The organism is Saccharospirillum sp. MSK14-1 (assembly GCF_003054965.1).
In the GTDB taxonomy this organism is placed as follows: domain Bacteria; phylum Pseudomonadota; class Gammaproteobacteria; order Pseudomonadales; family Natronospirillaceae; genus Saccharospirillum.
In genome coordinates this window covers 1,151,369-1,266,711 of the sequence record NZ_MIES01000033.1, presented here as the reverse complement: position 1 = coordinate 1,266,711, position 115,343 = coordinate 1,151,369, and the positions used below count along the sequence as shown (strand labels likewise).

Below are 115,343 nucleotides of genomic sequence, written 5' to 3'. Positions count from 1 at the left end.
CCATTGCTGACCGTCAAGCCAGGGCCGATAAAGGCGCTCAGCCGGCGCGGACTCATTTTCGCCGGTTAGGCATCAGTGCCTTGGATACGCCGGTCAGTCGCTATCCTCACGCGCGATTCAGTTTGTTGGAATGTCGCCCAGATACCGGGCGCAAACATCAGATTCGCCGCCATCTGAAGCATCTGCGTCACCCCATTCTGGGGGATACCCGTTACGGCGACCGCCATCAAAATCGATGGGCCAAAGCGCATTTACCCTACGAGAGTCTTATGTTGCGAGCCATGCAGCTGGGCTTCGAACATCCAGTTTCGGGTGTTTATACCGTTATCTCTGCTGGATTGTCACCGCAATGGCAGGCGGCAATCAACTGTTTTGGTTGGTTTGGGCGAGGCGCGACGGCGGCCGGTTGGACTCAGGAGCGTTCGGTTGCGATGGATTCGGATCAGCGCGGAACGGAGCATTTATGAAGCGCGATCGATCGAATGCCAGCAAACCACTGAACCAACTGGACTTGGGGTTTATCGCTCGTTCGCTCTGGCCATATCTGTGGGCGTGGCGCGGTCGGGTATTGGTTGCACTGATCTTTCTTGTCGCGGCCAAAGGCGTCACCGTTGCCATGCCTTGGGCACTTAAGCATATCGTCGATGGTCTGGATAACGACAGCGCTCAGATGCTGGCCATACCGGTCGCGTTTTTGCTGGCCTATGGCTTTTTCCGGTTTACCTCGGTGGCTTTTGGTGAATTGCGCGATGCGGTGTTTTCCCGCGTTACGGAACGCGCTATGCGTCAGGCATCGCTGGAAGTGTTCGAGCATTTGCACAAGCTGGAATTGGATTTTCATTTATCACGCCAGACGGGCGGCCTCAGTCGTGATATCGAACGTGGCACTAACGGCGTGCATTTTCTGCTGCGGTTTCTGGTCTTCAATATCGTACCGACGTTGCTGGAGCTGGCTCTGGTCGCGGGCATATTAATTCTGAATTTTGATGTCTGGTTTGCCCTGATCACACTGTTTTCGGTGTTGATCTACGTTGGCTTTACCATTGCCACGACCGAGTGGCGCAACCGTTATGTGCGTGAAGCGAACACGCTGGACAGCCAGGCGAATACACGCGCCATCGACTCACTGCTCAACTACGAAACCGTGAAGTATTTCGGCAATGAAGCGTGGGAAGCGCAACACTATGATCGCAATTTGGCTGATTGGGAAAACGCTCGACTGAAAAATCGCATGTCGTTGTTGATGCTAAACACCGGCCAGGCTTTGATCGTTTCCGCCGCCCTGACCTGGATGATGTGGCTAGCAGCCGGTGACGTGGTTGCCGGAGAAATCACCCTGGGGGACTTGGTGATGGTTAATGCCTACGTCATACAGCTGTTTATTCCGCTGAATTTTCTCGGATTCGTTTATCGCGAAATTCGCCGCGCTCTGACCGATATTGAAAATCTATTCGGTCTGTTGAAGCGGCCGTTGCGCATTCGCGATGCCAGCGATGCCAAAGCCCTGGACGTACAACAGGGCACGATCGAATTCGATGCGGTGACCTTTGGTTATCACCCGGAGCGCGTCATTTTACAAGGCTTGAATTTGCGTATCGAAGCGGGTCAGAAAGTTGCTTTGGTCGGTGGCAGTGGTGCGGGTAAATCGACTATTGGCCGTCTGCTGTTTCGTTTCTATGACCCGCAATCCGGTGAAGTTCGCATTGATGGTCAGCCGATATCTGCCGTCACTCAGGCCAGTCTGCGGGCTGCCATTGGTGTAGTGCCGCAGGACACTGTGCTGTTCAACGACACGCTCTTAAATAACGTTCGCTACGGACGACCCGACGCCAGCGATGACGACGTTTGGCGCGCCATCCGCATGGCGCATTTGGATGACTTTATCGCTCATCTGCCCGATGGCGCCGATACTCGCGTCGGCGAGCGAGGATTGAAGGTTTCTGGCGGCGAAAAACAACGCATTGCCATTGCCCGGGTATTGCTGAAAAACCCGCCCATTCTGTTGTTTGATGAAGCGACGTCGGCGCTCGACTCGCACGCTGAGCAAGCCATTTTGAGCGCCATGAATGAGGTATCACGCAACCGTACGTCCATTGTCATCGCACATCGACTGTCGACCGTTATCGATGCTGATCGCATCGTTGTTTTGCGAGATGGTCAGGTGGTCGAGCAGGGTTCGCATCAGCAGTTGCTGGCACAGCAAGGCGTCTATGCAGATCTGTGGCGAACCCAGTTGCGTCAGGGTGAGAGTGTTACTAATCCAAATGAATCTTCAGCGCGTCCAGATTAAACAGATGCCGCCTTAGTTCGCTCTTTTATCCGCGTTGAGCATGCTTTCACGATAAGCCGTCGGTGTACTCCCAACTAATCGAGAGAACTCGCGATGAAAGTTGGATTTTGTTTGAAAGCCAGATTCCAGGAAAATTTCGGTAATCGGCCATTGTGTCGTGGTTAGCAATTGCTTGGCGTGTTCAATTCGAAAGCGATTAACCCACTGCGATATATTTTGCTGGTGAACACGATTTACGGCTGTTGAAATCAGGCGGCTGGGAATGCCCGATTTTCGCGCCAGTCGAGCAAGCGTTAATTGATGTTCCAGATGCAGGCGATGGTCCATCAAGGTGCGCTCTACCTGCTTCATGATGATCTCAGCGTTGGCGTCATCCATCGCCGTTTCGTTTTTTGCCGAAAGCGGGATGTCTCCGGCGTCAGTGGTAATGCCACCCATTGTCTCTGTGTGCAGACTCAACCAGACCACCGCGAAGGCGAGTACAGGAATAAAGGCGGCATGCGCGAAGGTTAAAATCATCAAGGCATGCACCCCTTCCCAGGCTATAAAGTCCAGCGATATGGCGCCGTCGATCAGCGCTGAGAATAACAACATGCTGCCCGCTACTCGTATTGCCAGCCGAGCTTGTCGCCAAGCACTGAGCGGTACATTTTCCGGTGGATTTGCACGATGGGTTGACGTTCGCCACAAGGCCAGACCGTAACTGAGATATAACACCGTTAGCATGATATCCAACGGTGGCGACCACCAGCGGCCAGTCAGGCTGCTCAAGGCGATCAGAACGGGTGCCACGCTATGCCATAGCAGCTGTGATTGACGTCCCTGCGCATGCACAACCATCAACCAGGCCAGAATCGGTAACGAGGTGGCCATAATGGGTTGCAGCACGCGCAGTAGGGGCCAGTCCAATTGCCACCGTAAGCCGACAATGGCCGTAGTGGCCGCACCGGCGAGCATAAAGTACGCCCCCCAAGAGGAGCGCGGCGCTTGTCGTAGCAACAAACTGATGGCCATGACAATTTGCAACAGGGATACAACAAAGGGCAACGGAATTGACAACATGAACAAACTCTTGGTGTAACCGCAGGATGTAGTCTGGACTAAATCAGGATGTGGTACGTCCTAAATCGGGTAATAGAACGCCTGACAAGCGAATGTCTGACAGTCTAAAGCGATCTTTATTGCGCCAGAAGGATTCGTCTATGTCGAGTTATGTACATGTCATACGTCAGGGTTTTAATTTTAAAGGCCTGTGTGATCGAGGCCAGTTTTGGGCCTTTATGGCCGTGCACTGCCTGATCAGCCTGCTGCTGTTGATGTTAGAGCTGAAAACTCCGATTCGAGCCTGGTTGGAGATCGCTTACAGACTGTTTATCTGTATACCGTTTATGGCCGCCGTCGTGCGTCGTTTACGCGATACCGGTTGGGCGCTGCACTGGCTGTTCATTGTGTTAGTGCCCCTTGGCATGGTCTTTTTAGTGGCACTGCTGACGTTGCCCAGCGGCGAAGGTTCTGTCGAGGAGGCTGACCATGTTGCTTAATCGTTGCGTTTTTCTCTGGTGGTTGGCTGTTTGGTTGTTCTGTTTGTTCGAACCAGGTAACCAGGCTTTTGCAGAATCGGGTGATCGTCGGATTCAATCTCCAATAGGTCAATTAGTGATTCACCAGCCCAGAATAGGGGTTTTATTCCAACTAAAAGGCTTGAAAGGCGATGGCTATTACCGCACACGTAACGCCGCTGGTCAGTTATGCGAAGCGGAAGTATCGTTGGTCGCCGGTAGTTTCGCCGGACAATCACTGGGCATTGGTACGGCGGCAGATGTCGTGATTGATGTGTATTCGCTCGCTGTGTCGCAGCATTTACTCCGGGTTGAGGAGGTCGTCAGCGATGATTATTTGGTCGCTTATCAGCCGGGGATCAGCGCCGATATGGTGGTTCGCAGTGGATTAGACGCCAGTGGCGGTTTTATTTTGCAACCCCAACCACGATGGCGATCCTGGTGGCGACTGGAAAGCAAAGGTAACCCATGTGCACAGGTGAACGACTGACTATGGTGTCCGTTCTCCATAAAAAAGCAGCCCGAGGGCTGCTTTTTTAAGATTAAAACGTCGACATGCCCGTTGCTTCCATAAAGCGGTACATCCCATAACGCCAGCGGCTGTGATCGGAGAACTCTGCGTAATCAAGGCTGAAGACGGTGTCGTCCGGGTTGCTCCAGGACCGATCAAAATCGTCGCGCATGGCAATCACTTCCGGATGATCGGAACGCACAGTCAGTAATACGCTGGTTTCCATATTGAGGTTGTGCAGGTTGCGGCGTGTGAAATTGGCAGACCCGGCGATGACCTGGGTTTCCCCGTTAGCGCGATCCAGACGAATCCATTTGCGATGACATTGCTCACCCTCGGTGGCACACCAGCGCACGGTGATGCCTTCTTCATGCAAATCCCAGGCGGCCTGGCGATTGGGAATGCCGTTTTTCTCGCGACCGAAAGCATCACGATTGGGGTCGAGCATGACGCGCAATTCGACCCCACGTTCGTGCGCGCGGATCAGCGCTTTGATCACTGGGCGTGACGCCAAATAAAACATTTCCAGATCAATTCGATCGCCCGCCTCAGATGAATCAATCATCGTCAGCAATCCGGTCTCAATCGCGCCTTCGGTCAGGACCTGAAGTCTGAAATCGGCGTCGTCATTCAGCTCAGACGATGTGGGTGCCTCGGGCCAGAACTCTGCAGCGTCATAACCGGACATTAACGCCGCGGCCCGTTCGGTCTGCAAAAGGTCCAGAGCAGCCGGGCCGGTGAAGGTGACGGCGTTGTTGTCGTGACGGCTGCTGGCATCGTGCGGGTTCATTGAAGTCACCAGCGCATGCCATTCGCTGCCGTTGTTCACCACCAGCGTTTTGCGGTGGTTGGCGCGGAAGTTCAGCAAATGCAGATACGAACGCAATGTGACCTTCCCAGGGCCGACCGGGTTGGGCAGCCAGCCGCCTCGGGTGCTGTTGCCAAGGAACCGACAGCAGACAGTCCACAAGGTTGTCCAGGTGCGGTTGGAGGCGGGCAATTTGGCCAGGTTGGTGATCACCACGTCCACGCCTGCCGCTTCCAGGCGATCAAAGTAGGGCGATTCCATGCCGCCGTAGATGGTATTGAATGGGTCGGTGATCAGCACCACCGGCATGTCTGGGTGACGTTCTTTGGCGCGAATTAAGGCCGCAGTCAATTCATCCGATAATGGGCGGAACGCCGTGTCACCGGCGAAATCGTTGTACAGAAACATATCCAGCACCACCAGGGTTTCGGCGCTGTCGATCATGGCCAGAATCTCATCCATGACTTCCTGGTTGATCACTTCATCACCATCGCCTTCGCGATACGTCTGGTCGTAAAAGAAATCAACATCATCCGCCGCCCGGACCGGGCCAGTTGCGGATAGCCCTTTGGGCATGGAACTGCAGGCGGTTAATAAGAGGCTGCACAATGCAGCCAGACAGATGGAACGATACAAAGCGACGGTGGAGTGTGACATGCAGGTTTCCGACGATGCTAAACCGGCGAGATTGCCCAATGCGGGCGGTCATTGCAATGTTATGACGGCGTCCTTGCCGATGCCAAAAGTCACAAGGTATCACCGACTTCCGTCAGTGCTTGATCCAGGATGCGCAGCAGGGTGTCGATGTCGTCATCGGTGGCCGTCAGCGCCGGGCTGAAATTCAGGGTGTTGTTAAAACCCGTCAGGCTGCGATTGGTGCGGCCAATAAGCAGGCCCAGTTGTTTGCAGCGGCCGACGATGGCCATGGGCACGGTTTCTGGGACCGGCAGTTTGGTGTCGCGGTCGAGCACCAGTTCCAGGCCAGCAAAGAGCCCTTTGCCGCGGACATCGCCGATCAGCGGATGTTTCTGCGCCAGACGCTTCAGGCCAGCCAGCAACCGTTCACCCTGGCGCGCGCTGTTGTCAACCAGCGCCTCACGTTCGATGATCTCCAGATTAGCCAGAGCGGCCGCCTGAGACGATAAGCAACCGCCAAAGGTGGATATATCGCGGAAGTAACCGAGGTCATCGTTCGGGCCTTCCTGCAACAGCTGATAAAGGCGTTCGGTGGTCACGGTGCAGGAAATGGCGGCGTAACCGGAGGCGACGCCCTTGGCCATGGTGACAATGTCCGGCGTGATGTCGTAATGCTGGTAACCAAACCAGGCACCGGTGCGGCCAAGACCACAGACCACTTCATCGATGATCAGCAGCACCTTGTACTGGTCACAAATCTCGCGAACGCGTTTGAGGTAACCCGCCGGTGGCGGAATAACGCCGCCGCCGGCGGTGATCGGTTCAATGATCACAGCGCCCACGGTGTCGGGGCCTTCTCGCACGATCACTGCTTCCATGGCAGCCGCAGCACGCTCACCATAGTCATCCTGCTCACCAAACTGGTTGCGGTATTCACAACAGTGCGGGAACTCGACAAAACCGGGGACAAAGGGTCCGAAGTGATCGCGACGTTCACTCTGGCCGGTGGCACTTAAGGCGGCGATGGTGGTGCCGTGATAGTCGCGATCGCGGTAGAGAATTTTGTGCTTTTTGCCGCCATGATGTTTGTGCGCTATCTGGCGCACCATCTTGAACGCTTTTTCGTTCGCTTCCGAACCCGAACTGGAATAATACACCCGGCTCATACCCGGCATTTTGCTGATCAGTTTTTCAGCAAAAGCCGCGGCCGGTTTACTGGCCATGGAACCGGCAAAGTAATTCAGCTCGGTCAGTTGTCGGTAGACCGCTTCCGCAATTTCAGTCCGGCCATAACCCACATTGGTGACCCAGACGCCACCGGCGGAGGCGTCCAGATATTCATTGCCCTCGCTGTCCCACAGGCGCAACCCTTCGCCGCGCACGAACATAGGCAAGCCAGCGGCCGCTGACTGGCCCGGGGTCAGGTGATGCCAGACGTGAGTTTTGTCCCAGTCTTTTAAGGCGTCAACGTCGTGCTCAACATGAGTCATGGCGGCTCCTTGGATTCGCGCAGTGGGGTCAATCGTGTCGATGGACCGAGAAGGGGGACCAGGCCTGTGAAACGGGCATGATCTCCAGCTGGTTAATGTTCAAATGCGCTGGCAAATTGGCGATCCAGAAAACCGTGTCGGCAATGTCGTCCGGTTGGATTGGATCGGCGCCCTGGTACAGCTTGTCGTGCGCGTCCTGATTGCCACCAGTGCGCACCAGCGTGAATTCACTTTCGGCCATGCCCGGCGCTAAGTTAGTAACGCGCACACCGGTGCCGCTTAAATCGCAACGCAACGCATAGGAAAATTGCTCGACGAACGCTTTGGTGCCGCAATAAACATTGCCGCCAGGGTAAGGCCAGTGACCGGCAATGGAACCGATGTTGATGATGCTGGCGCCTTTGCCCTGATCGATTAGGGTTGGCAGCAAAGCGTGGGTCATGCGCGCCAGGCCACTGATGTTGGTGTCGATCATTTGTTGCCATTGTTCCGTGTCGCTGACCTGAGCCGGGTCTGTACCTAACGCCAGGCCAGCGTTATTGACCAGAACCGAAACGGCTTTGAACTCTTCAGGCAGATTGGCTGCGACGTTTTTAACCGCCTCGGCATCGGTCACATCCAACGCGAGCGTCAGCACTGAACAGTGCTTGGACAGCTCGGCTTTCAGTTCGTCCAGACGTTGCTGACGACGACCGGTTAACACCAGTGACCAACCCGCCTGGGCAAAACGCTCGGCCGTGGCGCGGCCAAAACCTGAGGTGGCACCGGTAATGAAAGCGATGGGCATTGCAAACTCCTTAAATCAAAATCCAACGGAAGGGCTGCTAAGGCTATCAAAAAACAGCGTCCGTACTTCGCGAAATAACAACCAACCGGCCATGAAAATCAGCACAGGGGCGACCACGGTGCGATACGATAACGGCGGAAAACGGTTGAATAACCCGTGACCAAGCGCCGCCCCCAGCAGTGCCAGCGGGCATAGCGAAACAGCTCGCCAAGCGGTGTCAGTGCTGATCAGACCGACGCTCAGATAACCCAGCAGGGCGGCGGAGCTGGCACAGATAAAAAATACGATGGCGGTGGCTCTTGCGGTCTGAGGACTCAGTCGGCTGTGCATTAAATAGATCATCAGCGGAGGGCCACCAGCCGATGACAGGCTCATCGCCAGGCCGGAAGCGCCACCCGCCGGAATGGCCAGGCGTAAGTCACGGCGTCGGTCGGCATCGGTGCCGAGAGCATGACCCTTTTGCGGTTGCCGCAGCGTGGCCAACGCGCCAGCAAAACACAGGCTTGCAACGACGAGCCGGGCTGCGGTTGTTGGTAGCATGCCCATTAACGCGACCCCCGCGATGGATGCCAGACCCATGGCAGGCAACAGGCGCTTTAACACAGCACCATCGGCTTTTCGCCAGGCGTGGCCGATTAAACCGAGCGCGCCAAGAAGGTCGAGCAACAACACGGTGGTCACGACTTCGACCGGGGGTAACAGCCACAGCAGTCCCAACGCCATGGTCATGGCGAAGCCAAAGCCGGTGTAGCCGCGCAACGTGCCGGCGACTAAGGCCACTGCGCCACTGATCAACCAGGCAGACGAAAACGGCATTCGATGGTGCTCCACAGACGATTCATGTGGCGACTATAGAACCACCCGGATGAGAACGTTTAGGGCCAGTTTTGGGGTGTGGATGTGACATCGGTGTTGTCTTAGCTGAGGTTCTGCATCACCGAAGCCAGCTGCTCGATGCCGGGTACGATTTTCTGTCGTTCAATGGCATTGAAACCCAGGCGCATAAAATGGCGCGGCGGTGCCGGGTCGTTGAAGTGTTGAAAGCCGGGTTCGATCAGTACGCCTTGCTGAGCGGCGCGCCAGGCCAGCTGCTGGGTGTCCGTTGCGCCTGGCAATTGCAGCCAGAAAGCGCTGGCGCGAGCAGAGCTGGTGCACTGTGCTTGAGGCAATAAGCGGTCGATGGCGTTGCGTAAGGTATCGCGGCGGGCATCGGTGTCCTGAACGTAACTGCGCAAATGCGTTTCGTAGTAACCCTGGGCAATAAACTGCGCCATCTGGTGTTGTAAGTTTGCCGGTGGATGACGGTACATCAGCCGGCGCAACGCCCGCAGTTCGTCGATCAACTCACTGTCCGCCACGATGTATCCCATGCGCAAACCCGGCGATAACACCTTGGAAAAACTGCCCAGATAAATCACCCGGCTGCTCGCCTGGCTGGCTTTTAACGCAGGTAATGCCTGGCTGTCGTTGTGCAGTTCTGCGTCGTAATCGTCTTCAATAATGATCTGGTCGCTGTTCACGGCTTGCACCAGCAGAGCATCGCGTCGGGCCTGGCTCATGGCGATACCGGTGGGCACCTGATGGCTGGGCATGACGTAAAAATAATCGCACTGGGCGGAGCGGTCGTTGAGTTGAATGCCATCCACATCGACCTGATGGCGCACCAGAGTGCTACCAAAAAAACGGAACACATTGACGGCTTCGCGATAACCCGGGTCTTCCAGACCAATGTGAGTGTCATCATTGATCAGCAGTTGGGCTAACAGATAGAGCGCATTTTGTGAGCCCAGCGTGATCAGAATTTCCTCCGGCCGTGCCAGGATGCCTCGGCGTGGCAACAGACGTTTGCGCACCTGTTCAATCAACACCGGATCGTCCTGATCAATACGATCGCGCAACCAGTTGCGGTCACGATCTCCCGCCAGTCTGCGTCGAGTAATGTCGCGCCAGGCATTGATTGGAAAGTCGTCGGTACCCGGCTGACCATAAATAAAGGGGTAGGGGTAGTCGGTCCAGTTGCTGGGTTTCAGAATGCCTTGAAATTGCCCAGGGTGGCGCGCCAGCCGTTTGCTCCACGATGGTGCGTCGATAGGACTTTGTGCCGATGGGACTGCCTGTTTCAGTGCCCGTTCGGACACCGATGGCGACGGCACCGCATCATCATGGTGATAGTCGCGGTGCAGGAAATAACCACTGCGTGGCCGGCTGATCAGGTAACCATCATCGACCAGTTTCTCATACACAATGGCCACGGTATTACGTGAAATACCCAGTTGTTCAGACAGTTTTCGGCAGCTGGGCAGTGCCGCATCGGTCGGCAAACTGCCAACACGAATGGCTTCGAGTAACCCTTCACGCAGGCGCTCTTGCAAACCGCCTTCGCTGCGATTGTGCAATGCCAGGCTGAGCGTGGTCATGGTCGGCATCCTCTTTGCTCTACTGTCGTATCGGTACTGTGCGCGGCATAAAGACTTCGCATGCGGGCACGCAACGCTGAAATCAGCACAAAACATGCCACGGCGTCTGTCACACGACGGAGACTCAACTGGCTCTAAGCAGGCCATAGAAAACGGCCTAGGGTGCCAAGAGCTGCTGTTCATCAGTGGTTCATGAGCGAAAAACGACATCGATACGCGCCACCTTTGAAAAAAATGCAAACACCAACGTGCATGCAAACGAGAGTCTGGAGAAACCCTATGAAGCACTATCTGACGTCGGCGATGAGCCGCGGCGCCTGTTCCCTGATCGCCGGTCTCGGTCTCATCGCAGCGGTTCACGCCGCCGATCTCGATGAGATCAAAGAGCGCGGTTACATGGTCGTGGCCACTGAAGACAACTACGCGCCTTTTAATTTTATGAATGGCAGTGAGCCTGATGGCTTTATGAAGTACATGATTGAAGAGTTGGAAGCCTATTCCGATGACTTCGAGATTCGTCAGGAAATTCTACCCTGGACGGGTCTGCTGGCCGCGGTTTCTAACGGTCAGTACGACGCGGCGATCACCGGGGCGTCTATTTCAGACGAGCGTATGCGCGTCTTTAATTACGCACCACCGTTTGCATCTGCCCAGCATTTCTACATCAAACGTGCCGATGATGACCGCTTGAATTCGGTGGCCGATCTGGATGGTATGACGGTTGGTGTACAGGCTGGCTCTGTGTTGCTGTCACGATTGCCTGAACTGGAAGCCATGCTGGAAGAAAGCGGCGGTGAGCTGGGTGACGTGGTGCAGTACGAAGCCTATCCGGAAATTTATGCCGACCTCGCCAATGGCCGTCTGGACTATGTGATTAACTCGGCCGTTCCGGTGAATGATTTGATCGCCGAACGCGGTGATATTTTTGCTGCCGGTCAAGCCGTTTCCGGCCCGGGTTTTGTCGGTTGGCCGGTGCCAAAAAACAGCCCTGAGCTGCTCGCTTTTCTGACCGATTTTATGAACGAGATGAAAGCCAGCGGTCGTCTGGCTGAACTGCAGGAAGAATGGTTCGGCGAAGCCTTCCCCGACCTGCCCGAAGTACCGATTACCACCGTGGAAGAATTCCACGACTTGGCGGGCATGTAAGACGGTGTCCGATAACCAGGGAAGAACCAGCGGGCCGGGATGCCCGCATTTCCTAACCCGGCCTGTTTAAGAGGACGACCATGGATTCGACGGCTTGGAGCATGTTGCTCAACGGCGCCTGGGTCACGCTTTGGATCTCCGGCGTATCCATTGCTCTAGGGGTTTCCCTGGGCTTAATCATTGCCTTAATTCGCTCGGCAAAAATTCCTTTTGTTCACCAAGTACTGGGTTTGTACATCAGCATCGCCCGTGCCACACCCTTGGTGACACTGGTGTTATTCATTTTTCTGTCAGCGCCAACGTTAGGCATCAATATGGACCGCTCCATAGCGGGTATTCTGGCGTTGACACTGAATACAACCGCTTTCAATGCTGAAATCTGGCGTTCCGCGTTTAATAATTTTTCCAACGATCAGCGCGAAGCGGCACTGGCCGTTGGCATGACCCCCGGCGTTTATTTCCGACGCATTATGTTGCCGCAAATTGTGATTACCAGTTTGCCCAGCCTGGTGAATGAAATGTCTTTTCTGATCAAGGGCAGCCCGGCCATAGCGGTCATCGGTATCGTCGATTTGACGCGCGTAACCAACCGAATTTCCGCCGTCACCTACGAACCCTTACCCCCCATATTAGCCGCCGGCGCGCTGTATATGGTGATCATTGCCGCTCTGGTTTGGTTCCAGCGAGTGGCGGAATGCAAAGCCAACCGACTGGCCATGTGACGGAGGATAAGCGATGACAGATTGGCAGATTCTCTGGGCTGAGCGCGGTGTTTTTGTTGATGGTTTTTTGAACACCTTGCAGTTGTTTGGCCTGGGTACGGTACTGGGTTTTTTACTAGGCTGTTTGATTGTTTTTGGTTTGGAAGGCGCTAAAGCACCACTGCGTATTGCGTTGCGTATTTTTATCGATGCCATGCGGCTGTTGCCATTTTTGGTATTGGCCTATTTGTTCTATTACGGTTTACCGTCTCTGGGTATTCGGCTCAGCTCCTGGGAGGCAGGCGTCAGCGCTTTGGTGTTGTATCACGGCGCATACTTCGCCGAAATACTGCGCGGCGCGCGGGTCACCTTGCCTCCCGGTCAAGTTGAAGCGGCGGTCGCTCAAGGTTTTTCGATGCCGAGGATGTTTCTGAGACTGATCTTGCCGCAACTGGTGCTGAAGTCGCGTGGGGTGATCGGCAATCAATTGATCATCCTACTGAAAGATACCGCCTTTCTGGTCATCATCACCGTGCGCGAATTGACCGCGGCCGCCAACGGTTTGTCTGGCACTTACTTCATTCCGATGCAGGCGTTTATTGTCGTGATCGGTTTCTACTGGATTATCAGCATCGCCCTGGAACAAGCTGTCAATTGGATGGGACGCAGTGGTGCCAAGCGAGGATTTAAAAATGCCTGAACTGCCCGAAGTCAGTATTCAGAAATTGTCGAAACAGTTCGATGGCGTGGAAGTGCTGCGTGACGTCAGCCTCGAGGTTCAACGCGGTGAAGTGGTCAGTATTCTGGGTTCTTCGGGTTCGGGGAAATCGACCTTACTGCGCTGTGTGAATTGGCTGGAACAGCCCGACGGTGGAGAAATCCGCATTGCGGGTGACCGTATCGGCGTTAAAGCGGATGGCAAAGCGATGAATAATCGTGATCTTGCCAAAGTGCGTTCACAACTGGGCATGGTGTTTCAAAGCTTCAATCTCTGGCCGCATTTGAACGTACTGCACAACGTCACTGAAGCGCTGATTCATGTAAAAGGCATGAAGAAAGCAGAAGCCGAAACCCTGGCTGACGAATTACTGGCCAAGGTTGGCATGGCGGAAAAACGCAGCAATTATCCGTACACGCTGTCGGGTGGGCAAAAACAACGCGTCGCCATCGCTCGGGCGCTTGCGATGCAGCCACGAGTGATGTTGTTTGACGAACCGACGTCAGCGTTGGATCCGGAACTAGTGGGTGAGGTGCTGGCGGTCATTCGCGACCTGTCGCAGGAAGGCTACACCATGATCATCGTGACTCACGAAATGGAATTCGCCCGCAACGTGTCTGACCAGGTGGTGTTTTTAGAAAAGGGTAAGATTATCGAGAAATCCGCGCCGGAAGAATTTTTTGTTCATCCGAAAACGGAGCGGGTGCGGCAGTTTTTGGAACTGGATGAAAAGGTTTGAACGGTTAAAGGTTTGTGCACTGGGCAGAGTCTGCAACGCGACAAAGCCCAGTGCGGCTGATTAAGAACCGGTTGATTCTTTTGGCAGGTCGGTACTGACTAAATCCACCACTCTGTCGCGCGACACCCAGCCCTTAAATTCTCCTTCATCCGAGGTCACCGCCAGCGGTACATTCTCCCGAATCATTTGCGGCAACAGGCTTTCCAGGTCGGCTGATTCCGGGACGCAGACGACGTTTTTAACCAGCGAGCCAATTTCGCCATTGGCCTGTTGCAAGTCGTTGAGGGTGACAATGCCGACCAGGGATTTCCCTTCCAGTACCGTCGCATAATCGAAACCTTGATCCACCATCCATTGGCGTGCTTTTTCAACGCTGGTGCGGGTGGTGAGCGTGGCTAGTGGCATGGCCATGACATGATGGGCGGTGAGTACCTTGCCGCGGTTTACATCGCGGACAAAGGCGGCAACATAATCGGTGCTGGGGTTGAGCAGAATATCCTGCGGGTCGCCTTGTTGCACCAGGGCGCCGTCTTTGAGGATGGCAATGCGGTTACCCAGGCGCAGCGCTTCGTCCAGGTCGTGTGTGATAAAGACGATGGTTTTGTGCAGTCGCTGTTGCAGTTGCATCAGCAGGTCTTGCATCTCTTTTCGGATTAACGGATCGAGTGCGGAGAAGGCTTCGTCCATTAACAAAATATCCGGATCGGTTGCCAGGGCGCGTGCCAGACCGACGCGCTGCTGCATGCCACCGGACAGTTGATGCGGGTACTGGTCGCCAACGCCTTTCAGGCCAACTTGCTCTAACCAATATTGAGCCTTCTCCCGCGCTGCGTTTTTAGCAACTCCCTGGATGTGCAAACCATAGCCGACATTGTCTAAAACCGTTTTGTGCGGGAAGAGGGCGAAGCGCTGGAAGACCATCGACATTTTATTGCGCCGGCGTTCAATGAGATCGGCCTGTTTCAACGCAATGATTTCTTCGCCATCGATGCGTATGGTCCCGGCCGTTGGATCAATCAGACGGTTAAAATGACGGATCAGTGTCGATTTGCCGCTGCCGGACAACCCCATAATGACGAACAATTCGCCTTCTTCGATGCGCAGATTAATGTCATTTAAGCCCAGGGTATGACCGGTGTCTTCGAGCAACTGCTCTTTACTGGTTCCGGCTTTCACTGAATCCAGATGGCTGCTGGCTTTAGGGCCAAAAATTTTATAGATACCGTCGACTTCAATTTTAGCCATCAGGATTCATCCTTGGCAGCAGGGTATTGCAGGCGTTTGCCATAGCTTTGAGTAACCCGATCGAAAATGACGGCCAGCGCAACGATGGCGAGGCCAGCGAGCAAACCTCGGCCCACTTCCAGGCGATTAATACCCGCCAGCACTTCCTGTCCCAGTCCACGCGCACCGATCATGGAGGCAACGACGACCATGGCCAGGGCCATCATGGTGGTCTGGTTAATGCCCGCCAGAATGTTGGGTAACGCCAGTGGCAATTGCACGCCGAGCAGTTTTTGCCGTCGGGTTGCGCCAAAGGCCGTCGCAGCTTCCATCACCGAATGATCGACAAGACGAATACCGAGGTCGGTCAGGCGAATCAGCGGTGGTACGGCGTAGACAATGGTGGCGATCAGCGCCGGTACCTTGCCCAGACCGAACAGCATGACCACGGGTATCAGATACACGAAGGTTGGCATGGTCTGCATGATGTCCAGAATCGGCAGCATGATTTTACGAAAACGCTCTGACACCGACATCAAAATACCGGTGGGGATGCCAATCAGCACACACATCACCAGCGACACGATCATTAACGCCAGGGTCTGCATGCCTCTGTCCCACTGGCCAATGGCGCCGATGAACAGCAGTAACACACTCACTCCGGCTGTCAGGGTCCAGCGACGGCTGCCGTACCAGGTAATGACGGCAATGATGGCGACGACCAGCCACCAGGGCGTGTTACGCAGCAATTGTTCGACGAAGACCAGGAACTTGAGCAAGGGCATGCTGAGCCGCTCCAGGTCATCGGCGTAGTTAATGACCAGTTGATCGACAAAGGTGTCGATGCTCTGGCGCAGGGCGCGAGCGTCGAGAATTTCTGGAAAGGCCAAGAGTGAGTCCTCTTGCTGGAGCGGATCGGACGGCAACCGGACGGATGCCGTCGTTCAGAGTAACAACTTAAGAGTAACCGCTTAGAGGCTGGCGCGAACTTTGTCGGCCATGTCGTCAGATACCCACTGAGTCCAGATATCTTCGTAGTTTTCGAAAAAGTAGTCGGCCACCTGATCGGGTTCGGCGCTATTTTCATCGGCCCAGCCGAGCAGTTTGTTGACTTCCTCGGTGGGGATGTTGACCGCCTCAAAGAAGGCTTTCAGTTCCGGTGCGGCCTTGCCGAATTCGGTATTGATGCTTTTGTGGATGCGCGCTGTCGGGTAGGCGCTGGCAACCGGCTCGGCACATTCCGGGTTCATATTGCAGCGGAACCCATCAGCTTGGTAATCCGGCATTTCCAGCTGCACCATATCGAATTTTCCGAGCACCGCTGTGGGCGACCAGTAGTAGGTCACGAAGGGGCGGTGGCGACGGTAGTTCGAGGCGATGGCGGCATCCAGTGCAGCGCCGCTGCCGGGTGAGAACATGACGTAGTCGTCGGTCAGTTCAAAGGCTTCCAGCAGGTTGTTATTGACCGCGCCACAAACCCAGCCTTCCGGGCAGTTGTAGATGCGGCCTTTGCCGGGTTCTTCCGGATCTTCGAACAGATCGGCGTAGTCGGGCAGGTCGTAGACTGAGACCAGACCCGGGTTCTCTTCAGCCACGTAAGCCGGAATCCACCAGCCTTCTATACCGCCGGAGTAAGTGCTGCCGAGCGATTCAACGATGCCTTCTTCGTTGGCAGTTACCCAGTCTTCCGGGGCAGAGTCGATCCAGGTCTCGTTATAGATATCGACATCGCCACGCACCAGAGCGGCAATCATCGGCACCGTATCGCCGGCTTCCACCTGGGTTTCGCAGCCGTAACCTTCTTCCACAATGGTGCGTTCAATTTCCACCATCATCAGGTTCGACATCCAGCTCATGCCCGAAAAACGGACCGGGCGATCGAGTTCACAAGCAAAGGCCGGCAGGCCGACCAACAGTAAAACCAGCGCCAGCAAAGTCGTCTTTTTCATGGGAGCGTCCTTTATCTTCGGCGGTGTGTTAGGGGGTGTGGGAACCTTGGAGGTAACAGGCATGAATCAGCTTCGGGTTCCATAGCGCCACAGTATTACGCAGTGGTTTTTGAATTGCCAACCCGACTCAGTCTTGTACGCAACCTTGAGCCAAGGCAGGATATCGACCGTCTCGATGCAGGTAAGTTCCCATGACCACAGGCAATAATAACGATAACGCCCTGGTACGGCTTGAGCGTCGCCAGGCGTTGCAGCTGATTCGACTGAACCGACCCCAGGCGTTGAATGCGCTGAATCTTGAACTGATCGAAGCATTAACCCAGGCCTTGCAGCAGGCGTTCGATGACGACTCAGTGCGCAGCATCTGGCTGGAAAGCACGACGGAAAAAGCGTTTTGCGCCGGTGGCGATGTCAAAGCACTGGTCACCGACGTGACCGGCCATCCGGCTGACGAACAACGGCGCATCGGCCATCGCTACTTTGCTGCTGAATATCAGCTTGATGCGATGATTGAACACAGCCCTAAACCGATCGTCGCTTATGGCCGTGGTCTGGTGATGGGCGGAGGCTGGGGGTTGTTTGCCGGGGCTGATCTGCGTCTGGTTGATCACCGCAGTCGTTTTGCCATGCCGGAGTTGCAGATTGGCTTGTTTCCCGATGTCGGTGCTGGTCACTTTTTACAGAAACCGGATTGGCGCGCGGGTACCTTGATTGGCATTTCTGGTATGCATCTGACGATGAAGGATCTATTGGCGTTGCAATACGCCCATGCCGAGACAGATGACGAACAGGTGGCCGCACTACAAGCCAGCCTTGCCGCCGGCCAGTTGCCGCACCAGTTAGAGTTGACAGAGCCGACCCACGAGGTTCAGGCGCACCGCCAGGCCTGGCAACAGGCGTTGGATTCACTCGGCGACCCTCTGTTGAACGACTGGATGACGGTCGTGCGCAACAGCCATTTTGCGCCGTTTCAGGCGGCTGCCGAACAATGGCGTACGGCCTCAGCGTTAAGCATTGCGCATTGTTGGTATCATTTTAAACGCCTGCGGAAAGCCAGCCGGTTGCAGGCGTTGGCAACCGATCTGGTGGTGGCCTCGAACCTCTGTAGCGAGCCGGAATTTGCCGAAGGCGTTCGGGCATTATTGATCGATAAAGACAAACAGCCCCAATGGCTGTATCCGCAGGTTGAGTCGGTCCCTTTTAATCTGATTGAACGTTTTTACCGACCGTTGCCGTTTGAGACGGCATCGATCGAACAGCCCGTTTGACGGTGAGAAAAAGATCATGTCTGACGAAATTGTAATTGTTGCCGCCAAACGAACCCCACTGGGTGGATTCCAAGGGGCGTTGTCGAGCCTGAAGGCCACCGACCTGGGCGGCGCCGTTATTGCTGCCAACCTGGCACAGATCAGTTTGAAGCCTGAATCGGTGCAGGATGTGCTGATGGGCTGTGTCTTGCCGGCCGGTCTTGGTCAAGCACCGGCGCGCCAAGCAGCGCTGAGTGGCGGTTTGCCAGAATCGGTACCGACCACCACCGTCAATAAGGTGTGTGGCTCGGGCATGAAAGCGCTGATGTTGGCGGCCGATCAAATGCGTGCCGGTGACATCGATATCGCCATTGCCGGTGGGATGGAATCGATGTCCAGTGCACCTTATCTGATGCCCAAGGCGCGATCGGGGTATCGCATGGGCCATCAGCAGGTGTACGACCACATGTTTCTTGACGGGCTCGAAGATGCTTATGACGGTCGCGCCATGGGTGTCCACGCCCAGGCGACAGCGGACGAATACAATCTGACTCGCGAGGCCATGGACGACTATGCATTGCGCAGTCTGAGCCGAGCTCAAAACGCCATCGAACAGGGTTACTTTGAAAACGAAATCGTGCCGATAACAGTCGCTGATCGGCGCGGTGAAACCCGAGTGACTCAGGATGAGCAGCCCGGCCAGGCGCGGCCTGATAAAATTCCGCAACTGAAACCGGCTTTTGCCAAAGACGGCACCATCACCGCAGCGAATGCCAGTTCAATCAGCGACGGTGCGGCGGCGTTGACGATCATGACGCGCCGCCGTGCCCAAGCATTAGGGCTGGCACCGATGGCGGTCATTCGCAGCTACGCCAGCCATGCTCAAAAACCCAGCACCTTTACCTGTGCGCCCATCGGTGCCATGAATACGGCTCTGGCCAAGGCCGGCTGGCGTAATACCGATGTGGAGCTCGCGGAAATCAACGAAGCATTTGCCATGGTCGCCATGCTCGGCATGCAGGAAGTCGGATTAAGCCCCGACATCACTAACATCAGTGGTGGTGCCTGCGCTCTCGGACATCCTCTGGGGTGCAGCGGTGCCCGTATTATCGTCACCCTGTTGCACAATATGATCCGCTTGGATCAGCGCAAAGGCATGGCCGCGCTCTGTATTGGCGGCGGGGAAGGGACGGCGGTGTGTCTGGAGCGGGTTTGAATACAGTCAATCATTGAGCATCAAAAAAAGGGCCGTCAGGCCCTTTTTTGTGTAACGCGTTGTCTTATTCCGATTCAGGAATTGAGGGATTGATTTGCCACAGACCGGCTTCATCCTTCTCTCTAATTTCAGCCAGAGTCTGCGCCTGGATGTCCTCAGTTAAAGCACGACGGCGGTTACTGGTTGTGAATCCGCCGCCTGAGCGTGGTCGCTTATGCACCACTAACTTGGTGTTCATCACCGTGATGGTATCTTCCTCAATTGCAAAAGGAATGTAGATTTCACGGGGATTGGGTATGTACTGAAAACTCATCGAAGGGGATGACTTCACACGTGTCGTTTGCACACCGAGATAATACGCGCCCGGCTCATAAGGCCCGAAGGTGCGGACATGAATGCCGCTGGCCGGGCTCAGTTGAATAGGGTCGATATCGATATCGTGTTCGAACACCGTAAATTCATAAACATAATAGAAAGTGCCGACACCGCGGACTTCCATCGGAAAGGCCAACATGCCACCACTGGTTTCACTGGGAGAGGGGAGAGATGAACAGCCATCGAGCCACCCTAGCAGGCGTCTTTACAAAGCTCCAGCCAATGTTGAATGCCCGGGCTGCGGAATTTCTGGCGGTGCAGTACGAAATAGAAATCGCGCTGGAAATTACGGTGCGGGACAGCCAACGGCACCAAAGTACCGCGTTTAAACGCTTCCTCCAGGCAAACCCGCGACAGGCACGCAATCCCCAAACCGGCCTCAACGGCTCGCTTGATCGCTTCGGTGTGTTCCAGTTCGAGGGCGATTTCCAACTCGTTCAATAACCCGTGCATACCACGCTCAAAGGTTTGACGGGTACCGGAACCGGGTTCGCGGACGATCCAGGGCTGATCGACCAATTGAGCGTCCTTTAATGGACCGGCTTTGGCCAGGGCATGATCCGGGGCACAGAAGATGACGAGCTCGTCGGAACGCCAACGCGTGACTTCCAAGTCTGGATGGTTAATCTCGCCTTCGATCATGCCCAGATCCAGATCAAACGTGAGCACACGGTCGGCAATGGCGCGGGTATTGGCAACTTCCAGCGTTACCCGGGCATTCGGTTGGGTGGCCTTGTAGTGCGCCATTAATTCCACCGCCAGGTAGTTGCCAATCGTCAACGTTGCCCCCACCTTTAGCCGTCCCAGGTCATGATGACCGGTCAAGTCGGCTTCCAGTTGGTCGGCTTGTTCGAGCAGTGCTTCGACCCGCGGCCACAACTGGCGACCCACTTCATTGAGCTTGAGTCGCTTACCGGCCCGTTCGAACAGGCGGACGCCGTACAGTGTTTCAAATTCGCGCAAGGCACCGGAGGCTGCGGACTGAGACATATGCAGGCTGGCGGCCGCACGACTGATGTTTTCGTGATGGGCGGTCGCTAGAAAAACCTGGAGTTGGCGCAGTGTGAATTTCATATTGGTAAAACCAATTAAATATATCGGAAATAGTCATTTTGCCGATAAGCCGTCGCTGCGTATAGTGTCACCCATATAACTCGTTATTAATAATTTAGAGGTTCTTATGTCGAATTTGAATATTGAAACCGTCACCAGTGTTCGGCATTGGAACGACACCCTGTTCAGCTTTACCACCAGTCGTGATCCGGGTTTCCGTTTCAAGAATGGCTATTTCACCATGATTGGGTTGGAACAGGATGGTGGTCGTCCTTTGCTGCGGGCTTATTCGATTGCCAGTGCCAACTACGAAGAAGAGCTGGAATTTTTCAGCATCAAAGTGCCGGACGGCCCGCTGACCTCTCAGTTGCAGAACATCAAACCCGGTGACGAAATCTATGTCGGCCGCAAGCCGACCGGTACCTTGGTGACCGATCACCTGTTGCCGGGTAAAAACCTTTGGTTGCTGTCCACCGGCACTGGCCTGGCGCCGTTTTTGAGCATTATCAAAGACCCGGAAATTTACGAGCAGTTTGACCGCGTTATTCTGACCCACGGCGTACGTCAAGTGTCTGAATTGGCGTATCAGGACATGATCAGTGAATTGCCGAACAACGAATTTTTCGGTGAAATGATCGACGGTAAATTGCTGTATTACCCGACTGTTACTCGTGAAGAGTTCCGTAACCAGGGCCGTCTGACCGACCTGATGACCAGCGGCAAGCTGTTTGACGATCTGGGTTTGCCGAAGCCGTCATTGGAAGATGACCGCTTTATGCTCTGCGGCAGCCCGGCCATGCTCAAAGACACCACCGACATTCTCGACAGCTGGGGTTTTAAAGAAACCCGCGCCGGTAACGTGGGTGAGTATGTGATCGAACGGGCCTTCGTCGAAAAGTAAGATCGGCCGTCTTAAAAAACCGGTGCAGGGGTAACCTTGCACCGGTTTTTTTATGGGCTTAGGACAGTGTTAACGCAATCTGAGCTAAAGCGTTGGCCAGAGCCTCGGGTTGTGACAGGAAGGGCGAGTGACTGCAATTCAGTGTCATTACCTGGGTTTTGCCGCCTAAAGCATCGTCTACGGCATCGATCATAAAATCCTGGCCGGCGATCGGAATGGCTCTGTCCTCGGTGCAGCGAATGTAATGGCGCGGCTGACGGCCGAAGCCACCAACGCTGATGGGCGAGGGTTCCATCACCACCGAAGCGGGTTCATCGCAGTGTAAATGGCTGAGTTGTTCATCCGCGTCGGCATCGTCCAGATCACCATAAAAGGCGGAGCGCAGTTTGGCGCGGTAAACCAGATCAGCGCTGGCCGGATCGAGACGCAGCGCACCAACGACGGCGGGGTCCGCCAAAAAGAGTGGGGCGACTTCCTCGCCAGCCATGCGTTCATGCTGAATCATGGCGATGGCCGGCATGTTTGGCGGCAACATAAAAGCAGCGAGATAAACCAGCGAATCGACGGGTTGTTCCAGTTGTTCTGCGACGGCCGATAGGGTTAATCCGCCGAGTGAGTGGCCCACCAGCATGACGCGGTCACCCACTTCCCGCAGGGTACGAATGAGGTTGATCACCGCACCGGTCCGCTCAGCCTGCGTAATATTGGCATTGGGCGAGGGTTCGCTGGCAAACGCCTGAGCATCGAGCGGACGCTGCTGGAAACTGTCAGGCGTTTGAGCGTTTTTGCCGGCGCCGGGCAGATCCAGACGGTGAACAATCAGGCCTTTGGCGGTCAGTAAGGGTTCGAGTGCTGACCAGCATTGCGCGCCATGCCAGGCGCCATGAATCAAGATACAGTGCAAACGGCTCATGATGAGCTCTCCCGCTGTTGTTTTTGTTGTGGTGTTCTTCTGACGTATTTTGTTTCAACATGACCGACAACAAACTGGCCAGCGGAGAAAAAACATGGCTGCCGGTGAACATCACATCTTGACCACTCAGGCGCATTCGACAGCGCATCTGCATCCGCGCCTGCAATTCGATTGTTTCTGCGATGCCATTGCCAGCACCTACGCAGGCATTCAACCAGAACGTTTGACCCGGCACGGGTTTGATGCTGAATTTCGCTCGGTGAGCTTGAGCCAGTTGCACTTGGCGCGCTTGGATGCGCCGGCGCACCGGGCGAGTCGGGGCAGCCGTGAGAAAGTGCTGCAGCCGGACGACAGCTTGTTTTTGAATCTATCGCCTTACCTGGATTATCACGCCGATGTGGCGGGTCGGCCGTGCACCGCCCGCGCCGGTCAACCGCTGCTGCTGGATAACAGCCAGACCTTCCATTTGTTTTTTGACCCTGCGCCGCGAATGCGACTTTACAGCCTGCGGCTGACGCCTGAGCAATTGGGTGTGACGGTGACGCCCGCCTTGACCCACACCCTCAATCAGGCCTTTGTCAGTGATCCACTGGGCCGCTTGGCCAGCCAGCAATGGCGTTTATTGGTGGAGGCCGCCGAGATGGAGCAGTGGCGCGCGGTGAATCAGATGAGTGAGCTGGTGTTGCCGCTGTTACGGCAACTGGCTCAGCAGCATCAGGACGCCGAGGCTGTTGGGGCGATGGACATACGCTACATCAAAACGGTGGCGTCGCTGTATCTGGCAGATCCGGATTTTAATCTGCTGCAGCTGGCAACGCATTTCGGCTGCTCACGGCGGACTATACAGGCGCGTTTTGCTGAGGCGGGTGAACGGTTTTCCAGTTGGTTGATGAACGAACGATTAGAGCGCGTTCGACAGCAGTTAAGTGACCCGGCGCAACGCCAGGTCAGTACTGAACAGCTGGCGTTTGCTCAGGGGTTCAGCGATGCCTCTCATTTCCGGCATCGCTTTAAGGCGCGTTATGGCCTGGCGCCCCAGGCCTATCGACGCCGTCAGTTGGATCAATACTGAAACCGGCTGACCGCTGTGTTTTGTTGCTCGACCAGTTTATTCAGACGCTCGAAGGTGGCGCCATTTTTCGAGGCATTGGAATAGATGGCATCCGACAGTTCCGCAATGGCTTCAATGGAGCGCGCTACTTCGTCAGCCGTGGCGCGCTGCGCACTGGTTCCCTCGGCAATGTGCTGGCTCATTTCGGTGATGTCGTTCAGCGCGCTCAGAATATCCTGCAAGGAGTGATCGGCTTCGGTGGTGCGGTTAACCACTTGCTCCACCCGGTCGCGGTTATGCGTCATTAACTCGACTGCGGCGTTTGCGCGTGTCTGCAGGCGTTCGATCATCTCGTAAATTTCTTCCGTGGAGCTTTGTGTCCGGCTCGCCAAAGTGCGCACTTCATCGGCGACGACCGCAAACCCCCGGCCTTGTTCTCCGGCACGGGCGGCTTCGATGGCGGCGTTCAGCGCCAGCAGGTTGGTTTGCTCGGCGATGTCCTGAATCACCTCCAGGATGGTCCCAATGCTCTTTGATTCTTCCTGGAGGTTGTTCACCACGTTGCTGGCTTCGGTCAGATCGTTAACCAGCTGTTTAATTTCATTCTGACTGGCGGCCATATTGCGTTGGCCCTGGGCCGCGGAATCGTGCACGGCTTGCACGCGCTCCAGGGTATTGTCGGAATTGTCGGAAATGTCGCTGGCTGACGACGTTAATTCGGTGGCTGCTGTGGCGATGGAGGCCGACTGATCTTTTTGCTGCTGCAGTTTCTGAGAGCTGGATCGGGTGGTTTCCGATACCTGGTGTGACACTGAGGCAATTTCTTTGGAGGTGTTCTTGATGTCGCTGACGATAACGCGGGTGTGATCGATCAGCGCGTTAATGCCCTGACCGATTTGGCCAAATTCATCGGCGCTGCGCACGGTCATTTGCTGCGACAGATCGCCTTCGGAGACGGCGCTGAGCAAGTTGGTGATGGTTTTCAGCGGCCGTCGAATGCTGCGAATCAGGGACAGCATGATGGCTACGGCAATCACCAGAGACACCACTAACACGCCCAGCACAATGATGCTGGCGCGCTCATTCGCCGACGCCACCTGCTGGCGAAGCGTTTCACTTTGTTCGCTTAAAGCTGTGGTGACCAGACCCAGACTGCGCACGCCACTGTTGACCGTATCGGCCAGAATCGACAACTCACGGCTGGAGAGTTCTTCGGCACGCAGAGACCGCAGGTAGAGCGACAGAGTGCCGGTTTCGCCAGAGACGGCGGTTTGCAACAACTCAACGTAGGTCGACAGGTAACGATGGATGATGGCGTTGCTGTCGGCCAATCGTTCCATACGCGATCCCAGTCGCTCCAACTCACGGGCCAGGTCTTCCTGCACCGCCAGCACCTGGCTGGCGGTGGCTAAACCGTTGATGCCATTGATACCGGTACGGACCAGATCGATGCGATCAAGCACATAGTTGGCATCGGAACCAATCTGCCGGGCTTCGGACGTTGTCTGCTGACCGAGCATTTCCAGCACCCGGTCGACGATTTTCATATCGTCGCTGAAGGTCAGCCAGCGCGAACCCTGTGTCTGGAATTCCCGCATAAAGGCTTGGCGACTGTTGAGGACAGTCCGGCGAGTTTGTAAGTGTTGCTCACCCAGGCGCAAGGCTTCATTAATGGTGCTGTTGGCTTGAGCCAGTGCATCCACCAAAGGGTCGTTGTCACTCAGGCTGTCAGCCAGTCCAGTGCGAATGCGATTGACGTCGGCTTTGGCACTGGTGAAATCGGTTTCATAGCGTTGCAAATCTTCATCGCTTGAAACGGCGGCGTGCTGGGATACGGCTTTGTTGGCATTCTGCAGAGCAATCACCAGGCGATAGGCCTGTTGCATCCGAGGTACCACTTCGGACGTGGTGGTCTTAAAAAGACCGCCAACGGAGGCTTGGTTGGTCAGGGCGGAGACTGTAATGCCGACCATCAGCAGCAGAATCAGTGCAAATCCCAGAGCCGTTTTCATGACCACCGTAAACTTCATGGCGGAACTCCTAACTAGAGCGGTGAACAGGTCGTTACTGTAACGACAGTTTACCTGATTCATTGAATTGAAATACGGTGGATCTACCGAACACTGTCCGGTCAGAGCGCATCAGGCTTGTGCTTGCGAGGTTTTATCCGGGTCAATAAGATGCCTGCTGATTTCAGTTGGGAGTGGCCGTATGAAAGAGGTTTCGGTAGGCAGCGTGTTGCTGATGTTGTTATTGGGTTTAACGTCGGGTCGGGTCCTGGCGGATGACCCCATTCGCATCGCTCATGTTTACGGTAAGACCGGGCCGCTGGCGAATTATGGACAGCAAAGTCACGATGGCTTGATGCTGGGTTTGGAATACGCCACCGAAGGCACCATGAGCATTAACGGCCGTGCGCTGGAAGTGATTGAAAAAGACAGCCGTCTGGATCCGTTGCTCGGCCGTTCGCTGCTTGAAGAAGCGTATGTTGAAGACGATGCATTAGTGGCGGTGGGACCATTGTCGTCGTCCGTGGCAATCCCAATGTTGCCCGTCGCCCGGCAGTACCGGCGCATCTTATTGGTTGAGCCGGCGGTCGCCGATACCATCACCGGGTCCCGGGGTAATCGCTATGTGTTCCGGACTGGCCGTTCAGCCAGTCAAGAAGCCGTCGCCAACGCAGTCGCTCTGGCGCGTCCGGGTTTGAAGATCGCCACCATCGCGCCGGACAACGATTTTGGTCATAACACTCTCGCGGCTTTCCGTCAGGCTCTGGTCGGCACCGGTGCTGAGATCGTGCATCAGGAATTCCTACCCGCCGGCAGTGACGATTTCAGGGCCGCCAACGAGCGCATTTATACGGCACTGGCCGACGCAGAGGGCGATCGGCTGGTGTTCGTTAATTGGGCCGGAGCGGGCGATCCTCTCGCTCAGTTGCAGGCGATGAACCCAGCGCAACAAGGCATTCGTCTGGCGGCAAACGGCGGTTTTCTGTCGACCTTGGCGGGCTATAAGGCCTACGACGGCCTGGAAGGCGCTAACTATTATTACTTTGAACACCCCAGTAACAGCGTCAATGACTGGCTGGTGGAGCAGTATCTGGCACGCTTCGGCACGCCCCCGGATATCTTCGTTGCCGGCGGTATGACCGCAGGCATTGCCTTGGTCGAAGCCCTGCGTCGCGCCGACAGTACCGACACCGATGATCTGATTGAAACCCTGGAAGGCATGCGCTTTAACAGCCCTAAAGGCGATATGCTGATCCGCGCGGAAGATCATCAGACGTTGCAGTCCATGTATCACTTCCGGTTGCGCACCGAAGACGGCGTAGAGTGGGCCATTCCAGAGTTGGTGCGAGAGATACCGTTAGCGGAGATTCCGTTACCGATCGGCCGTTAAGGGCCGTGGCGTGGGGCGTGGCAAGCACGCCCTGACCACAGGCGTTATGAAGTGGGCGTGGTATCGGCGGCTTTGCTGCCGCCTTTCAGGCGTTTGTTTTCATCTTCCAGCGACTTTAAGCGGCGCAGCATGGACTGGCTGTCGCTCATAAACTGACGCAACAGGGACTCCATCTCTTCGACGTTTTCGCTGCTGTCGGGACGTTCGTCGGCCGGACGCTGCGGTTCGGGTGCCGCACTCTCGGCTGCTTCGGCGTCTTCCTGCAATTGCTGAACGGCGTTTTCCATCTGTCGCAGCAATTTCTGCAGTTGATCGATTTCTTCTTCCTGCTGCTGGGCGAGCAATGAAATATCGGCGTCTTCCTGGCGGACATCGTTGGCGGTTTTGCGCAACTTAACCAGCACGTCTTTCTGTTCGTCACTGAGCGCTTTGAGGTGTTCTGGCATCGGCGGATGATCACCATCGATCTCATCGGCTTCGGGTCGTTCGGCCAACTGACGCAACAAATCCTGCTCGCGTTCGGACAGATTACCAATCGCCAGCTGCGCCTGTTCCAATTCCATTTCGAGCACGCTGACACAGGATTGAGTATCCCGCACCAGCAGTTCCAGACGGCCGATTTCTGCCTCCTGATATTCGGCCACCTGTTCACGGTCGCCGCCGCTGCGCAGTTGATCTAGCGAATCGCGCAGGTTAGATACCGACTCGGCTTGCTTGTTGGTGTTCGCCGACAGTTGCTCAACGTTTTCTTTATTCAGCGGATTGCCATCTTCGCTCTTCTCTTTAAGGCTGGCCATCTTGGCGCGGAGTTCACGCACTTCCTCATCCAACTCGTTCTTGGCCTGTTGCGCGGCTTCCATCTCTTTTTCCATCAGATTCATGGTGACATCGGCGTCTTTGATGTACCGCTCCATGTTCTGCATTTGTTGCTTCTGCGCCTGCTCGAACTCTGGTGAGTTGGGATTCATCTGTTGCAGTTTCAGGCGCAGTTGGTTGAGAGATTCCTGCATGTCGAATTTGTCGCAACGCAGCTGGTAGAGCTCGTCGGCGTATTGGCCAGGTTCTGGCTTTTCCATCATGCGATCGTTGCTGATATCGATGCTCTTAAAGTCTTCGAGCTCTTTCTCCAGGAAGGAAATTCGGTCTTTAGCGGCTTCGTATTGATTGCGGTATTGCTTGAGATCGTTCTCCAGCTGTTCGTTGCGCAACTCTTCGCCCGCCAGTTCCTTGCGACTGCTGGACCCCGGTTCGACGCCTAATTCGCGCAGCGTGTCACCGGCTTTTTCCTGCCACATCTCTTCGTCGATATCACCGGAGAGCAGTTGTTGTTCGAGCTCAAGAATGCGGCGACGCATCCAATTGAGCTGCTCGGCGGGATCCGCACCGGGTGGTTCATCGGGGTCGGTGCCATCCTGGCGGGCGTCTTCGCTGAGTTGCTCAACGCGATCACGCAATTGCTCCGGGATGGTTTTGCCCGCCGATTCGGCGGTGCGTTTGACCACCTCGAATTCGGTGGTCAGCTTTTTATTTTTGGCGCGCAGTTCGGCAATTTCTTGCTGGCGCTCCTGCTGGCGGCGCAGTTTTTCCCAACGCATTTCTTTGAGAATGGCCACCAGAACATGGTAGAGCCGCCCCCGGAAAAACAAAAAGACGGTAATAATGAAGTAGACCACCGCTACTTCGGCCAGGATGAAAAGGGTCATCTGGTCAATAAACATGGCGGTCTACAACTCCGTTTTTAGACGCGGTCAACCCAGCCGCTCGGCTGGCGAGTGTCACTCTGGCCATCGGCGGAATAGGTTTCAGTGGGGGCCAGCAGATTGCGCAGAATGGTCATTTGCGCTTGCTTGCGGCTGGATAGAGTGGCCAGAACCTGCCGGTTAACGGCGCTGTGCTGGTCATTGACGGTCAGGCTTTGCCGCAGTTCGCGCCAGCGGTTCTGCCAGCCTTCGCGCTCGTTCTCAGCCAGGTTTTGGGTCCAGGCTTCAAAGGAGGCAAAATCGGGGTCGATGTTTTGATCGGCACACCATTGCAGCAATGTCTGGGAGGTCGTCAGCAGCGCTTCAGTGTGCTGGCGCTTTCGCTCAACCAGAGTTTTTAGAGCCGTTATGTCGGCCGACTTCAATGCCGCAAGTTCTTCTTCAAGCAAAGGCTTGAAGGCGTCGCTGGCGGCCTGGGCATCACGCAGTGCTGCGTCCAGGCGGGTCAGGGTTGTATTGTCGATGGTCATGTCGCCGAGCCTCCCCAGCGACGCCCTTAACCTTGATACCCTCAGAGCTCGGATTCAAAGCGTCTAAAGGCGGCCGCCAGTTTCTCGTGGTCAATCTTGTAGTCGCCACCTTCGATGGCGCTGCGTATGCGGTCTACTTTCTCTTGATCAATTTCCGGCATCTGACTGACGGTTTCTCCAGCCGTCTTCAAAATGCGGGCTCGATCGGAAAGTTGAACCACATCGCTTTCACTAGCAGATTCCGTTCCACTTTTTTGTGCAGCCGGGGTTCCAACGTCACCAGCGCCATCATTCTGGCGGGTTTTGGTGGTGCCCGTTTGGCCGGATGTAAGGCCGTTGATGTTCATGGCCATGTCTAACCTCGCTGAAAATATATTTTTCTGGAGGGGTTAACGGCCGTCTCTCCAGGAACTTTAGCCCTGATTGTGACAAATTTCCGTTATTTCCCCAAATGTTAGCGCATTCGGCGCCGTTTCTCGTCGTGTTGTCGTTAGCGGCCAGCGGTTTCTACCACGCCGCGCTCCTTGATATAGGCATGAATGGTGTCTCCTGAACGCAGGTTTCGTACCGGTATCTGTTCACCCGCGCGCCCTTGACGCAATGCTTCGCCCAGGGTGCGAACCGATAGGGGACCGCTGTGCGACAGGATGTAAACCCGATCGCCCCGGTCGACCAGCATCGGCGGTTCGGCAATATAGGGTGTGACGACCTGACCGTTGTTAACGCTGCGCGCCAGTTGATAGCCGATCAGATCGTCGGGCGTTTCAAAATAACCCTGGCGCAGGCTGGCAATATCCGTATTCTGCATCCGCAAATCGGCCGCTGTTAGACGGTGACCGCGATCCAGATTGGCAGCGGTGACCACCACGGGCAGGTGAATGGCGACGGTGACCGGTACATAAAGCTGCCAACCTTCACTGGTGCAACTGACTTTAGGCGTCAGACGGCTGCCCAGATCCTGCCCCCGCCAGTCGACGTCAATGGGTGACGTACAGGGCGTCAAATTGCCGGCAACCGCTTGCAGCTGAAAATCAAATTGGCTGTTTTCCGCGTCCAGGTCCGGATGATGCTGCGCCAGTTTTTCGGTCAATGCCGTATTCAGGGCACTGCTGATCTGGTTTTGCGCAGACAGCGGGGTTGCCTGTGCGGTTGCCACGCTCAGCATTAAAGGAATTAAGCATTGGCCGAAACGGGCCGATAGCCTGGGTAATGATTGCATTCGGTTGTCCTGTGCCGATAGCCGTCTATGCTTACTGCCAACGGGGGTCGCAGTGGGCGTTAAGCGGTACTGAGATCCCATTGATATGAACGACCTGAGTGTCGGTGTTTTGACACCAATCAGGGCTTATAGAAGGTTAGTGCAAAGGCTGTGCCTGATATTGATAGGCGTCAGTCTGTGCATTTAGGTAGACGGAGATGGCCATGGCCGGTGTGCTTGATAGTGTTAACCAGCGTACGCAGCTGGTGGGTAAGAACAGACTGGAATTGCTGTTATTCCGGCTCAGTGGTGACCAGCTGTACGGCATCAACGTGTTTAAGGTAAAAGAAGTGCTGCAATGCCCGCCATTGACGCAGATGCCACAAAGTAAGTCGGTGGTTAAAGGTGTGGCGCACGTTCGCGGTGGGACCATTCCCATCCTGGATTTAAGCCTGGCCATTGGTCAGGCGCCGCTCACCGATATCGAGAACAAACTGACCATCATCACTGAGTACAATATGCGCAACCAGGGGTTTATGGTACGCGGGGTTGAGCGGATCATTAATATCAACTGGGAAGAAGTGCAGCCACCCCCCAAGGGTTCAGGTCATGAACACTTTTTGACCGCTGTCACTCGGCATGAAGATAACCTGGTTGAGATCATCGATGTTGAGCGCATCCTGGCGGATGTGGCGCCGATGAAAGAAGACGTCAGTGACGGTATCATTACCGAAGAGGCCACGTCTGCGGCGGTTTCCAAGCAGGTGCTGATCGTCGATGACTCTAAAATTGCTCGCAAGCAGATGACCAAAACGCTGGAGCAGGTTGGTCTGACGGTGGTGGCACTGAACGACGGCCGGGAAGCGTTGGATCATTTGTTGGGGCTGGTGGATGACGGGGTGGATCCGGTTGAGCGCTACCCCATTGTTATTTCCGATATCGAAATGCCGGAAATGGATGGCTATACCCTGACGACCCACATTCGCGCTCATGATAAACTGAAAGGCCTGTACATCCTTTTGCATACTTCCTTGAGTGGCGTGTTCAACAAGAACATGGTGCAAAAGGTGGGAGCCAACGAATTTCTCGCTAAATTCCAGCCTGACATGCTGGCTCAATTGGTTATCGAGCGGGTGACCAATCTGGGTGGCGAATTACCCGCGGTTGAAGGAGATTTATGAAGCGGTGCAACCGTCAGCCGGGAAGGCTGATATCCAACCGGGCCACGACTGCAGTGAAGGAGCTTAGGCTTTAATGGTTGATGTGAACCAAGGCTATGAAGCCTTCTGTGATTACCTCGAGCAGCACAGTGGTATTTGTTTGGGCGCGAGTAAGCAGTATCTCGTTTCCAGTCGTTTGCGAAAAATACTGCAAGAAGCCGATATCAATACGCTGACGGACCTGGTTAACGCCATGTCCCGTCCTGGCGGTCAGACTTTGCGTTCTGCGGTCATCGATGCCATGACCACGAACGAGACGCTTTGGTTTCGAGACATCCATCCGTTTCGCATACTGGAAGAACAGCTGCTGCCTGAGTTTTTCCAGCAGAAAGTGAATCGTCCGCTGCGTATCTGGTCCGCTGCCTGCTCAACCGGGCAGGAACCCTATTCAATGTCGATGATGATCGAAGAATATAAACAGAAGAATCGGGTGTTCAGCGCGGGCGAAAAAATCATCGCAACGGATATTTCGGCCACAGCGTTGGAAGCGGCCAAGTCGGCCGAATACGCCATGCTGGCGATCGGTCGTGGCTTGGATCCGGAACGATTGAAGCGGCACTTTGAAGAGACGCCGGCGGGTCGCTGGAAGGTCAAAGCGCCCATCGCCCAGCGGGTTGAGTTTCGTGCCATCAATCTGCAGGACAGCTACGCCTTGTTGGGTAAGTTTGACATCGTCTTCTGCCGCAATGTGCTGATCTATTTTACTGCCGATCTCAAGCGCGACATCCTGTCGCGTATTCATGCCACCTTGAATCCTGGTGGTTACCTGATGGTTGGCGCTTCCGAAGCCGTCAATGGTTTAGGCGACCTGTACGAAATGGTCCATTGCCGTCCTGGCATCATTTACCGCAAACGTTGACCTCAACAAGCGGCATACCGGCAACGGCCAAGCCTTGCCGGTATGCCGGTACCACCCCCGCCAAAAACACCTAAATCACTGATAAATAAAGAAAAATAAAATTGGCACCTGCTTTGCAATAGGTTCTGCAACTGAACTAAAAGCGGCAAAGAGGTGTGCGATGTCTGCACTGGGTTTCAACAACTCTCTCGGGATTCACGATAACGCTCTGCTGGTACGCGCTGAGCGTTCGCAGGTGCTGGCCAATAACCTGGCTAACGCGGATACCCCTCATTTCAAAGCACGCGATATCGATTTTAAAGCGATTCTGCGCGGCGAAGTGGAGCGCAGTAAAAGCCTGGAAGTGAATCGTACGGATAACGCTCACATTCCCGGCCGCGTTCGCGAAGAGAGCGAATTGCTGTACCGCTTCCCGTATCAGCCGTCGATCGATGACAACACCGTCGATCCGAACGTCGAGAAAGCCGAGTTCACCAAAAACTCCATCGACTACAACTCCAGTTTTGATTTCCTCAACCGCAAGTTCAAGGGCCTTGATGGCGCATTGAGAGGGCAATAAGGATGTCATTAAGCAACGTCATTAATATTTCCGGCACCGGCATGACCGCTCAGTCGGTGCGCCTGAACACCACGGCGTCCAACCTGGCGAATGCCCAGAGTGTCAGCTCCAGCATCGATGAAACCTATCGGGCTCGCAAACCCATTTTCCAGCAGTTGCAGCAGCCTTGGCACGAGCGCGACATCCTGGCGCCGGTCGATCTGGAGCATGATGTCGGCGAGGGCGTTAAAGTGCGCGCCATTGTCGAAAAAGACGCGCCGCTGGACATCCGTTATGAACCGACTCATCCCTTCGCTGATGAAGAGGGGTATGTGTATTACCCCAACGTCAATGTCGTGGAAGAGATGGCTGACATGATCTCGGCATCGCGCAGTTTTACCGTGAATGTCGAAGTCTTTAATACAGCCAAAACGATGATGCAGAAAACGCTGACGATGGGTCAGTAATAACCGGCTAGGCACTGGCGGGTTTTATAGAGCGAGGTTTCACCATGGCGGATGTCAACAACGTATCGGGCAGTTCACCGCTGAACCAATACGACATCGGCAATAAGAAAGAAACGAAGACCAACAGTAACGAGTTGGGTCGTAACGAGTTTCTGGAGCTGATGATCACACAGTTAAAAAACCAGAACCCGTTGGACCCTCAGGATAACGCTGAGTTCGTTGCCCAGTTGGCACAGTTCTCCACGGTAGAAGGCATCGAAAACATGTCTTCGAGTCTGGAAGGCATGTCGTCTTCCTTTACCTCATCGCAGGCGCTGCAAGCCACGGCGCTGGTGGGTGGCTCGGTCACCGTTAACGGTCAGGATGCGAGCATTTTGCAGCATGGCGATCTGGTGTATGGCCTGATCGAAGTGCCCAGCGGCGCCAACAACATGACCTTGCGCATCACCAATGCGGCCGGTGAAACGGTTGAAGATGTTGCCTTGGGGAATCTTCCGGCAGGGGCCGCCACCATGAAATGGGATGGCGCCAATCTGGAAGTGAACGGTGCCCTGGTTGAGATCGATTACGACAAATTCGAAACCGATGAGGACGGCAACATCATTCCTCATCCGCAAGGCGAATATTCCTTTGAAGTGTTCGGCAATGTGAGCGGTGTGCAAGAAGAGATGGAAATGAACATGAGTTCACGCGTCGATTCGGTCACCCTCGGCAGCGCCGGTGAAATCCAGCTGAATCTGGCCGGTGGCGGCAAAGTCATCACCATGGACGATGTCCTGCAGATCAACAGCGCGTATTGATGGCCGGGCCGGTTTTGCCGGCTCAATTGAATGGAACGTTAGGAACGAACTTGGCGGTAACGCGGGTTCTGGCTCTGTAACAGCGCAGTGCGAGGTGCAATACGATGAGCTTTACAACGGGTCTTAGCGGCATCGCGGCCGCCAACAAGGACTTACAGATCACAGGTAACAACATTGCCAACGCCAGTACGACCGGTTTTAAAGCCAGCCGTGCCGAGTTTGGCGATGCCTATACCTCGTCTTTTATCGGCTACGGCCAGGACAAAATTGGTTACGGGGTTAACGTTGTTAACGTCGGTCAAAAGTTTGAGCAGGGTAACATCAGCCAGACTAACTCCGCGCTGGATATGGCGATCGACGGCGAAGGCTTCTTCGTGACCGAATACCCGAACGGCAACATTTCCTATACCCGTTCCGGTATTTTTGGCATCGATAAAGAAGGGTTTATCGTCAGCAACCAGGACGCCAAACTGCAAGGTTATGGTGTCACGGCAGGCAACGACATCAATACCGGTGTGCTGACTGACTTGCGGGTCGATAAAGCCAATCAGCCACCGCGTGGCACTCACCAGGTGGATGCTCAGGTGAACGTGCCCGCCGGTGCTCAGGTACTGGCTGAAAACGGCAGCCTGGTGACCACCTCCGGTCTGGCGATTGGTTCGGCGCAAGTCGGTCCGACCGAAGACACCAATACCGTCTTGAACACCGTCGGTGTGCCCACCACGGCCGGTACCAATGCTGAATTGATCGGTGGTATTCCGCGTGTGCCTTATCCCTGGCAGCCAACGCCGGTGGAAGCGTCGTTCACCATGGACATCGAACTGCGCGGTCCGAACATCACCGGTACCAACAACACCGTGACTGGCACCATTCAGCCGTTTGACTCCTCGCAGGTCTACGACGATGTGTACGACCTGGTGGATGCCATTAATGCGTCGATTACCGGTGACTCCGGTCTGCGTGGCAAGGTTGAAGCGGTGGTCAATGATTACGGCGGTTTGTCATTTGAAACGTCCGGTGTTTATGCCACCGACGGAACCGCGATTGTCAGCATCGTCGACAACGTCGGTACCCTCAGCGGCGACAACTATTTGAACTTCCAGAACGGTACCATGATGGTATCGGGCACGGCGGAACCCGGTTTAACCGTAACCAACGCGGCAACACCCACGGTGGTAACCGGTGGTCGGAACCTGGCCTCCATTGACAGCGTCGGTGCCTTCCTCGATGGCGAAGCCGGTAACACCATCAACTTCGTCGTTAACGAAGGGGGTGTGCCCGTTACCGTCAGTTTGACCGTACCGCCGGGTGGCTGGACTGACCCGAACGACTTTGTAACCAACGCCGGTACCGGTCTGCAAAACGCCATGGCATTGGCGGGTTCGCCGGTAACCGCTACCTACAACGGTGTGTCCGACCGACTGGAATTCACGGCCGGTACCCCTGGTGATGTGAGCCTGACGATCAGCCATATTGCCACCAGCACCAGCTCGGTCGATATGACCGATCTGGGTATGACCACCGGGGCCACCTTTGCGCCGACGGTAACGGCCGGTCTGGAGCAAAACGACGAACTGACCATCGACCTCGACAGTGGTGGTATCGTCGATACCATTACCTTGACGCCGGGTACTTATGCCGACGTCGATGCGCTGGTGGCTGAAATCAATGCGCAAATTAACGCCTCCGGTATCTTGAACCCGGGTCCGGCCGAAGTGCGCGCCTTGAATGACAATGGCCTGATCGTGTTCGATCGCCTGAACAACCCCGGTGCGGCGACAGCGAATATCGATATCACCGCAGGTACGCTGCCGGTGCCCGCCTTTGCACTGAACTACTTTGGTCTGGCGACGCTGGATAAGCAGGCTTCTCCTGCGGTGGTAGCGCCAGTGCCGGGCGATGATCTGTTCGCCAATGGCGGCTCCATCGACCTGACGTCCGACCCGGGCCAGGCGGCAACCTTGGTCAGTAACACCCAGGCTGAGCTGGACTACAACAGCACCACGCCGGGTACATTCACCACCCTGACCAGTTCCAGCACGCTGAACTTCCTGGATAACACCGGTCCTGATTTCGGTGACGCTGAAGTCGGTAATACGTTTGCCTTCGGTATTGCGGTCGGCAGTGCATCAACGACGGGTATTACCATTACGGTTCCCGGCCCAACCGGTTGGGCATCCCAAGCCGCCTTTGCCGCTGATTTGGAAACGGCCATCAATGGTGCTTTAGGCCCGGCCACCGTCGCGGTCTCTGTCGACGGTGCGACGAATCAGTTGATCATTCAGGCGGATACCGCCGCGGGTGTAGGACCGAACAACATCACCATTACTCACCTGCCGGGTGCGACCAACACCACCTCGTTCGACCTGGAAGTGCTGGGCTTGGCATCGACGTCATCTCCGGGTCCGACGCTGGATCCGGGTGAGCCGACCATTCTGGCGAACAATGAGTTCACCTTGTCGGTGGATGGCGGTGTTCCGCAAACCATCATCGTCCCGCCAGGCACCTTCGCGAATGTCGATGACCTGGTGGCGGCGATTAACCAGCAGATATCCACCAACTCCATCCTCAACGGTGAAGTGGTGGCGTCTCAGGTGAACGGACGCCTGGTATTTGAGCGCACCGAGATTGGTAACTTCCCGCTGGACATCGACATCAACGGTTCTCCGCAAACGCTGGAAGCCTTGGGTATGGACAGTGCGACCAAGGTGGAAGGTGAAGATCCGGTTGATCGGGAAAATTCATTCCGCATTAACCTCAGCGTACCGTTGCCGGATGAGGACAACCGCTCTGGTTCGGTTGTGATCAGCCTGGATGAAGACATCCGTTCCATCGATCAGTTAGCGGCAGCCATTAACCGCGAATTGGCCGCTGTTCCGGACGATGAATACATCGGTGTGCAAGCGCGTGTTATTCAAAATGACAATGGCGAAGAGCAGTTGATTCTGGAAGCCACGGTCGAAGGCGAACCATCGCAAATTTCGGTCAGCAACATTCGTGCGCCCGGTGAAGACCTGGATGTTGAAGCGCTCTATGGCTTGCTGCAGTTTGCTCCAGTTGCGGGTGATTACCTGGTTCTGGGCGAAGCCGCAGTCACCAATGGTTACCCCGAGCAGGGCGTTGTGATCTACAACGAAGAAGCCGACGAGCGTGAGCTGGTGACGATTCCGGAAGGGTCAACCGCCGGTGAAATTGCTGCCCTGTTGAGCGAATACGAAGGCGTGGATGCGTCGGCGGAAACCGAAGTTCGATTGCTGTCACAGAACTACGTGAATTCCGGTGATATGAACATCTACATCAACGGTCAGGTGATTGAAGCGAACGATCTGGAAGAGATGGTGGCTGAGATCAATCAGTACCAGCAAACGTCTCTGAACAGCATTACCGCCGAATTCGATACCGAAACCGGTGATGTGGTGCTGACGTCCAGTACCGGTATCGACATTTCGGTGCGCATTGAATCACCAACGGTCACCGACTCGTTGCGAGTGCAGGGTGTTGAAGGATCGGCGCCGGTGGTTCTCGGTGGCAGTGTCGATGCGGAAACCAATGCGCGCATTGGTGGTTACGTCGATATCATCCTCAACGAAGGCTACACCATGCTGGAACCGGACCCCTATGTCGCGGGTCTGTTCAATGGCCTGGGTGAGGATGCGTTCGAACCCTATACCATTAACGAGTTCAACCCGGATGATTCCGACACCTACAACGAAACGCGTGCGCTGCGAATCTTCGATTCCATCGGCAACGAACATGAGATGCGTTTCTTCTATGTGAAAGATGAGCCGGATCCGGATCGCCCCAACTCACTGAGCACCTGGACGGTCTACCTGCAGGTCGATGGTGAAGACATCGGTGACCCGAATACGAACCTGCCGTTCCCGGAAAATACACAGCCGACCATGGCGTCGCACAAGCTGTATTTTAATGCCGACGGTACCTTGAATGAGGAACTGACGGGCGACTTCCTGATCTCCAACTGGAAGCCGATCGATCCGGAAACAGGTGAGCCGACCGGTGCCTATATTGGCCTGCCGGAAGCTCAGGGCGGTGCCTTGCCGATCCCAGATCCGAACTTTAATTCCAACTTCGCGATCTCCTTCGATGGCACCACTCAGTACGGTGGCACCTTCGCCAACAACAACCTGCAGCAAGACGGTTATGCCTCTGGCCGACTGTCTGACCTGGAGATTGATGACGCCGGTATTATCTACGCCCGTTACAGCAACGGCGAAGCACTGAAACTGGGTCAGGTGGCGCTGGCGTCCTTTGCCAACACCGAGGGTCTGGTGCCGGTCGGTGATACCGAGTGGGTCGAAGGCTTTGAGTCGGGTGATGCCGTCATCGGTGAGCCAGGAACGGCCTCACTGGGCACCATTGAATCGGCCGCTTTGGAAGATTCGACGGTGGATTTGTCGGAGCAGTTGGTACACCTGATCATCGCGCAGCGAAACTATCAGGCCAGCTCGAAGACGATCGAAACGGCCAACGCCGTGACTCAGACGATTATTAACCTTCGGTAAGGGCTAGTAAAAGGCACCATCGGCGCCTTTTACGCTGAACGGGAGACGGAAGACGCTTGATACGCAAAACCCAGCGCCGAAGGCGCTCTGTAACTTGCGTCTCCCGTCTCCCGTCCAGCGTCTTCCGCACACACGGCAATCGCTTGCCGCACGCCGCATTTCTTCCCTTGCCTCAAGCTCCAATCCCCCGCCATTCCTGGCTCTTCGCTCGATTCCAAAACTTGGCACGGCTTTCGCTATCTATCCGTTATAAGCGGTTTTACAGCCCGATAGCGGCAGGAGTTACCCATGGATCGCGCGATCTACATCGCCATGACCGGCGCCAAGCACAACATGCTGGCGCAGACGTCACACTCGAACAACCTGGCCAACGCCACCACCACCGGCTTTCGTGCCGACTGGGAGCAGGCGCGTGCCATGCCGGTATTCGGTGAGTATTACCCATCGCGGGCGTTCTCCAATACTGAGCGACCGGCGACCGATTTTAACGACGGTCCTTTGATCGAAACCGGCAATGAACTCGACGTGGCGATCACCGGTGACGGTTTCTTTGCCGTTCAGGATAACGAAGGCAACGAAGCCTATACCCGGCGCGGTGATTTTTCCGTCACGCCGGTTGGCCAGCTGATCAATGGTTCTGGCCAGCCCGTCATCGGGCAGGGCGGCGGGCCGATCGTGTTGCCGCCGTACGAGAAAGTCGAGATCGGTGAAGACGGCACCATTTCCATTCGTCCGGCGGGTGCCGGTCCGAATGAAATGGCGGTCATCGACGGTCTGAAAATTGTGAACCCGGATCTGCAAAATCTTGATAAAGGCACCGACGGTTTGTTCCGTCCGCGCGAAGGCGAACAGGTCTTGGAAGATGATCCGGCTCTGAGCGTTGTCAGCGGTTTTGTCGAAGGCAGTAACGTCAATCCGGTGCACGAATTAACCAACGTCTTGGCGCTCAACCGCCAGTACGAACTGCAAGTCAAAATGATGAAGACGATGGAAGAAGTGACTCGTTCGTCTGAACAAATTCTGCGCATGAGCTAAGGGGGAATTCAAAATGCATAAGGCATTGTGGGTCGGCAAGACCGGTTTGGAAGCCCAGGATATTTCCCTGGCCACCATCTCTAACAACATGGCGAACGCCAGCACCACCGGTTTTAAAAAAGAGCGGGCGGTGTTTGAAGATCTGATCTATCAGATTCAACGTCAGCCGGGTGCCCAAGGCACGCAAAACACCCAGTTACCCTCGGGTTTGCAGTTGGGTACCGGGGTACGGACTGTGGGTACCCAAAAGATGTTTACCCAGGGCGATCTGAACACCACTGAGCAACCGCTGGATTTGGCGATCAACGGTCGCGGCTTCTTCCAGATTTTGCTGCCCGACGGCAACCTGGCGTATACCCGTGACGGCACCTTCCACATGAACGACGAAGGTCAGATCGTCACCGCCAGCGGCTATTTGCTGGAGCCGGATATTCAGGTGCCCGAACAGACCAGCACCATCACCATTGGTGAAGACGGCATCGTCACGGCGGTCATCGGTAACGACAACAATAACCTGGTTCAGCTGGGCGATATCGAAGTGGTCGATTTCGTCAACCCTGCGGGTTTGCAGGCAGCGGGTAAAAACCTCTTCCTGGAAACGGCGGCCAGTGGACCACCCCAGGTGGGTGTGCCGAGTCTGGATGGTTTTGGTGCCATCATCCAGGGCGCTCTGGAAACCTCGAACGTGACGATTGTCGAAGAAATGGTCGACATGATTTCGACACAACGGTCCTACGAAATGAACTCCAAAGTGGTCAGTACCGCCGACCAGATGTTGGGCTTCATTACGTCGAACCTCTAAGTCGGAGACTGACGTTATGATGATGATCACCGAACTTCGTACAACCTTGGCCCTGGCTGCTCTGGCGGTGTTGCTCAGCGGTTGCAGTACAGCTCAATCGGTCGGGCTGGGCGAGCCGTTTCCCCAACCCGGCGATCCCGATTTCGCACCGGTGCCGGCCGAAGCGCTGGAAGCGCCGCCGGGGTCGGATGGTTCCTTATTCAATGATCAAGCCGGTATGGCGCTCTATGGTGATAAAAAAGCCATGCGCACGGGCGACATCATTACCATCGTGCTGGATGAACAGACGCAGGGCAGTAAGTCGTCCCAGGCGTCGTCATCAAAAACCAGTGAAGCGGCGCTGAATGCACCGATTCTTGGGGGTGGTCAGCCGATTGAACTGCTCAGCGGCACCGTCGGGGGTAACCGCAGTTTCTCTGGCAGCGGCGATGCCGATCAAAGCAACAGCTTGAGCGGCAATATTTCGGTCACCGTCTCAGAAGTGCTGCCCAATGGCGTGTTGCGGGTGCGCGGTGAGAAGTGGATTACCTTGAATACCGGCGCTGAATTTATCCGTATTCAGGGCATGTTGCGCCCCGAAGACATCAACCTTGACAACACCGTGTCCAGCCAGAAACTCGCCGATGCCCGCATTTCCTACAGCGGTGCTGGCGCGCTGGCAAACGCCAGCCAGCCGGGTTGGCTGAGTCGTTTCTTTAACAGTCCGGTTTGGCCGTTTTGACGGCCAGACCGGACGGGGGACGCTTAACGGGAGACGCTTGACGCTTACAACATAAATTCCGGCACCCTGGTGCTCTGTGATTTGTGTCTCCCGTCTCCCGTCCAGCGTCTTCCGCCATACCGCTTCGCGGCATGGCCCACTAATTGCTCTAAGCTGTTTATCGACAAACAGCCGTCAATAGAGTGACACCATGAAACAGTTGCTGATTGTACTGATTGCCGCCCTGACCATGCCGGTCTGGGCCGATCGCATCAAGGATCTCTCGTCCGTACAGGGCGTGCGTAATAACCAGCTGGTCGGCTACGGCCTGGTGGTGGGGCTTGATGGGTCGGGCGATCGCGCGCCTTTTACCAACCAGACGTTCCGTAACATGATGGAGCAGTTTGGTATCACCATCCCCGAAGGCGAGAACCCCAACCTGAACAACGTCGCGGCGGTCAGTGTGCACGCCACCTTGCCGCCGTTCTCCAAGCCGGGTCAGGAAATTGACGTCACCGTATCGTCCATCGGTAACGCCGACAGTTTGCGCGGCGGCAGTCTGTTGCTGACGCCGTTGCGTGGCCCGGATGGCCAGACCTACGCCGTGGCTCAGGGCAACCTGGTGGTCAGTGGCTTTGGCGCGGAAGGCGAAGACGGCTCATCGATCAGCGTCAACGTGCAAAACGCCGGTCGTATCCCCAACGGGGCCATCGTTGAACGTGGCGTTGCCAATACCTTTTCTCAGGGCGACTACATGACCTTCAACCTGCATCGCCCAGACTTCACCACCGCCAAACGCATGTCGGGCGTGATCAACGAACTGCTCGGCCCAGGCGCAGCCTATGCGGTCGATGCGGCGTCGGTTCGTGTCACTGCACCGCGCGATCCGAACCAGCGCGTGAACTTTATCAGTGTGCTGGAAAACCTCGACGTGCAACCCGGTGAAGAAGCGGCCCGCGTCATTATTAACAGCCGCACCGGCACCATCGTTGTGGGTCAGCACGTGACCGTGTCACCGGTGGCCATTACCCACGGCAACATGACCGTCACCATCGACAACACTCAGAACGTGGATCAGCCACCGCCGTTCAGTGAAGGCGAAACGGCCGTGGTGCCAGATACCGAAATTGAGATCGACGAAGGCGACAACCGCATGTTCCTGTTCGGGCCGACCGTCACCCTGAGCGACATCGTCGATGCAGTGAACGAAGTAGGGGCGGCGCCCGGTGATTTGATGGCCATTCTCGAAGCGCTGAAATCGGCCGGTGCATTGAAAGCCGAATTGATCGTGATCTGAGTACGAAGGCTCGGCCATCTGAATTGGCACGAGGTTTGAAATACAAAGATCACCAGTAAGACAAACCGGCCTGGAATGCAGGCCAGACGGACGTTGCCGCGGTAAAAGCGGCAAGTTCTGACCGGAGAGCGGCAAAGATGGTTTCGCAAGTCGACGCAGCCTTTAACTACAACGACCTCAATGGCCTGAATCAGGTCAAGTCGATGGCGCGTAAGGATGACCCTGAAGCGTTACGGGTGGTCGCGCAGCAATTTGAGTCCATGTTCATTGGCATGGTGCTTAAGAGCATGCGTGAAGCGGGCGACGTCATGGCGTCCGACATGCTTAACAGCAATGAAAGCCGCTTTTACCGCGATATGTACGATCAGCAGCTGAGTCTGAATCTGGCGCAGCAAGGCGGTTATGGTCTGGCCGATGTGCTGTTCGATCAGCTTTCTCGGCAAGTGCCGCAACGCGAGCAGGATTTCAGCAACATCGATATTGAGTCGCTCGAAGACAGCCGCCGTCCGGTGTTGCCAGCCAGTCTGTCCGATCCATTACCGACGGTACCCGGTGTGACGGAAATACGCCCGGACGCCGTGGTTCCCGATGCGGCTGACGTCTTGGAAGACGGTCTGGACTCTTCGGATTTGTCGGTGACATTGCCCGGCAAGCAAAGCGCTTTCGAGTCACCGGAAGAATTTATTGAATCGCTGCTGCCGCATGCTCAGGCAGCGGCAGAATCGCTGGGTGTGGATCCGCGCATATTATTGTCTCAGGCGGCGCTGGAAACCGGCTGGGGCCGTTACATGATTGAAGATGGCGAAGGCAATAACAGCCACAACTTCTTTGGCATCAAAGCCGATGCTCGCTGGGATGGCGCCACGGCCGAGACGATGACGCACGAAGTCTTCGATGGCCGCACCGTGAAGCTGCGTGACGCGTTTCGTGCCTACGAAGACGCCAGTCAGTCCTTTTACGACTACGCTGACTTTTTGCAATCCAATCCGCGTTACCAGCAAGCTTTAAATCAGGCTGACGACCCTGAAGCCTTTACCCGATCGTTGCAGGCCGCGGGCTATGCTACCGACCCGCAATACGCCGATAAAATATTGCGCATTGCTGACAGCGAAGTGATGCGCCTGGCCGCAGCCGATCACGCTGTTCGCCATCCGTTGGGTTAAGGAGCGCACGTGAGCAACTTGCTGAATACGGCGATTTCCGGTCTTAAAGCACAGCAAAGTAATCTCGCCACGACCGGCCATAACATTGCCAATGCCAACGTCGAAGGTTACTCGCGCCAAGATGTGGTGCTGTCCACGAAAAATGCTCAGTTTCGTGGTTATGGCTACATTGGCAGCGGTGTTCAGATCAGTACGGTTCGGCGTATCACCGACCAGTTTTTGGTTGAGCAGCAACGTGCCGACACCAGCTCCTATCAACAGGAGCAGGCGTACCTCGATAACATCGAACAAATTGATGCCTTGTTGGCGTCGTCCAGTACCGGTTTGCAATCGATCCTGGACAGTTTTTTTGCCAGCCTGCAAGGGTCGGCGGATAACCCGTCCTATATTCCATCGCGCGATGTGGTGCTGGGCACCGCCGACAGCGTGGTCGATCGATTCCGTTCCATCTATAAATCTCTGAACGATCAGAATCAGACGCTGAACGGTCAAATTGCCACCACGGTCGATGAAATCAACGCCTTGACCGAAGGCATTGCCAGCTTGAATGCCAGCATTCTCGACGCCCAGGGTCGCGCTACCACTGAGCCGCCGAATGACCTGCTGGACCAACGGGATGAGCTGGTGCGGCAGTTGTCCGAACTGGTCGAAATAGAAGTCACCGTCGACAGTGACCAGTACAACATTGCCTTTGCCGAAGGCAACATGCTGGTGCTGGGTGACTCGGCCAACAGCCTGCTTGCTGTTCCCTCGGCTGAAGACCCACAGCAGACCGGGGTCCGTTTTGTCAGCAGTTTGAGCAACGAATTTGTCACCGAAAAACTCACCGGTGGCACCCTGGGCGGCATGATCGATTTCCGCAAAGACGCGCTCGCACCGGCGATGAATCAATTGGGTCTGATTGCCGTGGCGTTGTCGTCTGAATTTAATGCGCAGCACAGCCAGGGTATCGACCTTAACGGAAATTTTGGCGGTGATTTTTTTCAGGATCTGAACGATCCTGAATTGGCCGGAAACAACAATCGCATTCAGGGTAATGGCGAAAACCAGCCACCGGTCAATCAGGTGATGAGTGTCTATTTTGATGACATTGGCCAGCTGACCACCAGCGATTACACCATCGAATTTACCGGCCCCGACAGCGACAGCTACGAAGTCATTCGCAACAGCGACGGCCAGAAAGTTGACGGCGGCACCATCGACGGTGGCAACCTGCCCACGGAAATCAGCTTTGACGGTCTGAGAATTGTGCTCGAAGACGGCAATTTTAAAGCCGGTGATAAATTCACCGTCAAGCCGTTGCGCAATGTCGCCGATCAGATGGATTTGAAAATCACGGAATCTGCTGAATTGGCATTTGGCTACCCAATGCGCGGTGGCGCCAGCCTGGGTAATCAGGGCACCGGCAGCATTGATCAGGGCACCATGCTCAGTGCCGATGGTAAAGCCTTTGACGTACCCGGTCAGCTGAGCCCACCGATGGTGGTGATTTTTCACGACGAGCGCACCTATTCCGTGTTGGACAACAGTGATCCGGGTAACCCGGTTCCGCTGGATCCACCCATGGAATATCTGAATTTTGTGCCAGGTACCTCGAACACCATCTTTACCGATGACCCGGGCGAAACCATGATCAGTTCATGGCGCCCACGCTTACCGACCAGCGCAACGATTACACCCGATGGCACCTCATCGAGCCCGCCGTATAACGGCATAAATTCAGAGCGTTTTACCTTCAGTCGTACCGACCCGGTGACCGGGGAGGTCACCGAAGACAAAACCGTTATTACGCCGACTGGTGCCAGTGCGGCGGATATCGCTGCCACACTGAATGAAATCGATGGCGTGAGTGCCAATGCTTATACCCAGGTTCAACTGAGTAACTTCACCAACTCAGGCACGCCGTATGATCCGGATAATCCGTTTGAGATTTGGGTGAATGGCTACGAAATCACGCTCGACGATCTGGGCCCTAGCCAGACCATTTTTGAAGACGGCTATCCTGAAGAAATGCCGGATCAGCTGACCCCGGATTTTCTGGCTGATCGCATTAATGCACACATCGATTTGGGCGATGCAGGCATCACGGCGAAAAGTGACGGCGTCACGCTGACCATTACCGATGCCAATGGCGATGACATCTTTATTGAGATGCGCGGTGATAAACCCGACCCTGCGATTGTGGGAACACCGCCATTGGGAACGCCACCGCCGAATAACTCGATTGACCCGGGCGATACCTTTGAAATCAGCACCGGTGAGCAATGGCCAGTGACCGAAATTGAAGGTCAAACGGGCGGCAAACTGAATAACCTCAGCGGCTTCGATTTCAGTGAGGATGGACCTTATCGCTATGAGCTGTACCTGCCGGATGGCCGGACCGGAACCATCGAACTCACCGGCACCCATGCGACAGCCGATGACGTCAAAGCCGAAATTGAGTCCAAAATCACTGCGCTGCTGGACAGCCCCGGACGGGCCGAAGCCAGCATCTCTCCGGAAGGCACCATCAGCTATAAGGTGTTCATGAAGGTTGAGGGCACCGGCAATTACGACACCGCCGGCGTCAATGTCGGTGGTCAGGTCGACGTGACCATGGCCGATGGTATTTCCGTCGATACCACCCCGAAAGCGGGCGCAATTTTTACCGGTGTCTCGGAAGCGAAACCGACTTACCAAGGCTTCCAATTCGCGATCTCTGGCCGACCGGTGGAAGGTGACAGCTTCGATATTGAATGGAACGAAGACGGTATTTCCGATAACCGCAACGTTCTGGACATTGTCGGCTTGGAAAGTGCGGACACCATTAATGAACGCCAGGGGGGTATGACCTTTACCGAGGCTTACAGCCAGGCGGTTGAAACCATTGGTACCAAGACCAACCAGGCACAGATTCGTACCAATGCTGCTGAAGCTGTATTGGAAGGGACCGAGTCCGATCTGAACTCCATTCGCGGCGTGAACCTGGATGAAGAGGCGGCCTTGCTGATTGAATTCCAGTTGGCGTATCAGGCGAATGCGCAAGTGATCAGCATCGCACAGCAGGTCTTTGACAGTTTGATAGGGGCGTTCCGTTAATTCGGGCGCCGCTCCGGCCGATATCTTAATGGGGTATCGGTAAGGGTTGATAAAGGAGGCCGACGATGGCCGATCGAATTTCAACGTATTGGATGTTTACCCAGCCGGTTAACAACATGACCCGCTTGCAGAGTCAGATGAACGTGACTCAGCAGCAGCTCAGCACCGGCTTGCGCATATTAACCCCGGCGGATGATCCCGTTGGGGCTGCCCGCGTTTTGCAGCTGGATCAGGACATTGCTCTGACGGAGCAGTATGAGCGCAACATCATCTTACTGGATGCGCGCTTGAGTGAAGAAGAAAGTACGCTGGATGCGGTTCAGGAATCTCTGGATAACATTCGTGAACTGGCCGTACAAGCCGGTAACGCGGCTGTCCTGACGGATGAAGACCGTTTGGCCATCGCTCAGGAAGTGGAAGAACGCGTCAACGAACTCTACGACCTGATGAACAGCAAAGACGGTGCGGGTGAATATCTGTTTGCCGGTTTTTCGGGGGGGACGCAGCCCTTTCAACGCAATGAAGCCGGTGGTTATTCTTACGAAGGGGACGAGGGGGTTCGTTACCTGCAAGTCAGTTCAACCATTACCTTGCCGTCGAGTGATTCCGGCAAGGATATCTTTATGGATATTCCGGCAGCAGAAACGAGTTTTACCAGCTACGCCAACCCATTGAATGAAGGCAATCCCATCGGTCGTATTTCGGCCGGTCTGACCGTGGATCAGGAAGCATTGGATGCCTTCTACCCACACGATGTGGTGATCACGTTCGAGAACCCCAGAGACATTGATCCGGCAGAACCCAATTACACGGTCCGGCGTAAGTCGGATGGTCGCGTGCTCGATAATTTGCAAAACATTCCTTATGTCACGGGCGATGAAATCAATGTGGCCGGTATGAGTGTTCGGCTGACCGGCGAACCGGCACCGGGCGATCAGTTTGTGGTTGAGACCAGCAGTAAGCAGGGCATTCTTACCACGGCCGAAAAATTCCTCTACACGCTGGAAAGTTATCCGCCGGGTACCGGCTTTGATGATGTTTATGATGCCAACATCGAAGCCACGTTGAGCAACATCGACAACGCCATGGAAAACATTTCCCAGGTACGGGCTCGAATCGGTGCGCGCCAGAATGTGACCGAAGCGGTGACCGACCAGCACGCAGACAGCAAATTGGCCGCGCAGGACATACGGTCGAAGATTCGGGATGTGGATTGGGTCGAAGCGGTCAGTCGTCTGCAGATGGAAAGTCTGACATTACAGGCTGCGCAGCAGAGCTTTGCCCAGACCAGCCAATTGAGTCTGTTTGATTTTATCCGTTAGGGTAGGGCGCTTAGAGATCGCCCACGGTTCGATAGCGTTTGGCTTGTGCCTTCCGTCGGGGGGACGGTGGTGTTTGGACCAGAGTGTCAAAAATCACCTGGCTTTCTTCGGTGTACAGGGCGCGATTTTCAGCCAAAATGCGTTGGACGTTTTCCAGCCAGGAGCGACGCTTTGACTCAGGGAGAGACTGCAGGTGTTGGGCGCAACGTTGCCGCCAGTTTTTAAAATGGGCGTTGATGTTATCGGGCTGGCCCAAAATAGAGAGCAGTTCTTCAATCAGTGGATCAGAGGCCATGATTACCTCGGCAGGCTGATTCGTGCCATCATTGTAGAACGAACTGTGATTTGACAACAATGAATAGCCGACGTGACTGGATGATATTTTTCAGTGACGCTGATAAGAGTGAGGCGGTGACGCCCGCATCAGGTGGAGTAAACCGATGTTCGATAATGCATCAATTCTGATAACCGGTGGTACCGGCTCTTTTGGCAAACAGTTTGTCCGGACATTGCTGGCGAACTACCAACCTAAGCGCTTGGTGATTTTCTCCCGCGATGAGCTCAAACAGTATGAAATGCAACAGCAGTTTGATCATCCGTGCATGCGTTATTTTATTGGCGATGTTCGCGATAAAGAGCGTGTAATGCAGGCGTTCAAAGGCGTCGACTATGTGATTCACGCCGCGGCGCTAAAACACGTGCCCGTCGCAGAGTACAACCCGACCGAATGCATTCGAACCAACATCAATGGCGCGGAAAATGTCATTCGTGCCGCGATTGAACATCGGGTGCAAAAAGTGATCGCGCTGTCGACCGATAAAGCGGCTAACCCCATCAATTTGTACGGCGCCACCAAGCTCGCCTCAGACAAGCTCTTTGTCGCGGCGAACAATATGGTGGGTGCGGATGTTCCTCGTTTTTCGGTGGTGCGCTATGGCAATGTGGTGGGTTCACGTGGGTCGGTTGTGCCCTTCTTTAAACGATTAATTGCCGAAGGCAAAACTGAACTGCCCATCACCGATGCTGAAATGACACGGTTCTGGATTACCTTGCAACAAGGTGTGGATCTGGTGTTGTCGGGCTTTGCTCGCATGTACGGTGGTGAAATATTCGTTCCCAAAATTCCTTCTGTCCGTATCACCGATTTGGCCGAAGCCATAGCACCAGGCATGCCGCATAACATTGTGGGCATTCGCCCGGGCGAGAAGTTACATGAGCAGATGATTCCTCGTGACGATTCGTATCGTACCCTGGAATTTGATGATCATTTTGTCATCACACCGGCGATCAAATTTATGGATCAGGATGTGGATTACAGCCGTAATCGACGCGGTGAGCAGGGCAAACCGGTCGAAGCGGGATTTTATTACGACTCTGGCACCAACCCTGAATTTCTGGGGGTCGATAGCATCCGTGAACTTCACGCTTCGATCGGACTATGATTCCTTACGGCCGGCAGTCCATCAGTGATGCTGATATAGAGGCCGTTGTCTCGGTATTGCGGTCTGACTTTTTAACGCAGGGGCCACAGGTTCCAGCCTTTGAGACGGCGTTTTCCGAGCGGGTTGATGCGCCTTTTGCCGTTGCCAGTAACAGTGCAACATCCGCTTTGCATCTGGCCTATCTGGCGCTGGGTGTGGGGCCGGGTGATGTCGTCTGGACCAGTCCCATTACCTTTGTTGCAACGGCCAATGCTGCACTGTATTGCGGTGCCGACGTCGATTTCGTCGACATCGATCCTCGCACTTATAACCTGAGCAGCGACGCCTTGGCGCAGAAGCTGGCCGAAGCCGAACGCTCAGGCCGTTTGCCTAAGGTCGTCACGCCCGTACATTTTGCCGGTCAACCATGCGACATGAAGGCCATTGCACAGCTAAGCCAGCAATATGGTTTTTCGGTCGTTGAAGATGCCTCACACGCCGTTGGCGCGAGCTATCGTGATGAGCGGGTTGGGCATTGTGGCTACAGCGATATTACGGTGTTCAGTTTTCACCCGGTTAAAATTTTAACGACGGCCGAAGGGGGGCTGGCAACGACTCAGCAGGCAACCTTGGCTGAGCGTATGGCGCTGTTGCGCAGCCATGGCGTGACGCGTGATCCCGATCAACTTGATCACCCTGATGAGGGGGGGTGGTATTACGAGCAACAGTCGCTGGGTTTTAATTACCGGATGACGGATCTACAGGCCGCCTTGGGTGTGGCTCAATTACAGCGTTTGGATCGCTTTATTGATGCCCGTCGTAAATTGGCGGCCCGTTATGATGACCGCTTGGCCGAATTGCCGTTGGTGTTGCCCTGGCAGCATCAAGACGGTCGTTCGAGCTACCACCTTTATCCGGTTTGTCTGCCGAAAGAGATCGACCGGCTTCATGCCTATGAGCAATTACGCGCAGCCGGTATTGGCGTCAACGTGCATTATATTCCGGTCCCCAATCAGCCATACTATCAACGCTCGGGCTTTTGTCCGGATGACTACCCAGAGGCGCAGCGTTACTACGCGAGCGCGTTGTCGTTGCCTTTGTATGCCGACTTGTCCGAGGCGGATCAAGACAGCGTGATTGACGCCCTGACTCGAATTTTGGGGTAATAACTGATGACGGTGGCAGTAATTCCCGCGCGCGGAGGCAGCAAGCGGATTCCGCGTAAAAATATTCGTCTTTTTCACGGCCGACCGATGATTGAATGGTCGATCGAAGCGGCGCGTCAGGCGGGTTGTTTTGAGCGGATTTTGGTGTCAACGGACGACCCGGATATTGCCACCGTGGCCCGGCAGGCGGGCGCCGAAACGCCCTTTGTCCGACCCCCGGAATTGGCGGATGACCACGCAACCACCCTCGATGTCATGCAGCATGCGGCCGATTGGTTAGTCACCAACCATGGGCCTTCGACTCACCTGTGCTGCATTTACGCCACCGCCCCCTTTATCACCACAGAGGCCCTGCTCGAAGGTCACCGTCGTGTGCAAAATAACGACTGGGATTATGCCTTTGCCGCGGTGCGTTTTGACTACCCGATCCAACGTGCCTTACGTCAATTACCGGACGGCGGTGTTGCTTTTGTGCAACCGGAAATGGCCGCGGTGCGTTCCCAGGATCTTGAACCTCGCTATCACGACGCCGGCCAGTTTTACTGGGGTCAGCTGAACGCGTTTCGAGAACGGCAGCCGATACTGGGACCTCGCTCCTGGCCGGTTGTCTTGGATTCACGCGATGCTCAGGACATAGACACTGAGGACGACTGGTTAATGGCGGAGTCGTTGTTTGCGCTGCGACGTCCGAGTGAGCAAACCTGATGGCCTGGGTGTTGTTTCGCGTCGATGCCGGGGCTGCGATTGGCTCGGGCCATTGGATGCGTTGCCTAACCTTAGCGGACCGGCTGCACGAAGAGGGCTATGACTGTGTTTTTATCAGCGCGCAACAGCTGCCCGGTCTGGTAGAACGCACCTTGGCGCGCGGCCACCATCATTATCCGCTGGCGCCGGTTGCGATGGATGAAGCGGACGACCGTCAGCCACGCTATTCCCACAGCCGCTGGCTGGCGACCGATGAAATACAGGATGCACAGCGCGTTGAAACGTGTCTGGCTGGATTACGTCAGCGCTTGGGGGCTAACCCGAGCTGGATCGTTGTCGACCATTACGCCTTGGCGGCGCCTTGGGAAGAACGCTTCACCCCAACGGCGCCGGTGTTGGCCATTGATGATCTTCATGACCGCCCGCACCAGGCGCGCTGGGTGTTGGATCAGACCGCCGGCAAAACCCCGGATGTGTATGACGGGCGGATGCTCAATGCCGATGGCGAATTGCTGTTGGGAGCCGACTATGCGTTGTTGCGGCCCGAATTTATCCGCTGCCGCCCAGCCAGTCTGGCGCGTCGAACGCAGCCAAGGCCTGGCGCCGATCGATTGTTGCTCACCTTAGGCGGTGTGGATGCCGATAACATCAGCCTGTGGGTGCTGCAGGCATTGCTGCCGCTGCAATCGTCGCTCGACGTTGAGGTGGTGGTAGGCGCCGCTTACCCCCATTGGGACGAGTTACAACACTGGTGTGACGCCCACTGGCCGAGTTGCCGTCGTTATCGTCAGGTGGATGATATGGCGGAACGTATGGTGGCCGCCGATCTGTGTATCGGAGCGGCCGGCAGTACCAGTTGGGAGCGCTGCTGTTTAGGGCTGCCGACGGTGCAGCTGCAATTGGCGGACAACCAGCGACACATTGCCCATTACCTGGATAAGGTCGGTGCGGCGTTAAATTTTGGTCTGCCCGCTTCGGGTCGGGAAACTGAGCTGGCTGAATGGGTTCAAGACGTGATGCAGCACCCCCAACGATTGCAGCACCTCAGTCAACAGGCCGCGGCACTGTGCGATGGCACAGGCGTTGAACGGGTGGTGGCTCGTTTGAAGGCCGGAGCTTGGCAATGACGGCGGCTAGTTTACGTCCCCTGGCGTCGGCCGATCTGGACCGAGTGCGGCACTGGCGCAACCACCCGCGCATTCGTGCGGCTATGTACCATCAACATGAGATACAGCCGGACGAGCACCAGCGTTGGTTTGAATCCGCGAACGCCGATGCCGGGCGTCACCTTTATGTGTTTTTGCTGGAGGATGAGCCCAGCGGTTTTGTGCATTTTCGCGCCCTGGCCGATGGCGTTGCCGAGTGGGGGTTTTACCTGGCACCCGATGTGGCTAAAGGCAGTGGCCGGTTGCTCGGTGAATGTGCGTTGCAAGAAGCGTTTCAACAGCTGGGTTATCACACCTTGCAGGCCGAAGTTCGGGCCGATAATGAAGCCTCATTGCGCTTTCATCGTCGGCTGGGGTTTGTATGGGAAAAACGCATTGAAATTGAATCGTTGGACGTCGATTGTTTTCGCCTGAAGGCGGATCAATGGCGGGAGAGGGTGTCTCATGAGTGCTGAAGTATTTATTGCCGGTCGACGCATCGCTGCAGACTGTCCGCCTTATGTGGTGGCTGAAGTATCCGCCAATCATAACGGCCAGCTCGAACGCGCAATGAACATCATAACGGCGGCTAAACAGGCCGGTGCCGATGCGGTCAAACTGCAGACCTACCGACCCGATACCATAACCCTGCCGGCGACCAGCGACGATTTTCTCATTCGCGGTGGCCTGTGGGACGGCCGTACCTTGTACGACCTCTATGAAGAAGCCCATCTGCCCTGGGATTGGCATAAGCCTCTGTTCGAACACGCCCGGGCATTGGATCTGACGATATTCAGCTCCCCCTTCGATAACACTGCGGTGGATCTGCTCGAGGATCTCAACGCCCCAGCCTACAAGATTGCTTCATTCGAAGCGGTGGATTTGCCGTTGATTCGTTATGTGGCGAGCACCGGAAAACCGATGATTATTTCAACCGGTATGGCCAACCAGGAAGAAATTGCCGAGGCGGTGGATACCGCTCGTTCCAATGGCTGCCAGCAACTCATTGTCTTGCATTGCGTGAGCGGTTATCCGGCACCGGCTGAGGATTATAATTTGCGAACGCTCGTTGATATGGCTGAGCGCTACCAGGTTCTCACCGGTCTTTCGGACCATACCATCGATAATGCAACCGCCGTCGCTGCCACCGCGTTGGGCGCCTGTTTTATTGAAAAACATTTCACTCTGGATCGCAGTGGCGGCGGCCCGGACGACAGTTTTTCCTTGGAACCTGCGGAACTGGCCGCGCTCTGCCGTGATACCAAAACAGCGTGGCAGGCGTTAGGGGCGATCAGTTACAACCGGGCGGGATCGGAAGCGGGTAATGCTCAGTTCCGGCGCTCACTTTATTTTGTCAAAGCGTTGCAAGCCGGTGACGTCATTGATGAGTCGGCGGTTCGCAGTGTGCGACCTGGCTATGGGCTGGCGCCCAAACACTGGGATGCGATCATCGGACGGACAGTCAAAACCGAGGTGGCGGCACACACCCCGGTTGACTGGTCGTTGCTCGACTAGTCGCGATAGCGCTCGATCAACGGTTTGTAGTGATCAGGTGTCACTGACAACACGCGCTCGATGGCCCGGTTGTGCAACTGAGCGTCAAAATAGTCGGGCCGTTTTGACGGTGTGGCTTTAAAACCTTCCAGGTCGATGGGCAGCGGCAGTGACGCAGGGTCCAGTTCATCAAAGGTCTCGAACGGGCACAGCGTGACATGCGTCAGCTGATCCAGCGATGACATCAAGTCCTGATGGTAGGCCGCCCACATGTCGAGTGCCTTGTCGTAGTTGGTGTGCTTGTCCCAGTCGCTCATGTCGGAACCGTGGAAACGTTCGGCTGTCATCCGCCACAAGGGCGGGTAGCCCTGTTGGCCCAGCGGATCGATGTTTTCCATTTTCAAAAAGGATTTGATGCAGTCGGTCGGGTCGCGCAACGTCACCCACCAGTAAACGTTTTTACCGTGATATGGCTCAACGTACTTAGGGCTGTGCCCGTAAGCGATCCGCTTTTGCACCACCGGCCGGTTGTCAGGCCAGACTTCGTTTAGCCAGTAGGTGTATTCCGCCAGTTCCAACAACAGGAACGGCCGGGTTTCTTCGGCATGATCCGCCAGGCAGAAACCATAGGACGGCAGGCTGTCGTGTAACATCAAGTGCGAAAATTCACGAAAGTCCAGATCGATGGCGTCCATCAGTTTTTTAAACAAAAAGGTGCCACCGGTGCGCATAAAGCCGATCACCAGGTGGACATCCCGTTCGGGTTTTCCGCAAACCTGCTGTACCGTTTTGCCTTGCTTCAGTTCGTTATAATAGCGATAGAGTTGTTCAAGAATCGGACTCAGTTTTTCTTTGTCGGCCACCAGGTCGTTAAATTTCTCGCACGCTTCATTGTGCAACTGGACCTCGCCTTCACGGTCAATATTGTGGCCGGTCAAGCCACGAACATCCCATTCTCTGAGTGTGTCGATGTTTGTCAGATGGCGCTCAAAGGCCGGATGCAGGGTGTGTACTCTGTCGTCAAAAAAAAGTTTCATGCCTGATCTCCTTTAGCCGCCGATGCGGGGCCATGGTAAAACGGATCATCGACCGCCTCACCGATGCGTTTCACCAGCCAGCCATCATCATTGGCATCAACATTGCGCTCGACCAGCCATTCATAGTGCTGTGGCCATTGCTCTAAAAAGTCGATGAAACGCGCCTGCCAAATTTTCAGATGCTTCAGTCCGGTGTCGGTGTCTGTCGCGGTATAGCAAACGCTGATACCGGCATTGAGGTAATGCCAGATGGTGCCACGGACCAGGTAAAATAACGGGGTTCGTTGCTTTCGGAAGTCCGCTTCCAGGCGGCGGGTGATCTTCAGTACGGCCATCACCAGACCTCTGTAATCGGGGTTCATCGCTTTGACTTCCTGACGCACAAATTGACAAACATTACCTAAGTAGGTGGCTGCCAATTTAATGCCCTGATCGATTTCGCTGGGCGCTGTCAGTACGGACCGGTACAGCAGCTGTTCCCGATATTCGTCAGGGTGAACTTCGGCACCGATCATGGCTTCAAAAAAGTCACGGCTGGCCACCACCTCGGTGCCGTCGATTTTGGCACCTAATGAACAGTTATAGGCTTTGGCCTGGTGCTGGAAGGTATAGAGCAGTTTTTCCACCCGGTCGCGCGCCGCGTTATAGATAGGCTCGGTTAACAGAGTACTGCCGTCGATGGCCTCGACTTTGAGGTTCGACATTCGCTCGCCAATGCTGTCTTGCAGGTATTTCGGTGCTTTTTCATCGAAATAGACACTGCCGGCCGCGTGGGTTTCGGTTTTGCTCTTGTAGCCAAAGTCCATACCGAACAGGAATAGCTGTTTAAAGCCGAGCTGCAGGGCCAGACCGGTGGCCGCGTTGGTACAGGTGGGCGTCATGCCTTGTAACTGAGCCGAGGTGCGGGCGCCGAACATGGCGTGCAAGGCGGTTGAATCTTTGTAATAGAGCAAGCCTCTTTGGGTCAAATTGAACACCCGGGGGTTGAGCTGAATCGCACCGGCCAAGAGTGGAATCTGATAATTCTCATCCAGGGTGGCTTTTAGGTGGTCGACCGTGGCGTAGTCGGATTCAATCTCGACGTGCATGTCCGGCACGATGTCGTGGTGCTTGAGGATGGAGAGCGCCGTTCCCGCAGAAATCAGGAAAAACCGCTTTCGGTTTTCTTTGATCCAGTCAATGCGTTCATTTAACGACGGGCCTGCGCCAACAATGACGGCGGGGTTGCTGTTGGCCCAGATGATCATGTCGGCTTCCAGGTTTCGAGGCAGCGTCGGCACCAGGTTTTTCAGATTGTGCAGGGCATTATTGAGCTGATTTGCTTCGTCGTCGTAGAAACCCCAGGCCGTCAGGAAGACTTTGAATTCTTCCTGAATGCGTTTGATCAGTTTATCCCGGAAGGCTTCTTTTAAGTGGTTGTAAAAGATGTTCAAGCTTGGAAACAGTGGCGTGTATTGAACCAATTCATTCCAGAAGCCCATAAAGGTTCGCTGCTCGTCGACCTCATCGACCAGAATGAAGTTAAAGAAGCGGCCTTCTTGGGTGGTGTAGCGTGGGATGATGTCGTACCAGTCGGTGAGATACATCGACATCAATAATGCTTCAGGGTCGGTATCCATCACCAAAACCACCTGGCAGTCACGCTGCTCCAGCGTTTTCTGGATATGGACACCGGCGCCGATGCCGGTAAACACCACCAGCGGCATAAAGTCCGGCATGCGATGGCACTTGGGATCCATGGCGCTGTAGTCGAGTTGTTGCAAGGTGGTGTTGAGGTGGTTATGGAAAAAACGCGGCGCGCTGTAATTGTCGACCTGCAAGGGGGCAATGGTTTGAATGCCAGCGCCTTCCGGGAAGTAACCACAGAAGGTATTGGCTTCTTCTGTGGCATAGCCTTCGCCGTCACCCAGGTACAGCGAGCGCTGGCCATCCATGATGTCCCAGCGCTTTTTTTGTTCATCAACGGACAGCGTCAGCCGCTTGAAGCGAATATCCTTCAGGACCTTATAGAGGCTGGGCATGTTTTGCTGGAAGAAACTGAGGTTCTTGCGAAACCGCTGTTGAATTGCTTGCTGACTGTAAGGCCACATAAATCAGTGCTCATTGCAGGTGGATCGGCAGAAGGGGCAGTTTACGGTGGTCTGGCCCCAGTTAGCAGTAAGCAGGGATTGTGCCACACATCAAAATCGCTGATGGCATAAAAATAAAGTTAAATATAGCAAATAGATATAAAAGTATTGGGCAGAGCCGCCGTTACAAGGAGCGTAAACAAACAACATCGCTGAGCTTGGCTGCAGTAGAGCGGTTAGCGAAAGCGAAGGAGATGAGTGTATGCCTCAGATCATTAACACGAACATCGCCTCCATGAACGCTCAGAGGAATCTGAACAGTTCTCAGGATGCCAACAGCACCGCTCTGCAGCGCCTGTCTTCCGGTCTTCGGATTAACAGTGCAAAAGACGATGCCGCCGGCCTGGCGATCTCTACCGGCTTCGAATCTCAAACCAAAGGTTTGGGCGTAGCCATCCGTAACGCTGGTGACGGTATCTCTCTGGCTCAGACCGCTGAAGGTGCTCTGGGTGCGATGACCGAAAACCTGCAGCGTATTCGTGAGCTGGCGGTTCAGGCCTCCAACGAAACGAACTCTGAAGACAACCGTGTGCAGTTGCAGCAAGAAGTGGATCAGCTGATCGAGGAAATCACTCGTACCGCTGAGGAAACCAACTTCAACGGCCGTAACCTGCTGGACGGTTCTTTCGAAGGTACCTTCCAGATCGGCGCGAACGCTGGTGATGTGGTTAACATCTCCATCTCTGAGCTGACTGCTGGCAAGCTGGGTGCTTCTGACACCGTTGGTGTGAGCGCCGTTGGCAGTGACCAGGCTCTGAGCAATGGTGACTTGAACATCAATGGTGTGCCGATTCCTCCGTCCAAAGCGGAAGACGATCCGAGCTCCTTTGCTGAAGCTGATACCAGTGCGATCGCGAAAGCAGCGGCCATTAACTCCGTTGCTGATCAGACTGGTGTTAAAGCCTATGTCACCGAAAACGTCGTCGGTGGTGAGGAAATGCAGGATCTGCCATCTAACAATGGCACCATCAAAATTAACGGTGTTGAAATTGACATCCAGACCACGTCCAGCGCGGACACCACTCGCGCCTCTGTAACTGAAGCGATCAATGCTTATTCCAAGCAGACCGGTGTTCAGGCCATCAACTCTGGTACCTCTGCGAACGGCGTAACTCTGGTTGCTGAAGACGGCCGTAACATCACCGTTGACCTGGGTGCTTTGAGCTCAGCTGAAACGGGTCTGGCTGCTAACGATACCTATCAGGGTGGTTACACTCTGGTTGCCAACGGTGACGTCGATGAGATCGTCATCAGCGGTGGTGACGGTACCGGCGGCGGTAACATTGCTAACTCTGGTTTGACCGCTGGTACTTACGAGCGCGGTGCGGCCCAGTTGGCGTCTACCTCTACTTCGTCCCTGGCGGGCGTTGGTCTGCAAGCCAACACCACGATGGACGACCTGGGTTCTAAAGGCTTCTTCGGCCTGTCTGGTGGTGCCTTCACCACTGACTTGGCGGCTGGCATGAGCGGCAGTAGTGGTCTGGCTGCTTTCGGTACTACGGCGGAAGTCATCAACGTCACCATGAACGGTGTGACTTACACCATGACCAGCGATTCTACAGACATGGGTGCTGACACCCTGGCTGCAGCGATCAAAGGCGCTGGTGGTGATGACATTGATGTGGCTGCCGAAACTCGTGTTCGTCTGACCATCGCAGGCGGTAACGCCACGACTGGTTTTGCTACCACGGGCAGCATCCGTATCTTCGATACCAACACCACAGGTACTCAGCTGGGCACCATCAGCTTCGGTAGTGGTCAGACTGTTGAACAGTTGGCCGGTGCGATCAACGCAACCTTCACCTCCATGGTTGCGACGTTCAACACCACCGACGGTTCCATCATGCTGACCGACGTGGCGGGTAACACTCTGGCGTTCAGCGCCACTGCGGCCCTGACAGCCGGTACTATCAACGCTGCGACAGTTGCTGCAACCGGCACCATCGGTGCGGACGTGGCGGTAGCGGATGACACCAACACGCGTTACTCCTTCGGTTACATCAAGGACGTCGACGTTAAGAACGGTGACATCACTGAGTTCCAGATCAGCTCTAACCGTATGGCTGATACGTCAACCACTAACCTGTCGTCCTTCCTGACTCGCGGTACTGCCGCTGCCGGTCTGGCGGACCCGGTTAACTCTCTGGTTAACACAGTGAGCTCCAGCACCTACGGTCTGGAAAACGGTGACATCTCGATCAACGGCGTTTCCATTGACGCAGCTGATCCGCTGACTGACACCGCTTCTGCGACTAAGGGCAGTGACGGTTCTGACATCCAGTCCGCCGATAAGACTAAGAGTGGTATTGCCATCGCAGCAGCCATCAACAAGGTCTCTGAGGAAACCGGTGTGACGGCGTCTGTTAACGCAACACGCGTTGTCGGCTCTGACGACACTCTGGATGCCAACGTAACGGCGGCTCAAGCGCTCTACGAAGCAGGTGACTCCGGTAAGTTGTACATCAACGGTGTTGACCTGGGCGTTGTGTCTCTGGTTGACGACGGTACGGGTGCCATCGATCTGGAACGTAGCCGTCAGTCGGCGATCGATATCATCAACAACAAGTCTGGTTTGACCGGTGTTACCGCTGAAGACAACGGTGAATCCATCACCCTGACTGCTGCTGATGGCCGTAACATCTCTGTGGCAATCGACAACGATAACCACAACAACGGCTTGTCGGACCCGTCTGACACTGGCTTCGGTGCACTGATCGGTCTGGATTCGTCCATCGACGGCATCGGTGAAGCCGATATCGGTACAGCCACTACGTCCAACGTGATCGGTGAGCGTGGTAACACCACTGAAGGTGTTGCTTACGAAACCACTTACGCCACTGTGACTCTGGAATCGGCCAAGGGCATCGAGCTCGGCGCTGGTACCGGTGGTAAGGATGAGCTGGAAGATCTGGGCTTTGTTGTCGGTACCTTCGGCGGCGGCACAGACGGCGCCTTCTTGAAAGACCTCGACATCACCACCTTCGAGGGTGCTCAGGAAGCCATCAACGCCATCGATAACGCTCTGGAAACCATCTCCAGTCAGCGTGCGGCACTGGGTGCGATCCAGAACCGCTTCGAGTCTACCGTCAGCAACCTGCAGATCACTGCAGAGAACCTGACAGCGGCGAACTCACGGATTCGGGATGCGGACTTCGCAGCCGAAACTGCTGAACTGTCGCGGTCTCAGGTGCTGCAGCAGGCGGGTATCTCCATCCTGGCGCAGGCCAACCAGCGGCCGCAACAGGTGCTGTCACTGCTGGGTTAATAGCGTGACGGGGTCGGGTCCAGGAGGACCTGACCCCATTCGCCAGGCTCTTGCAGCCTGAACCAACGTGACAGGAGGTGAGTTATGAGTGAATTGAACGGTACAACGAATTCATCACTGAATGCTCGACCTTCCGCACCGCTGAACCCGGCGGCAGAAAAGACCCCTCAAAGCGGTCAATTCTTGCCGACCAAGACAGTGGAAAAGGCCGGCTCAGCCATCGCGCTGCCGTCGGCCAGCTCCGACACCAAAGCCGAGGAAGAAAAGGTCGACCTAACGGAGGCCAAGGCTTCAACCGCCGAGGAATTGGAACTGGCCGTTGCCAAGTTGAACGATTACGTTCAGCAAACGGAACGGAAGCTGAACTTCCAGGTCGATGAGGAATCGGGTTTGACCATCATCCGGGTGTTTGAAAAGCAGTCGGAAGAATTGATCCGCCAGATTCCAAGCGAGGAAGTGGTGTCATTGGCCCAGAAATTGAATCAGGAAGAGCCATTGATGTTGTTTTCTGCTCAAGTTTAGGAAAGTAAATATCGTCATAAATTTGACGCAGCAACAACAGTTCGTAACCGAAGGGGTATCAAGGGTAAGCGGTTTAGGCCGATACACTTGATATCCTTTTCCTGTTTCAGGGACATCTGCTCAGGAAGAGGTCCCATCAATCAGTAGGGTGTTGTTGCTATGGCCAGTGTTTCTTCTTTGGGCGTCGGTTCCGGTCTGCTGACCACCGAACTGCTCACCGATATCATCGCTGCCGAACGAGAAGCGACCGATCTGCGTCTGGATACCAAGCAGGCAACGATTGAAACCAAGATCACCGCCTACGGTGAATTGCGCAGCGCGTTGGATAAATTGCATTCCGCCGCGGCGGGGCTGTCCAATGCCAACACCATCAAAGGCACAACGGCCGTTAGCAGCAACGAAAGCGCATTAACGGCAACCACCAATTCTACCGCCGAGCCGGGCAACTACCAGATCGCCATCGATCAGGTGGCCAGTGCCCATACGCTGGCATCCAAATCCTATTCATCGGTGAACGACACCATCGGCACCGGGTCCCTGACGTTTAGCTTCGGTACGACCAGCTACGACGGCAGCGGCGATTATGATGGCTTCGAGCAAAACAGCGACATCACCTCCACGACGTTGACCATCACCTCGGAGAACAACACCTTATCCGGTATCCGTGATGCCATTAACAAAGACGTCGATGGCGTCAGTGCCAGCCTGGTATTTGATGGCGCGGGTTACCGGTTGCTGTTAACCAGCGAACAGACCGGTGAAGCCACCAGCATGGAAATTACCGCCACCGGTGACGCGGGTCTCCAGGCGCTGGCCTATAACGGCAGCCAGAATGATCCGGCCAATAACATGACCGAAACCCAGCAAGGCCAGGATGCGGTGATGCGCATTAATGGTCTGCAGGTCTCGTCCGCTTCGAATTCACTCGACAAGGTGATTCAAGGTGTCACCTTAAACCTCAACGAGGTGACGACCGGCAATATCAGTCTGAATGTAAACCGCAATACCGCTGAAATTGCGGATCAGATGGAGTCGTACGTCGAAGCCTATAACGAACTCAAGCTGATCTACGATGAAGTCACCAAGTACGACCCGGAAACTCAGGAAGCCGGTTTGTTGATGGGCGACTCCGTGGTTCGAAATCTCTACACCGATATCCGACGCAGCATGTCGAGCATGGTCGAAGGCTTGGTGGGTGCGACATACAACAGCTTGTCGCAAATTGGTTTGGGAACGGATAAAAACAACAGTTATCAACTGATGTTTAACCGCAGCGATTTCATCAAAGCGCTGGACGAGGACGCCAATGGTATTGCTGGGTTATTGGCGACTCAGCAAACCGTTACCGACAGTCAAATTCGCTACGTCACCCAGTCCAGTAAAACCCAGCCGGGTGAGTACGACATTTTTGTGGAGCGGGCAGCGACCCAGGCTCAATGGACCGGTCAGTCGACCGACGCGCTCGCCTTCGGTACCGACCTGGTGATTGGGGGCAGCAACGACAGCTTTACCATCGAACTGAATGGTTCGACTCGCCAGATTACCCTTGAGCAGGGCAGCTACAGCAGTGGCGATGACCTGGCGCTGATGATTCAGGATTCCATCAACTCGGCGTTTGGTGGCACTCAAACCGCCACGGTTGAGTTTGATGCGGCCAATCAAAGTTTGAACATTACCTCCTCCAAGTTTGGCAGTGAGTCGACCATCAACATTACCGGGGCCGATGCCACGGTGGCGGGCACGTTGGGTATCGCTGAAGCCGGGCAGGGTGGGGTTGAAGGTCAGTTCTTCAAAGCTCTGGGTGAGACCGGCTTTGCCGCTACCAGCTTGTCCGGTACCCAGACGGTGGCCGAAGATCAGGGCATCGATTTCAGTAACAACACCGTCAGTTTCGACTTGACGGTGACCGGCACGGGCACCGGCCTGGATGGCGTGCCTCAGACCATTACCCTGGATGAAGACTGGAGCGACATTCTCGATAACGACGGTGAAGTAACCACCGACCGTGACCGCGAGGATGTTTTAACCTACGTCCAGTCCGAACTGAATAATGCCGGTTTCAATGGCGTCGTGACCGCCGAGTTTGACAGCTCAGGGCGGCTTTTCTTCCGCACCGATCCTCAGGCCGGCTCACAGACCATCGACATTGCCAATGTCAGTACAAGCGGCGCTGATTTCCTGGGTTTGCAAGAAGGCACCTCATCCAGCGGTGTGAGCATCAGTGCGGGCGCGGACATTCAGATCAAGCTCGACAACCGCCAGGTCGCTGTGACCTCCGGCATTATCACCGTTCCGCCGGGCAGTTATGAAACGGCGGCAGAATTGGCCACGGCCATCGAAACCGCCATTAATGCGGACGCAACGATTCAAGCCGGTGCCTCAGGTGCGCAGACCACCAGTGGTGGTCGGAATATTTCCAACAATATCGACTTCGCCAGTGATCCGGCGCAGTTCCAGTTCAATTTGAACGGCACCGATTACACCATTGATGTCGACGCCAATGGCGCGGATAACCTCGACAGCATTCAGCAAGCGATTGATGCCGAATTGGGGGCCGGCGTGGTGACGGCCTATATGGTGGGCAACGGTCTGGTTCTGCAAACCGATGCCACAGGCTCGGGTGAAGTGTTGGAAGTGACCAAAGACGGCAGTGGTGCTTCGACGTCGGCGGGCTCTGTCGATCTCTCAACGGGCATTGATTTCAGTGCCAGTCCGGCCAACTTTACGCTGGAAGTCGATGGCATTGATATCGACGTAACGGTTGATGGTGATGGTACCGCGGGCAGCAACGATGCCGAATCGAATCTGGCGGCCATTCAGGAAGCGCTGGATACGGCCTTGTCGCAAGCCAACAGTGGCGGCGAATTCCAGGCGGGCGATGTGGTGGCCCGACTGGATGCCAGCAATCAACTGTACTTTGAAACCGTCTCTAAAAACGGTCAGAGAACCGAAGCCACCTTTGGCGCGGATGCCACGATTGAATTGAAGAATGCCGATGCCAATGCGCAATCGGTGTTGGGCCTGGCCGATGAAGGCCCGCTGATTAACGGTGCTGATGCCTTCGGCATGGATCTGGGCGAGTATAACGGCTTTGATTCCCAGGCATCGGTCACTTATGAAACCAATGCCAGTGGTCACGGTCGCTTTAACATCAGCTTTGGCAACGACACCTCTGTTGAGTTCTCAGCAGTCAGTGGGGTTGCTGCGGTTCAGTTGGGCTTTTACCTGCCGTCAGGCGATGAATCCGAACCGGTTCGAGGTCTCGATGTAAAAGGCACCATTAATGGTGTTGAGGCTACGGGCAGTGGCCAGTATTTGACGGCACAAGCCGGCAATGAATCGGCCACCAATGGTTATGTGTTGGGCGGTGTCGGCGCCGACTTCAGCAGCTCCGTCATCATTGATGCCAGCAACGATAACTTCACCTTTGAAATTGATGGCATTGAATCGGGCACAATTACGCTGCCACACGGTGCCTACAACACCGGTGAAGCATTGGCATCGGCCTTGAAAGCTCAGATCAACAACGACTCCACCTTGGCAGCGCAAGGTAAGTCGGTGGATGTTCAGTTTGATCCGGACACGAATATCTTTGGTATTTTCTCCACCAGCACCGGTCCTGAATCGACGGTACGAATTAAAGAAATTGATGCCGGCGCCATTGATGTCTTTGGTATGACAACATCGACACCACCGGTGGATGGTAAACAGTCCGTCGGTGATCCCGATCCGTCTCAGGGTTTGATGATTCGGGTGACGGGTTCGCAAACCGGTGACCGAGGCAGCATTACACTGGTGCAAGGTATTTTCTTCGAGATGGATAAAGCGCTCGACGACGCCATGAGCGGTGACGGTTTATTGTCCAATCGTGAAGGCGCCCTTGAGGATGATCTGGCGGCCGTTGAAGAAGAACGCAGCGATTTGGATCGCCGCATGGCGGCTTACGAAGCACGCTTGCAAAGCAAGTTTATTTTTAACGACCAAATCATCAGCCAGTTGCAGACCACCGAGAGTTTCCTGGAGCAGCAATTTAAGGCGATGAGTGGTGGCGGTGAATAAACCCCTTGCGTCGATGACGTCAGTCAATTGAATAAAAAAAGCCCGCGGTGTGCGGGCTTTTTTATGTGACTGCGAACGCTAGTGCCGTTGTACAAAAAACTGATACATACCGGCAAAGGTATCGCGATGTTGTTGCTCGAACTGATCCCAGGCGGATAAGTCCGTTAGTTTGCCAAGGTTGGCCTCGGTATAGGCGCGGCGAACATCCGTGGGCAGTGCAAAGCCGAGAAAATCCAATTGATGGGTTTGCAACATTTGCGACAACTGATTGGGTGTAAAGCGATGCTCCTGTACGTGGAACAGCAAATCACGACAGCCACTGGTTGAATAGAAATCCGGGCTTTCCAGTAAGCCGTCAACCTGACTGCCTAACCGGCCGGCCATCAGGTTGGCCCGGAAATGACGAATGTCGGCGCGGGAGGTGCCATAGCCGCATTCTTCGATCCATTGCCGGGCGGCCACCACCCGGTGTCGCGCCGCTTCGCTGTAGAGACCGATCTTCATGACGCCCTTGTCTTCAAGTTTGGGCAGTAACTGGGTCAGACCGGCCTCTGGCTCGTCCATGTGGTGTAGCACACCCGAGCACTCAATGACGTGGAAGCGTTCTTGCAGATGATCAAGCTCAAGAATATCGCCTTGGAGGAAGCGCAGATTGCGCAGGTGGTGACGCTGCGCCATGCGCTTAGCGTACGCCAGGCTGCGGGCACTTAAATCCAGGGCGGTCACCTCAACGTTGCGGAAATATTTGGCGATGCGTAAGGCGTGGCGTCCGGTGCCTGCCCCGGCAACCAACACTTTGATGGTGCCCATATTGAAAAACTGAGGAGCGCGATAGCCCTCCAGCTCAGCTTCCAGGGCGCGACCATAGTTGGTCGGGGTGTTGTAGCCCAGGTGCAGCCAGCGCGGATAGGGCGACTCTTCATACTGGGCCTGCACTTTGAGCGAGACCTCATCCTGAATGGGCGTCAGTCGTTCGATGCGCGCCGCTTCGCGCAGTTCGGCGTGCGGGCCGGCCAGGCAATGGGTGATGACCGGCCGGGCATACGATGGCCAACGGTTGGTGGCGATCTCGAGCAGGCGTTCACTGGCGGGTAACTCCGCCATGGGTTCATACATGCCGTACATCAGTAAGGCGCTGAGTAAATCGGCAGGTTGAGGCTGGGGTCTGGACTGTAACGTGCTGTGCAGCAAGTCGCGCAGCGCGATCACCAGGGATTGTTCGTCTTCGTCGATGGCGTACACGTATTCGTTATGCGCCGCTTGCATGCAAAACGCCGCGGCCAGACGCAGTAAAGCAGTATCGCTGAATTGACCCGCCAGGCTGTGTAACAGCAATTGCTTGCGCACCATGACCAGAAAGGATTCCAGCTCGGCGTTGGTAAAATACAACCGGCTGAGCGCCAGTTGCAGCAATTCATCGCGCACCAGATCTTGCAGGTCGATAACAGCGTCCGGGTCGTCCAGGTGGTATTTGTGTTTCAGTAAGCTGGCGGCCAGGCGAGCCAGTCCATCGTGGTCAACGTCGTCGAGTTTTAACCAGCCAACAACATCGGCTTCCAGTTCAGGTTGATAGGTGTCCGCCTGAATGTGACGGGCCACGTCGAATAATTGAGAACGGATGTGGGGGTCGTCTGGGTGAACCCTGAAAAGCTTGCGGTAGCCACTGAACGCCTGGGTCATTTTGCCCTGGCGGGCAAAGGTATACACCAGTGAGCTGGCGGCCCGGGTTTCGCCGGGCGCCAGTTCCAAGGCTCGGGTAAACAGCCGAATGGCGGCGTCGTAATCCCGCAAGGCCAGTTTGACGTGGCCCAGTGAAAAACAACACCCGGCATCGCGACCGTTGTGTGCCAGCGCCTGTTCCAACAGCGTTTCTGCCGAATCATAAAAACCCTCATCCAGGGCGATTCGGCCGAGCAGGTTGAGCGCAGCAGCGTGGTCTGGAGCCAACTCCAGCATACGCAGGGCCAGGTCACGCGCCTGACCGCGGTACTGGACCGTGTGTTCGTTACTGACGCGGCTGCTCAGACTTTGGTCATAGCAGTGTCGTGCCTGTCGTTCCAGATCTGACAGCGAAGGGCTGTCGCCGGTGTCGAGAGGATCCAGTCGCGTTAGGGCTTGGGACGCATGTCTCATAGGCTACCCATCCGGCTCACACGAGCCATTTATCCATCCAGACCGGCCAAAAAATAACCTTTTCAGGTACCTGACCGGCAAATCCTTACCGTTTTCAGAGCGCAGCAGCGCGCTAAAGCGGGGTCTACCGGGGTTAGAGCAAAGAGGGTGCCAGTATGAAAAATAAGCGCATCGGGGCGGTGTCAGATGAGGCTCAACTTTCCACGCACGCCGCCGCTAACTGAAGTATGCTTCCGGAAGACTTTTCGGGAGGTGGCTTATGAATGATTCCAGCCGTCAGCGAGGTAATACCCCTATGTACGCTCAGGGTATCAAGCAGTACCAAACGGTCAGTACCGAAACATCGATCATGGATGCCGATCCGCATCGCCTGATCCAGCTCTTGTTTGAAGGGGCTTTGGCGCGCATCTCCACCGCCAAAGGCCATATCGAACGTAAGGAGTACGATCGTAAAAGTCAGTCGTTGAACTCCGCCATCGATATCATCGGTGGCCTGCAAGACAGCCTGAATACCGATACAGGCGATCTTGCGCTCAATCTCGAGCGTTTATACGACTATATGATTCGCCGTTTGTTTGAAGCCAACGTGCGTAACGACAACAGTATTCTGGATGAAGTGACAGACCTGCTGGTGCAGATTAAATCAGCCTGGGATGCCATCCGTGATGAAGCCCTCGGCACAACACCCGCTGGAGCGCCCGATGGCCGGTGAGGCCAAGTCTGAAGACGCGTTGGTAGGGCAGGCTCGTCAGTTGATAGAACAGGGTCTGGCGCTGCAGTCTGCGCCAGACCACAGCAAGCTTCTGGTATGGGACGATGCGGTGAATCACCTGGTTGCCGACATCAATCAGGCGTTAGCGAGTGAAGGTTTTCACAGTCGGAGCTTGCAGCGCCACCTGGAATGGTTGATCGACCTGTACCAAAACTCCATAGCGGTTATTGCGGAAGTGCGTGACGATCAAGCGGCTAAAGCCGCCGATCTGCACCAGCAACGCTGGGAAATCACTGGTTAAATCTCCCTTGCAAATCATGGTGTCAGCCAGCTCGCCAGGCCCGGTGAGGCTCTTTTTTTTGTAACTGACTGTGCGGTCTGTCAGAGAAGCGTTTGAATTACCGTGTAAACCGCTTGAAAATCAACGTCTTATCAGCGTAAATTCGGGCATAGATGTGAAGTAGTCATCGGTTTGACAGTCAGAGTCGATACGTCTTTACTATTGTTTGACAGTCAATTTGCTGACGTTTACTCACTTTGACTGTGACATCCTTCCGGTGTTTTGTGAGGAATTGTTCACGATGTTGCGTGAAATCAAACTGTTGATGATCGACGACGACGAGCAGCGTCGACGAGACTTTGAAGTGATCCTTCAGTTTCTCGGTGAATCCTGTGTCGGCGTTTCCAGTGAGAACTGGCAGGCGCAGATTACTGATACGGTATCTGGCCCGGAAGACCTGGTGGCAGTTTTGGTCGGTCGCAGTGGCCCATCGCTGACCAGCATGGTTCAGTCGCTGGTGCAGTGGGACGAAGGCTTGCCCATCATTCTGATGGACGACCACCCGGAAGTTGAATTACTGGATGAATCCCTGCGTCGTCAGGTGATTGCCAAACTGCATTCCCCACCGACCTATAACAAGATGCTCGATACCCTCCATCGAGCGCAGATGTATCGCGAACAGTTTGATCTGACCCGCGGTCGCGGTCAGCGCCGCGAAGTGAACCTGTTCCGCTCGCTGGTCGGTTCCAGCCGGGGCGTCCAGCAAGTCCGCGAAATGATGACTCAGGTTGCCGACAAAGAAGTGACCGTGATGATTCAAGGCGAAAGCGGCACCGGTAAAGAAGTGGTTGCCCGCAATCTGCACTACAACTCGCATCGACGCCACAAACCCTTTGTGCCGGTTAACTGCGGTGCCATTCCCAGTGAATTGATTGAAAGCGAATTGTTTGGCCACGAAAAGGGCGCCTTCAGCGGTGCCATTACCGCCCGTGCCGGTCGCTTTGAAATGGCCGAAGGTGGCACGCTGTTCCTCGACGAGATCGGCGATTTGCCGCTGAACATGCAGGTGAAACTGCTGCGTGTGTTGCAGGAACGAACCTTTGAACGCGTCGGTGGCAATAAAACCTTTACCTGCGATATCCGCGTCATCGCTGCAACGCATCGCAACCTGGAACAGATGATCGAAGAAGGTCTGTTCCGCGAAGATTTGTATTACCGTCTGAACGTTTTCCCGATTGAAATGCCGCCGCTACGTGAGCGATCTGAAGATATTCCGCTGCTGTTAAACGAATTGATTTCGCGCATGGAAAATGAAAAACGCGGTTCCATTCGTTTCAGTTCAGCGGCCATTATGTCGCTGGTGCGTCATGACTGGCCGGGCAATGTTCGGGAGATGGCGAACCTGGTTGAGCGTCTGGCCATCATGCATCCTTACGGCGTGATTGGCGTACAGGAATTGCCGGTGAAATATCGCCATGTTGAAGACGAAGACGAAGCCTTGATGAGTTCCATGCCGGTGGTTGCTTCGGCTGATGGCGGTGGCGGCCTGAGTTTCGATCAGTCGGCATTGTTGCCGGTGAATGGTCTGGACCTCAAAGAGTATCTGACCGAATTGGAGCGCTCACTCATTCAGCAGGCGTTGGATGACGCTCAGGGTGTCGTCGCTCGCGCAGCTGAAAAATTGCATATTCGTCGGACCACATTGGTTGAGAAAATGCGCAAGTACAAAATCAATAAACGCGAAGCCGTGAATTGATTGACTCCGCCTGGTGCGGTTCTGCGCCAGGCGGTTTTCCCTCCGAGATCCATTCCCCAGTGCCAGCCTGGTTATGCTTTTCTGATCGCTTATCAAGCGTTGCCTGACGTTGATAAAAAGCCGGTCAAAATCCGTCAAGACATTGCCGCCGATGGATGATTTCCGCCTGAAATCCCGCTGGTAGCCCAGGTGCGGCCAGACTTTGCCGCTTTTGGCACCACCTTTGCAGTAGCCCCTCCCAGAGACGAAATAGTGCCAATAAATGGTCAGTGGGAGTATTCATGGGCGCGCCCGAATTTGACAGCTTGATGCAGAAGCCAGCACCGGAAGCGATGCGGGATCGTTCGCTTGCCGATCTGCAACAGGCCTTCGTGACCTTTACCCAAATGTCGGAGCAGCTGACCGAAAGTTACGAATTGCTGGAAAGTCGGGTACTGGAGCTCAGTGGTGAATTGGCCTCGGTCAGTGAGCAACGCATGCAGGAGCTCAGTGAAAAAGAGCGCCTGGCCGATCAGTTGGAAAGCTTGCTGAATCTGTTACCCGCCGGTGTGGTGGTAGTGGATAACACCGGCATTGTGCGACGGGTGAATCCGGCGGCCCAGTCGCTGCTGGTCAGTGAACGATTGCCGGAACTGGTGGGCGTACCCTGGGGTCGGATCATTCGTCAGACGTTTAAACCACGGCAAAACGATGGCCATGAAATTTCGTTGGTCGATGGTCGTCTGGTCAGTATTGAAACCTGTGCGCTGGATAATTCCGGTCAGCTGATTTTGCTCAGCGACCAAACACAAACGCGTGCGTTGCAGGCTAAGTTGTCTCGCCACGAACGGCTGACAGCGATGGGGCGAATGGTGGCCTCCTTGGCGCATCAGATCCGCACACCCTTGTCGGCTGCCATGTTGTACGCCTCCAACTTAAAAAACCCGCGCGTCAGTGATGATGTGCGTGGCCAGTTTGTCGACAAGCTCATCGGTCGTCTGCATCACCTCGAACAACAAGTTCAGGACATGCTGATATTTGTTAAAGGCGAATGTCAGTTGGTGCATCGGCTGACCGTTGGCGAGTTGTTCTCGGTCATGGCCGACAATTTGTCAGCCCGCACAGAGCAATATCCCGACGCCTTGCACTGGCAAAACTATGCCGCGGATGTGGAATTGCAATGTCAGAAAGATGCGCTGGTCAGCGCGTTGTGCAATCTGATCAATAACGCCTTCGAAGCCAGCCCGAATAATCCCGATATTGCCATCGCTGCGCAGCGCACTGGCGACCGGTTGCGGTTAACCATCCGCGATCAGGGACCAGGTATGGACGAAGATACCCTGGCGCAAATTCGCGAACCTTTTTTCACCACTAAAAGCCATGGCACCGGACTCGGTATTCCCGTTGTTATGGCCGTTATCCGTGCCCATCAGGGCGATTTCGAGATCGACAGCCAGCCTGGCAAGGGCACTGTCGTGCACCTGAACCTGCCCGTTAGGGCCGAGCGCTGAAGGCGTCGTTTAGGAGAAAGACCATCATGAATATTTTGATCGTAGAAGATGATGCCAACTTGCGTGAAGCGGTGAGCGACACGTTGAAGTTATCGGACTATGACGTGATCGAAGCCGATTGTGGCGAAGCAGCGGTCGCTCGCTTGAAAGAGCAATCGGTCGATTTCATCGTCAGCGATGTCAACATGCCGGGCATGGATGGCCATCAGTTGCTCGACTATGTGCGCACCCATCATGCCGATTTACCCATGCTGTTGATCACCGCTTATGCGGCGGTCGATAAAGCCGTCGCCGCCATGCAAGCCGGAGCGGTTGATTATCTGGTTAAGCCGTTTGAGCCGGATCAGTTGATCGATTTGATTGAACGCCATGGCCAGGTCGCAGTGACCGCGCAGGACGATCCCATTGCGGTCGAGCCCGCCAGTCAGCAGGTTTTGACACTGGCGCGCAAAGTGGCGGCCACCGATTCCACCATTTTAATCAGCGGTGAAAGCGGTACCGGTAAAGAAGTGCTGGCGCGGTTTATTCATCAGCAATCGGCGCGCGCGAGCGAAGCGTTTGTCGCCATTAATTGCGCGGCCATTCCGGAAAATATGCTTGAGGCCACCTTGTTTGGACATGAGAAAGGGGCCTTTACCGGTGCCATTCAAAGTCAGGCTGGTAAATTCGAGCAGGCCAACGGCGGCACCATTTTACTCGATGAAATTTCCGAAATGGATTTGGGGCTGCAAGCCAAATTATTGCGCGTCCTGCAGGAGCGCGAAGTGGAACGCATCGGCGGCCGCCGCACCATCGCCTTGGATGTACGGGTGCTGGCGACGACCAACCGCGATCTGTTAGAAGAAGTCCGCGCCGGTCGTTTCCGTGAAGATCTGTACTACCGTCTGAACGTTTTCCCGCTGCAATGGCAACCATTGCGTGCCCGTCGTGGCGATTTGCTGCCGCTGGCGGAACACCTGTTGTCGCAGCACGCGCGCAAGATGCACAAAGGCAAGGTGGCGCTGGATGATTCCGCGCGCGATCGCATTCTCAGTTACGACTGGCCGGGCAACATCCGCGAACTCGACAACGCCTTGCAGCGCGCTTTGATTTTGCAAAGCGGCCAATGGGTGACGTCTCAGGATCTGGGCCTGGATGGCGAACACCTGATCGACTTCGAATCGCGTCGTCCGATGATGACCCATGCGCGTGTCGAATCGGCCGAAGCGCCGCAGGAGGTGATGCTTGATGAAGACAATAACGATGGCATCCATCGCGATTTAAAACACCACGAATTCGAACTGATCTTGAACGCGTTGCGCGTGACCGGCGGTCGCAAAAATAAAGCGGCCGATAAGCTGGGTATTTCAGCGCGAACCTTGCGTTACAAGCTGGCGCGCATGCGTGAGCTGGGCATGGACGTGGACGGAGCCATCGCCGGTATTCGCTAACCGGCGGCCGGCGGCAGGGGATAACCGGAAAAATCCCGCCGCCGGCAAAAGTTGGCCCGCCCTTTGCTCAATCACTGTATAGCGGGCGTATAGACGACGAAAGTGACTGTTTTTTGTCGCTTGCCCAGAGGCAGACAGCCTGGTGCATACCGCAGCAGCGAATTTTTGACACTCTGTTTTTAAACCAAGATGTTTTTCAAAAGCAAAGTGTCAGAGGGAAGAGGGATAGGCAGATGACTGATCGAGCCGACATTCAAAACGTACTTGGGCAAATGCGCTCCATCCGTGAGCAGATGCAAGTGCCACGTCCGGCCATGGAGCAACCGCTGCAAGGACCGTCGTTCGAGCAGCAGATGCAGCAGGTGCGTAATCAGTCCGGTCCCATTCGTCCGGAAGCCGAACTCAATCTTCCTCCCGCACAAACGCCCGGTGGCATTAACGAAGCCGAGGGTATGCCACCGATGGGCGATGTGCCGTCCTTCGGTGAGATGTTCAAATCGGCCGTCGATACCGTTAACGACACTCAGATGGCGGCCAGTGAAATTGCCACGCGTTACGAGCAGGGCGACCCGGAAGTCGACTTGCCCGAAGTGATGATCGCCTTACAAAAATCCAGTGTTTCCTTTCAAGCCATGACTCAGGTTCGTAACAAGATGGTCGAGGCTTATAAGGAAATCATGAACATGCCGATCTGATGCCGATGGGTGTCAGCACGCCGGGAATACCGGTGCTGAAGAGTGAAGCGAGACCATGACAGAGAACGTCCCAGCTGCAGCCGGTAATTCTTCCGACGACAGCGATAACAACGCCCAAAGCGGATTGCCAGCCACGGCTGACGATACCGGTTCCAGCAGCCGTGCGGTTGCCACAACCGGTGCTGGCAGCAGCGACAGTCCCGATCTGGTCGACAAGGAACCCTCGGCGCTTAAGCGCATGCATCCTCTGGTGGCGGGTTTCAATCGCCTGACCATGATGCGGCAGTTCGGCCTGCTGGTTGGTCTGGCGGCCAGTATTGCTTTGGGTTTGGGCGTCGTGCTCTGGTCACAGCGTGAGACCTATCACCCCTTGATGAATTCCACCAACACCTATGCAGCGGCCGATGTCATTCAGGTGTTGCAGAACGAAAAAGTGAACTTCGATATCGACCCCGCCAGTGGCGTCATTCTGGTCCGCCAGGATGACCTGCACCGGGCGCGCTTGGCCATTGCCGGTGCCGGCTTGTCGAACGATCAGACCGTCGGTTATGAACTGCTTGATCAGGATCAGCCGCTCGGCACCTCTCAGTTTATGGAAAACGCTCGCTACATGCGTGCGCTCGAAGGCGAACTGGCGCGTACCATTGCCTCGATGAATCAGGTGCGGGCTGCGCGCGTGCATCTGGCCATTCCCGAACGGTCGGTCTTTATTCGCGACCGTCGTCAGCCGACGGCCTCAGTATTTACTGAGTTGCACGCAGGCGCGGACATGGACATCGATTCGATTCGCGCCATTCGTAACCTGGTTGCCACCTCCATTCCTGAATTGAAGCCCGAAAGTGTTTCGGTGGTCGATCAGCGCGGCCAGTTGTTGTCGGCGCAGACTGAGAATCCCGAGGAAGAACTCACCGATCGGCAGTTCCAGTACACCCAGCGGGTCGAAGACAACCTGCTGAACCAGATTAACTCCATTCTGGGCCCGGTGGTCGGTCGCGATAATTTCCGCGCCGAAGTGAACGCCGATATCGACTTTACTCAGGTCGAGCAGGCGGAAGAGCTGTACAACCCGGACCTGATTGCACTGCGGTCAGAGCAGACCATCGAAGAAGAACGCATCGGCGAGCCGGAAGGCGGTATTCCGGGCGCGCTGACGAACCAGCCTCCGGGCGCGGCAGAAGCGCCGGAAGAAGTCGACCCGGAAGCGCAGAACAACACGCCGCCGCCGTCGACCACGCGGAACGAAGCCACGCGCAACTACGAAGTTGACCGCACCCTGAGCTACACTCAGTTCCAGCAAGGCCGGATGCGTCGTCTGACGGTTGCTGTGGTGGTCGATGATTTGGTCAGCACCAACCCGGAAACCGGCGAGCTGGAGCGCGAGAACTGGACCGAAGAAGATCTGCAGCAGTTGCGCTTATTGGTTCAGGATGCGGTCGGTTTCGACCCCAGCCGTGGCGACAGCGTCAACATCGTCAACTCCGGTTTCCGCGGCGTGGGCGATGCGGTGGAAGATTCGCCTTGGTACACCCAGCCTTGGTTCTGGGAGATTGCCAAACAGATATTGGCTGGCCTCTTTGTTCTGATTCTGGTGTTCGGCATACTGAGGCCGGCACTGCGCTCCTTGCTGAGCCGTGGTGAGGAAGACGAGGAAGAGGATGATCTGGCGTCGCTGGATGTCGATGAGGATTCCATCACCGACGATAAGGTAACGCTGAGCACCGCCGACGAATACGCGCTGCCAGGTCCGTCGGAACAGTTTGAACGGCAGTTGGACGCCTTGCGCGGCCTGATCGCTGAAGACCCGGGCCGGGTGGCACTGGTACTGAAACGTTGGATCATGAGCAATGACTGAGCAGAATCCCAATTTGCCGGTGCCCCAGGGCGCCGAAGAAGACGCCACGAAGGCGCTCGACGGCATCAGTTGGCTGAACCGGGCGGCGATCCTGCTGATGAGTGTCGGTGAGGCCGACGCGGCTGAGGTGCTCAAACATCTCGGGCCGAAAGAGGTTCAGCGTGTCGGTACCGCCATGTCCGGTCTCTCGGAAGTGCGCCAAGAACAGTTGGAAGGGGCCGTGCGCCTGTTCCTGGAAGAAGTCGGGGGTCAAACCAGTCTCGGTATTGGCGCCAATGATTACATTCGTAACATGCTCACTCAGGCCCTGGGTGCCGACAAGGCAACCGGTCTGATCGACCGTATTCTGCTCGGTGGTAACACCACCGGCCTGGATACGCTGAAGTGGATGGAGCCGCGTGCCGTGGCCGACATCATCCGCAACGAACACCCGCAGATTCAGGCCATTGTGATTGCTTATCTGGAGCCGGATCAGTCGGCGGAAATTCTCGCACAATTCAGCGAGAAGGTGCGTTTGGATATCGTCATGCGTGTGGCGGCACTGGAAACGGTCCAGCCAATCGCTTTGCAGGAGTTGAACTCCATTTTGGAAAAACAATTCTCTTCCAGCGCCGGTGCTCAGGCTCAGTCGTTGGGCGGCGTGAAGACAGCGGCCGAGATCATGAACTTCCTCGAGTCCAGCGTCGAAGCCGAAATCATGGACGGCATCAAAACCGTCGACGAAGATCTGGCGGCGGAAATTGCCGACCTTATGTTCGTGTTCGAAAACCTGTCCGACATCGACGACCGCGGTATTCAGATGTTGCTGCGCGAAGTGCCGACCGATTTGCTCAAGGTGGCCTTGCGCGGTTCCGATCAGAAACTGCAGGAAAAAATGCTCGGCAATATGTCCAAGCGTGCCGCCGAAATTCTGCGCGACGATATGGACGCCATGGGTCCGGTCAAACTCAGCGATGTGGAAGTGGCACAGAAAGAAATTCTCAACATCGCCCGTCGCATGTCCGATTCCGGCGAGATTGCACTGGGCGGCAGCGGTGGCGAGGCCATGGTGTGAGGTCGTGCTCGGCCGCCGCCAGGGGAGTTGTAGGTTATGGCGCCATCGATGAATAAACCGCCGTTGCATCCAGATGAGAACAATACCGATCTGGACGTGGAAACCTATCGACTGCCGCGCTGGGATGCCCAGGGTAATCTGATCGACGATCGGCCCAAACCGATCGCCACCGTGACCGAAGACGTCGAAAGCGTCGACATTCAGCCACCGACCGCTGAAGAAATCCGCCAGATTCACGATGACGCCTTTAACGAAGGTTTTGAATCCGGCTATCAGCAAGGCATGAAACAAGGCCAGCAGGAAGGTCATAAAGCCGGGCACCAGCAAGGTTACGAGGCCGGTGAACAGGTTGGTCGTGGTGTGGGGGAACAAGCCGGTTTTGACGCCGCATTAAAAGCCGAGCAAAACCGACTGGATCAGGAACTGGCACCACTGAAAGCGGTGCTGGATCAATTGCAGGGCTTGCTGCCGAAACAGGAAGCGGCCTTGCGTGAAGGCTTGACGGCGTTGGCCGTGCGTCTGGCGCGCAATCTGTTCGACGCCGAAATGGCGTTAAAACCCGACCACATTCAAGCGCTGGTGCACAGCGCCATTCAGGCATTACCCAACGCCGATGAGCGACTCACCATTGAATTGCACCCCGACGATCTGGCGCTGGTTGAAACCATTGCCGACAGTCACTGGACATTGCAGGCGGATGCGCAATTGAATCGCGGTGGGTGCCGGGTTCGCAGTCGTTTCAGTTATGTCGATTACAGCTTGGAGCATCGTTTTCGCCAACAGGTCAGTAACCTTTTGGCGCAGGCGGGCTTGTCCGACCGTTTGGAAGAATTGAGCCAACCCTGGTCATTACCCGAAGCCAACGCTGAGGGAATGGACGAGCCATTGAGTGCCGACGATCAGCCGCAGGAAATTCTCAGCGAATCGGCCGGTGCCCCTTCGACCAGCACGGAACCTAAAGCCGATGCCCGTGCAACGGATTACGCGGAAGCAGACGCAGCGCAGAGCGATACATCGTCGCAGCATGAGGCGGCGGCTGACCCGACTCAGCAAGAAGCCGATGCTTCGGCTGTAACCGAAGACGAGTCCAGCGCCGAGATCGACCCAGCTGAGCCGCCACCTGAGCCTGCCAGCACGGACGACGCCGAACCGCCTGAGAACGAACTGAATTCCTCTACTGATTCCCAAGAGCCGCAAGACGATGAGCCTCGCTGATTACCTGAACGACTGCCAACGCTGGTTACCCGAAGAGGCGCCGGTCATTGTCGAAGGGCGGCTGACGCGCATGGTGGGTCTGACACTCGAAGCCATTGGCTTGAATGCCACCGTTGGCGAACGCTGCCAGGTGATTGATCGCGGCAATTGCATCGAAGCCGAAGTGGTGGGTTTTCAGGACGACAAAGCCTTCTTAATGCCGGTGCAGCCCATCAGTGGGTTGCGTGCCGGTGCGCGTGTGGTACCGGTAGAAACCGCCAGCGAGCTGGTGATTGGCGAAGAATTGCTCGGCCGGGTGGTCAATGGCTTTGGTGAGCCGATTGACGGCAAAGGGCCTATTGGCTGTCGTGTGCGCCAGAATCTCAACGGCGAAACCATCAACCCGCTGCATCGTCAGCCGATTCGTGAACCGCTCGATGTGGGTATTCGTGCCATCAACTCCGTATTAACCGTGGGCCGTGGTCAGCGTCTGGGTTTGTTTGCCGGCTCCGGTGTTGGTAAATCCATGTTGCTGGGCATGATGACCCGCTTTACCACCGCTGACATTACCATTGTCGGCCTGATCGGCGAGCGCGGCCGGGAAGTGAAAGAGTTTATTGAAGACATTCTGGGTGACGAAGGCTTGGCACGGTCGGTCGTGGTGGCATCGCCCGCTGATGATGCCCCTTTGCTGCGTTTGCGCGCGGCCCAATACACCACCGCCATTGCCGAATATTTCCGCGCTCAGGGCAAGAATGTACTGATGCTGATGGATTCGTTGACGCGTTATGCCCAGGCACAGCGTGAAATTGCGCTGGCCATTGGTGAGCCACCAGCGACCAAAGGTTATCCACCCTCAGTGTTTGCTCGTGTCCCGCAATTGGTGGAGCGGGCCGGTAACGCCGAAGCCGGGGGCGGTTCGATCACCGCTTTCTACACCGTACTGACCGAAGGCGATGATCAGCAGGATCCGGTGGCCGATTCCTCGCGTGCCATTCTCGATGGTCACTTTGTGTTGAACCGGCGTTTGGCGGAAGAAGGCCACTACCCGGCCATCGATATTGAACAAAGCATCAGCCGGGCGATGTCTCAGGTGGTGAACGACGCCCATTTTAAACAGGCGCAAAAGATCAAACAGATCTGGGCGCGCTATCAGCAAAACCGCGATCTGATTTCCATCGGTGCTTATACACCCGGGTCGGATCAATCGATTGATGAAGCCATTGCACTGTACCCGCGCGTCACCGGTTTTCTGCAACAAGGGCTGGGTGAACGGGTGGGGTATGAAGAAAGTCTGACACAGATGCAACAGATGTTGCCGGTCGCGCAGGAAAACCCCAATGCTGGCGGTGGTGGCAGCCTGCAAAAAGGGCGGCCTCTGGCCAAACCCGGCGGGCGCAGCCGCCGTGCCGGTAATGCTCAGGCAAGACGGTAATTGGCGATGAAACGATCGGAACGGTTACAGGTGATTGAACGACTAGCCAAGCAGCGTGAGGATCAGGCGGCTCAAGCCTTGCAACAGGCCCGTGCGCAGCTGGAGCAGGAAATCAAACAGCTGGATGAGCTGGCCGACTATCAGCGCGATTATCACCAGTCGTTGCAGGCCAGTGGTGGCGGCGGTATTTCCATTGAACAATGGCGTCGTACTCAGGGGTTTATTGACCAGCTGGAAACCGTCATGGGACGTCAGCGCGGGGTGATTCAGCAATGGCAAGAACAGGAAGCCAAATTACTGGCGCACTGGCAATCGCTGTATCAGCGCCGTAAAACACTCAATCAACTGGTCGAAAAAGTCTCTATGGAAGAGCTTATTGAAGCCGACCGGCGCGAGCAAAAAGCGTTGGATGAAGTGGTCAGTCAGATGCGACAACGCACACACAGTTGGTAGTTGCGCGCCAGGTTATACAGACATTACAGTGGCTTTGGCCGGATGCGCAGTCGACGTTGTATAACCGGCTGGCGACTGCGATAAAGCCGACTACAATGAAGCTCAAGGCGCCCCGCCTGATTAGAGGAACCACTATGACCGTCTCGGCAATACCCAACGACAACGGTACGGAAATCACCATAAAAATTACCGGCCGCTTCGATTTTAGTTCGCATCAGGAATTTCGTCAGATTTATGAGAATGCAGCCCCTGATATTCAGGGCTACACCATTGATATGAGTGAAGCGACCTACCTCGACAGTTCAGCCTTGGGTATGTTGTTGCTGTTGCGCGATCACGCTGGCGGCGATAACTCGGATATTCGTATCGTCAATTGCAATGAGGACGTACGGAAGATTTTATCCATTTCAAACTTCGGACAATTGTTCCGAATCGAATAAACGCGCCCAATATGTCGAGCGCCTCCCTCACCATTCTGATAGCCGACGACAATAATACCGATCGTCGGATTCTCAGTGCTATTGTTCAGCAGGAAGGCCACAAGGTGGTGGAGGCGACCAACGGCGAGGAAGCGTTAGAGCGGTTTAACGAAAGCGTTCCGGATATTATTTTGATGGACGCTTTGATGCCTAAGATGAATGGTTTTGAAGCCAGTCGTCTCATCAAGCAGCGGGCCGGTAATCAGCTGGTCCCGATCATTTTCCTGACCTCACTTCAAGATGCGTCATCGCTGGCCAATTGCCTGGAAAGCGGCGGTGATGACTTCATGTCCAAGCCCTACAACCGGGTTATTCTGAAAGCCAAGATCAACGCCTTTGGGCGCATGCGGCGAATGCACGATCAGTTGCAGTCGCACAATCGTCAAATGTTGCTGGAGCAGCAGGTCGCTAAGACCGTTTTCGATAACGTCGCGCACTCCGGTTGCCTGGCGTTGCCCAATTTACGTCATTCCCTGTCGCCATTGGCGGTGTTTAATGGCGACACGGTTTTGGCGGAGCGCAAACCCGATGGCGGTATATCGTTATTTTTGGGCGACTTTACCGGTCATGGTCTGCCCGCGGCCATCGGTGCGATGCCGGTGGCGGAAATCTTTTATGGCATGACGCAAAAAGGCTTCGCCATGGAAGATGTGCTGCGTGAAATCAATGCCAAGCTGTACACCATCTTGCCGACCGAAGTGTTTTGTTGTGGCGCCATGGTCGATCTGGACGTGACCAACAAAATGGCGCGCATCTGGGTCGGTGGCGTTCCGTCGGTGTATCTCTATCGCGGCGACAGCGGGGCGGTGGAAAAGGTGGCGTCGTCGAATTTACCGCTGGGTGTTTTGCCATCGCGTCGTTTTTCACCTCAGCCCAATGACTATCGAATGCACAACGGTGACCGGGTGTTTCTCTGGTCGGATGGCATTGTTGAAAGTCATAACGAAGCCGGCGAGTTGTTTGGCGAAGAGCGTCTGGATGCGTTGTTTACCCACGCAACCGATCCGGACCGGATATTTGACGATATCCTTGTCGCCGTTGACCAATTTATTGGGGGCAGCCGCCCCGATGACGACACGACTTTATTAAGTGCCACCATGGTCGATCTGGATGTGATTGGCCTGCCACTGTTGCACAGCAACAAAGCGTCCATCGGCGGACCCATGGATTGGCAAATGAATTTGCAGTTAGGACCTCAAAGTCTCGGCGCTTTTAACCCCTTGCCATTGGTATTGAATATTCTGACCGAGGTGGAAGGGTTACGCAGTCTCAGTGGTCATCTGTATACCGTGTTGGCCGAGCTGTTTAATAACGCGCTCGAACACGGGGTGTTGGGACTGGACTCTAAACTGAAACAGGATTCGCAAGGTTTTGCGCAGTATTACCAGCTGCGTGAACAGCGCCTGGCGGATTTGACCAGCGGACAAGTCTGTCTGGATATTAGCCACCGTCCGCTTGGCAATGGTGGCGAATTGACCTTTGAAATCACCGATTCAGGTCCTGGTTTTGCCCATTCTCATCAAGACTTGGCGTATCTGACCGATAACCCGGACTACAGTGGACGTGGTTTGGCCTTGGTGCGGCGACTGTGTGATGAACTCGACTTTAATGACGCCGGGAATCGCGTCCGGGCGACGCTCTGCTGGCCCCGCCCAGCCTGGAGTGAACTGCATTTAAATGGATGACTTGCGATGACAGCTGACCAACCTGACCAGCACTTGGATGACGCCGCTCTGACTGACCTGCGTGATTTGCTAGAGGATGACTTCAGCGATCTTATCGAAACCTTCCTGGGCGATGCCCGTGAGCGCTACACCGAATTAGTCGCGCTTAATCAACACCCCGAACCCGACGCCCAGACCGTAAGAGGCACCGCGCACAGCTTTAAAGGCAGCTGCCTGAATGTCGGCGTGACACGTCTGGCACAGTTGTGTCGTCGTCTTGAAGAGATGGCCAACGCCGATCAATTGGATTCGGTCGATTCTTTGTTGGCGGATATCGGTACGGAACTGACCGAAGTCGAGCGTTTGCTGCGCAGTCAATACCTCTGATTCACCCCCTTTCTCAAAGCTGGCCCGGCCATTGCTATGTTTAGGTTGGACACCGTCGTCCTGAATATTGCAAAAGAGAGCACGCATGCTGTTTGTGACCAGCCCGGATGCCAGTCTAAAACCTGCCAGCCTGTCCTCAGGCACAACACCGGATGCCCTGAAAGCCACTAATGGTGAGGCTTTGGGTGGGCAGTTTGCCCGTTTGCTATCGGGTGCGACGGCGCCTCGATCGTTATCAGTTGATGCAGAAAAAGCCCCGGCATTGACGCCTCAGTTGCTGAATGCGGCCTTGGGTGGCCAGGGTGAGGGTCAGGTTTTGCCGCTGGAGCGGCAAGCCATGGTCGGGATGTTGCCGGAGGGTGTTGTACTGCCCGGGGTATTACCCGGTTCGACGGTGGCGGCGAATGGTTCAGCTGTACCCAACCTGGATCTCGATGTCAGCGGTGAAGACGGTGGCTTAAATCTGGCGTCGAATATTCCTGATACATCTTGGTTGGCTCGGTTGTTTGGCTTGGGTCCGACCACCGAAGAGGCAGCTGATGTGCTGGGTGATCTGGACCACAGCTTGGACGAGTTAGGGGCCACCATCGCGCAACTGCTGGGTGTTAAACCTTTACGCGAAGCGGTACAGAACAGCACCGAGGATGGATCAGCGCAAAGCGCAGACGCTCTGAACAGCGATGCGACCCTGGACCAGACGGACGGCTTTGATATTGAAGCGGCGCTGGCACAGTTAGGCATCGATATGCCGAGTGACGCGGTTGAGCAGTGGGTCACTGGCGATACGTTGGTGATCGACCCTGAAGCGGTTGATCGCTTGCAACACTTTTTGCATGAAGAGCTGGGGCTGAACCTGGTTCAAACAGAGACGGTGATAAACGCCATGACGGCCTGGGTCAAAAACCCGCCGCAGATCAATATCACCCCCGAACAACTGGCCGCTTCCGATGCCGGCCAATGGCAACAAGTCGAACAATTAACGCAGGTGCTGGATGAGCTGGGTGGCCAGTTCAGCAGTTGGTTGGATCAGTTGAACGCCATCGCCGCAGGCGACAACGAGGCCGTTGCTGAAGCCGCGCCGGCTTTGTCGAAAGAGTTGCGGACTCTGGCCGACGCCTTGAACGGTAAAGCAACGCTGTACTCGGACGGCAAAACGCCGTCTCCGGCGGTGATGGTGGCGCGGATGCTGCAAAGTGTTCAGAACAGTGCCACCAGCGGCAGTTTGCCCATTACCCTGGATAACAGCCGCCCCGAACAAGCCTTGTTACTGATGCCTGCCAGCCCGGTGAGCCATGATGTCGCCTTTAACAGCACCCTGGTTAAGATGGCGCGTGAAACTCTGGCCACCAAAACCGACGCAGAAACCCGTGCGGCGGCACTGAGCAGCGCGGTTAATGCCACGGCCGACAACAGCCAGGTGGTTAATCTGTCGTTGTCGCAGAGCGATGCGCCGGAACAACCTCAGGTGCTGGATTTGAAACGCGTTGATCGGCCGCTGGTTTCGGCCGATGTGAGCCGTCAATTAAGCGAACGCATTCAGATGATGGCGCAAGGGGACATCAAACACGCCACCATCCGCTTAGATCCGCCGGATTTAGGCGCGCTCGACATTAAAGTGACGGTGCAGAACGATCAAACCCAGGTTCAGATCACGTCGCCCAACCCACAAGTCCGTGAAGCGTTGGAAAGCCAAAGCGTGCGGTTACGTGAGATACTGGAACAGCAAGGCCTGAATTTGGCTAATCTGGATGTGCGCGATCAGCCATCTTCCAATAGCAATACGGATTCGGGCGAGGGCAATGGCCGTGGCGGTGGCGACGCAGATGACGTCGATTCAGAAGCGCCTGTGGCGGCCAATACGAGTCGGCCGATGGGCCTGGTTGATCACTTTGTTTAGTCCTGGCGTCACAGTCCGCTAGAATGTGAGCATCACCCTGATTGATGCAGGGCCGAGCAGCAGTAAGAGAGCGAGCGTATGGCAGAGGAAGAGATCCCCACAACTGGCGAAGACGCTGGCGGTGGTAAGAGTCGACTGAAGTTATTGATCATGGTGATCGGTGGCGCGGTGGTGATTGCCATGTTGTCGGTGGCGGCCACCTGGTTTTTATTGGGACGCGGTGGTGAGGAAGAGGCGCCACCAGAACCGGAAGAAATACCGCTGACTCAGCCGGAAGAAATGTTAACGGAAGGGCCCGCGATTTATCTCGCGCTGCAGCCGCCGTTTATTGTGAATTACAGCGTAGGAGCGCGAACCCGCTTCCTGCAGCTGGAGCTGAGCATCGTGGCACGTGATCATGCGGTGATCGATACCGCTAACACCTATATGCCACTGATTCGCAACAATTTATTGGAAGTCTTGTCCGAACAGGACTTTAACAACCTGAGAACGGCCGACGGAAAGGTGCAATTGGTCGAAGATCTGACCAAGACCATACAGGACGTCATGGAAATGCGTCTGGGCCGACCGGGTATTGAAACCGTGCTGTTCCGCAGCTTTGTCATGCAATAGGGGGTCCCGTGCAGGACTTACTCTCACAAGACGAAATTGATGCGCTCTTACACGGCATTGATGACGGCGCCGTCGAAGAAGAGGACGCCGGGGACGGCACTGGGGTCAAAACATACGACCTAACCAGTCAGGACCGCATTGTCCGGGGGCGGATGCCGACCCTGGAAATGATCAATGAACGTTTCGCGCGTTATACCCGCATCAGCATGTTCAACTTCTTGCGGCGTAGTGCGGATGTGGCCACCGGCGGGATTCAGATTCTCAAGTTCGGTGAATACGTTCATACGCTGTACGTTCCAACCAGTTTGAACCTGGTGAAAGTGCGGCCGCTGCGTGGTACGGCGCTGTTCATTATGGATGCCAAGCTGGTGTTTAAGCTGGTTGACAACTTCTTTGGCGGTGACGGCCGCCACGCCAAGATTGAGGGTCGTGAATTTACCCCGACTGAAATCCGGGTGGTACAGATGGTGCTGTCGCAAGTCTTCCAGGATATGAAAGAAGCCTGGGCGGCGGTGCTGGATGTCGATTTCGAATACGTATCGTCGGAAGTGAACCCGGCGATGGCCAACATCGTTTCGCCCAGCGAAGTGGTGGTGGTATCGACGTTCCACGTCGAGCTTGATGGTGGCGGTGGTGATCTGCACGTCACCATGCCCTATTCAATGATCGAGCCGGTGCGGGAAGTGTTGGATGCCGGTGTTCAGAGTGACGTTGACGAAGTGGACGATCGCTGGATCGATTCACTGCGCCACGACATTCTGCGCGCCAAGGTGCCGGTGAATACCAAGGTGGTGGAGCGCGATATCAAATTGCGCGATCTGGTCGAGCTGGAAGCCGGGGACATCATCCCGATCGATCTGCCCGAAAGCATCACCCTGACCGCCAATCAGGTGCCACTGTTTGAATGTAAATTGGGTCAATCCGGCGAGAACCTTGCATTGAAAGTGATCAAGCCGGTCAAGACGAACTCCCGCGATGTCGGCGATCTAAAAACGCGGCTCATGGGCCAGCGCCAGAAAAAACGGGAAGAACATGCCGTCGAGGCCATAAACGAGGCGGTTAAGCAGGAGAATCAAGATGAGTGATGACGATCTGCCAAACGAAGACGAAAACAACGTTGACGGCGGTGAAGACGAGGCGTTGTCGGAAGATTGGGCGGCCGCCATGGCCGAAGCCGGTGAGACCGGTGAAGACGATGACGACAGCAACGACGACATCAGTGCGGACGCCAACCCGCGGGCACCTCTTGAGGAATTCGAGGTGACGCCACCGGGCAGCCCCAGCGGTGCAGCAGGCAGCGACGATACGCCAAACCTGGATGTGATTCTCGACATTCCGGTGACCATCTCGATGGAAGTCGGCAACACCCAGATTCCCATTCGTAACCTGCTGCAATTGAACCAGGGCAGTGTGATCGAACTGGATCGTCTGGCCGGTGAGCCATTGGATGTGTTGGTCAATGGAACCTTGATTGCCCACGGTGAGGTGGTGATGGTGAACGAGAAGTTCGGTATTCGCTTAACCGATGTGGTCAGTCAGCAAGAACGCATCCAACGGCTGAGGTAACGTCATGGGTTTTGACACCCGCAGCAAAAAATTGACGCTGGCCAGTCTTGTCAGCCTGATAATGGCCGTTTGGTCATTGCCAGGCTGGGCTCAGGAATCCACGTCAAGCGTGCTGCCAGGCGGCGGCAGCGACTATTTCAAGCTGACTTTAACGCTGATTTTCATTGTTGGCCTTATCTTTGCGTGTGGCTGGTTAGTACGACGAATGGCTGGCGGTGCGAGCTTCAATCACCGTCACATCAAGGTACTGTCGGTCATGCCTTTGGGCACCCGGGAAAAATTGATGTTGGTGAAAGCCTTCGATGACTACCTGCTGCTCGGTGTCACGACCAACAACATCAATACCCTGCATCGTTTCGATGAGCCACCTGACCTGACAGAGTTGCCACTGACCAGTCCATTCGCCGATCGCATGAAAGGCTTGTTGAAAGGACTGGATAGTGACCCTCTGGCCAAGCATCAAAAGAACGCTAAAAACCGCTCAAACTCTGGCGACTGATTACAGTCGCCTTCTTATTATTCTGCTGTTTGGTCTGGTCTCTCTGCTGGCCGGTTTCGCGCACGCAGAAGGCATTCCGGCACTGACCGTCACCGGTACCGAAGACGGCGGTCAGGAATACACCGTCACCATTCAGATCCTCGCCATCATGACGGCGCTGACCTTTATTCCGGCAGCGCTGATGATGATGACCAGTTTCACCCGCATCATTGTGGTCTTCGCCATTCTTCGTCAGGCCATTGGCCTGCAGCAGACGCCATCGAATCAAATGCTCATTGGTTTGGCGCTCTTCCTGACTTTTTTCATCATGTATCCCGTCTTTATGCAGATAAACCGCGATGCGGTTCAGCCTTATATGTCAGAAGAGATCCTGCCGCTGGAAGCCATCGACCGCGGCCTGGCACCGATGAAAGATTTTATGCTCAACCAAACGCGCGAAACTGATTTGAATCTGTTCGTTCGACTGGCGGATATGGAAGGACAAATTGAAACTCCGGACGACACGCCGCTGAATATTTTAATTCCTGCCTTTGTGACCAGTGAACTGAAAACCGCTTTTCAAATTGGCTTCTTGCTGTTCATTCCGTTTCTGATCATCGACTTGGTGGTCGCCTCTATTTTGATGTCGATGGGTATGATGATGTTGTCACCCATCATTATTTCGCTGCCGTTCAAGATCATGTTGTTCGTCCTGGTGGACGGGTGGGCCATGATCATGGGATCGCTGGCGTCAAGTTTTGTTTGATTCCGGGAGAGTCTGATCGATGGATGCTGCCAATATTGCGGATTTGTTTTCCGAAGCCTTGTTCATTGTTGTGGTGATCGTGACCGTAATTATCGGACCCTCACTGGTTGTTGGTTTGATCGTGGCCACTTTTCAGGCGGCGACTCAGATCAATGAACAGACGTTGAGTTTTTTGCCGCGCCTGATTATTACGTTGATGGTATTGATCGTAACCGGACCTTGGATTGTCGGTAAGGTGGTCGATTTTACCAACACCATAATTTTCAATATCCCCATCTTAATTGGGTAGTGATGTGGAACTGACCGACGCCCAAATCGCCTCTTGGATCAGTCACTACATGTGGCCATTTTTCCGCATCATGGGCTTTTTCATGATCGTGCCGGTTTTGGGCGCGCGGGTAACTCCGGCCCGGGTTCGGGTCATGCTGGCATTTGTCTGGACCACAGCGTTGTATCCGATCTTACCGTCCATGCCGTTGATCGAAGTGACGGGTCTGGGCAGTTTGGTCATCATTGCACATCAGATTTTAATTGGATTGGTGTTGGGTTTTGTGGTGTTGATGATTTTGCAGGTGGTCGTGTTGGCCGGGCAAATCATCTCCATGCAGATGGGTTTGGGTTTTGCGTCCATGGTCGATCCGGCCAATGGCGTTAACGTTGCGGTTCTGTCTCAGTGGTACCAGGTGTTGGTAACGCTGGTCTTTTTGGCCATTAATGGTCATCTAGTCGTTCTGGAAGTTTTGGCAGATTCATTTGATGTGCTGCCGGTCGCACCACTCAGTTTTAATCAGGGCAGTTTTTTTGCCCTCGCAGAGTTCGGTGCCTGGGTATTTCGTGCGTCGTTAATGCTCGCTTTGCCCGCCATTGCGGCGTTATTACTGGTTAACCTGACCTTTGGTGTGATGACTCGCGCCGCGCCGCAGTTGAACGTTTTCTCTCTGGGTTTTCCGGTTTCGATGCTGGCTGGCTTGGTGATTGTCTGGGCCAGTTATTGGGCGGCTTATCCCATGGTTCAAAACCTGGTCGGCGTTCATGTCGATTTCATGCGCAACCTCATGGCTTGGTAGGGCGAAATGGCTGAAGAGAACGACAGTTCCCAGGAGAAATCCGAAGAACCCACGGAGCGAAAACTTCAGAAAGCGCGTGAAGAAGGTAACGTTGCGCGCTCCCGGGAGTTGAATACCAGTGCGGTGTTGTTGGCCGGTGCCGTCAGCATGTTGTTGTTTGGTCCTGGCCTGAGTGAATCCATGCTGGGCATCATGAAATTCACCTTCAGTTTTGATCGCCAAGCCAGCTGGGACACCATTGTCGCTTTGCGTTATTTAGAAGCGTCGATGTTCGAAGCCTTGTGGGCGTTGGTGCCGGTGTTTGCGTTATTGTTGGTGGCTGCAACGGTGGGACCAATTGCATTGGGAGGCTGGAATTTTGCGGCCAAAGCGATAGCACCCAAAGCCAGTCGTATTAATCCGTTGTCCGGTATTAAACGGATGTTTTCTATGAATGCCCTGGTGGAATTGCTCAAAAGCTGGGGCAAGGTGTTGGTGGTCGGCACCGTGTCAGTGATCGCGCTGTTCGGTTTGAAAAACGATTTTCTGTCGATGGTGTTTGAGCCGACAGAACCCGCCATTAAACACGCGGTCGTGTTATTGGCCTGGACCTTTCTGATCATCTGCTCCAGTACCTTGATCATTGCGGCGTTGGATATTCCGTTCCAGATATACAGCCATACTAAAAAACTGCGCATGACCATGCAGGAGATTAAGGAAGAATTTAAAAACACCGAAGGTAAGCCGGAGGTGAAAAGCAAGATTCGCCAATTGCAGCGTGAGATGGCAAACCGGCGCATGATGTCTGATGTTCCTGATGCCGACGTGGTTATTACCAACCCGACGCATTACGCCGTAGCACTGAAATACGAACCCAATGCGATGCCTGCGCCGGTGTTGTTAGCGAAAGGCATTGACGAGACCGCGTTAAAAATTCGTGAAATCGCCACCGAATATAAAATTCCGGTGATGGAAATTCCGCCCCTGGCCCGTTCGGTTTATTACCACACGAACATTGGCGACGAGATTCCTGAGGGTCTTTATATCGCAGTGGCTCAGGTCTTGGCTTATGTCTATCAAGTGGATCAATGGCGCAAAGGGCGTGCGCCCAAACCGGACGCGAAACCGGACTTCCCGATCCCTGACGAACTGCGCGAAGACGACCCACCGGAAGCCTAAGTCTGTAGGCCCTGTGATGGGGTTCCAGGCAATTTGAGAGCAAGTTCCCATTCTGGCCCGATCCGTGCAAACAGTCAGGTGAACCTACTGATTCGCCTGATTATTGACAGATGGCTTTCCTCGATAATGTAAGAGGGTTGGGAACGCAGGTCCGCAGCCTCGACCGCGGTGCCGTTCTCAGCTCCACCCGCACCAATGCCAAATTGATGACGCAACGCGTTGTCGGTGTGCCGTTGATGTTGTTGCTGGTCCTGGGCTTGATGACCCTGCCAGTGCCGCCTTTTGTGCTGGACTCCTTTTTCACCTTTAACATCGCGCTGTCCATCGTGGTGTTGCTGGTGACGATCTACGTACTGCGTCCGCTCGATTTTGCCGTCTTTCCCTCCATCATTCTGGTTGCCACGCTGCTGCGTCTGGCGCTGAACGTTGCCTCGACGCGAGTGGTTCTGCTCTACGGGCATGAAGGCGGTGATGCCGCCGGTCAGGTGATTGAGGCGTTCGGTGCGGTTCTGATTGGCGGTAATTACGCCGTTGGTTTCATTGTTTTCGCCATCTTGATGATCATCAACTTTGTGGTGGTCACCAAAGGTGCTGGCCGGGTATCGGAAGTCAGCGCGCGTTTCACCCTGGATGCTATGCCGGGTAAACAGATGGCCATCGATGCCGACTTGAATGCGGGCTTGATCGACGCCGAAACAGCCAAGACGCGCCGCACGGAAATTGCCCAGGAAGCTGACTTCTATGGCTCTATGGACGGTGCGTCAAAATTTGTTCGCGGTGATGCCATTGCCGGCATTCTGATTTTGGCGATCAACATCTTTGGTGGGCTTGCCATCGGCATGATGCAGCATCAGTTGGAGTTTGGTCAGGCGGTTGAACGCTATGCCTTGCTGACCATCGGTGATGGCCTGGTGGCGCAGATTCCGTCGCTGCTGTTGTCGGTTGCCGCGGCCATCATGGTGACGCGCAATTCCAATAGCCAGGAAATGGGCGAGCAGATTCTGCATCAGATGTTCTCGACGCCGCGGGCGTTGAGCATTGCGGCCTTTTTAATTGGTGTGATGGGCCTGCTGCCGGGCATGCCGCATTTCGTTTTCCTGTCGTTGGCGTTTATCTGTCTGATCGGTGCACTGTTTATTCTGTACCGCCAAAAACTTGCCGCCGGGGAATCCTTCTTTCCCGGTGCGCCGACACCGGCCGGTGCTGGGGCTGGGGCCAAGACGGGCAAGGTTGAGCCGGGTGGTGCGCCACCGGTCACCAGTACCGAAAGTGATACCAAAGAGCTCAGCTGGGATGATGTTCAGCCGGTCGACATTGTTGGCCTGGAAGTGGGTTATCGCTTGATCCCGCTGGTTGATCGTTCACAAGGCGGTCAGTTGCTCGGCCGTATAAAAGGCATTCGCAAGAAGCTGTCTCAGGATTTGGGCTTTTTGGTGCCGTCGATTCATATTCGCGACAACCTTGATCTGATGCCCAATGCTTATCGGCTGACGTTGATGGGCGTGGGGATTGCCGAAGCCGAGGTGTATCCGGATCGCGATATGGCGATCAATCCCGGCCAGGTGTTCGGCTCGCTCGAGGGCATTAAAACCCAAGACCCGGCGTTCGGGCTGGAAGCGGTGTGGATTGAATCGACTCAGCGCGATCGGGCGCAGACGCTGGGTTACACCGTTGTGGATGCCAGTACCGTGGTGGCGACGCACGTCAATCATCTGTTGCATCAGCACGCCTACGAACTGCTCGGTCACGAAGAAGCTCAGCAGATGTTGGATCTGCTCACTAAGAAATCGCCGAAGCTGGCCGAGGAGCTGGTGCCTAATACTTTGACGCTCAGCCAGTTGCTTAAGGTGTTGCAGAATCTGTTGATGGAAGAAGTGCCGGTGCGCGATCTGCGAACCATCGCCGAGTCACTGACCAACCTGCAGCCGAAGAGCCAGGATATCTCCATTCTGACGGGCGCAGCGCGGATGGGACTGTCGCGCATGATCGTTCAGGGCATTGTGGGTAATGAACGTGAGATACCGGTTATCACCTTGGATCGCGGGTTGGAACAGTTGTTGCAGAAGACTGTTCAGCAGGCCGGAAATGATGGAAATCTTGACGGTGTGACCTTGGAGCCGGGTATGGCTGAGCGACTGCAGCAATCGCTGCAAGAAACGTCGCAACGCCTGGAAGGTGAGGGTAAGCCCTCCATTCTGCTGGTCTCCGGTTCAATTCGGATGTTGTTGGCGCGGTTTGTCCGCCATGGCGTACCGGGATTGAAGGTCCTCAGTTTCCAGGAAATACCGGATAACAAACACATAACCATCGTGGCCACGGTAGGCGGTCAGTGAGGATGAATCGATGAAAGTGAAACGCTTTGTCGTTGCCAGCATGCAGGTTGGGCTGAAGCAGGTTGCCGAGGCTCTGGGGCCGGAAGCGGTTATTCTGTCGACGCGCAAATTGCCGGAAGGCACCGAGATTGTCGCTGGTGTCGACGAGGCGGAATTCGCTCGCTTTGAAGCCAACCGCCCGGCTGCGCCAGATCCGGAAGCCATCATCAAAGCGCATCCGCGGCAGCACGATGGTCAGCCTAAGCTGGATACCGAAAGCCTGAAAGGTTTGCTGGAAAACCTGGCGCCGCATAGTCGTGCCGCCTTTGGGGATCTGGCGCCAGAACGTCCAGCGCCGGCGGATACCACGGAGTCCGCGCCGGATTCGCCGTTGGCACGAGCCATGGAAGCCCAGCAACGTGCCGAATTGTCGGCTCAGCGCCCGGCTCCAAAAACAGAAACGCAGCCAACGCCGCTGCGCGCTCAGTCCGATGAGGAACTGATGTCGTTGATGCGTCAGGAAATCGACAGTCTGCGTCAAATGCTCAAGCAGCAAACGGACTTCCTGCAGGCGCCGGTGATGGGCGCTCAGACGCCGCAACTGGAAAAACTTGAAGGTCGGCTGCGCGCCCTGGGTCTGAGTGAGTCCGTGCAACGGTCACTGCTGCGTCACTATGATCGTGATGCGGCGTTGGATGCCAATTGGCGGCGTCTGCTGGCGCGCCTGGCGTCGGGTTTGTCGGTGCCGGTGTTTGATCCGCTGACGGAAGGCGGCGTGGTGGCACTGTGTGGTCCGACCGGTGCGGGCAAGACAACGACACTGGCCAAGTTGGCAGCACGGGCGGTCAAGCGCCGGGGTCATGACAAGGTGGCAGTGGTCAGCACGGATTGTTACCAGCTGGGTGCTCAGGATACCCTGGAGTCGGTCAGTCAGATTCTGGGGGTGGATTATCGTGCCCTGGGCGAAGACGACAGCCTGGCGGAAACGCTGGAGTCGTTGTCGCACTACCATCTGGTCCTGGTCGACACCAGTGGCAGCGCCGATGCGTTGCGGCAGTGGCAGGCTCAGGTGGTCGATACCGGTCTGGATTCCCGCATTCAAAGCGTGCTGGTGATGCCGGCAACCGCTAACTGCGAGAGTTTGAACCAATTTATACAGGCATTCCCCAGCCAACATCTGGCGGGTGCCATCATTACCAAGCTGGATGAAGCGCCTTGTTTTGGCAGTGTTTTCGACAGCTTGCTGCGTCACCGCTGGCCTTTGTGGTACAACACCGATGGGCAGCGCATCCCGCAGGACATCGACAGTGTCGATCCGGTGCGGCTGGTCAAACGACTGGCACGTGCTCTGGATGAAACACGCCCAGGGCTTGCGCAGGCGAGTTGAGATAAGACCGTCATAGACGATGGTAATTGCCTATACTGGGCCAACGGAGTAGATCGAGCGAATGAGTGGTTTGAAACCGATACAGGTACTGGCCGTCACTGGTGGTAAAGGTGGCGTAGGTAAAAGCAATGTCTCTGTGAACACAGCGGTCGCGCTGGCGGAGCAGGGCAAGCGAGTCGTGTTGTTGGATGCGGACCTGGGTCTGGCCAACATCGATGTGCTGCTGGGCGTATCGTCCGGTCGCAACATTGGTGATGTGCTGTCTGGTGAAGCGGAACTGCGCGATATCCTGGTACCGGGCCCTGGTGGCATTCGCATCATTCCCGCTTCGTCTGGCACCCAGCGCATGGCCAACCTGGGCGAACAGGAACACGCAGGCATCATCGGTGCGTTCAGTGAGTTAGGCGACGATATGGACGTCTTGATCGTCGATACCGCCGCAGGCATTTCGCGGACGGTGACGTCCTTTGTCCGCGCTGCTCAGGAAACATTGATGGTGGTGACCGATGAACCGACCTCGGTGACCGATGCCTACGCCTTAATCAAGGTGTTGAACCGCGACTGCAAGATGGATCGTTTCCGGGTGTTGGCTAATATGGTCCGTACACCCAATGAAGGTCAGGCGCTGTTCAACAAATTATCGAAGGTCACAGACCGCTTTTTGGATGTGACGCTTCAATACGTCGGCTCCGTACCCATGGATGAATCGGTACGTAAGGCCGTCCAGCGCCAGAAGGCCGTTATCGAGGCGTACCCGCGGTCCAAAGCCGCGATCGCTTATCGTTCACTGGCCCAGAAGGTCGCGACCTGGCCCTTGCCAACCACGCCTCGGGGAAACCTCGAGTTTTTTGTGGAACGGCTGGTCCAGGGGACTACTGGAGTCGCCTGAGATGTCGGTGCAGCATTACACTATGTATCAGACCGAAAAGAAGGTCGATTACGACCGCCTGGTAAACGAGCAGGGTGTGCTGGTCAAGCGCATTGCCCATCACTTGCTGGCTCGCTTGCCAGAAAGCGTACAGCTGGAAGACCTGGTGCAATCGGGCATGATCGGCCTGTTTGAGGCTGCACAGAATTACGACCACACCAAGGGCGCCAGTTTTGAGACCTATGCGGGTATCCGCATCCGTGGCGCCATGCTCGATGAAGTGCGCAAAGGGGACTGGATACCCCGCTCGGTTCATCGCAATTCTCGCCGCATCGCCGACGCCATTCGCGAGATCGAAATGCGCGAAGGGCGTGATGCTCAAGATCAAGAAGTGGCTGCAGCGCTGGAGATGAGTCTGGATGACTATTACTCCTTGCTGAAAGATACCCAGGGTTCGCGACTGTTCAGCTTTGAGGAGCTGATGGAGCAGGGCAATGGCGATCTTCAGGATTACCAGGTGGGTAATAGCCAGCATTTGGCGCCGCATTCAGAGGTCGAATCGGATCAGCGCAATCACCAATTGGCCGATGCCATCAAGCAGTTGCCCGAGCGCGAGCAACTGGTGCTGTCGCTGTATTACGACGAAGAACTCAATCTAAAAGAAATTGGCGCCGTTCTGGGCGTCAGTGAATCCCGCATCAGTCAAATCCATACCCAGGCCGCCATGCGCCTGCGTGCCCGAATGAGCGAGTGGTAGTCAACTGGATTTGCCCTGTCAGTCAGGCTGTATCGCGGCCGCTGTTGGGGTAGACTAGTCGGCTTCCGGACGCTCTAAACTATCGCGATCACCGGTCGATACAGATGCCAGCAGACCTTGACGAGACTTGTGGGTGCTCTCATGGACAGTTGTGGTAACACAATTGAGCTTGAGTCAGCGCTTAGAGCCACGACGGTCAGTGAAAAGGCATCCTCGAGACTGGATAGCCGGTTACCAGCGTCTATCATAAAGACAGTAAGCAGTTTGTCGGGTGAGGCTAGAGGAGGTCATCTTGGACAAGAACATGAAAATCCTGGTTGTCGACGATTTCTCAACGATGCGGCGCATTGTTAAGAATCTTTTGCGCGACCTGGGCTTCAGTAACACCCACGAAGCAGACGATGGTTCCAGTGCATGGCCGATGTTGCAAAGCAGCGATTTCGACTTTGTGGTCACCGATTGGAACATGCCGGGTATGACCGGTATCGAACTGCTCAAGAAAATCCGTTCGGACGAACGTCTGAAATCCATTCCAGTCTTGATGGTAACCGCCGAAGCTAAGCGCGATCAGATCGTTGCTGCGGCACAGGCAGGCGTTAATGGCTATGTCGTCAAGCCGTTCACTGCGGCCGCCTTGAAAGAGAAGATCGACAAGATCTTTGAACGAGTCGATGGCTGATAGCCGGTGTTAAGGGTTGACCAAAGAGGCCGTTATGGCTGATCCAGACAACAAAAAATTATCTCCTGAATTTCTAGATGCACTGAAAGATATGGTTCCGGCGTTGTTGGAGCAGGTGCAGCACGAGAATATGGACGAAGCTGTTGCGATTCTGGCGAAGCTACAGCAGGCCCGGACCGAGCATTATGCCGGAACCACTTTTGCTGATTTGCTGAAAGAAAAAGCCGCGGAATTGCACCAGCGAATCGAAGCAGGGGAAACCGAGTCGGCGCTGGAGACGCTCCAGGAATTGCAAGATGCGCGTGACCGGGGTCTCTATCAGGAAGTCGGTCGACTCACGCGTGCGTTGCACAGCGCCATCACCAATTTCCATATTGACGCTAAACCCGGGGAGGGTGTGCAGGAGCTTTCAGAAATGTCCGAAGCGACCGATCGCCTCGGGTATGTCGTAACATTGACGGAAAAAGCGGCCAACACCACTCTGGATTTGGTCGAAGAAAGCATGCCGGTCGCCGGAGCGATGAAGGAAGAATCCGCGCGCTTGAAAAGTGAGTGGAAGCGCTTGGTTGACCGGGATATGAGCGCAGAAGAATTTCGTTCGCTTTATTGGCATTTGGACGGGTTTTTTACCCTGCTGAACGATCAGTCCGAAACGCTTTATAACAACCTGTCGAGCATTCTGTTGGCTCAGGATTTTCAGGATTTAACCGGACAGGTCATTAACAAGGTCACCAGTTTGGTCAAGGAGGTCGAAGCCAGCTTGGTTGATTTGGTCTTTATGGCCAGCCAGGTCGATGAAATAACTGGCATCGTTCGCGAAGGCCCAGAGGTTGCCGCCGAAGGCGTTGCAGAAGTCAGCGACAAAGGCGAAGGACCTCAGATCAATGCCAATGCTGAGGGTGTCGTATCCAGCCAGGATGATGTGGACGATTTATTGTCCAGTCTTGGTTTTTGATTGGGGTCTAGGAGAGCAGCATGGGCTTCGAAGCGGACGAAGAAATTTTACAGGATTTCCTGGTTGAGGCCGGCGAAATTCTTGAGCAGTTGTCCGAACAGTTAATTGAATTGGAGCGCAGCCCGGATGACCGGGATTTGCTCAATGCCATTTTCCGCGGCTTCCATACGGTAAAAGGCGGTGCGGGCTTTTTGCAGCTGACACCCTTGGTTGATTGTTGTCACGCCGCAGAAAACGTCTTCGATACGCTGCGTAATGGCTTGCGCCAGGTGGACGCCGATTTGATGGACGCGGTGTTGCGCGGCCTCGATAACGTCAATGAGATGTTTGCTCAAGTCAGTAACGGTGAAACCCCTCAGCCGGCTGATGAAGAACTGGTTGCGCTGCTGCATCGCTATGCCGCGCCGGCTTCCGCCGATGAAGCGCCGGCAGCCGAAGCGGAAGAGCCCGTTGCCGAATCCGTGTCAGAGGCCAGTGATGAAGCCGGGCCTGCACCCGACGCCCCCAAGCCCGGTGATGACATCACCGATGCCGAGTTCGAAGAATTACTCGATGCGATTTCTCCGTCCGATCAGGCGGAAGCGTCGACTCCGCCGCCGGCTGCCAGTGAGCTGTCAGGGGGCGGTGACGAAATCACCGACGATGAATTTGAAGCGCTGCTGGATGAATTGCACGGCAAAGGTCAATTCAAAGCCAGCAGTGACGAAGCGCCAGCAAAAGAAGAAAAACCCGCAACGCCTGCGGCGGCATCGAACAGTGACGAAATTACCGATGACGAATTTGAAGCGCTGTTGGACGAGCTGCACGGTAAAGGTCAGTTTAAAGCGGGCGATGACAATGGCGCCGCTGCACCGGTGAACGATGCCAAACCGGAGCCCGAAGCCCCCAAAGCGGAAGCCCCCAAAGCGGAAGCCAAACCAGCGGCCAAAGCCGAAGCAAAACCAGAACCCAAAGCAGCGCCGAAAGCCGACGCCAAGCCTGCTGCAAAAGCGGAAGTTAAAGCGCCCGCTAAAGCCGCCGGTGCAGAGCCGCAGCGAGCCGCCGCCAGCGGCGATACCACGGTCCGTGTCGACACCAAGCGACTTGATGACATCATGAATATGGTCGGCGAACTGACGCTGGTTCGAAACCGTTTGATGCGTCTGGGCAGCGAGCTGGAAAATGAAATGCTGCAGAAGGCGGTGAGCAACCTCAATGTTGTCACTGGCGATCTGCAGACGTCGGTGATGAAAACCCGGATGCAACCGATCAAAAAAGTGTTTGGTCGTTTTCCTCGCGTGGTTCGGGATTTGGCTCGCAGCCTGAAAAAAGAAGTGAATCTGCAATTGGTCGGTGAAGAGACTGACCTCGATAAAAACCTCGTCGATGCCTTGGCCGATCCGCTGGTGCACTTGGTGCGTAACTCCGTCGACCACGGCGTTGAAATGCCCGACGTTCGCGCCGCTGCGGGTAAACCGCGGGCGGGTGAGGTGGTGTTGTCTGCCGAACAGGAAGGCGATCATATCCTGTTGATGATTCGAGACGACGGTGGCGGTATGGATCCGAACGTCTTGCGTGGCATCGCGGTTAAGCGTGGTGTGATGGATCAGGAAGCGGCCGATCGGTTAACCGACAACGAATGTTATAACCTGATCTTTGCCCCCGGTTTCAGTACCAAGACCGAAATTTCCGATATCTCCGGTCGTGGTGTGGGCATGGATGTGGTGAAAACCAAAATCAGCCAGTTAAACGGCACCATCGACATCGATTCAGAAAAAGGCCGTGGTACGACCATTCGCATCAAAGTGCCGCTGACCTTGGCGATTATGCCGACCCTGATGGTGATGCTCGGGGAGCAGGCGTTTGCGTTGCCGCTGGTGAATGTTGATGAAATTTTCCATCTCGACCTGAGCCGAACCAATGTGGTGGATGGCAAAGAAGTGGTGATGGTGCGAGGCAAACCTTTGCCGTTGTATTACTTGAAGCGGTGGTTGGTGAAAGGCCATCGGGGTGATCCAAAAGAGGAAGCCGGTCACGTCGTAGTGGTGTCTGTTGGCACGCAGAAAGTCGGCTTTGTGGTTGACCAGTTGGTCGGTCAGGAAGAGGTGGTCATTAAGCCTCTTGGGCAGATGTTGCAAGGCACGGAAGGCATGGCGGGCGCGACCATCACTGGCGATGGTCGCATTGCGCTGATTATTGACGTCCCTGGATTATTAAAAGCATATTCCGCTGCGGATTGATGTGGGCATTTGCCCAGTTAAGGAGAATTGAATGCCCATCTCGGTGATGATCGTTGACGACTCCAGCTTCTTTCGAACCCGGATTCGTGGACTGATTGACGCCCACCCCCAGTTGAAGGTGATTGGCGAAGCGTCTAATGGTCGTGAAGCCATCGACTTGGCGGTTCGCTTAAAGCCGGATGTCATTACCATGGACTACGAAATGCCCATGATGGATGGCATTTCCGCGGTCCGTGAAATCATGAACCGGCAGCCAACGCCTATCTTGATGTTTTCGTCGCTGACGCAGTCAGGTGCACGTGTCACTCTGGATGCGCTGGATGCGGGTGCGGTTGATTATCTGCCCAAAAGTTACGAAAACGTGGCCGATGGTCCGTCGGCGCTGAAAAAAGCGCTGTGTGAAAAAATCATTGCCATCGCCGGGCAAGCTCGACCGAAGGCCACCGGTTTGGATGCGGTTCCGCCGCCGCCGGAAAAACCTGCTGCGGCTCAGGTCGGTCGACGCAAACGCTATGCTCAGCGTTTTGATTTGGTCATGATTGGTACTTCCACCGGTGGTCCGGTGGCGCTGCAGAAAGTACTGACGCAAATACCCGCCAATTTTCCGGCCCCGATTCTGATGATCCAGCACATGCCGGGCAGTTTTACCGGCGCCTTTGCCGAACGACTCGACCGGCAATGTGCGTTGAGTGTGCGTGAAGCCAGTGATGGCGACAGCCTGAAAGCCGGAGAAGCGTTGCTCGCTCCGGGTGGGCTGCAGATGATGTTTGCTAGCAAAAACCGGCTGCGTATCTTTGAAGGCGATGAGCGCCTGAACTATAAACCGTCCGTGGATGTCACCTTTGGCAGTGCGGTTAAGTACTACGGTAAGAATATTCTGGCTGTTGTGCTAACGGGGATGGGTGCTGACGGTCGTGAAGGTGCTCGTCTGATCAAAGACAGTGACGGGGTAGTTTGGGCACAAGAATCATCGACCTGCGTGATCGATGGCATGCCTTCTGCAGTGGTCAAGGCCAACTTGGCTGATGAAGTCATCGCTTTGAATGAAGTCGCCAATCGCCTGGTAGAGGTGGTGTCGGCCTGATTCGGGGTTTTGAACGCAGGGGACCTACACCATGATCGCTTTTTTGGGGCTGCTGCTGGCCTGGGTTGCCGTCTTTGGCGGCCACCTGTTAGAAGGCGGCCAGATCGGCTCACTCACCAATTTACCGGCGGCCGCTATTGTCCTGGGCGGCACTCTGGCCGCTGGATTGGTGCAGTCGGATACGACCACTTGGCGCCTGGCCTGGCGCTATTTTCCTTCGGTATTCAGCGGTCCTGACTGGGATCACCACAACGCTCAGGCAAAACTGGTGCGCTGGTGTCAGCTGGCCCGCAAAAAAGGGTTGCTGGCGCTGGAGACGGATTCCAACAGTGAAGCCGACGACTTTATCCGTCTGGGCCTGCAATTGCTGGTTGATGGCGAGCCCAGCGACAAAATTCAGCGCAGTCTTGAAGTCTCGATGGATACCCGCGAAGGGCGCTCGCTGAAAGCGGCGCAGTTTTTTGATTCTTTGGGGGGGTATGCGCCGACCATGGGCATCATCGGCGCTGTGTTGGGGTTGATTCAGGTGATGACTCAGATTGAAGATACCCAGGCATTGGGTGCTGGCATTGCCACCGCTTTCGTCGCAACCATTTATGGGGTCGGTTTGGCCAACCTGTTTTTCCTGCCGGTTGCGGCGCGGCTGAGAACGTTGGCCGAAGAACGGTTTGCGTTTGATGACATGGTCCTTGATGGCATGCTGGCCATTGCGGATAGCGAAAATCCCAGAGTGCTGGAGCGTCGCCTCAAGGAGTATGGTGAATGAGACGCCGGCGTCGCCGCAATCAACGCTTCAGTGAGAATCAGTCACAACGCTGGATCTTGTCGTACGCCGATTTTTTGACGCTGCTGTTCGCGTTCTTTGTTTTTCTCTACGCGATTTCTTCGGTGGACAGCGATAAATTTGAGGCGGTCAGTCGGAACCTCTTACAGATATTCAATGTCGAGCCCAGTAGCATTGATCCGATTGAATTGGAGACAACGCCGGCAGGCCCTGATTTTTTTAATCCGTTATATCGTCCTGAACCGATTCCCAGTACCCGTGAAGATTTGGCCGATACTCAGCCGTATCATCAAGAATCCACGTTGCTGGAATTACGCCAGACATTAGAGGATCACTTTGCCCAGCGAATTGATGATCAGTTAATCAGTGTCAGTGGTAATAGCGAATGGTTGGAAATCAATTTAGAGGAACCGATTTTATTTTTACCCGGATCGGCCGATATAACGGCACAAGCGGAAGCCATTCTCTATGAAGTGGCCGCGTTATTAAGTCCATTGCAGCAACCAGTGGCGGTTGAAGGCTATACTGATCAATCACCACCGGGCGGCCAGTTTGATGATAATTGGACGTTATCGGTGACTCGGGCGGCGAATGTCGTCCGCTATTTGCAGACGGCAGGAATTGCGGGTGAGCGCCTTTCCGCCGTAGGGTTTGGGGAATATCAGCCGCGCTTTGATGAAAGCAATGCACAGCGAGCCGCACGAAACCGTCGGGTCAGTATTGTTGTTACGCGACTGAACGGGCCTAATAGCCTGATATCACCAACGCCAGCATTAGTTGGTCCGGAAGTTGCTGAACCCTGAAGCGGTCCTTGGTCCGAGGGCAGGTATTGGCCGCTTTCGGAACAAGAAGAACGGATGTTTAAGGAGAGTCCATGCACGTTTGGTCCGTTGCCAACCAGAAAGGCGGGGTGGGGAAAACCACCTCGGTGGTTTCATTGGGCGCCATGCTGGCCGACAAGGGGCACCGGGTGTTGGTGTTCGATTTGGATCCTCAGGGCTCTCTGACCAGTTATTTCGGCTATAACCCCGATGATCTGGAGCGCAGTGCTTACGATCTGTTTATGACCAAAGGCAAGGTGCCGGAAGATCTGCCCAAGCAGCTGATTAAAGAAACATCGCAGCCCGGTATGTCGTTAATGCCAGCATCAACGGCTCTGGCGACGCTGGAGCGTAACGTCAGTCAGCAGGAAGGCATGGGTCTGGTGGTTTCCAAGACGCTGGCGCACCTGTGGGACGATTTTGATTATGCATTGATCGATACCCCGCCGTTGCTCGGTGTGTTGCTGATCAATTCACTGGCGGCATGCAAACGCTTGCTGGTGCCGGTGCAGACCGAGTTCCTGGCGCTAAAAGGGCTTGAGCGGATGGTGCATACCATCTCCATGGTCATGGCATCGCAAAAGCGCGGCTTACAGCACCTGATTATTCCGACCATGTTTGACCGTCGCACTCAAGCGTCGTTGAAAACATTGCGCACCTTGCGCGAACAATACGAAGGCAGCATCTGGCAGTCAGCCATTCCGGTCGATACCCGATTCCGCGATGCCAGCCGGGAAGGGTTGCCGATTTCTCTGTATTCACCGGACTCCCGTGGCGCCCGGGCGTATCAGTCGTTGCTGAAAACGCTGCTGGCGATGGATTGAGGTAAGACGAATGCATGGCGCTCACCCCAAACCATTATCCCTCGACACCCTTGCCTCATTGGGCCGGGTTTGGGTAGGAGTCTGTGGTGAACAATAAGGCAGAAACAGAGGTTCGAACGGAGCTTGCGGCTGACCGCACACTGGCTACTTATCTGGATGCCATGCTGCATGAGGCAACACTCAGCGAGCCTGATGAAGAAGAACAGGACTTGGCCGCCGAGCCAGAGCCCGTCGAGGCTGCTGTTGAGCCAGAGCCAGAGCCAGAGCCAGAGCCAGAGCCAGAGCCAGAGCCAGAGCCAGAGCCAGAGCCAGAGCCAGAGTCAGAGCCAGAAGTTGAGCTGGATGCACTTGAGGTTGAACCTGTTGAGGAACCGGAACCCGTGGTTGAAGCGCTTCAACCTGAGCCGGAAACTATTGTCGAGCCCGAGCCCGAGCCCGAGCCCGAGCCCGAGCCCGAGCCCGAGCCCGAGCCCGAGCCCGAGCCCGAGCCCGAAATCGACGTGCATGTCTCGGAACCGGAACCGACCTGGGATGACGTGCCTCCTGAACCCGCCCCGGAACCTCAGTCGTTTGATGCTGAGCCGGTGGTTGAAATGCCGCAGCCTGAGCCAGAACTCGAACCGGAGCCGGTGTTTGAACCCGAGCCCGAACCGGTGGCCGAAGTGCCGGTGGCAGACATTGATTTTGAGACTGAGCTTGAGGCCGACGATGAAGGTCTGAGTCGCTGGCTGGAGAACGGCCGTCCAGCGTGGGGGCAAGAGCGCTTCGATTGTCTTGTATTTGTGGTCGATGGCCTCAAATTGGCGGTGCCGTTATTGCTGTTGGGTAATATTCATCCAATGGACAAAGAATTGACGCCTTTGTTCGATCAGCCGAAATGGTTTCTGGGTTTATTGCCCATTCAGTCTGATCGTCACATTCGCGTTGTTGATACCGCTCAGTTGGTCATGCCCGAGCGCTATCGACCGGAAAGCAAGGAAAGCCTGGAGTACGCTGTTGGCGTGCATGGTTCGGATTGGGCCTTTGGCTGCCATTCGATTGAAGGATCCATTACTTTGCACCCGGATGCGGTGAAATGGCGATCCACTCGCACCAGTCGCCCCTGGTTGGCCGGTACAGTGATCGATCAAATGTGTGCCTTGGTGGATTTGCACGCCTTTGCGCGAACGGCTCTAAAACGCTGATTACAGCGCCTGCGCTGGACGCCTGAGCGGACTCTACTATAGTTGCTATCTAGATGAATTAAGAGGTTGTGTTATGACAGCGCAAACCATCAAAGCCGGTGATGATTCGGTTTTACAATGGGTGACGTTTCGGCTGGGTAACGAGACTTATGGTCTCAATGTGATGCAGGTACGTGAGGTACTGCGGTATTCCGAAATTTCCCCGGTACCGGGTGCACCGAGTTATGTGATCGGTATTATCAATTTGCGCGGCAACGTTGTAACGGTGATCGATACGCGTGAGCGTTTCGGGTTGCAGACGGCGGAACTGACCGACGACACTCGCATTGTTATCCTCGAATCGGATAACCAGGTGGTGGGTATTCTGGTCGATTCCGTTGCTGAGGTAGTGTACCTGAAAGCCTCTGAAATCGAGACCGCACCCAACGTCGGAAATGATGAAAGTTCTCGTTATATCCAGGGCGTTTGCCACAAAAACGACGAGCTTCTGATCTTAATTGAGATTGCCAAACTGCTGACTGAACGTGAGTGGCAGGAAATCGCGGAGCTGTAATTCAAGCTCTGCTTCTTCACCTAAACCAAGCTGATAGCTATTCCCCTCCAATCTGGCCCGTTTTATGCAGAAACAGGGTCAGAGTGTGACGACCGTCAAAAATCAAACGGAGGGGATCCGTCATGTTGAATGAAATGCTGCACACTGGCCAGGCGCTTCTGGCATCTCTGGAGCCGACTGCCTGGGGCGTCGCGGCTGTCGCTGTCTTGCTGCTGGGCGTTGTTTGGCATCATGCGCGTAAGATTCGACAACTGCAGCAACAGCTGCTCAGTCAGGATCGTTTTTTACGTCAAGAATTGAAAATGATGAACCAAGGCGCCATTGGTGTGGGCAATCGCGTCAAAACCCTGGAAAAACAGGTTCGCAGCCAGCCCAGTGAATTCGAGCAGCGTTTATTAGCGCAAGCCAGTGCTGCTCAATCGCAGGAGCAACAGCGACCCAATAGACCATCCAAAAGTCGCGCTGAACAGGCGTTAGCCGATTGGATGAAGGACTACCGTACCACTGCCTGAGGCGTCATTCGGCTTTGAACCCTAAGATAACTCGTTCGTTCATTTCCCTGGTACTGAGTGCTGCAATGCTCAGTGCGGGTCAGGCGATGGCCGATGATCGTGATCCTCTGGAGCCGATTAACCGGGTCGTGTTCTCGTTTAATAACGGGGTCGACCGGGTACTGGTCCGACCTTCGGCGCGGCTTTATCGTTGGGTGATGCCAAACTTTGCCGAACAGGGGGTGCGTAACGTCTTTGCCAATCTGGGTGAAGTTCGAAACGCCAGTAACAACCTGTTGCAAGGTAAGTGGCAGCGCACTGCGGCCGCGACGGGTCGATTTGCCATTAACTCGACCGTCGGTGTGGTCGGTTTGTTTGATGTGGCGACTCGAGTGGGTATTGAGCCCGTGCCGGAAGATTTCGGCCAGACACTGGGGTACTGGGGGCTGGGTCAAGGGCCTTATCTGGTGTTACCGGTCTTAGGGCCGTCATCGTTGCGAGACGGCACCGGACGAGCGGTGGATTTTTGGCAGAACCCGTTGCTCTACGTTGAACTTGAACCGGTGGAGCGGGGCGCAATTCTGGTCGTGGATGGGTTGCAGACACGCGCGGACCTGTTGTCGTCGGATGGACTGTTTTCCGGTGACACCTACCCGGTGATCCGTGAGGCCTATTTTTCGATGCGTGAGTTCCAGGTCAACGACGGTGAAGTGCACTCCGATGCTTTCATTGATGATGAAGACAGCGAAGAAGGCTACGTCGATGAAGGGTTCATCGACGAAAGTTTCTAGCTGATAGCGCTGTCAGACTAACGGCTTTGCCTAGTCGAGACCGCGTATTTCGACACCATGACGGTATTGATTGCCATCGGCGTCGCAGCGCACCACTTCAGCCTGAGCGTCCAGTGACGATAACTGCTCATTAGGTGATTCAATCACCACGCGTATCTGGCTGCCCAGAGCGAGTGGTTGATCCATCACCAGGCTCATTCCCACTGCACTGAAATCCTGACATAGAGCGGTTAATGGTGCGCTTTCCCCCTCTACGTAGATCTGTGCCTGCGCATTCATTCGCATGCGAATGAAGTCCCTTTTCTCATCGTAATCTCTATCCGCTGTGCTCATGCTCACCTCGTCTGGCCGATGGCGGACGGAGGTCTATTGCTTTCCAGACCTCGCCCCGTTAAGTTGCCTCCATCTCGCAGTGGAAGTCAACCAGATGCCAATCACCGACGCCAAACTGCTGGTCGTGGACGATGACCAGGCGGTACGCGATTCCATCGTCGCCTACCTGGAAGACAGCGGTTACAGCGTACTTGAAGCCGAAACCGGCGAAGCCGCCCTGGCTTTGTTTGAGCAAGAAGCCCTTGATTTAGTGATTTGCGATATCCGCATGCCGGTGATGGATGGCTTGACGCTGTTGCGTCGCATTATGGAAGTCACCGATGAAGTGCCGGTCATTGTCGTTTCAGGCGCTGGAGTCATGTCCGATGTGGTCGATGCACTGCGTTTAGGCGCCAGTGATTACCTGATGAAACCCATTGTTGATCTGGGCGTGCTTGAACATTCTGTAGAGCGCGCGTTAGAGCGGTCGTTGCTGGTGCGAGAGAATTATCGGTATCGGGTTGAGCTGGAAGCGCGCAATCAGGAACTGCAAAACCACGTGGATCGGCTCAAGCTGGATTTGCAGGCCGGTCGCGCTGTGCAGCAGCGGTTGCTGCCTGAGCAACCGTTGGAGCGAGGCGGTTATCGCATCAATCACCGTATGGTGCCATCAAGCTACCTCAGTGGTGACCTGGTGGATTACTTCCCGGTGCCGAATGATCAGGTGGTGTTTTATGTCGCGGATGTCTCTGGTCACGGTGCCAGTTCCGCGCTGATCACCTTGCTGATCAAAAACCAGATTGACCGACTGCGCGATGAAATTGACAACGGCACGTCAAACGTCGTGCTCAACCCGCCAGACGTGTTAACGCTGATTAATCAGGAGCTGTTGAAAACCCAGACTGGCAAACACGCCACGGTGTTCTATGGCGTTCTCGACACTGCCTCTGCTCAGCTCAGATATGCCTCCGCCGCACATTTTCCAGCGCCGGTGTTGAGCATTGCCCAGTCAGTGCGCGCTTTGGAGCCTGAAAATCTTGCCGTTGGCTTGTTTGAGGATGTCGACTTTAACGGGCGGGAATTGTCGCTGGAGGCTTTCGAACGCTTGTCGGTGATGTCCGATGGTCTGTTGGAGTTGCTTGACGATCGCAGTTTACAAGAAAAGGAAGCGCACTTACTTGAGTTGGGTGCAGACCCGTCCCATACTATGCTCCAATTTCTGGCGCAGATGACCGAAAGGGGTAATACCCAGGCTGTGCCGGATGACATCACAGTGTTAACGGTCGAAAAGATTGCTTAGGTCGTATCCTCAATGAGTACCGGTCGAGTTTTGATGGCGAACAAAGCAGGCGCCTATGTCATTAAGCTGACAGGCGATGTCCGGATGACGCTCTGTACTACGCTCGACAGCTGCCTGTATCGAATGGTCGACGACCCGGTGTTTCAGTCTGTGACCGTTGATGTCACCGAAGCTGAAGGCATCGATAGTACCAGCCTTGGCATGTTGGCCAAGGTTTCCCGTCTTGCCACTCCGGCCATGGGCCGAGTACCCACACTGGTTTCCACGCGCGCTGACATTACCCGGTTGATTGAAACCATGGGGTTTCGTGATCGTGTGTTTGCCATTGTTTCCCGACCTGAATCGTCTGCTCAATCGTCCCTTGATGAGCAACCGGCGTTGCCCGTTAATGAAGGTGACGCTCGTGATCGGGTATTGGAAGCCCATAAAATTCTGATGTCGTTAAACGACCACAACCGCCAGACATTCAAGGAGCTGGTGGAGTGTATCGAGAATCAGGCACGGCATTGAGCCCAGCCCTGATCGCAAGGAGAAAACGTGTCCAATACCCCTTTATCGCCCCAGCGCATTGCCGTTCTGGGCGGTGGTAGCTTTGGTACGGCGGTGGCTAATATCGCCGCTACAAACGGTCATCATGTTCGGTTATGGATGCGCAGTGAAAAGCAGGCTGAAGACATCCGTACTCAAGGCGAAAACAGCCGTTATCTGCCTGGCTACAAGCTCTCCGAGCGATTGCAGCCGGAACTGGATTTGGCGGCCGCTGTCAGTGACGCCGATTACGTCTTTGTTGCTGTGCCCTCCAAAGCCTTTCGATCGGTTACCGAACAAGCCATTCCTCTGTTGCCTGCTCACACCGCGCTGATCAGCCTGACCAAAGGCATTGAGCCAGGCAGTTTCAAATTGATGAGTCAGATCTTGCATGACTTGGCGCCCAGTCATGAAACCGGAGTCATCAGCGGACCGAACCTGGCAAAGGAAATCGCTCAGCATCAAATCTCTGCCACCGTCATTGCCTCCTACAGCCAGGCGCTGCGGCAAAACGTTCAGCAGTTATTGAGCAGCCAGCATTTCAGGGTTTATGGCAACCCGGATATTTATGGTGTCGAACTGGCTGGCGCATTAAAGAATATCTACGCCATCATCACTGGTCTGGCCGTCGCGTTAGGTATGGCTGAAAACACCCGCGCCGCCATCATTACCCGGGCATTGGCTGAGATGTCACGCTTTGCGGTACGTTTGGGTGCCAACCCTATGACGTTTCTTGGTCTGGCCGGGGTGGGTGATTTAATCGTGACTTGTAGCTCTGAGTTGAGCCGCAATTACCGGGTAGGGTATTACATTGGTGAAGGCGATTCGTTGAAGCAGGCGATCAAACGCGTTGGTGAAACGGCCGAAGGCATTAATACTTTGCGCATGGTGCACGAAAAAGCCGCTGAGATGGGGGTCTATATGCCCTTGGTCGGCGGTCTCTATGCCATCATTTATGAAGATAAGCCGATTCGGGAAGTGTCGGGCCAGTTAATGTCAGGCGACTTGGCACAGGACGTTGAGTTTATGGGGGCAGGGATCTGATGGAAGCAAACAGGCGGGAACGCAGTGAACACCAATTATTACGACTGGTGTTTATGGTCATATTTGGTGTGGTGTTACGGCTCAGCGTGATCTTAACCTTCTTGCTGGCGGCGGTGCAGTGGATTTGGCGCTGGTTTCAGAGTGAAGAAAACGAGCGCCTGCGTGGCTTTTGTTTGGCACTGGGGCGGTATCAACATCAGGTACTCGACTATCTGCTGTTCAACACGGAAGCCAAACCCTTTCCTTTTGCCGACTGGCCGGCGGATGAGTCAGGCTGGGAAGACTGAACATGCGTTTGATGTTGTTGCGTCATGGTCAGGCGCAAGCCAGTGCACCAAGGGATGAACAGCGACGATTGGTCCCTGCCGGTGAAGTCGCGATTTTGCGGCAAAGACAATGGTTGGATCCGTCCGTCAGTGCGTTCTACTGCAGCCCTTATCAGCGGGCTCGGGAATCCGCCGAACTCATTCGACCCACCCTGGGTGATAGAGCACCCATCATCGACGACCGTCTGACACCAGACCAATCCATTGACGGCGCTCTGGACTTGTTGCGGTCGGCCGAAGGCGAATCCATTTTGTTGGTGGCGCATAATCCACTGCTGTCTCACCTAGCCGGTGTTCTAAGCGGTGATCCTTATGGCGTATCACTGCCAACAGCCGGGCTGGTGTGTCTTGAAGCGGATGGCTGGTTTCCAGGCAGCGCCCAATTATTGTGGCAAAAATAAACCATAAGGGTTTATTTTTTGCCATTATTCAAACGAATTTTGCCATTATTCAAACGACTGTTTGAATGACCGTTCGGCCTGAACTAGATTGTAGAGTCCCGATGTTGCTGTTCAGGTTCCCTCATGAAACCGCTGATCCATTTTGCCCACGCTAATGGTTTCCCGTCCGCCAGTTACCATGCCTTGTTCGATGCATTGTCGACGGACTATGACGTCTGCCAGTTGCCGTTGTCTGGGCACCACCCGGACTATCCGGTTACCGATAACTGGCCCTTTCTGAAACAGCAGCTGATCGACAGTATTGAAGCCCAGTGCGACCGGCCGGTGATTGGGGTGGGGCACTCGCTCGGCGGCGGCCTGACGATGATGGCTGCCCGAGAGCGTCCGGACCTGTTTGAATCCATCATTTTGCTGGATGTCCCCTTGTTCAGTTGCCTGGAAAGCTTGTTGGTGCGTGCGGTCAAACACTTTGGGCTGGTCGATGCGGTTACCCCGGCGGGCCGTTCCAAACGTCGCCGGACCCAGTGGCCGGATGCACAAACCGCGCTCGACTATTTCCGCACCCGTGGCTTATTCCAACGGTTCGACGAGCGCTGTCTGCGTGACTACGTCGACAGTGCCATTCGTCCTTCCCACGATGGCGGCGTGGAACTCGCCTATGAACTGGAGGTCGAACTGGCCATTTTCCGCAGCATGCCTCACACCCTGGCGGTGCGCGCTGGTCAATTGGCGATGCCTGCTGGCATTGTGGTGGGACGCGATACCGATACGGTGCGTAAAAGCCAGTATTTGCGTATGAAACGGCGGCTCGGCTTTGTGGGTGAGCGCATCGAAGGCACGCACATGTTTCCACTGGAGTACCCAGAGCAAACCGCGGCGGCGATCAGTCGGCAATGGCTGCAGATGCAGCAAGCGCAGCAACAGGTCAGTTAATCAATGCGTGAATTCAGTGCACTAAACGGACGCATTCAAGGCGTTCGCTGGGGGAAAGGGCGGCCGGTATTGGCGTTTCACGGCTTGCTGGATAACGCCATGAGCTTTCAGCCGCTGGCGCAGCATTTGGTGGATTGGGAAATCTGGGCGATCGATTTGCCCGGTCACGGCCGTTCGGCCGCACTGCCCGGCAGTGGCGGCTGGAGTCTGCCCGATTGGTTGCCCGTACTGGGTGACCTGTTGGATGACTTGGGCTGGCCAGAATATGACATTCTCGGTCACTCATTGGGTGGCATTCTCAGCCAAATGCTGGCGACGCTGGACGCGCGTATCCAGCGTCTATGGTCGCTCGATGCGCTCGGGCCAATCACCGACAGCGATGCAGGGAATCTGGATCGCTTGCAGCGGATTTATGATCGACGCCTGAAGCCTGCCAGCCGGCGCCGTCATTACGCGCATCCAGATTTGCTCTGGCAGGCTCGGACAGCAGGGCGGTTTCCGTTGTCCGAACCTTCGGCACGTTTGTTAAGTCGACGTGGTGTGGGGCTCGATGCCGAGGGTTGGTTTTTTAATTACGACCGGCGTCTGCGCCAGGAAAATAACTGGCGTTTGAGCGAAGATCAGGTATTGGCGATGTTGCAACGACTGCCATGTCCCTTGCATCTGGCGGTGTTCGCGGACAGCCCTTTGGGTGATGAAGCACGGCTGACTGCTCGTAAAGAGGCTGTGCCGGAACTGCATCTGACGACGTTCGCAGGTGGCCACCACGCTCATATGGAAACGCCCGAGCCGATTGCTCAGTGGCTGCAATCGACAGACAACACCTAGGTCTCGGGTGCGCGAATATTCAGGTATACTGCGGCCTCGTTTTTTCAGGGCTTAGTTAACGGCATGTCTCAGTTCGCCTTTGCATTTGATGATTCCGATCTGCAGCAGCGTTGCCGGCAGCAGTTGACGCAACTGGCCGATTGGGTGCGTTTTGGCGCCAGCCAGATGGCGCGCCATGAGGTGTTTCATGGGCAGGGCTTTGAGACGGCTTGGGATGAGTCGCTGTTCCTGTGTCTGCGGGCACTGCAATTGGATTGGGATCTACCCGCCGCCGCCCTGGCAACCCGGTTGCTGGAAGAGGAGCGAGCGCAGTTGTGGCACCTGTTGCAGCAGCGTTGTGATGCTAAGGTGCCGACGGCCTATCTGCTGCAGGAAGCCTGGTTTTGCGGCGAACCTTTTAAAGTCACTCCCGATGTATTGATTCCTCGCTCTCCCATTGCTGAATTGATTGAAACCGGTTTTGAACCCTGGTTAACGCAGGCACCGCAACGCGTACTGGATTTGTGCACCGGCAGTGGTTGCATCGGTATTGCCGCGGCTCGTCTGTTTCCGGACGCTCAGGTGGATCTGAGTGACCTCAGTGAAGCGGCCGTCGCCGTCGCGGTGGAAAACGTGGCCGCCAAAGATCTGGGCTGGCAAGTCGATGTTTACCAAGGTGACTTGTTCGAAAGTCTGGGCGATGCGCACTACGATTTAATCATCGCCAATCCGCCGTATGTTGACGCTGAAGACATCGATACCATGCCCGCCGAATTTCATCACGAACCCAGGCTGGGATTGGCTTCAGGTGACGATGGACTGGACCTGGTGCGCCGCCTGCTGAGCGAAGCGGCCAACCATTTGAGCGACGACGGTCTTTTGGTCTGTGAAGTGGGCAACAGCGCGGGTGCGCTGATGGAAGCCTATCCCGACTTGCCGTTGGACTGGCCAGAGTTCAGTCAGGGCGGGCTCGGCGTCTTTATTGTTCGTGCGCAGGATTTACGCAGGCATTTTGCTCAGGTTTAATCCCTCTACTTAATCGGTTATCCGACTCAACACGGCTACGGAATTCAGGATGTCAGGCAACAGCTTCGGAACAATCTTTACCGTCACCACCTTTGGTGAAAGTCACGGCCCGGCACTGGGCGCTATTGTCGATGGCTGCCCGCCGGGAATGACGCTGTCAGAAGCGGATTTGCAGGGCGACCTGGATCGTCGTAAACCCGGTACCAGCAAGTACACGACTCAGCGTCGCGAAGCCGATGAAGTGCGTATTTTGTCGGGGGTTTTCGAAGGCAAAACCACCGGTACGCCGATTGGCTTGTTGATCGAAAACACCAATCAGCGCAGTAAAGATTATTCGGACATCATGAACACCTATCGGCCCGCTCACGCTGATTACGGTTACGATCAGAAATACGGTTTCCGTGATTATCGCGGTGGTGGCCGCAGCTCGGCGCGTGAAACCGCCATGCGCGTTGCGGCTGGCGGTATTGCCAAGCGTTATCTTGCCACCCAGGGCATTCATATTCAGGGTTGGCTCAGTCAGATGGGACCGATAACCTTGGATTTTAAAGAGGCATCGGCCATCGAGCAGAACCCGTTTTTCAGCGCCGATCCCGATAAAGTGGCTCAGCTCGAAGAACACATTGTGCAATTACGCAAAGCCGGCGATTCCGTTGGCGCGCGTGTCAGTGTGCGTGCCACGGGTTTGATACCGGGGCTGGGTGAGCCGATTTTTGATCGCCTGGATGCCGATCTTGCCAAGGCGCTGATGAGCATTAATGCGGTAAAAGGCGTGGAAATTGGCGACGGTTTTGACGTTGTCGATCAGCGCGGCAGTGAGCATCGCGATGAATTAAGTCCGCAGGGATTTTTGTCCAATCACGCCGGCGGCATTGTCGGTGGTATAACCACCGGCCAGGCGATTGAAGCGCACATTGCGCTGAAACCGACCTCCAGTATCACCATTCCCGGTCGCAGCATTACCCGCCAGGGTGAAGCGACTGAGATGATCACCAAAGGGCGTCACGATCCTTGTGTCGGCATTCGTGCCGTGCCCATTGCCGAAGCCATGCTGGCGCTGGTGTTGATGGATCACTGGTTGCGTCATCGCGCGCAAAACGCAGAAGTCACTCCTCCGATACCACCGATTCCTGGCACTGTAGAATAAGTCGATCAGCGCATTTACAGCGCTCGCGTTTCATGCCAATTTGACGGAATCCTTCGCGCAAAGAGGAGATAATAAGAATGCGAAGCTTCCGTTGGCCGGCCGTGTTTCTGGCGGTCCTCTTGCCAGTGCTGGCCCAGGCGGACGTGGTCCGTCATCAGTTCACCCGTAATGTCGTTGAGCGCGAACCGGTCGATCGACTGAACAGCGCCACCAACATCAACCCCTTGTATTACTTCACCGAACTGGAAGACATGACCGGTACTACCGTCGTGCATCGTTGGCGGTTGAATAATCGCCTGATGGCCGAAGTGCGTTTCGACGTTCAGGGCCCACGCTGGCGGGTGTATTCGAGCAAAGAAATGTTGCCCGACTGGGATGGCATCTGGAAGCTGGAAGTGCTCGATGGCGATGGCAATTTGCTCGCCACCGACACCATCAGTGTGTTGATCGACTGAGTCGTTCGCCGGTAATGGTCAGCGTTATGTCGGCAATCCAATCAATATCATTTAATAACCGCAGGCAGTGCTGACGCGCTGCCTGACGTTGCTGATCATTGGCAAAACGCAGTTCTAATTGAGCGCGTTGTTGATGGTAGTGAATGATTAAACGATCGTAATCGCGAACATCGTATTCGGCCAATAAGCGCTCGACTGCAGGACGAAGCGGCGCCAGTGGACGCACCTGACTGTCATCGGGGTCGGGTTCGTGATCGATATGCAAGGTGACATCAGCGATGTCGTCGTATTGTTGTTTGAGCGTGGTTAACGCCCATTCATTAATCTGGTGGCCTTCGGAGACCGAAATACGACTGTCGACTCTCAGGTGTGCATCGACGAACAGGTCGGGTCCCATGCGTCGCGTGCGCAGCAAATGCACATCGCGCACACCGGGTATGGTTGCCAGGGTTGTTGCCAGAGCATCCTGGCGGTCGTGATCGACGCCTTGATCAACCAGTTGCTGAATCGCCTGCCAGGCCAGACGAATCCCCATCCAGCCAATCATGACGGCCACAATGAGCGCCGCGATGATTTCCAGCGCGGGGAAACCCGCCAGCGTGGCCAACAAACCGATTAAAACAACCACCGACGACAGACTGTCTGAGCGGGCGTGCCAGGCATTGGCTTCGATCAATGCCGAGCGGGCCAGGCGGGCCTGGCGAATGGCGTATTGGAAATAGCCTTCTTTCAGTGCAATGGCGATCACGACGGTGGCCAAGCCAAGCAGGCTGGGCATCGGACGTGTGTCTGAAAACAGCAGTTCCACGGTTTCGATGGCAATACCTAGCGCCACGGTAAGCAGCAGAGCGCCCAGCATCACGGTACCGAGCGTTTCGAAGCGAGCGTGGCCATAGGGGTGGTCGCTGTCCGGACGCTGGCGGGCGATGCGTGCCAGTAGAATGATCGGTAAGTCTGCCAGCAGGTCGGACAGGCTGTGCATGGCGTCGGCAATCAGCGCCGGCGATGCAATCATCCAGCCCACCGTCAGTTTGATGACAAAGGCGAGACCATCCACCACCACCGCCCAGGCATTGGTTCGCTGGATACGCTGATGACGATCCTGTTCGGTACTGTTGGCGGTCTCAGTTTGGCTCACAAGGCGCCTCGATAGGCTGGGTCGGCGGGTGGAATCAAATCGCCATCGTCGTCCAATTCAGGGTAGGGCAGTCCATGGCGATCGCAATAGGCCGCCATTTTTGGCTGCGCCCAGCGAAATAAGGTGGCGTGATAGCTCGAATCCTCAACGAAGGGGCGCTCATACAACCCCGCTTGACGACGTTGATGCATGGCTTCTTCCAGAATGATTGCTGCCGCCACGCTGACATTATAGCTTTCCACCATGCCGACCATCGGAATGGTCAGATGTTCATCTGCGGCCTCGGCAGCGGCATCACTCAAACCGCGTTTTTCAGCGCCCATAATCAGCGCGAACGGCTGCCGGTAATCCACC

The 115,343-nt window shown here is 55.3% G+C and carries 107 protein-coding genes (2 of these 107 running past the window's edge); 83 read left to right on the top strand and 24 right to left on the bottom strand.

All coding sequences use genetic code 11. The annotated features are described in order from the left end of the window. Both BGP77_RS14895 and BGP77_RS14890 read left to right on the top strand, forming a co-directional pair. Window positions 1-467: the 3' portion of a pseudouridine synthase gene (locus tag BGP77_RS14895; protein WP_108165496.1), read on the top strand. 337 nt of this gene lie to the left of the window's left edge; the window shows 467 of its 804 coding nt (coding positions 338-804); the start codon falls outside the window, past its left edge; the stop codon is at window positions 465-467. Next, a complete protein-coding gene (locus BGP77_RS14890; protein ID WP_108165495.1) occupies window positions 464-2,290 on the top strand; it encodes an ABC transporter ATP-binding protein/permease in 1,827 nt (608 codons plus the stop codon). The genes BGP77_RS14895 and BGP77_RS14890 overlap by 4 nt, the downstream gene beginning before the upstream one ends. A 12-nt stretch (window positions 2,291-2,302) precedes the next feature. On the opposite strand, the gene BGP77_RS14885 is transcribed toward BGP77_RS14890, so the two are convergent. Continuing rightward, window positions 2,303-3,352 carry an AraC family transcriptional regulator gene (locus BGP77_RS14885; RefSeq protein WP_108165494.1) on the bottom strand — a complete coding sequence of 350 codons (1,050 nt, stop codon included), beginning with the start codon at window positions 3,350-3,352 and terminating at the stop codon, window positions 2,303-2,305. A 140-nt stretch (window positions 3,353-3,492) separates the two neighbouring features. On the opposite strand from BGP77_RS14885, the gene BGP77_RS14880 reads away from it, so the two are divergent. Together BGP77_RS14880 and BGP77_RS14875 are read left to right on the top strand one after the other, a co-directional pair. Then, entirely contained in the window at window positions 3,493-3,831 is a 339-nt protein-coding gene (locus tag BGP77_RS14880) for a DUF805 domain-containing protein (RefSeq protein WP_158269399.1), read from the top strand. Beyond that, window positions 3,821-4,339 carry a hypothetical protein gene (locus tag BGP77_RS14875; protein ID WP_108165492.1) on the top strand — a complete coding sequence of 173 codons (519 nt, stop codon included), beginning with the start codon at window positions 3,821-3,823 and terminating at the stop codon, window positions 4,337-4,339. Before BGP77_RS14880 ends, BGP77_RS14875 begins: the two co-directional genes overlap by 11 nt. 52 nt (window positions 4,340-4,391) lie before the next feature. Here the strand turns inward: BGP77_RS14875 and BGP77_RS14870 are convergent, their stop codons facing one another. The 5 genes from BGP77_RS14870 to BGP77_RS14850 all read right to left on the bottom strand — a co-directional run bounded on the left by BGP77_RS14870 (window position 4,392) and on the right by BGP77_RS14850 (window position 10,498). Beyond that, window positions 4,392-5,825, bottom strand: coding sequence for a phospholipase D-like domain-containing protein (locus BGP77_RS14870; protein ID WP_108166001.1), 1,434 nt, complete (start codon window positions 5,823-5,825; stop codon window positions 4,392-4,394). 89 nt (window positions 5,826-5,914) lie between these two features. Next, entirely contained in the window at window positions 5,915-7,294 is a 1,380-nt protein-coding gene (locus BGP77_RS14865; protein ID WP_108165491.1) for an aspartate aminotransferase family protein, read from the bottom strand. Window positions 7,295-7,322: 28 nt separating this feature from the next. Continuing rightward, complete coding sequence (locus BGP77_RS14860) at window positions 7,323-8,081, bottom strand: SDR family oxidoreductase (RefSeq protein WP_108165490.1); 759 nt, start codon at window positions 8,079-8,081, stop codon at window positions 7,323-7,325. A 15-nt stretch (window positions 8,082-8,096) separates the two neighbouring features. Then, window positions 8,097-8,897: a sulfite exporter TauE/SafE family protein gene (locus BGP77_RS14855; RefSeq protein WP_108165489.1), complete on the bottom strand. Its 801-nt coding sequence runs from the start codon at window positions 8,895-8,897 to the stop codon at window positions 8,097-8,099. 101 nt (window positions 8,898-8,998) lie between these two features. After that, window positions 8,999-10,498 (bottom strand): PLP-dependent aminotransferase family protein, encoded by a 1,500-nt coding sequence (locus tag BGP77_RS14850; RefSeq protein WP_108165488.1) that lies wholly within the window; start codon window positions 10,496-10,498, stop codon window positions 8,999-9,001. A 279-nt stretch (window positions 10,499-10,777) separates the two neighbouring features. Between BGP77_RS14850 and BGP77_RS14845 the strand changes: the two genes are divergently transcribed. From BGP77_RS14845 to BGP77_RS14830, 4 genes are all read left to right on the top strand, one after another. Beyond that, entirely contained in the window at window positions 10,778-11,644 is an 867-nt protein-coding gene (locus BGP77_RS14845; RefSeq protein ID WP_108165487.1) for a transporter substrate-binding domain-containing protein, read from the top strand. 80 nt (window positions 11,645-11,724) lie between these two features. Next, window positions 11,725-12,366 carry an amino acid ABC transporter permease gene (locus tag BGP77_RS14840; RefSeq protein WP_108165486.1) on the top strand — a complete coding sequence of 214 codons (642 nt, stop codon included), beginning with the start codon at window positions 11,725-11,727 and terminating at the stop codon, window positions 12,364-12,366. A gap of 13 nt (window positions 12,367-12,379) precedes the next feature. After that, a complete protein-coding gene (locus tag BGP77_RS14835) occupies window positions 12,380-13,045 on the top strand; it encodes an amino acid ABC transporter permease (RefSeq protein ID WP_108165485.1) in 666 nt (221 codons plus the stop codon). Beyond that, the gene (locus tag BGP77_RS14830) at window positions 13,038-13,802 is read left to right on the top strand and encodes an amino acid ABC transporter ATP-binding protein (RefSeq protein ID WP_108165484.1); all 765 of its coding nucleotides are present in this window, start codon (window positions 13,038-13,040) and stop codon (window positions 13,800-13,802) included. The genes BGP77_RS14835 and BGP77_RS14830 overlap by 8 nt, the downstream gene beginning before the upstream one ends. Window positions 13,803-13,862: 60 nt before the next feature. Here BGP77_RS14830 and BGP77_RS14825 read toward each other — a convergent pair whose 3' ends face one another. From BGP77_RS14825 to BGP77_RS14815, 3 genes are all read right to left on the bottom strand, one after another. Beyond that, entirely contained in the window at window positions 13,863-15,047 is a 1,185-nt protein-coding gene (locus BGP77_RS14825) for a glycine betaine/L-proline ABC transporter ATP-binding protein (protein ID WP_108165483.1), read from the bottom strand. Next, a complete protein-coding gene (locus tag BGP77_RS14820) occupies window positions 15,047-15,916 on the bottom strand; it encodes a proline/glycine betaine ABC transporter permease (protein WP_233252369.1) in 870 nt (289 codons plus the stop codon). Before BGP77_RS14820 ends, BGP77_RS14825 begins: the two co-directional genes overlap by 1 nt. 81 nt (window positions 15,917-15,997) lie before the next feature. Next, window positions 15,998-16,975: an ABC transporter substrate-binding protein gene (locus BGP77_RS14815; RefSeq protein ID WP_158269398.1), complete on the bottom strand. Its 978-nt coding sequence runs from the start codon at window positions 16,973-16,975 to the stop codon at window positions 15,998-16,000. Window positions 16,976-17,166: 191 nt separating this feature from the next. Here BGP77_RS14815 and BGP77_RS14810 point away from each other — a divergent pair, with 191 nt between their 5' ends. Together BGP77_RS14810 and BGP77_RS14805 are read left to right on the top strand one after the other, a co-directional pair. Continuing rightward, complete coding sequence (locus tag BGP77_RS14810) at window positions 17,167-18,243, top strand: enoyl-CoA hydratase/isomerase family protein (protein WP_108165481.1); 1,077 nt, start codon at window positions 17,167-17,169, stop codon at window positions 18,241-18,243. Between the two features lie 16 nt (window positions 18,244-18,259). Further along, the gene (locus BGP77_RS14805) at window positions 18,260-19,438 is read left to right on the top strand and encodes a thiolase family protein (RefSeq protein WP_108165480.1); all 1,179 of its coding nucleotides are present in this window, start codon (window positions 18,260-18,262) and stop codon (window positions 19,436-19,438) included. Window positions 19,439-19,502: 64 nt separating this feature from the next. Here the strand turns inward: BGP77_RS14805 and BGP77_RS14800 are convergent, their stop codons facing one another. Next, window positions 19,503-19,952 (bottom strand): hypothetical protein, encoded by a 450-nt coding sequence (locus tag BGP77_RS14800; protein ID WP_108165479.1) that lies wholly within the window; start codon window positions 19,950-19,952, stop codon window positions 19,503-19,505. 53 nt (window positions 19,953-20,005) lie between these two features. Further along, window positions 20,006-20,887, bottom strand: a complete 882-nt coding sequence (locus tag BGP77_RS14795; protein WP_108165478.1) for a LysR substrate-binding domain-containing protein — start codon at window positions 20,885-20,887, stop codon at window positions 20,006-20,008. A gap of 106 nt (window positions 20,888-20,993) precedes the next feature. Between BGP77_RS14795 and BGP77_RS14790 the strand changes: the two genes are divergently transcribed. After that, the gene (locus BGP77_RS14790; RefSeq protein ID WP_108165477.1) at window positions 20,994-21,767 is read left to right on the top strand and encodes a ferredoxin--NADP reductase; all 774 of its coding nucleotides are present in this window, start codon (window positions 20,994-20,996) and stop codon (window positions 21,765-21,767) included. Between the two features lie 58 nt (window positions 21,768-21,825). Here BGP77_RS14790 and BGP77_RS14785 read toward each other — a convergent pair whose 3' ends face one another. Further along, window positions 21,826-22,680 (bottom strand): alpha/beta fold hydrolase, encoded by an 855-nt coding sequence (locus tag BGP77_RS14785; protein ID WP_108165476.1) that lies wholly within the window; start codon window positions 22,678-22,680, stop codon window positions 21,826-21,828. A 94-nt stretch (window positions 22,681-22,774) separates the two neighbouring features. Here BGP77_RS14785 and BGP77_RS14780 point away from each other — a divergent pair, with 94 nt between their 5' ends. Then, a complete protein-coding gene (locus tag BGP77_RS14780) occupies window positions 22,775-23,752 on the top strand; it encodes an AraC family transcriptional regulator (RefSeq protein WP_108165475.1) in 978 nt (325 codons plus the stop codon). On the opposite strand, the gene BGP77_RS14775 is transcribed toward BGP77_RS14780, so the two are convergent. Beyond that, window positions 23,743-25,761, bottom strand: a complete 2,019-nt coding sequence (locus BGP77_RS14775; RefSeq protein ID WP_158269397.1) for a methyl-accepting chemotaxis protein — start codon at window positions 25,759-25,761, stop codon at window positions 23,743-23,745. The genes BGP77_RS14780 and BGP77_RS14775 overlap by 10 nt on opposite strands. 181 nt (window positions 25,762-25,942) lie before the next feature. On the opposite strand from BGP77_RS14775, the gene BGP77_RS14770 reads away from it, so the two are divergent. Beyond that, window positions 25,943-27,130 carry a substrate-binding domain-containing protein gene (locus BGP77_RS14770; RefSeq protein ID WP_108165473.1) on the top strand — a complete coding sequence of 396 codons (1,188 nt, stop codon included), beginning with the start codon at window positions 25,943-25,945 and terminating at the stop codon, window positions 27,128-27,130. A 44-nt stretch (window positions 27,131-27,174) separates the two neighbouring features. Here BGP77_RS14770 and BGP77_RS14765 read toward each other — a convergent pair whose 3' ends face one another. The 4 genes from BGP77_RS14765 to flgA form a co-directional block, all read right to left on the bottom strand. Then, window positions 27,175-28,833 (bottom strand): hypothetical protein, encoded by a 1,659-nt coding sequence (locus BGP77_RS14765; RefSeq protein WP_146171267.1) that lies wholly within the window; start codon window positions 28,831-28,833, stop codon window positions 27,175-27,177. Window positions 28,834-28,868: 35 nt separating this feature from the next. Further along, a complete protein-coding gene (gene flgN / locus BGP77_RS14760) occupies window positions 28,869-29,360 on the bottom strand; it encodes a flagellar export chaperone FlgN (protein WP_108165471.1) in 492 nt (163 codons plus the stop codon). 41 nt (window positions 29,361-29,401) lie between these two features. Then, window positions 29,402-29,713, bottom strand: coding sequence for a flagellar biosynthesis anti-sigma factor FlgM (flgM, locus tag BGP77_RS14755; RefSeq protein WP_108165470.1), 312 nt, complete (start codon window positions 29,711-29,713; stop codon window positions 29,402-29,404). A 137-nt stretch (window positions 29,714-29,850) separates the two neighbouring features. Next, window positions 29,851-30,579: a flagellar basal body P-ring formation chaperone FlgA gene (flgA, locus tag BGP77_RS14750; RefSeq protein WP_158269396.1), complete on the bottom strand. Its 729-nt coding sequence runs from the start codon at window positions 30,577-30,579 to the stop codon at window positions 29,851-29,853. Window positions 30,580-30,782: 203 nt separating this feature from the next. On the opposite strand from flgA, the gene BGP77_RS14745 reads away from it, so the two are divergent. The 13 genes from BGP77_RS14745 to flgL all read left to right on the top strand — a co-directional run bounded on the left by BGP77_RS14745 (window position 30,783) and on the right by flgL (window position 48,362). Continuing rightward, window positions 30,783-31,739, top strand: a complete 957-nt coding sequence (locus tag BGP77_RS14745) for a chemotaxis protein CheV (protein ID WP_108165468.1) — start codon at window positions 30,783-30,785, stop codon at window positions 31,737-31,739. Between the two features lie 73 nt (window positions 31,740-31,812). Continuing rightward, window positions 31,813-32,637: a protein-glutamate O-methyltransferase CheR gene (locus BGP77_RS14740; protein ID WP_108165467.1), complete on the top strand. Its 825-nt coding sequence runs from the start codon at window positions 31,813-31,815 to the stop codon at window positions 32,635-32,637. A gap of 160 nt (window positions 32,638-32,797) precedes the next feature. Then, window positions 32,798-33,196 (top strand): flagellar basal body rod protein FlgB, encoded by a 399-nt coding sequence (gene flgB, locus BGP77_RS14735; protein ID WP_108165466.1) that lies wholly within the window; start codon window positions 32,798-32,800, stop codon window positions 33,194-33,196. Between the two features lie 2 nt (window positions 33,197-33,198). Then, window positions 33,199-33,642, top strand: a complete 444-nt coding sequence (flgC, locus tag BGP77_RS14730) for a flagellar basal body rod protein FlgC (protein ID WP_108165465.1) — start codon at window positions 33,199-33,201, stop codon at window positions 33,640-33,642. 44 nt (window positions 33,643-33,686) lie between these two features. Further along, entirely contained in the window at window positions 33,687-34,442 is a 756-nt protein-coding gene (locus tag BGP77_RS14725) for a flagellar hook assembly protein FlgD (protein ID WP_108165464.1), read from the top strand. Between the two features lie 104 nt (window positions 34,443-34,546). Continuing rightward, entirely contained in the window at window positions 34,547-38,965 is a 4,419-nt protein-coding gene (locus tag BGP77_RS14720) for a flagellar hook-basal body complex protein (protein WP_108165463.1), read from the top strand. Window positions 38,966-39,253: 288 nt separating this feature from the next. Further along, complete coding sequence (flgF, locus tag BGP77_RS14715; RefSeq protein WP_108165462.1) at window positions 39,254-40,000, top strand: flagellar basal-body rod protein FlgF; 747 nt, start codon at window positions 39,254-39,256, stop codon at window positions 39,998-40,000. Window positions 40,001-40,013: 13 nt separating this feature from the next. Beyond that, the gene (flgG, locus tag BGP77_RS14710) at window positions 40,014-40,802 is read left to right on the top strand and encodes a flagellar basal-body rod protein FlgG (protein WP_108165461.1); all 789 of its coding nucleotides are present in this window, start codon (window positions 40,014-40,016) and stop codon (window positions 40,800-40,802) included. A 16-nt stretch (window positions 40,803-40,818) separates the two neighbouring features. After that, window positions 40,819-41,523, top strand: a complete 705-nt coding sequence (gene flgH / locus BGP77_RS14705) for a flagellar basal body L-ring protein FlgH (protein WP_233252368.1) — start codon at window positions 40,819-40,821, stop codon at window positions 41,521-41,523. Between the two features lie 190 nt (window positions 41,524-41,713). Beyond that, a complete protein-coding gene (locus tag BGP77_RS14700; protein ID WP_108165460.1) occupies window positions 41,714-42,799 on the top strand; it encodes a flagellar basal body P-ring protein FlgI in 1,086 nt (361 codons plus the stop codon). 137 nt (window positions 42,800-42,936) lie between these two features. Continuing rightward, a complete protein-coding gene (flgJ, locus tag BGP77_RS14695) occupies window positions 42,937-43,962 on the top strand; it encodes a flagellar assembly peptidoglycan hydrolase FlgJ (RefSeq protein ID WP_108165459.1) in 1,026 nt (341 codons plus the stop codon). 9 nt (window positions 43,963-43,971) lie between these two features. Then, on the top strand, window positions 43,972-47,040 hold the full coding sequence (flgK, locus tag BGP77_RS14690) for a flagellar hook-associated protein FlgK (RefSeq protein WP_108165458.1): 3,069 nt from the start codon (window positions 43,972-43,974) through the stop codon (window positions 47,038-47,040). A 65-nt stretch (window positions 47,041-47,105) separates the two neighbouring features. After that, the gene (gene flgL, locus BGP77_RS14685) at window positions 47,106-48,362 is read left to right on the top strand and encodes a flagellar hook-associated protein FlgL (protein WP_108165457.1); all 1,257 of its coding nucleotides are present in this window, start codon (window positions 47,106-47,108) and stop codon (window positions 48,360-48,362) included. 10 nt (window positions 48,363-48,372) lie between these two features. Here flgL and BGP77_RS14680 read toward each other — a convergent pair whose 3' ends face one another. Beyond that, window positions 48,373-48,657 carry a hypothetical protein gene (locus BGP77_RS14680; protein WP_146171266.1) on the bottom strand — a complete coding sequence of 95 codons (285 nt, stop codon included), beginning with the start codon at window positions 48,655-48,657 and terminating at the stop codon, window positions 48,373-48,375. A 145-nt stretch (window positions 48,658-48,802) separates the two neighbouring features. On the opposite strand from BGP77_RS14680, the gene pseB reads away from it, so the two are divergent. From pseB to pseI, 6 genes are read left to right on the top strand one after another with little or no spacing between them, the layout of a single operon-like run. Further along, window positions 48,803-49,804, top strand: coding sequence for a UDP-N-acetylglucosamine 4,6-dehydratase (inverting) (pseB, locus tag BGP77_RS14675; RefSeq protein WP_108165455.1), 1,002 nt, complete (start codon window positions 48,803-48,805; stop codon window positions 49,802-49,804). Next, complete coding sequence (gene pseC / locus BGP77_RS14670) at window positions 49,801-50,949, top strand: UDP-4-amino-4,6-dideoxy-N-acetyl-beta-L-altrosamine transaminase (protein WP_108165454.1); 1,149 nt, start codon at window positions 49,801-49,803, stop codon at window positions 50,947-50,949. The genes pseB and pseC overlap by 4 nt, the downstream gene beginning before the upstream one ends. Before the next feature lie 6 nt (window positions 50,950-50,955). Further along, complete coding sequence (gene pseF, locus BGP77_RS14665; RefSeq protein ID WP_108165453.1) at window positions 50,956-51,654, top strand: pseudaminic acid cytidylyltransferase; 699 nt, start codon at window positions 50,956-50,958, stop codon at window positions 51,652-51,654. Further along, window positions 51,654-52,781, top strand: a complete 1,128-nt coding sequence (pseG, locus tag BGP77_RS14660; protein WP_108165452.1) for a UDP-2,4-diacetamido-2,4,6-trideoxy-beta-L-altropyranose hydrolase — start codon at window positions 51,654-51,656, stop codon at window positions 52,779-52,781. Before pseF ends, pseG begins: the two co-directional genes overlap by 1 nt. Then, window positions 52,778-53,275, top strand: a complete 498-nt coding sequence (pseH, locus tag BGP77_RS14655; protein WP_108165451.1) for a UDP-4-amino-4,6-dideoxy-N-acetyl-beta-L-altrosamine N-acetyltransferase — start codon at window positions 52,778-52,780, stop codon at window positions 53,273-53,275. The genes pseG and pseH overlap by 4 nt, the downstream gene beginning before the upstream one ends. After that, complete coding sequence (pseI, locus tag BGP77_RS14650) at window positions 53,265-54,314, top strand: pseudaminic acid synthase (RefSeq protein ID WP_108165450.1); 1,050 nt, start codon at window positions 53,265-53,267, stop codon at window positions 54,312-54,314. Before pseH ends, pseI begins: the two co-directional genes overlap by 11 nt. On the opposite strand, the gene BGP77_RS14645 is transcribed toward pseI, so the two are convergent. Continuing rightward, entirely contained in the window at window positions 54,311-55,330 is a 1,020-nt protein-coding gene (locus BGP77_RS14645; protein ID WP_108165449.1) for a hypothetical protein, read from the bottom strand. The two genes, pseI and BGP77_RS14645, sit on opposite strands and share 4 nt — an antisense overlap. Next, window positions 55,327-57,420, bottom strand: coding sequence for a 6-hydroxymethylpterin diphosphokinase MptE-like protein (locus BGP77_RS14640; RefSeq protein WP_108165448.1), 2,094 nt, complete (start codon window positions 57,418-57,420; stop codon window positions 55,327-55,329). The genes BGP77_RS14645 and BGP77_RS14640 overlap by 4 nt, the downstream gene beginning before the upstream one ends. Window positions 57,421-57,661: 241 nt before the next feature. Between BGP77_RS14640 and BGP77_RS18330 the strand changes: the two genes are divergently transcribed. The 3 genes from BGP77_RS18330 to fliD all read left to right on the top strand — a co-directional run bounded on the left by BGP77_RS18330 (window position 57,662) and on the right by fliD (window position 65,305). Then, a complete protein-coding gene (locus tag BGP77_RS18330; RefSeq protein ID WP_108165447.1) occupies window positions 57,662-60,724 on the top strand; it encodes a flagellin in 3,063 nt (1,020 codons plus the stop codon). A gap of 84 nt (window positions 60,725-60,808) precedes the next feature. After that, window positions 60,809-61,246, top strand: coding sequence for a flagellar protein FlaG (locus BGP77_RS14630; protein WP_108165446.1), 438 nt, complete (start codon window positions 60,809-60,811; stop codon window positions 61,244-61,246). A gap of 159 nt (window positions 61,247-61,405) precedes the next feature. Further along, complete coding sequence (gene fliD / locus BGP77_RS14625; RefSeq protein ID WP_108165445.1) at window positions 61,406-65,305, top strand: flagellar filament capping protein FliD; 3,900 nt, start codon at window positions 61,406-61,408, stop codon at window positions 65,303-65,305. A gap of 78 nt (window positions 65,306-65,383) precedes the next feature. Here the strand turns inward: fliD and BGP77_RS14620 are convergent, their stop codons facing one another. Beyond that, window positions 65,384-67,438 (bottom strand): class I SAM-dependent methyltransferase, encoded by a 2,055-nt coding sequence (locus BGP77_RS14620; protein WP_108165444.1) that lies wholly within the window; start codon window positions 67,436-67,438, stop codon window positions 65,384-65,386. Between the two features lie 259 nt (window positions 67,439-67,697). Here BGP77_RS14620 and fliS point away from each other — a divergent pair, with 259 nt between their 5' ends. The 38 genes from fliS (at window position 67,698) to BGP77_RS14430 (ending at window position 105,572) form a co-directional block, all read left to right on the top strand. Then, entirely contained in the window at window positions 67,698-68,150 is a 453-nt protein-coding gene (gene fliS, locus BGP77_RS14615; protein WP_233252367.1) for a flagellar export chaperone FliS, read from the top strand. After that, window positions 68,140-68,451 (top strand): hypothetical protein, encoded by a 312-nt coding sequence (locus BGP77_RS14610; RefSeq protein WP_108165443.1) that lies wholly within the window; start codon window positions 68,140-68,142, stop codon window positions 68,449-68,451. The genes fliS and BGP77_RS14610 overlap by 11 nt, the downstream gene beginning before the upstream one ends. 280 nt (window positions 68,452-68,731) lie before the next feature. Continuing rightward, window positions 68,732-70,186 (top strand): sigma-54 dependent transcriptional regulator, encoded by a 1,455-nt coding sequence (locus tag BGP77_RS14605; protein ID WP_108165442.1) that lies wholly within the window; start codon window positions 68,732-68,734, stop codon window positions 70,184-70,186. Window positions 70,187-70,467: 281 nt separating this feature from the next. Beyond that, the gene (locus BGP77_RS14600; protein WP_233252366.1) at window positions 70,468-71,676 is read left to right on the top strand and encodes a PAS domain-containing sensor histidine kinase; all 1,209 of its coding nucleotides are present in this window, start codon (window positions 70,468-70,470) and stop codon (window positions 71,674-71,676) included. A gap of 26 nt (window positions 71,677-71,702) precedes the next feature. Further along, the gene (locus BGP77_RS14595; RefSeq protein WP_108165441.1) at window positions 71,703-73,106 is read left to right on the top strand and encodes a sigma-54 dependent transcriptional regulator; all 1,404 of its coding nucleotides are present in this window, start codon (window positions 71,703-71,705) and stop codon (window positions 73,104-73,106) included. Window positions 73,107-73,339: 233 nt separating this feature from the next. Then, window positions 73,340-73,801, top strand: coding sequence for a flagellar hook-basal body complex protein FliE (gene fliE / locus BGP77_RS14590; protein WP_108165440.1), 462 nt, complete (start codon window positions 73,340-73,342; stop codon window positions 73,799-73,801). A gap of 55 nt (window positions 73,802-73,856) precedes the next feature. Beyond that, the gene (gene fliF, locus BGP77_RS14585) at window positions 73,857-75,653 is read left to right on the top strand and encodes a flagellar basal-body MS-ring/collar protein FliF (RefSeq protein ID WP_233252365.1); all 1,797 of its coding nucleotides are present in this window, start codon (window positions 73,857-73,859) and stop codon (window positions 75,651-75,653) included. Beyond that, window positions 75,646-76,707 (top strand): flagellar motor switch protein FliG, encoded by a 1,062-nt coding sequence (gene fliG, locus BGP77_RS14580; protein WP_108165439.1) that lies wholly within the window; start codon window positions 75,646-75,648, stop codon window positions 76,705-76,707. Before fliF ends, fliG begins: the two co-directional genes overlap by 8 nt. Before the next feature lie 48 nt (window positions 76,708-76,755). Next, the gene (locus tag BGP77_RS14575) at window positions 76,756-77,922 is read left to right on the top strand and encodes a flagellar assembly protein FliH (RefSeq protein ID WP_158269395.1); all 1,167 of its coding nucleotides are present in this window, start codon (window positions 76,756-76,758) and stop codon (window positions 77,920-77,922) included. Further along, the gene (fliI, locus tag BGP77_RS14570) at window positions 77,909-79,336 is read left to right on the top strand and encodes a flagellar protein export ATPase FliI (protein WP_108165437.1); all 1,428 of its coding nucleotides are present in this window, start codon (window positions 77,909-77,911) and stop codon (window positions 79,334-79,336) included. The genes BGP77_RS14575 and fliI overlap by 14 nt, the downstream gene beginning before the upstream one ends. 6 nt (window positions 79,337-79,342) lie before the next feature. Beyond that, window positions 79,343-79,789, top strand: a complete 447-nt coding sequence (gene fliJ, locus BGP77_RS14565; RefSeq protein WP_146171264.1) for a flagellar export protein FliJ — start codon at window positions 79,343-79,345, stop codon at window positions 79,787-79,789. Between the two features lie 134 nt (window positions 79,790-79,923). Beyond that, the gene (locus BGP77_RS14560) at window positions 79,924-80,229 is read left to right on the top strand and encodes an STAS domain-containing protein (protein ID WP_108165435.1); all 306 of its coding nucleotides are present in this window, start codon (window positions 79,924-79,926) and stop codon (window positions 80,227-80,229) included. Between the two features lie 11 nt (window positions 80,230-80,240). After that, entirely contained in the window at window positions 80,241-81,953 is a 1,713-nt protein-coding gene (locus tag BGP77_RS14555) for a fused response regulator/phosphatase (protein WP_108165434.1), read from the top strand. Window positions 81,954-81,959: 6 nt separating this feature from the next. Further along, on the top strand, window positions 81,960-82,319 hold the full coding sequence (locus BGP77_RS14550; RefSeq protein ID WP_108165433.1) for an Hpt domain-containing protein: 360 nt from the start codon (window positions 81,960-81,962) through the stop codon (window positions 82,317-82,319). An 85-nt stretch (window positions 82,320-82,404) separates the two neighbouring features. Beyond that, window positions 82,405-84,216, top strand: coding sequence for a flagellar hook-length control protein FliK (locus tag BGP77_RS14545; protein WP_108165432.1), 1,812 nt, complete (start codon window positions 82,405-82,407; stop codon window positions 84,214-84,216). A 78-nt stretch (window positions 84,217-84,294) separates the two neighbouring features. Next, window positions 84,295-84,828: a flagellar basal body-associated FliL family protein gene (locus BGP77_RS14540; RefSeq protein WP_108165431.1), complete on the top strand. Its 534-nt coding sequence runs from the start codon at window positions 84,295-84,297 to the stop codon at window positions 84,826-84,828. An 8-nt stretch (window positions 84,829-84,836) separates the two neighbouring features. After that, on the top strand, window positions 84,837-85,913 hold the full coding sequence (fliM, locus tag BGP77_RS14535) for a flagellar motor switch protein FliM (protein ID WP_108165430.1): 1,077 nt from the start codon (window positions 84,837-84,839) through the stop codon (window positions 85,911-85,913). After that, on the top strand, window positions 85,906-86,394 hold the full coding sequence (fliN, locus tag BGP77_RS14530) for a flagellar motor switch protein FliN (RefSeq protein WP_108165429.1): 489 nt from the start codon (window positions 85,906-85,908) through the stop codon (window positions 86,392-86,394). Before fliM ends, fliN begins: the two co-directional genes overlap by 8 nt. A 4-nt stretch (window positions 86,395-86,398) precedes the next feature. Continuing rightward, window positions 86,399-86,893, top strand: coding sequence for a flagellar biosynthetic protein FliO (fliO, locus tag BGP77_RS14525; protein ID WP_108165428.1), 495 nt, complete (start codon window positions 86,399-86,401; stop codon window positions 86,891-86,893). A 22-nt stretch (window positions 86,894-86,915) separates the two neighbouring features. Further along, entirely contained in the window at window positions 86,916-87,638 is a 723-nt protein-coding gene (gene fliP, locus BGP77_RS14520) for a flagellar type III secretion system pore protein FliP (RefSeq protein WP_370446858.1), read from the top strand. 19 nt (window positions 87,639-87,657) lie between these two features. Then, the gene (gene fliQ / locus BGP77_RS14515; RefSeq protein WP_108165427.1) at window positions 87,658-87,927 is read left to right on the top strand and encodes a flagellar biosynthesis protein FliQ; all 270 of its coding nucleotides are present in this window, start codon (window positions 87,658-87,660) and stop codon (window positions 87,925-87,927) included. Window positions 87,928-87,976: 49 nt separating this feature from the next. Next, window positions 87,977-88,705, top strand: a complete 729-nt coding sequence (gene fliR / locus BGP77_RS14510) for a flagellar biosynthetic protein FliR (RefSeq protein ID WP_108165994.1) — start codon at window positions 87,977-87,979, stop codon at window positions 88,703-88,705. A 6-nt stretch (window positions 88,706-88,711) separates the two neighbouring features. Next, window positions 88,712-89,863 (top strand): flagellar biosynthesis protein FlhB, encoded by a 1,152-nt coding sequence (flhB, locus tag BGP77_RS14505; protein ID WP_108165426.1) that lies wholly within the window; start codon window positions 88,712-88,714, stop codon window positions 89,861-89,863. A gap of 110 nt (window positions 89,864-89,973) precedes the next feature. Further along, window positions 89,974-92,196 carry a flagellar biosynthesis protein FlhA gene (gene flhA, locus BGP77_RS14500; RefSeq protein WP_108165425.1) on the top strand — a complete coding sequence of 741 codons (2,223 nt, stop codon included), beginning with the start codon at window positions 89,974-89,976 and terminating at the stop codon, window positions 92,194-92,196. A gap of 10 nt (window positions 92,197-92,206) precedes the next feature. Beyond that, window positions 92,207-93,562 carry a flagellar biosynthesis protein FlhF gene (gene flhF, locus BGP77_RS14495; RefSeq protein ID WP_108165424.1) on the top strand — a complete coding sequence of 452 codons (1,356 nt, stop codon included), beginning with the start codon at window positions 92,207-92,209 and terminating at the stop codon, window positions 93,560-93,562. A 61-nt stretch (window positions 93,563-93,623) separates the two neighbouring features. Then, the gene (locus BGP77_RS14490) at window positions 93,624-94,451 is read left to right on the top strand and encodes a MinD/ParA family protein (RefSeq protein ID WP_108165423.1); all 828 of its coding nucleotides are present in this window, start codon (window positions 93,624-93,626) and stop codon (window positions 94,449-94,451) included. Between the two features lie 22 nt (window positions 94,452-94,473). After that, window positions 94,474-95,187: an RNA polymerase sigma factor FliA gene (locus BGP77_RS14485; protein WP_108165993.1), complete on the top strand. Its 714-nt coding sequence runs from the start codon at window positions 94,474-94,476 to the stop codon at window positions 95,185-95,187. Between the two features lie 292 nt (window positions 95,188-95,479). Beyond that, entirely contained in the window at window positions 95,480-95,866 is a 387-nt protein-coding gene (gene cheY / locus BGP77_RS14480; RefSeq protein ID WP_108165422.1) for a chemotaxis response regulator CheY, read from the top strand. Window positions 95,867-95,900: 34 nt separating this feature from the next. Next, a complete protein-coding gene (locus BGP77_RS14475) occupies window positions 95,901-96,821 on the top strand; it encodes a protein phosphatase CheZ (protein WP_199224284.1) in 921 nt (306 codons plus the stop codon). A 20-nt stretch (window positions 96,822-96,841) separates the two neighbouring features. Beyond that, window positions 96,842-99,040 carry a chemotaxis protein CheA gene (locus BGP77_RS14470; RefSeq protein WP_108165421.1) on the top strand — a complete coding sequence of 733 codons (2,199 nt, stop codon included), beginning with the start codon at window positions 96,842-96,844 and terminating at the stop codon, window positions 99,038-99,040. A gap of 31 nt (window positions 99,041-99,071) precedes the next feature. Then, window positions 99,072-100,124: a chemotaxis response regulator protein-glutamate methylesterase gene (locus BGP77_RS14465; RefSeq protein WP_108165420.1), complete on the top strand. Its 1,053-nt coding sequence runs from the start codon at window positions 99,072-99,074 to the stop codon at window positions 100,122-100,124. A gap of 31 nt (window positions 100,125-100,155) precedes the next feature. Continuing rightward, on the top strand, window positions 100,156-100,890 hold the full coding sequence (locus BGP77_RS14460; protein ID WP_108165419.1) for a flagellar motor protein: 735 nt from the start codon (window positions 100,156-100,158) through the stop codon (window positions 100,888-100,890). Then, window positions 100,887-101,711 carry an OmpA family protein gene (locus tag BGP77_RS14455; RefSeq protein WP_108165418.1) on the top strand — a complete coding sequence of 275 codons (825 nt, stop codon included), beginning with the start codon at window positions 100,887-100,889 and terminating at the stop codon, window positions 101,709-101,711. Before BGP77_RS14460 ends, BGP77_RS14455 begins: the two co-directional genes overlap by 4 nt. 71 nt (window positions 101,712-101,782) lie before the next feature. After that, a complete protein-coding gene (locus tag BGP77_RS14450; RefSeq protein WP_108165417.1) occupies window positions 101,783-102,553 on the top strand; it encodes a ParA family protein in 771 nt (256 codons plus the stop codon). Window positions 102,554-102,639: 86 nt separating this feature from the next. Continuing rightward, a complete protein-coding gene (locus BGP77_RS18135) occupies window positions 102,640-103,737 on the top strand; it encodes a chemotaxis protein CheW (protein ID WP_199224283.1) in 1,098 nt (365 codons plus the stop codon). Between the two features lie 73 nt (window positions 103,738-103,810). Further along, window positions 103,811-104,290 (top strand): chemotaxis protein CheW, encoded by a 480-nt coding sequence (locus BGP77_RS14440; protein ID WP_108165415.1) that lies wholly within the window; start codon window positions 103,811-103,813, stop codon window positions 104,288-104,290. 122 nt (window positions 104,291-104,412) lie between these two features. Beyond that, entirely contained in the window at window positions 104,413-104,802 is a 390-nt protein-coding gene (locus BGP77_RS14435; RefSeq protein WP_108165414.1) for a hypothetical protein, read from the top strand. Between the two features lie 14 nt (window positions 104,803-104,816). Further along, window positions 104,817-105,572: a VacJ family lipoprotein gene (locus BGP77_RS14430; protein ID WP_233252364.1), complete on the top strand. Its 756-nt coding sequence runs from the start codon at window positions 104,817-104,819 to the stop codon at window positions 105,570-105,572. 30 nt (window positions 105,573-105,602) lie between these two features. Here BGP77_RS14430 and BGP77_RS14425 read toward each other — a convergent pair whose 3' ends face one another. Next, entirely contained in the window at window positions 105,603-105,905 is a 303-nt protein-coding gene (locus BGP77_RS14425; protein WP_108165412.1) for a PilZ domain-containing protein, read from the bottom strand. 94 nt (window positions 105,906-105,999) lie between these two features. Here BGP77_RS14425 and BGP77_RS14420 point away from each other — a divergent pair, with 94 nt between their 5' ends. The 10 genes from BGP77_RS14420 (at window position 106,000) to BGP77_RS14375 (ending at window position 113,851) form a co-directional block, all read left to right on the top strand. Then, window positions 106,000-107,184 carry a SpoIIE family protein phosphatase gene (locus BGP77_RS14420; protein WP_158269392.1) on the top strand — a complete coding sequence of 395 codons (1,185 nt, stop codon included), beginning with the start codon at window positions 106,000-106,002 and terminating at the stop codon, window positions 107,182-107,184. Between the two features lie 33 nt (window positions 107,185-107,217). After that, window positions 107,218-107,694: an STAS domain-containing protein gene (locus BGP77_RS14415; protein ID WP_158269391.1), complete on the top strand. Its 477-nt coding sequence runs from the start codon at window positions 107,218-107,220 to the stop codon at window positions 107,692-107,694. 27 nt (window positions 107,695-107,721) lie between these two features. Beyond that, complete coding sequence (locus tag BGP77_RS14410) at window positions 107,722-108,756, top strand: NAD(P)H-dependent glycerol-3-phosphate dehydrogenase (RefSeq protein ID WP_108165409.1); 1,035 nt, start codon at window positions 107,722-107,724, stop codon at window positions 108,754-108,756. Beyond that, window positions 108,756-109,043 carry a DUF4389 domain-containing protein gene (locus BGP77_RS14405; RefSeq protein WP_108165408.1) on the top strand — a complete coding sequence of 96 codons (288 nt, stop codon included), beginning with the start codon at window positions 108,756-108,758 and terminating at the stop codon, window positions 109,041-109,043. Before BGP77_RS14410 ends, BGP77_RS14405 begins: the two co-directional genes overlap by 1 nt. A 2-nt stretch (window positions 109,044-109,045) precedes the next feature. Next, window positions 109,046-109,483 carry a histidine phosphatase family protein gene (locus BGP77_RS14400; RefSeq protein ID WP_108165407.1) on the top strand — a complete coding sequence of 146 codons (438 nt, stop codon included), beginning with the start codon at window positions 109,046-109,048 and terminating at the stop codon, window positions 109,481-109,483. A gap of 123 nt (window positions 109,484-109,606) precedes the next feature. Beyond that, the gene (locus BGP77_RS14395; RefSeq protein ID WP_108165406.1) at window positions 109,607-110,416 is read left to right on the top strand and encodes an alpha/beta fold hydrolase; all 810 of its coding nucleotides are present in this window, start codon (window positions 109,607-109,609) and stop codon (window positions 110,414-110,416) included. A 3-nt stretch (window positions 110,417-110,419) separates the two neighbouring features. Beyond that, a complete protein-coding gene (locus BGP77_RS14390; RefSeq protein WP_108165405.1) occupies window positions 110,420-111,244 on the top strand; it encodes an alpha/beta fold hydrolase in 825 nt (274 codons plus the stop codon). 63 nt (window positions 111,245-111,307) lie between these two features. Further along, on the top strand, window positions 111,308-112,249 hold the full coding sequence (gene prmB / locus BGP77_RS14385; RefSeq protein ID WP_108165404.1) for a 50S ribosomal protein L3 N(5)-glutamine methyltransferase: 942 nt from the start codon (window positions 111,308-111,310) through the stop codon (window positions 112,247-112,249). Between the two features lie 49 nt (window positions 112,250-112,298). Then, the gene (gene aroC, locus BGP77_RS14380; protein WP_108165403.1) at window positions 112,299-113,396 is read left to right on the top strand and encodes a chorismate synthase; all 1,098 of its coding nucleotides are present in this window, start codon (window positions 112,299-112,301) and stop codon (window positions 113,394-113,396) included. A 77-nt stretch (window positions 113,397-113,473) separates the two neighbouring features. Continuing rightward, a complete protein-coding gene (locus BGP77_RS14375; protein ID WP_108165402.1) occupies window positions 113,474-113,851 on the top strand; it encodes a DUF2914 domain-containing protein in 378 nt (125 codons plus the stop codon). On the opposite strand, the gene BGP77_RS14370 is transcribed toward BGP77_RS14375, so the two are convergent. Then, on the bottom strand, window positions 113,832-114,989 hold the full coding sequence (locus BGP77_RS14370; RefSeq protein WP_158269390.1) for a cation diffusion facilitator family transporter: 1,158 nt from the start codon (window positions 114,987-114,989) through the stop codon (window positions 113,832-113,834). The two genes, BGP77_RS14375 and BGP77_RS14370, sit on opposite strands and share 20 nt — an antisense overlap. Continuing rightward, on the bottom strand, window positions 114,986-115,343 hold the 3' portion of the coding sequence (gene trmH, locus BGP77_RS14365; protein WP_108165400.1) for a tRNA (guanosine(18)-2'-O)-methyltransferase TrmH. Its footprint extends 320 nt past the window's final position; 358 of the gene's 678 nt are visible here — the last part of the coding sequence; the start codon falls outside the window, past its right edge; its stop codon occupies window positions 114,986-114,988. The genes BGP77_RS14370 and trmH overlap by 4 nt, the downstream gene beginning before the upstream one ends.

Coding starts and splice junctions, on each gene's coding strand:
- BGP77_RS14545 (WP_108165432.1), top strand. CDS start 82,405: ATGCTGTTTGTGACCAGCCCGGATGCCAGTCTAAAACCTGCCAGCCTG.
- flgB (WP_108165466.1), top strand. CDS start 32,798: ATGTCTGCACTGGGTTTCAACAACTCTCTCGGGATTCACGATAACGCT.
- BGP77_RS14555 (WP_108165434.1), top strand. CDS start 80,241: ATGTCGAGCGCCTCCCTCACCATTCTGATAGCCGACGACAATAATACC.
- BGP77_RS14830 (WP_108165484.1), top strand. CDS start 13,038: ATGCCTGAACTGCCCGAAGTCAGTATTCAGAAATTGTCGAAACAGTTC.
- BGP77_RS14880 (WP_158269399.1), top strand. CDS start 3,493: ATGTCGAGTTATGTACATGTCATACGTCAGGGTTTTAATTTTAAAGGC.
- flgH (WP_233252368.1), top strand. CDS start 40,819: ATGATGATGATCACCGAACTTCGTACAACCTTGGCCCTGGCTGCTCTG.
- BGP77_RS14465 (WP_108165420.1), top strand. CDS start 99,072: ATGCCCATCTCGGTGATGATCGTTGACGACTCCAGCTTCTTTCGAACC.
- flgL (WP_108165457.1), top strand. CDS start 47,106: ATGGCCGATCGAATTTCAACGTATTGGATGTTTACCCAGCCGGTTAAC.
- BGP77_RS14875 (WP_108165492.1), top strand. CDS start 3,821: ATGTTGCTTAATCGTTGCGTTTTTCTCTGGTGGTTGGCTGTTTGGTTG.
- BGP77_RS14805 (WP_108165480.1), top strand. CDS start 18,260: ATGTCTGACGAAATTGTAATTGTTGCCGCCAAACGAACCCCACTGGGT.
- BGP77_RS14865 (WP_108165491.1), bottom strand. CDS start 7,294: ATGACTCATGTTGAGCACGACGTTGACGCCTTAAAAGACTGGGACAAA.
- fliE (WP_108165440.1), top strand. CDS start 73,340: ATGACTGATCGAGCCGACATTCAAAACGTACTTGGGCAAATGCGCTCC.
- BGP77_RS14560 (WP_108165435.1), top strand. CDS start 79,924: ATGACCGTCTCGGCAATACCCAACGACAACGGTACGGAAATCACCATA.
- flhF (WP_108165424.1), top strand. CDS start 92,207: ATGAAAGTGAAACGCTTTGTCGTTGCCAGCATGCAGGTTGGGCTGAAG.
- pseI (WP_108165450.1), top strand. CDS start 53,265: ATGAGTGCTGAAGTATTTATTGCCGGTCGACGCATCGCTGCAGACTGT.
- BGP77_RS14870 (WP_108166001.1), bottom strand. CDS start 5,825: ATGTCACACTCCACCGTCGCTTTGTATCGTTCCATCTGTCTGGCTGCA.
- BGP77_RS14775 (WP_158269397.1), bottom strand. CDS start 25,761: ATGAAGTTTACGGTGGTCATGAAAACGGCTCTGGGATTTGCACTGATT.
- BGP77_RS14470 (WP_108165421.1), top strand. CDS start 96,842: ATGGGCTTCGAAGCGGACGAAGAAATTTTACAGGATTTCCTGGTTGAG.
- fliN (WP_108165429.1), top strand. CDS start 85,906: ATGAGTGATGACGATCTGCCAAACGAAGACGAAAACAACGTTGACGGC.
- BGP77_RS14600 (WP_233252366.1), top strand. CDS start 70,468: ATGGGCGCGCCCGAATTTGACAGCTTGATGCAGAAGCCAGCACCGGAA.
- BGP77_RS14485 (WP_108165993.1), top strand. CDS start 94,474: ATGTATCAGACCGAAAAGAAGGTCGATTACGACCGCCTGGTAAACGAG.
- BGP77_RS14490 (WP_108165423.1), top strand. CDS start 93,624: ATGAGTGGTTTGAAACCGATACAGGTACTGGCCGTCACTGGTGGTAAA.
- BGP77_RS14720 (WP_108165463.1), top strand. CDS start 34,547: ATGAGCTTTACAACGGGTCTTAGCGGCATCGCGGCCGCCAACAAGGAC.
- BGP77_RS14375 (WP_108165402.1), top strand. CDS start 113,474: ATGCGAAGCTTCCGTTGGCCGGCCGTGTTTCTGGCGGTCCTCTTGCCA.
- BGP77_RS18330 (WP_108165447.1), top strand. CDS start 57,662: ATGCCTCAGATCATTAACACGAACATCGCCTCCATGAACGCTCAGAGG.
- flgG (WP_108165461.1), top strand. CDS start 40,014: ATGCATAAGGCATTGTGGGTCGGCAAGACCGGTTTGGAAGCCCAGGAT.
- pseC (WP_108165454.1), top strand. CDS start 49,801: ATGATTCCTTACGGCCGGCAGTCCATCAGTGATGCTGATATAGAGGCC.
- BGP77_RS14435 (WP_108165414.1), top strand. CDS start 104,413: ATGTTGAATGAAATGCTGCACACTGGCCAGGCGCTTCTGGCATCTCTG.
- BGP77_RS14390 (WP_108165405.1), top strand. CDS start 110,420: ATGCGTGAATTCAGTGCACTAAACGGACGCATTCAAGGCGTTCGCTGG.
- flgA (WP_158269396.1), bottom strand. CDS start 30,579: ATGCAATCATTACCCAGGCTATCGGCCCGTTTCGGCCAATGCTTAATT.
- fliF (WP_233252365.1), top strand. CDS start 73,857: ATGACAGAGAACGTCCCAGCTGCAGCCGGTAATTCTTCCGACGACAGC.
- flgF (WP_108165462.1), top strand. CDS start 39,254: ATGGATCGCGCGATCTACATCGCCATGACCGGCGCCAAGCACAACATG.
- BGP77_RS14840 (WP_108165486.1), top strand. CDS start 11,725: ATGGATTCGACGGCTTGGAGCATGTTGCTCAACGGCGCCTGGGTCACG.
- BGP77_RS14725 (WP_108165464.1), top strand. CDS start 33,687: ATGGCGGATGTCAACAACGTATCGGGCAGTTCACCGCTGAACCAATAC.
- BGP77_RS14770 (WP_108165473.1), top strand. CDS start 25,943: ATGAAAGAGGTTTCGGTAGGCAGCGTGTTGCTGATGTTGTTATTGGGT.
- flgM (WP_108165470.1), bottom strand. CDS start 29,713: ATGGCCATGAACATCAACGGCCTTACATCCGGCCAAACGGGCACCACC.
- BGP77_RS14855 (WP_108165489.1), bottom strand. CDS start 8,897: ATGCCGTTTTCGTCTGCCTGGTTGATCAGTGGCGCAGTGGCCTTAGTC.
- BGP77_RS14450 (WP_108165417.1), top strand. CDS start 101,783: ATGCACGTTTGGTCCGTTGCCAACCAGAAAGGCGGGGTGGGGAAAACC.
- BGP77_RS14825 (WP_108165483.1), bottom strand. CDS start 15,047: ATGGCTAAAATTGAAGTCGACGGTATCTATAAAATTTTTGGCCCTAAA.
- BGP77_RS14550 (WP_108165433.1), top strand. CDS start 81,960: ATGACAGCTGACCAACCTGACCAGCACTTGGATGACGCCGCTCTGACT.
- BGP77_RS14460 (WP_108165419.1), top strand. CDS start 100,156: ATGATCGCTTTTTTGGGGCTGCTGCTGGCCTGGGTTGCCGTCTTTGGC.
- BGP77_RS14780 (WP_108165475.1), top strand. CDS start 22,775: ATGGCTGCCGGTGAACATCACATCTTGACCACTCAGGCGCATTCGACA.
- BGP77_RS14610 (WP_108165443.1), top strand. CDS start 68,140: ATGGCCGGTGAGGCCAAGTCTGAAGACGCGTTGGTAGGGCAGGCTCGT.
- fliI (WP_108165437.1), top strand. CDS start 77,909: ATGAGCCTCGCTGATTACCTGAACGACTGCCAACGCTGGTTACCCGAA.
- fliR (WP_108165994.1), top strand. CDS start 87,977: ATGTGGCCATTTTTCCGCATCATGGGCTTTTTCATGATCGTGCCGGTT.
- fliS (WP_233252367.1), top strand. CDS start 67,698: ATGAATGATTCCAGCCGTCAGCGAGGTAATACCCCTATGTACGCTCAG.
- BGP77_RS14440 (WP_108165415.1), top strand. CDS start 103,811: ATGACAGCGCAAACCATCAAAGCCGGTGATGATTCGGTTTTACAATGG.
- BGP77_RS14795 (WP_108165478.1), bottom strand. CDS start 20,887: ATGAAATTCACACTGCGCCAACTCCAGGTTTTTCTAGCGACCGCCCAT.
- prmB (WP_108165404.1), top strand. CDS start 111,308: ATGTCTCAGTTCGCCTTTGCATTTGATGATTCCGATCTGCAGCAGCGT.
- BGP77_RS14575 (WP_158269395.1), top strand. CDS start 76,756: ATGAATAAACCGCCGTTGCATCCAGATGAGAACAATACCGATCTGGAC.
- BGP77_RS14620 (WP_108165444.1), bottom strand. CDS start 67,438: ATGAGACATGCGTCCCAAGCCCTAACGCGACTGGATCCTCTCGACACC.
- BGP77_RS14790 (WP_108165477.1), top strand. CDS start 20,994: ATGTCGAATTTGAATATTGAAACCGTCACCAGTGTTCGGCATTGGAAC.
- pseG (WP_108165452.1), top strand. CDS start 51,654: ATGGCCTGGGTGTTGTTTCGCGTCGATGCCGGGGCTGCGATTGGCTCG.
- BGP77_RS14395 (WP_108165406.1), top strand. CDS start 109,607: ATGAAACCGCTGATCCATTTTGCCCACGCTAATGGTTTCCCGTCCGCC.
- BGP77_RS14800 (WP_108165479.1), bottom strand. CDS start 19,952: ATGTTGGCCTTTCCGATGGAAGTCCGCGGTGTCGGCACTTTCTATTAT.
- BGP77_RS14640 (WP_108165448.1), bottom strand. CDS start 57,420: ATGTGGCCTTACAGTCAGCAAGCAATTCAACAGCGGTTTCGCAAGAAC.
- flhA (WP_108165425.1), top strand. CDS start 89,974: ATGGCTTTCCTCGATAATGTAAGAGGGTTGGGAACGCAGGTCCGCAGC.
- pseH (WP_108165451.1), top strand. CDS start 52,778: ATGACGGCGGCTAGTTTACGTCCCCTGGCGTCGGCCGATCTGGACCGA.
- BGP77_RS14815 (WP_158269398.1), bottom strand. CDS start 16,975: ATGAAAAAGACGACTTTGCTGGCGCTGGTTTTACTGTTGGTCGGCCTG.
- BGP77_RS14740 (WP_108165467.1), top strand. CDS start 31,813: ATGGTTGATGTGAACCAAGGCTATGAAGCCTTCTGTGATTACCTCGAG.
- BGP77_RS14845 (WP_108165487.1), top strand. CDS start 10,778: ATGAAGCACTATCTGACGTCGGCGATGAGCCGCGGCGCCTGTTCCCTG.
- BGP77_RS14605 (WP_108165442.1), top strand. CDS start 68,732: ATGTTGCGTGAAATCAAACTGTTGATGATCGACGACGACGAGCAGCGT.
- fliQ (WP_108165427.1), top strand. CDS start 87,658: ATGGATGCTGCCAATATTGCGGATTTGTTTTCCGAAGCCTTGTTCATT.
- fliO (WP_108165428.1), top strand. CDS start 86,399: ATGGGTTTTGACACCCGCAGCAAAAAATTGACGCTGGCCAGTCTTGTC.
- BGP77_RS14425 (WP_108165412.1), bottom strand. CDS start 105,905: ATGAGCACAGCGGATAGAGATTACGATGAGAAAAGGGACTTCATTCGC.
- BGP77_RS14415 (WP_158269391.1), top strand. CDS start 107,218: ATGGCGAACAAAGCAGGCGCCTATGTCATTAAGCTGACAGGCGATGTC.
- pseF (WP_108165453.1), top strand. CDS start 50,956: ATGACGGTGGCAGTAATTCCCGCGCGCGGAGGCAGCAAGCGGATTCCG.
- BGP77_RS14420 (WP_158269392.1), top strand. CDS start 106,000: ATGCCAATCACCGACGCCAAACTGCTGGTCGTGGACGATGACCAGGCG.
- BGP77_RS14540 (WP_108165431.1), top strand. CDS start 84,295: ATGGCAGAGGAAGAGATCCCCACAACTGGCGAAGACGCTGGCGGTGGT.
- BGP77_RS14630 (WP_108165446.1), top strand. CDS start 60,809: ATGAGTGAATTGAACGGTACAACGAATTCATCACTGAATGCTCGACCT.
- BGP77_RS14595 (WP_108165441.1), top strand. CDS start 71,703: ATGAATATTTTGATCGTAGAAGATGATGCCAACTTGCGTGAAGCGGTG.
- BGP77_RS14475 (WP_199224284.1), top strand. CDS start 95,901: ATGGCTGATCCAGACAACAAAAAATTATCTCCTGAATTTCTAGATGCA.
- fliG (WP_108165439.1), top strand. CDS start 75,646: ATGACTGAGCAGAATCCCAATTTGCCGGTGCCCCAGGGCGCCGAAGAA.
- BGP77_RS14785 (WP_108165476.1), bottom strand. CDS start 22,680: ATGAGCCGTTTGCACTGTATCTTGATTCATGGCGCCTGGCATGGCGCG.
- BGP77_RS14700 (WP_108165460.1), top strand. CDS start 41,714: ATGAAACAGTTGCTGATTGTACTGATTGCCGCCCTGACCATGCCGGTC.
- fliD (WP_108165445.1), top strand. CDS start 61,406: ATGGCCAGTGTTTCTTCTTTGGGCGTCGGTTCCGGTCTGCTGACCACC.
- BGP77_RS14405 (WP_108165408.1), top strand. CDS start 108,756: ATGGAAGCAAACAGGCGGGAACGCAGTGAACACCAATTATTACGACTG.
- flgJ (WP_108165459.1), top strand. CDS start 42,937: ATGGTTTCGCAAGTCGACGCAGCCTTTAACTACAACGACCTCAATGGC.
- flgC (WP_108165465.1), top strand. CDS start 33,199: ATGTCATTAAGCAACGTCATTAATATTTCCGGCACCGGCATGACCGCT.
- BGP77_RS14645 (WP_108165449.1), bottom strand. CDS start 55,330: ATGAAACTTTTTTTTGACGACAGAGTACACACCCTGCATCCGGCCTTT.
- BGP77_RS14850 (WP_108165488.1), bottom strand. CDS start 10,498: ATGACCACGCTCAGCCTGGCATTGCACAATCGCAGCGAAGGCGGTTTG.
- flhB (WP_108165426.1), top strand. CDS start 88,712: ATGGCTGAAGAGAACGACAGTTCCCAGGAGAAATCCGAAGAACCCACG.
- BGP77_RS14680 (WP_146171266.1), bottom strand. CDS start 48,657: ATGGCCTCTGATCCACTGATTGAAGAACTGCTCTCTATTTTGGGCCAG.
- BGP77_RS14400 (WP_108165407.1), top strand. CDS start 109,046: ATGCGTTTGATGTTGTTGCGTCATGGTCAGGCGCAAGCCAGTGCACCA.
- BGP77_RS14745 (WP_108165468.1), top strand. CDS start 30,783: ATGGCCGGTGTGCTTGATAGTGTTAACCAGCGTACGCAGCTGGTGGGT.
- pseB (WP_108165455.1), top strand. CDS start 48,803: ATGTTCGATAATGCATCAATTCTGATAACCGGTGGTACCGGCTCTTTT.
- BGP77_RS14860 (WP_108165490.1), bottom strand. CDS start 8,081: ATGCCCATCGCTTTCATTACCGGTGCCACCTCAGGTTTTGGCCGCGCC.
- BGP77_RS14835 (WP_108165485.1), top strand. CDS start 12,380: ATGACAGATTGGCAGATTCTCTGGGCTGAGCGCGGTGTTTTTGTTGAT.
- BGP77_RS14810 (WP_108165481.1), top strand. CDS start 17,167: ATGACCACAGGCAATAATAACGATAACGCCCTGGTACGGCTTGAGCGT.
- BGP77_RS14455 (WP_108165418.1), top strand. CDS start 100,887: ATGAGACGCCGGCGTCGCCGCAATCAACGCTTCAGTGAGAATCAGTCA.
- BGP77_RS14885 (WP_108165494.1), bottom strand. CDS start 3,352: ATGTTGTCAATTCCGTTGCCCTTTGTTGTATCCCTGTTGCAAATTGTC.
- flgN (WP_108165471.1), bottom strand. CDS start 29,360: ATGACCATCGACAATACAACCCTGACCCGCCTGGACGCAGCACTGCGT.
- aroC (WP_108165403.1), top strand. CDS start 112,299: ATGTCAGGCAACAGCTTCGGAACAATCTTTACCGTCACCACCTTTGGT.
- fliJ (WP_146171264.1), top strand. CDS start 79,343: ATGAAACGATCGGAACGGTTACAGGTGATTGAACGACTAGCCAAGCAG.
- BGP77_RS14765 (WP_146171267.1), bottom strand. CDS start 28,833: ATGACCCTTTTCATCCTGGCCGAAGTAGCGGTGGTCTACTTCATTATT.
- BGP77_RS14890 (WP_108165495.1), top strand. CDS start 464: ATGAAGCGCGATCGATCGAATGCCAGCAAACCACTGAACCAACTGGAC.